Raw genomic sequence first — 110910 nt, 5'->3', positions numbered from 1 at the left:
GCCGGCCAAGGCGCCGGAACTCCTCGGGGAAGTCCGCCTGGAGTTCGAGGACCTCACCCGCCTCGACCAGGATCCGCACCCCCGAGGTACGGCGGCGGGACGTGGGCTGGGCGGGCTCCTCGGCGGACAGCCAGCGCGCGAGCCGCTCGCCCTCCGGAGTGCCGAGCGCGGCTGCCCGCCCGGCCGCCGCCAGAGCGGCCGTACGGTCCTCGCGGCGCACCCGGAACAGCGCCTGCGCGAAGTCGGCGGCACCGACCCGGGCGCCCAGGCGGTGGTAGGCGTCGAGCCGGTCGACCAGTTCGCCCGGTTCGAGCAGCCCGGTGCTCCAGGTCGGCGTGGCCAGCAGCAACGGCTGCGGATCCGTCCTCATCCGGTGGGCCAGTTCACGCAGCCGTACGTCGAACACCCGGGAGAAACCGGTGTGCGCGCACTCGTGGTCGGCCGGTCCGCGCCGGAGGGCGGCGAGCAGGGTGTCCGTGCTCACGACCCCGAACAGCGCGGCCACGAGCAGTTCCAGGCCGTCCCGGGCACCGAGGAGGCCGTAGCGGGAGTTGCCGAAGTACTCGTCGGTGTGCCACCAGCGGTGCGCCTCGGGCTGCTTCCACCAGCGGGTCGCGGCCACCGGTCCGAGCGCTTCGCGCAGCGCCTCCTGGTCGCGGTGGGTGTGCCGGGCCAGCCCGTCCAGCGCCCGCTCGAACGCGGCCACGTCCCCGTCGGACGCCAGCAGGGCTCCGATCTCCTCGGCGAGTTCCACCGCCGAGTCCGGCGCCGGTGCCAGCCGGAACGGCTCCGGGGCCGGCGGCAGTACCTCCTCGTACACCTCGGTCGCCGGCTCGTGCGCGATCCCCAGCGCGGTGGCCGCCCGGGCACGCAGGGCCGGGCTCAGCCCCTCAGCGGCGGCGACGATCCCGGCCCGGGCCGCCGGTTCTTCGAGCCGCTTCGCATGCCGCTCGACCAGCTTCAGGGCCCGCTCCTGCACCTGGGTGTCCTCGTGCCCGAACGCCTGGCCCACGGCCGGCAGCAGCTCCGCCGCCGCGGCCGGCTCGCGGGTCAGCGCCTTGCCCAGCAGCACCAGTTGGGCACGCACCAGCTTCTTCTCGGTGCGGAACAACAGCCCTTCGGAGGCCTCGGCCAGCTGCCGCGGGGTGAGGTCGCCGTCGAGGGCGAGGGCGGCGAGGACCGACTGGGCGTGGGCGGCGACGGGGGAGGCGGCGTCCCGGGCCAGGGCCGTCCAGTCGGCGATCCTCGCGCGCTCCTCGTCCCGGGTGAGGGCGAGCAGGCCCAGCAGCGGCAGGAAGGTCCGGTGGTCGGTCGGGCCGCCGCCGCGCAGCAGCCGGGCGACACAGGCGTCGGTCACGGCCGTGCGGTCCAGCTCACCGGTGCGGGTCAGCTCGGCGAGGGCGCTCTGCCAGGAGCCGGGACCGTCGCCGAACAGCCAGCGGACCTCGCCGAGATCGGAGAGTTCGAACAGGCCGTTCACCAGCGGCGCGAGGTCCGGCTCGGCGCGCAGCCGGTCGACGAGCGGGGCCTGCCCCCGACCGTGGCCGATGTGCCTGACCCAGCCGACCACATAGGCGTCCGTCACCGGTACCTCACACCCCGAGGCGTGTACCAGCCCCGCCATCAGCCCGAACGACACGTCCGCCGAGACCGGCCGGGCGGCCAGCCGCCGGGCCACATCCGCCAGCCAGCCGGTGTCCCGGTCCGCCAGCGCCTTCAGCAGCGTCTCCGCCGGAGTCTGCTGCCAGCGCATGTCCGCACCGGCGATCCAGGTCGCGGCGGCCGCGGCCCCCGAGTGGCACATCGCGCCGGCCACCTGGAGGGCCGGGTACACCCGGCCGTTCCGCTCGGTCCAGGGCGTGGCCCGCAGCTCCTTGCGCAGGTTCTGCAACTCCGGCAGCAGCTTGCGCCGTTCGGCGTCCGTCATCCTCTTCAGCAGGAGCTCGGTCAGTCCCGTCCGACCCGCCCGCACCGCTTCCAGCACCTCGCTCATCGCGCACCCCCGCCGATCTCCGCCATGTCCTGTCCGAAGTCCTGTCCCGCGTCCTGCCGCGCGTCCTGTCCTGCCGTGGCGCCCCGCCGCACCATCCGCACCGCCAGCGCGTGCTTGCACGGCCCGCGCCCGCCCCGGTACTTCGCCCACCACAGACAGCTGCAGCTCAGCACCCCCGCCGCGTCCCGCACCCGGTGCACATGGCCGTCCTCGGCCGTCACCGTTCCCAGATCGCCGTCCACGGCCACCGCGCCCGCGGCCACCAGCGCCCGGGCCGAGCGCAGCCGCGGGTTGTGCCGCTCCACGCGCCCCGCGTCGTAGGGGAGTTCGCGGTGGAAGTAGGCGGCCTCGGCCGTGTCGTACCCGACCCGTCCCGAGGTGCCGAGGCGGACCAGGGCCGCGCGGACCCGCTCCGGGGCGAGGCCCGAGGAGGCGGCCAGATCGGCGACGTCCACGCGGGGCTCCCAGGCCAGCAGCACCGCGATCAGCTCCGCGTCCTCGGCGGCCTCGTCGGTGGCGAGCGCGTCCAGCACACCGCCCTCGCCGGAGAACCCGCGGGCCGCGTCCGGCGACAGCGTCAGGGTGAGCCGCATCCCCGGCAGCACGACCTCCCAGGCGGCGGCCGTACCGGAGGCGGCGAGGGCGCCCTGCGGGCCGTACACCCGCAACGCCGTCGCATGGCGCAGGACCCGCTGCAGCGCCGCGAGCCGCTCCGGGCCCGGCAGGCACACCGCGCCCGGCACCGGGCGGGTCGTCGGCCGCAGCGCCCGGCCCGCCGGCACCACCCAGCGCGGACCGGCCGCGCCCCGGCGCCCCGTGCCGCCGCGGGGGAGCGAGCGCAGGAAGCGCACGGCCTCGTCCGCCGGGAGCTCGGCGCGCAGGTCGAACCCGGCCGCTATGACCTGTGCCTCCGCGAAGCCGCGCAGCCAGCGGTCCGGGAGCGGCACCTTCTTCTCCACCACCGGTCCGTCCAGCGTGGTGACCGCCAGCTCCTCCGGCCCGACCCGCAGATGCAGCGGGTCGTCCGTGCCGAGCCGGGAAAGCGCCTCCCGCAGCGGGTTGTTGACGTCGACGTTCGTCGTGCCGTGCCCGACCTCGCCGCCGTCCAGGCCCGGCCGGAGGACGTCCAGCCGGGCATACACCCCGCCGCAGCCGGAGAAGGACTCGAAGCGCAGCCGGTCGCCGTTGCCCGTCACCACCGGGTCCAGCGAGGCGCGCAACTGCGGCTGGTAGTAGCGCGCGGCCGCCACGTCGGCCACCGCGAGCAGCCCGGCGGCGGCCACCTGGGGCGAGGTCAGAAAGCCCGCGAAGAAGCGCGGGTGGTCCGCCGTCCCGGTGGGTGTCGCACCCCGGGAGGTCTCAAGACCGAGACGGCGTCCGTCGGCGCCGGAGCGCAGCACGGAGGGTTGGCGATAGGCCACGGCCTGTGAAGATCGCGTCATGGGAAAAACCGTAGAGGCGACCACTGACAATCGGCCCTGACCTGCGAAAACTCCCTGTTCCAGGGTGAGTTCGGGGGATGCGGCAGGGCCGCGCACCGGGGGATGACGCCGGGGCGCGGCCCTGTGCAGAGCGTACGGGAGTTACTGGCCGACCCGGCCCGGCTGCAGGGTCCGGGTGAACAGCACGGTGCCGTCGTACTCGCGCAGACGTACCGTCAGTTCGCCGCTGTCGCCGTCGATGTCGACCTCGCCGAAGAACTGGTAGCCCTCCGCGGGTGACACGTTCGAGGCGGTCGGCGCCTTGACGAACACCCGGTCGGGGCCGAACGTGCCGTCCAGCGCGTTGGCCGGGAAGGCACCGGCGTTCAGCGGGCCGGAGACGAACTCCCAGAACGGCGCGAAGTCCTTGAACGCGGCCCGCGACGGGTCGTAGTGCTGGGCCGAGGTGTGGTGGACGTCCGCCGTCAGCCACACCGTGCCGGTGATCTTCCGGTGCTTGATGTACCGCAGCAGCTCCGCGATCTGCAGCTCACGGCCGAGCGGCGCGCCCGGGTCGCCCTGGGCGACGGCCTCGAAGTTCGCCCTGCCCTCCACCGGGTCGGGCACGACCAGGCCGAGCGGCATGTCCGCGGCGATCACCTTCCACACCGCCCGCGACCGGGACAGCTCGCGCTTGAGCCACTCCAGCTGCTCGGCGCCGAGGATGCCCTGCGGGTCGGTCGTCTGGTCGTCGGGCGAGTTCGCGTTGCGGTAGGTCCGCATGTCCAGGACGAACACGTCGAGGAGCGGGCCGTGGTGGTGGACCCGGTAGATCCGGCCGTCGGGACGGCCGCTGATCGTGGAGATCGGGAAGTACTCGGAGAACGCCTGCCGGGACCGCAGCGCCATGTCGTCCAGCTTGGTGCCGGCCGGGTAGGCGGTGCCGGTGCCGATGACCTCGCCCGGGTACCAGTTGTTGCGGACCTCGTGGTCGTCCCACTGGATGACGTTCGGCACCTGGGCGTTGAACCGGCGCAGCGCCTGGTCCAGCAGGTTGTAGCGGAAGTTGCCGCGGAAGTCGTCCAGCGTGACCGCGACGTGCGACTTCTCCTCCGAGGTGACGTTGCGGTACAGGCTGCCGTCGGGCAGCGCCTGGGTCGCCGAGATGACGCCGTCGGCGTAGATGTTGTCACCGCTGCACAGGAAGAAGTCGGGGTCCAGCTTCGCCATCGCGTCGAAGATGCGGTAGCCGCCGATGGACTCGTTGATGCCCCAGCCCTGTCCGGCCAGGTCGCCCGACCACACGAACTTCACGCCCTGACGGCGGCGCGCGGAGGCCGTCCGGAAGGTGCCGGCGACCGGTTCGCCGGTGCGGCGCGGGTCGTCGGGGTCGGCGAGCAGTACGCGGTAGTGGATCTGCTCGCCGGACGGCAGCCCGTGCAGCCGGGTGGTGCCGGTGAAGTCGCTGCCGGAACCGAGCAGCGGACCGTGCCACCTGCGGGCGTTGCGGAAGGACTCGGTGGCCGAGGTCTCCACGATCATCCGGGCCGGCCGGTCCGAACGGACCCACACCAGGCCGGAGCCGGCGGTCACGTCGCCCGCCTGGACGCCCCAGTCCGCGCGGGGACGCCCGGACAGTGCGAACGCCGGCGCCGAACCGAGCGCCGTGGGCAGGGTCAGGGCCGCCGACGCGGCGAGCGAGCCGCGCAGCACGCTGCGGCGGCCGGGGAGCGAAAGGGACATGGAAGGGCCTCCAGGGCGGGATCCGGCCAGTTGTGCACCGCCACAACTACTGGGGCGCCGCAGCGCGCACGGAAACCGCGGGTGAACAACTGACCGGGCCGGGAAGGTCACCCGGCAACCGCTTGCGCCATCAGCCGCACCCCCTCCCGGATCCGCGCCGGCGGCAGATGCGCGTACCCGAGCACCAGCCGTACGGCGGACTCGTCGCCCCGCGCGTGCGCGCACGCGCCGAGTGACCGCACCGCCACCCCCGCGGCGGCCACCAGCCGTACGAAACGGGGCCCGGTCGAGCAACTGGGTGCGGCGGTCGGCGGAGTAGGTGATTCCGGTCGGGTACTGGTGGGCGGGGGTCGTCACCACCGCGCGGACGCCCGACTTGCGCGGCGGGCGCAGGGCGAGGCTCTCGTCGTCCAGGGGCAGCGGTACCGCCCGGGTCCCGGCCGCCTCGTAGAGACCGTCGTGCCGCGGGCTGCCGGGGTCCGCCACCGCGATCTCGCGCGGCCCGCGCGCGTGCAGCACGGATCCGGGCAGGGCCGCCGCCCGCGCCACTCCGGAGACGACCACGATCCGCTCCGGGTCGGCGGCCACGCCCCGGCGCCGTCCTGCTCACCGGCCGGCGCTCGCGGGGATTCCGGGTCGCCTCGGTCGTCGGTCAGTGGCGGCGGGTGCCGGACCCCGCCGCACCCGTCGATCGGCGCCCGCGGGGACCCCGGCCGCTGCGAGCCCCCGGACGGTGGCTGCCGGAGCCGTGGGGCGTGCCGGTCGGATGTCAGCGGCTGCCGTCGAGGATGACGCGGGCGACGAGGGCGGGGTCGTCGTTCATCGGGCAGTGGCCGCAGCCGGGGAGGCGGACCAGGCGGGCCTTGGGGATGATCTGCTTGGCGCGGACGCCCTGGCGGCGTACGAGCAGCATGTCCCGGGTGCCCCAGCCCACGGTGACGGGGATGCCGGGGATGTCGTCGCCGAACTGGACGGCGGAGCCCGCCCGCAGGGTGTCGGCGAAGCCGGTGGCCTGCGCGAGCGCGAGCGTCTCGGCGACCACGGCCTCGGGTGAACGGCGCGCCGGGCGGGCGTAGATGGTGCTCGTCAGGGCCGTCCGCCCGACGGCCGACCGGGACAGCCGCTCGACCAGCGGCAGCGGCAGCCGTTCGGCGATCCGCCGCATGGCGATGAGCACGCCGAAGGCGTAGCGCCGTTCGGCCTGCGACCAGAACCCGGCCGGGGAGAGGGCCGTGACGGACCGGACGAGCTTCTCGCGGCCCAGTTCCAGCGCCAGCAGCCCGCCGAGCGAGTTGCCCGCCACGTGCGGCCGGTCCAGCTCCAGCGTCTCGAACAGGGCGGCGAGCACGGCGTTGGTCGTCGGGAGGTCGTAGGCGAGCCCCGCGGGCAGACCGGGGGAGGCGCCGAAGCCGGGCAGGTCCACGGCGATCACGTCCCGCTCGGTCGCGAGGATGTCCACCACCGGGTCCCAGGCCTGCCGGTGATGCCCTATGCCATGGATCAGGACCAGCGGCTCGCCGCGGCCCACGCGCGCGTAGGAGACGGTCACGTCCTGCTGGCCGTGCGCGGCCGGGACCTTGAAGGAGACGGTGGCGGACATGGGGGCTCCTCGTCTGGGACTGCGGCGGGATGCCTGGGACCTCGGCGGACGCCGTGCCGTAGACAGCTTGTCAGCAATTGCTACTCGCGGGTAGTCCCCGGCGGGGTGTGTCGTGCGCCGCCCCGCGCGGGCCGTCAAAGCGCCCCGCGCAGCTCCAGGTTGAAATCGGGGTGCCCGAAGCGCTGCATGAGGGAGACCCACAGCGGCAGCCACATCTCCACCGCCCGCGAGGCCTCGATCCCGCCCAGGTCCAGCACCCGCTCGGCGGGCCAGCCGAACTCCCCGAGCAGCGCGGTCACCTGGGCCTTGGCGTCGGCGTCCGCGCCGCACACGAACAGGTTGTGCGCACCGGGCACCCGCGCCGGATCCACCATCACCTGGCAGTTGACCGTGTTCAGCGTCTTCACCACGCGCGCGTGCGGGAACGCCCGCTGGATCTGCTCGCCCACGCTGTCCGACCCGACCGGATCCAGCCGTATTCCGCCGTCCTCCACCGCCAGCGGGTTGGAGACGTCGACGAGGACCTTCCCGGCGAGATGCTCCGCGCCCGCCGCCTCCAGCGCCGCGAGCGCCACCCGGCCGCCCACCGCGTTGACGACCACCTCGGCGGCGGCCGCGGCGTCCGCGAACGTACCGGCGCGCCCGCCCGTCGACCGGGCCCACTCCAGGGCGGCCGGACTGCCCTCGGTGCGCGAGCCGAGCGTCACCTCGTGCCCCAGCTCCACCAGCTTGCCGCCCAGCGTGCGGCCCACCTCGCCCGTGCCCAGCACCGCGTACCGCATCGGCCACCTCCCCTGTCCGCCGCCGGCCACCGGCGGCCCGCCGATCATTCTGGGCCGGGCGCACGGGGGACGGAGCCATTCCGCCTGGACACGGGGAAACGTGTCGGATGGGATGGGGCCGTGACCGCCGACACCCTGACCGACGTCTTCGAGGAACACCGTCCCGCGCTCATGGGGGTCGCCTACCGCATGCTCGGCCGCGTGGCCGACGCGGAGGACGTGGTCCAGGACGCCTGGCTGCGCTGGTCCGGCGCGGACCGCGGCGACGTCCGCGAACCGCTCGGCTACCTGGTGCGCATCACCACCCGGCTCGCCATCGACCGGCTCCGCCAGATCCGGGCCCGCGGCGAGACCTACGTCGGTCCCTGGCTCCCCGAGCCGTACGTCACCGACTTCGGCACCACCGCCACGGCCACCGCCGCCGCCCCCGACGCCGCCGAGCGCGCCGAACTGGCCGACTCCGTCTCGCTCGCCGTCCTCGTCGTCCTGGAGTCGCTGTCGCCCCTGGAACGCGCCGTGTTCGTGCTGCGCGAGGCCTTCGGGTACCCGCACGCCGAGATCGCCGCCATGCTCGACCGGGGTGAGGCCGCGGTGCGGCAGCTGGCCGGGCGCGCCCGCCGGCACGTCGACGAGCGGCGCACCCGCTACGAGGTCGACCCGGCCCGGCGCAGGGACCTGACCGAACGGTTCCTCGCCGCCGCGGCCGGCGGCGACCTGGAGGGGCTGATGGCCCTGCTCGCCCCCGACGTGCGCCTGGTGAGCGACGGCGGCGGCAAGGCGTCGGCGGCGCTGCGCGTCATCGTCACCCCCGGCAAGGTCGGCCGGTTCCTGCTCGGCGTCGCCCGCAAGGAGGGTGCCGGGATGTCCTTCCGCTTCCTGGAGCTCAACGGCGGCCCGGCGGTGCTCCTGCTCGCCGACGGCCGGCCCGACAGCGTGTTCCAGCTGGACGTCGACGGGAGCGCCGTCCGGGCCGTCTACATCATCCGCAACCCCGACAAGCTGCGGTCGCTCTCCGGCCTCTGACCCCTGTGTCCGGCGGCTCCCGCACTGCGACGGGAGCTTTGCCGCCATGTCACGAAAATGCCCCCGCGCGAACGCCTCATGAACGGTGCATGGCACCGCTTTCTATGCGTTGCCCCAGGGATCGAGGATTGGTCTTGACCAAGGGTGTGCGCCGCCCTATGGTCGCAGATAAGTACAACAACCTTTAATAAACAAGGGCGCTAAAACGCCGCCGGACCACGGCGATTGCGGAGGACAGGGTGGGGACCACGCAGCTGGAATCGGTGCCGGAACCGAAGTACTGGCATCTCAAGACCGTGCTCAGTGAGGCACTCGACTCGGAGTTCTCGGTCGGCGAGATCCTGCCCAACGAGCGCGACCTCGCCGCCCGCTTCGGGGTGGCCCGCGCCACGCTCCGTCAGGCCCTCGAACAGCTCGAACTGGAAGGCCGCCTGCAGCGCCGCCGCGGTGTCGGTACGACGGTCGCGCCCCCGCGGATGGGCGTGGCCGTGGGCACCGGCCGGCACGTCTGGCCCGGCGCCCCCGAGGACGCCTGGCAGCCCGTCGACTGCACCCTCGCGGTGCCGCCCGCCGCCGTCGCGGCCGCCCTGGAGACCGGCGCGGAGGAGCCCGTGCACATCGTGCGCCGCTCCCGTGTCTCGCACGGTCAGCCCGTCGCCGCCGAGCTGCTCTACGTCCCGGCCGCCTCGGTCCCGGACCTGACCGCGATCGACGCGCCGTCCGGAGCGGCACGCGCGCGTGCGGTGCTGCGCGAGCTGCAGCGCCTGGAGCTGGACGGCCAGAACCGCGCCGTGGAGCTCGGCTCGGCCCGCGCGGACGACGCCAAGGAACTCGACCGCCTCCCCGGCGCCCCGGTCCTGGTCGTCACCACCCGCTTCCTCGCCGCCGGCCGCGTCGCCGCGCTCTCCAGCGCCACCTACCGCGCCGACACCTGCCGCCTGACCTTCGGCGACTCCGGCGGCGTCGAGATCCACCACGGCCCCGAACAGCGGGCCTCGTAGCCACCGCACCGCACCAGATCGCGCCCCGGATCCCCTCCGGGGCGCGACACGTCTCCCGACTCGGCCGCTCAGCGGCGTCCGGTGACCGTGCCGTCCACCGTGACCGTCTCCCGACTCGGCCGCTCAGCGGCGTGCGGTGACCGTGCCGTCCACCGCGAACAGCTGCTCCTCCACATGGTCGAGGGCGAGCCGCAGCGCGCCCGTCGCCACCGCCGCCTCGCCGAGGAGCGACAGGGCGACCCGGGGCGGACGCAGACAGTAACGGGCCAGTTCGCGGCGGAGCGGCTCCAGGACGCCGTCGAGGCCGGCCGCCCAGCCGCCGATCACCACCAGCTCCGGGTCCAGGGCCAGCACCAGCGCGGCCACGTCGTGGACCAGCCGCTGGATGAACCGGTCGACGGCGGCCCGCGCCCGCGCGTCGCCCTTGCGGGCCAGCGCGAACACCTCGGCGACCGCCTGCTCGTCCAGCGGGTGCAGCGGCTCGTCGGTGGTGGACAGCAGCGTCTCCGGCGTCACCTCGCGGCCCAGCAGATGCAGCGCGCCGATCTCCCCGGCCGCCCCGCCGTAGCCCCGGTGCAGCCGCCCGCCGATCAGCGAACCGGCGCCCGGACTGAGTCCGGCCAGCACCATCACCACGTCGTCGGACTCGGTCGCGGCCCCCTTCCAGTGCTCGGCCACGGCCGCCGCGTTGGCGTCGTTCTCCACCAGCACCGGGCACTTGAAGGACCGGCTCAGCCGCTCGCCGAGGCGCAGCCCCGTCCACTCGGGCAGCGCGGTGCCCAGCCGTACCGTGCCGTCCGCCTCGACGATGCCCGGCGTACCGACCCCGACGGCCCGCAGCGAACTGCGCGCCACCCCGGCCCGGCGCAGCAGCTCGGCGACCGCGGTCCGCAGCCGCTCCAGCCGCTCGTCCGCGTCCGCCGTCTCGTCGACGTCCTTGGCCTGCGCCCCCAGCATCCGGCCGTCCAGATCGGACAGCAGCGCGGCGACGCGGTGCGGGCCGATCTCCAGGCCCAGCAGATGCCCGGCCTCGGCCCGGAACCGGAACCGCCGGGCCGGCCGCCCCTGCCGCCGGGCCGCGCCCTCCTCGGCCGCCGTCTCGACGACCAGACCCCCCTCGATGAGCCCTTCGACGACCCCCTCGACCGTCGGCCGGGACAGCCCCGTCACCCGGGTGATCTCCGTGAGCGTCGCGCAGTCCGTGGCACGCAGCGCGTGCAGCACCACCGCGGAGTTGATCCTCCGCAACAGCGACGGATCACCGCCGGTCAGCCCCGCCAACGTCCGTCCTCCCAGCTTGCCGAGCGTGTTGGCCGGATCGTACTTCCCCACAGACGACCCCGGCGAGTGTCCGGCGCCCCCTACCTGCCGGGGATTCCCGGTCAGCGGGGCGCGACGAACCCCGACTCGTACGCCGCGATCACCGCCTGGGTGCGGTCCCGCGCCCCGAGCTTCGCCAGCACCGCCCCCACATGGGACTTCACGGTCTCGGTCCCGACGACCAGCCGCCCGGCGATCTCGGCGTTGGACAGCCCCTGCGCCATGAGCCGCAGTACCTCGGCCTCCCGCCCGGTCAGCCGCGCCCATCCCAGCCCGTCCCGCCCGCCGCCCTCGCCGTACCGGGCGGCGAGCTGCCGTACCGAGGCGGGGAAGAGCAGCGACTCGCCCTCGGCGACCAGCCGTACCGCGTGCACGATCTCGGCGGGCCGGGCCCGCTTCAGCAGAAACCCGTCGGCACCCGCGCGCAGCGCCTCGTACACGTACTCGTCGTCCTCGAACGTCGTCACCACGAGGATCTTCGGCGGCTCGGCGACCGTGCGCAGCACCGCGCGCGTGGCCTCGATCCCGTCCAGCAACGGCATCCGTACGTCCATCGCGACCACGTCCGGCCGCAGCTGCCGCACCAGCGGGATCACCGCCGCCCCGTCCGCCGCCTCGCCGACCACCTCGATGTCGGGCTGCGCCTCCAGCACGGCCCGCAGACCGGCGCGTACGAGGGGTTCGTCGTCGACGAGGAGAACGGTGACCGGCATCCGGCCAGCGTAGATCAGCGCACCGGCAACTCGGCGTGCACCTGCCAGTCGCCCGCGTCCGGTCCGGTCCGCGCGCTGCCCCCGAGCAGGGCCGCGCGCTCGCGTATCCCGCGCAGCCCGCTGCCCCGCCCGGGCCCGGGTAGCGCGCCGGGGAGCGGATTGCGCACCTCCAGGCCGAGCACCCCGCCGGTCACGGTCACCCGGACCCGCACCGGTACCGGCCCCGCGTGCCGCAGCACATTGGTCAGCGCCTCCTGGAGGATCCGGTAGCCCTCCCGGGAGACCGGGCCCGGCACCGTCTCCAGCGCGCCGGTGACCTCCGCGTCCACCTTCGCCCCCGAGGCCCGCGCCGACTCCAGCAGCCGGTCGGCGTCGGTGAGCGTGGGCCGCCCGCTCACCGGCCGCCGCTCCTCGCGCAGCACGCCCAGCACCCGCTCCAGGTCCTCCAGCGCGCTACGGCCGGTCTCCTCGATGGCGGCCAGCGCCCGGTCGGTGAACTCCGGATCTCCCGCCGCCCGGGCCGCGCCCGCCTGCACCACCGCCACCGTCAGCGCATGCCCGATGGAGTCGTGCAACTCGCGCGCGATCCGGGTGCGTTCCAGCAGTTGCTCGGTGCGCTCCTCCAGGGCCGCGAGCCGCTCGGCGGCGGACGGGCCGAGCAGCCGCCGGGCGATCGCCGTGATCAGCTCCCCGAAACCGACGACCGCTCCGTAGAGGGCGATCAACGGGAGCGGGACCAGCAGGGCGTACGCCCAGTGCGGCCGGGCCGCGTCGAGCAGGGGGAGGCCGTCGGGTGCCCGGCCCGCCGCGAGCCGGGCGAGGTCGAACGCGATCGCCGGCAGCCACACCGAGACCATCGCACCCGCCGAGCCGAGGACCATCCGCGCCTCCAGCCACAGCACCGTGCGCCCCCGGTCCCGCCAGGTCGCCGACGGCGTCTCCGAGATCCCCGAGTCCGCCTCGCCCGGCGTGAGCAGCAGCCGCGCCTGCACGCCCTCGCCCCGGCGCACGGCGGGGATCAGCCCGACCGGGACCAGCACCAGGGCCGGCACCCACGGCGTCGACGGGTCGACGAACAGCCAGAGGCCCACGACGAGCAACGGCACCCACAGGTGCAGCAGTCGCGTGTACGTCGTCCCCCGCAGCAGCGGGCGCAGAAAGCGGGCCATGCGGACATCGTGACAGGCACCACTGACAACGGACCTCCCCCGGGCGGGGGAGACGATCCCCACCGGCGGGGGAGGAGCCCAACCCGCCCCACCGGCCAGAGTGTTGGCCATGACCAGCATCGACGTGCACGACCTCACCAAGGAGTACGGCGGCCGACGGGCCGTGGACCACCTCACCTTCACCGTCCACCCCGGCCGGGTCACCGGCTTCCTGGGCCCCAACGGCGCCGGCAAGTCCACCACCCTGCGGCTCGTCCTCGGCCTGGACCGCCCCACCTCCGGAACCGCCACGGTCGGCGGCCGCCCGTACCCCGAACTCCACGAGCCCCTGCGCCGGGTGGGCGCCCTGCTCGACGCCGACGCCGCGCACGGCTCCCGCACCGGACGCGACCACCTGCGCGCCCTCGCCGCGAGCAACCGCGTCCCGGACCGCCGGGTCGACGAGGTGCTGGAGGAGACGGGCCTCGCCCCCGCCGCCCGGCGCCGGGTACGGACGTACTCCCTGGGCATGCGTCAGCGGCTCGGCATCGCCGCCGCCCTGCTCGGCGATCCCGAGGTGGTCCTCCTCGACGAGCCCGCCAACGGCCTGGACCCCGAAGGCATCGTCTGGATCCGCCGGTTGCTGCGCCGACTGGCGGCGGAGGGCCGCACGGTACTGGTCTCCAGCCATCTGATGAACGAGACGGCCTCCTTCGCGGACCACCTGATCGTCCTGGGCCGCGGCCGACTGCTGGCCGACACCCCGGTCCGGGACCTCATCCACGCGCGCGTGCGGCCCGCGACCAGGGTCCGCACCACCGACGACGGGCAACTCGACAGACTGCTCACCCGGCACGGATACGAAGCGCGGCGCGGCGCGGACGGCGCCTGGACCGTGCGGCACGCGCGCGTGGAGGACATCGGGCGCGTCCTGGCCGACGCCGGCGTCCCCGTCCTCGAACTCGCCCAGGAGGAGGCCACGCTGGAGCAGGCCTACCTCGATCTGACGTCGGCGGAAGCCGAGTTCACCGCGCACCACCACCAGGAGGCCTGACCGTGCCCTTCCAGCCCTTCCAGCCCGTCCTGGACGCCGAGTGGATCAAGATCCGGACCCTTCGCCCGCTCGTCGGCGGCCTGGGCGCGCTCCTGGCCGTCACCGTCGCCTTCTCCGGACTCGTGGCGGCCGGCACCGACGACGGCTCCGACCCGCTCTTCACGGTGTTCTTCGGCGTCTCCTTCGGGCAGATCGCGGCGATCGCGTTCGGCGCCACCGCCGTCTCGTCCGACCTGCGGGGCGGCGCGCTGCGACTGGCCCTGTCCGCCGTACCCGACCGGCGGCGGTGGTTCGCCGCCAAGGCCACGGCGATCGCCCTGCCCGTGCTCGCCGTGGGCCTGGTCACCGGCCTCGCCACGCTGGCGCTGGGGAAGTACCTGCTCGGAGCGGCCGGTCCCCCGTGGGCCGTGGGGCTGCGCGGAGCGGTGGCCTGCGGTGTCTATCTGACGCTGATGGCCCTGTTCGCGGCGGGACTCACCGCCGTACTGCGTAGCGGCACCGCGACGCTGTCCGTCCTGATCCCGTTCCTGCTGACCGTGTCCTTCGTGATCGGCGACCTCTCCGGAGGCCTCGCCGACCTGCTGCCCGACCGCGCCGGCCAGGTGGCGCTCCACAGCACCCGGCACGGCTCCCTCGGCCCGTGGACCGGACTCGCGGTCACCGCGCTGTGGACGGCGGCCGCACTGCTCGCCGGCGCCCGGAGCCTGCACCGACGGGACGCCTGACCTCTCCGGTCCCCCCTCCGGTCCCCCCGGTGGGACCCCGGTGGTCAGCCCCGCGCCGCCTCCCGCAACCGCCCGAACTCCTCCGCCATCGTGGCCGCCGTCCAGTGCGCGTTCAGTCCGCTGGGGTTCGGCAGCACCCACACCCGGGTGTCGCCGATGGTCCGCTCCTGCGGTCCCATCCGGGCCTTGCGGTCGTCGAAGGCGGCCCGGTAGGCCGTGATGCCCACGATGGCCAGCCATCGCGGCCGGACCCGCTCCACCTTCGCCGTCAGCAGGCGTCCGCCCTCGGTGTACTCGGCGGCCGTCAGTTCGTCGGCCCGCGCGGTCGCCCGCGCCACCACGTTGGTGATGCCGAGTCCGTACGACGGCAACTCGCCCTGTTCCGCGGGCTTGAGCAGCCTCGGTGTGAAGCCGGACAGGTGCAGCACCGGCCAGAAGCGGTTGCCGGGGCGGGCGAAGTGGTGCCCGGTGGCCGCGGTCATCAGGCCGGGGTTGATCCCGCAGAACAGGACGTGCAGGCCGTCCGCGATCACGTCCGGGACGAGACGGTCGCGGGCGGCCTCCAGCTCCGCCGCCGCGAAGCGGGTCAGAGGATCGCTCCGGGCGTGTAGCCGGCCGCCTCCGGGTGCTGCTTGGCGATCTCCTCGATCCGGCCGACGACGACTCCGACCTGGGCGGCCGCCGCACCCGTGAAGGACAGCTTGTCGGCCATCAGGGCGGCGAGCTGCTCGCGGTCGAGCGGCAGCCGCTCGTCGGCCGCCAGCTTGTCCAGCAGGTCGTTGCGCTCGGCGCCCTGCTCACGCATGGCGAGCGCGGTGGCGACGGCGTTCTCCTTGATCGCCTCGTGCGCGACCTCACGGCCGACGCCCGCCCGCACCGCGCCCATCAGCACCTTGGTGGTGGCGAGGAAGGGGAGGTAGCGGTCCAGCTCACGGGCGACGACGGCGGGGAAGGCACCGAACTCGTCGAGGACCGTCAGGAAGGTCTCCAGCAGACCGTCGAGCGCGAAGAAGGCGTCCGGCAGAGCCACCCGGCGCACCACCGAGCAGGACACGTCGCCCTCGTTCCACTGGTCGCCCGCCAGCTCGCCGGTCATCGAGGCGTAGCCGCGCAGGATGACCATCAGGCCGTTGACGCGCTCGCAGGACCGCGTGTTCATCTTGTGCGGCATCGCCGAGGAACCGACCTGGCCCGGCTTGAAGCCCTCGGTCACCAGCTCGTGCCCGGCCATCAGCCGGACCGTCTTGGCCAGCGAGGACGGCGCCGCCGCCAGCTGCACCAGCGCGGTCACCACCTCGTAGTCCAGCGAGCGCGGATACACCTGGCCGACCGAGGTGAACGCCTGCGAGAAACCGAGGTGCCCGGCGATCCGGTCCTCCAGCTCGGCCAGCTTCGCCGCGTCCCCGCCCAGCAGGTCCAGCATGTCCTGGGCGGTGCCGACCGGGCCCTTGATGCCGCGCAGCGGGTAGCGGCCGAGCAGCTCCTCCACGCGGCCGTACGCCACGAGCAGCTCGTCGGCGGCGGTCGCGAAGCGCTTGCCGAGGGTGGTGGCCTGCGCGGCCACGTTGTGCGAGCGGCCCGCCATCACCAGCTCGGCGTACTCGCCGGCCAGCTTGCCCAGACGCGCCAGGACGGCCACCGAACGGTCACGGACCAGCTCCAGCGAGAGCCGGATCTGCAGCTGCTCGACGTTCTCCGTCAGGTCACGGGAGGTCATGCCCTTGTGCACGTGCTCGTGCCCGGCGAGGTCGTTGAACTCCTCGATCCGCGCCTTCACGTCGTGCCGGGTGACCTTCTCGCGCTCGGCGATGGAGGCCAGGTCTACGGTGTCGAGGACCCGCTCGTAGTCGGCGATCGCCGCGTCCGGCACCTCGATCCCGAGGTCCTTCTGGGCCCGGAGCACGGCGAGCCAGAGCTGCCGCTCCAGCTTCACCTTCTGCTCGGGCGACCAGAGCGTGGCGAGCTCGGCGGAGGCGTAGCGTCCGGCGAGGACGTTCGGGATACGGGGCTTGGCGGGTGCGGCTGAAGTCACGTGCACGGAGTTTACCCGGCGCCCCGCACCGCCTCCGGAGCGTCCACGGAGCAGACGCCCAGGTGAGGCCGGGACCGGACGGTCACCTCGGGGAACCGGGCCCTCCCGGGTCCCCCTCCGCCCGCTCCGCCCGCTCCCGTTCGTCCATCCCGGCCAGCAGCGCCTGATGGCTGCGCCGGACGTGCTCGCGCATGACCCGCTCGGCGCCGTCGCCGTCCTTGGCGAGGACGAGGTCCAGCACCCGGTGGTGCTCGTGGTCCGACTCGGTCAGGCGGCCCGGCTGGGCCAGTGAGGTGCGGACCAGCCGGGCGTAGGCGAGCTGGTTCATCAGGGTGCGGTAGTGCGCCTCCAGCTTGGTGTTGTCGGCGCCGACGACGATCAGGTCGTGGAACTCGTGCACCAGCCGCGCGTACCCCTCGGCGTCACCCGACCGCACCGCCTCGTCGGCCTCGCGCATGGTGTCGCGCAGCCGGGTCACCTCGGGCACGTTGCCCCGGAAGGCGAGCAGCCGGGCCGCGGCGCCCTCCAGCAGCTCCTTCATCTGGAACAGCTCGGTGATCTCCCGCCGCGAGGGCACCGCGACGAACGTGCCGACCCGCGGCCGTACCTCCACCAGGCCCTCGATCTGCAACTGCTTCAGGGCCTCACGGATGGGGGTACGGCTGACCCCGAAGGTCTCCGACAGCGCCATCTCGGACAGGCTGGAGCGCGGCGGCAGCTCACCGGTGATGATCATCTGCCGCAGCTCCTCGGCGACGCGCGCCTGCATGCTCGTCTGCTGGAGCGGCTTCCGTGCCCGGCCACTGGGTTCTTGCATGGTACGTGAACGTAGTCGGGGCCGTCGGGTGACGTCAACAGGCTGTGATGATGCCGGTCGCTCTGCCATACAAGGGTCGTTCATGACCGCAGGATGAACGGATCACCGGCCGGTTCCTCGCTCGTGTTGACCCACACGCTCTTCAGCCGCGTGTACTCCCGGATCACCTCCGTGCCGTGCTCGACACCCGTGCCGCTGCTCTTGAAGCCGGACCGCGGGGACATCGGCGACATCGACCGGTAGGTGTTGGCCCACACGGTGCCCGCCTCCAGCCGCGCCGCCATCCGGTGCACCCGGTTCACGTCCCGGGTCCACACGCCCGCGGCCAGGCCGTACGACGAGTCGTTGGCGATGGCCAGGGCCTCCTCCTCGGACGCGAACGGCAGGAGGGTGGCGACCGGGCCGAAGATCTCCTCCCGGCAGATCCGCATCGCGTTGTCGGTGCCGGTGAAGACCGTGGGGGAGTAGAACCAGCCGTCGAGACCGGTGTCGGGCCGGGTCCCGCCGCAGACCACCTTGCCGCCCTCGGCCAGTCCGAGTGCGACGTACGACTCGACCTTGGCCAGCTGGTCGGCGAGGGCCAGCGGGCCGAGTTCGGTGGAGTCCTCCAGCGGGTCGCCGATCCGGATGGTGGCGGCCCGCGCGGTCACCCGCTCCAGGACCTCGTCGTACACGTCCTCATGCACCAGGACCCGGCTGCCGGCCACACAGGTCTGGCCCGCCGCCGCGAAGATGCCCGCGATCACGCCCATCGACGCCGACGCCAGGTCGGCGTCCGGGAAGACGATGTTCGGTGACTTCCCGCCGAGTTCGAGCGTGCAGCGGACGAACCGGTCGGCGCAGGTGCGGGCGATACGGCGGCCGGTCTCGGTGGAACCGGTGAAGGTCACCTTGGCGACGTCCGGGTGCTCGGTGAGGGGGCCGCCGGCGGTCGGGCCGAAGCCGGTGACCACGTTGACGACGCCCGGCGGGAAGCCGGCCTCCTCGAAGAGCGGGGCGAGGGCGAGGAGGGAGGCCGAGGTGTGCTCGGACGGCTTGACGACCACGGTGTTGCCCGCGGCGAGGGCCGGGGCGAGCTTGGTCGCGGTGAGGAGGAGGGGGGAGTTCCAGGGGGTGATCGCGCCGACCACGCCGACGGGTTCGCGCAGCGTGTAGTTGAGCAGGTCACGGCTCGCGCCGGGGATGACCTCGCCGTGGATCTTGTCGGCCAGGCCGGCGTAGTAGTGGAAGTACTCGGGGAGACCGGCGAGTTGGGCGCGCATCTCGCGCAGGAGCTTGCCGTTGTCGAGGGTTTCGGTGCGGGCGAGTTCCTCGGCGTGCTCGCCGATGAGGTCGGCGAGGTCGCGCAGCAGGCGGCCCCGGCGGGTCTGGCTGAGGTCGCGCCAGCGGGGGTCCTCGAAGGCGGTGCGGGCGGCGCGGACGGCGCGGTCGACGTCCTCGGCGGTGCCGTTCGCTGCCTCGTACCAGGGCTGGGCCGTGGTGGGGTTGAGGCTGGGAAAGTACTCGCCGGAGGCCGGTGCGGTCCATTCGCCGGCGATGTAGTGGTCGTGGCGGGGGAGTGGGGGCATGCGGTGGGCTCCTCGGGTGCGGGTTGAGTGTGGTTGCTCGCGCAGTTCCCCGCGCCCCTAAAGGGGCGCCCAGGGTGCCGTGTGTTTCAGGATCACCTCGGTCAGCTCCTCAGGGCGTTCCAGCGGCAGCAGATGGCGTGCTCCGGGCAGGACTTCCGCATGGGCACCTGGAATTCGGTCGGCCAGCCGGCGGGTCATCTCCGGGGTCGATCCGGGATCGTCCGCACCCGTCACCGCCAGGGTCGGAACCGCGATGTCCGGCAGGAGGGGCCACAGCCCCATGTCCGCCGTCGCGAACACGTCGTAGCAGGCCAGGTACGAAGTCCGGTCGTTCGCCAGCAGTGTGGCGAGCACCCGGTCCGCCGACTCCGGCTCACGCGACCGCCATTGCGGGGAGAACCAGCGTTCGACGGCGGCCCGCGCCGACCCCTCGAAATCCGCCCGTGCCCGCTCCCGCCTCCCGGCCACCGCCGTCCGCTCCTCCTCCGACCGCCCGGCGACCGAGCTGACCAAGGTGAGGGTGGCCGTCAACTCAGGGCGCGTGACGGCCAGGTGCTGGGCCACCAGGGCGCCCAGCGAGAAGCCCACCAGATGGGTCGGCCCGTCCAGGAGTCCGGCCACGTCCTCGGCCAGGTCCGCCAGCGACACACCGGGAGCCGCCGGTGGGGAGTCGCCGTGCCCGCGCAGGTCGACCAGGGTCACCCGGTGCCGTGCCGTCAGCGACGGCAGGCAGCGTGCCCACATGCTCCGGTCGAGGCCGACACCGTGCAGCAGCACGAGATCCGTACCGTCGCCGTGGACCTCGTGGCTCAGGGCCGCCGCCGTCATGTCACTGTTCCGTGGCCAGCGGAGCCAGCCGTGCCTGGGGCCTGCCCTGGGCCGCCGCCGCGAGGCCGATGACGATCTCGTCGGCGCGGGGGCCGTCCGGGACCCGGACCTCGATGCTCTGGTGGTGGGAGCGGATCGTCGCGTCGGTGACGTGCTTGAGCGGGATGTCGAAGACCGTGCCGGCCGCCGCCCGCTTCTCCACCGCCGGCAGCAGGGTCGTCGCGTCGGCCGCCTTGCGGAAGTGGTCGCCGAACTTCAGCGTGTGGATCAGGCCCGAGCCGTGCTCGATCTCCCCGTCCAGGCCCACGATCGCCGCCTTGCCGTACGCCTCCACCGGCGCGCCGAGCGCGGCGACCACCCGGGGTGCCAGCAACTCGCCGAGCTGCGGGGCGACTTCGTCGATGCCGGGCAGCAGGTCGGCCACGAAGCCCTGGCCCGCCCACGGGTTCTCGATCACCGCGAGCACCACCGCCGTACGGGCGGGCGGGTCGACCGGTCGGCCGCCCTCGGTGTGGATGTCCTCCGTGTACGTGATGATCTTCCGGACGTTCATCGGGCGCTCTCCAGTTTCTCCAGGTCGGCGAGGCGGACCACGGGGTCGGTACGGCGGTCCCCGATACGGGCGTTGGGGCGGGGCCCGGACGCGGCGGCGGCGATCACCACGATCTCGTCGGGGCGGGGCGCGTCGGGGACCCTGATCTGCACGGTCTGGTAGTGCGAGCGGGTCGCGGCGGCCGTCTTGTGCCACAGCGGCACGGTCAGCGGTTCGCCCGCCGGCAGCCGGTCGTCGTTGAAGACGATGATGGAGGTGCCCTCCGTCAGCTCCCGCAGGACGTTGCCGAAGTACGGGGTGTGGATGAGCGCTCCGCCGTGCTCGGCCTCGCCGTCGAGCCCGACCACGGCCGCCTTCCCGAAGGCCTCCACACGGTCGGCACCGCCGAGTTCCGCGATCAGCCTGCCGGTCAGGAGCTGCGCCAGCTCCGGTGCCACCGCCTCCACCTCGGGCTGGAGGTCGGCCACGAAGCCGCGCCCGGCCCACGGGTTGCGGATCACCGCGGCGACCGCGACCCGCCGTACCGGAGCGGCCACCGGGCGGCCCAGTTCCAGCAGCACCTCGTCGACGACGGTCACGACCTTGCGGATGTCCGTCATGCGGCGAACTCCGGCATGACCTTGTCCGCGAACAGCTCCAGGCTGCGCATCGCCTTGCGGTGCTCAAGGCCCGGGTGCGTGGTCCACAGGAGCAGGTGCTCAAGACCGACCTCGTCACGGAGTTCGGCGATCTTCTCCGCGACGTACTCGGGGGTGCCGACCAGCAGGTTGCGGTCGTGCAGGAAGTCGTACGACAGCTGGTGCGCGTCGGTGAGCTGCTCGTCGGCCTCCATCAGGTTGGCCAGGCCCCGCCAGTGCATGATCCAGCGGTACGTCGTCATCAGCGCCTCCTCGAAGTCGGCGCGGGCCTGCTCCATGGTGTCGGCGACGTACACGTCACGGACCAGGCCGATGCCCTCGCCGAGCGCGTACTCGCGGCCGGCCGCCTCGCTCGCCGTGGACCGGTACAGCTCGAAACGTTCCTTCAGGGCGGAGACCGGCGGCAGCCAGAACATGCCCTGGACGCCGTCGGCTGCGGCGGCCCGGATGGAGCGGGGGCTGTCGATGACCTGCCAGAGCGGCGGGTGCGGGCGTTGCAGCGGGAACGGGGTGACCTGCATCTTCGTGATCACGCCGGCGGTGGTGTAGTCGTCGGTGGCGGGGGAGAGCGGGTGGTTCCACTTCACCCCGGGGGCCGGGAACTCGTAGAAGCGGCCCTTGTGCGCGAAGAACTCGCCGCTCCACGCCTTGCGCAGGATCTCGACCGTCTCCTCGTACAGCGCCCGGTTCTGCTCCTGGTCGCGCGGGTCGGCGAGCGCGTTGAGGTTCAGGGCCTCGCGGCCGTAGAGGCCCCGGCCGAGGCCGACCTCGACGCGCCCGCCGGAGAGCTGGTCGAGCATCGCGATGTCCTCGGCCAGGCGCAGCGGATGCCAGAAGGTGGCGATGGAGGCCGCCTGGCCGATCCGGATACGCGAGGTGCGGGCCGCGATGTCGGCGCCCATGAGAACCGGGTTCGGAGTGATCTCGATGGCCTCGTGGCCGAAGTGGTGCTCCGTGTACCAGGTGGACCAGAACCCCGCCTCTTCGGCCGCTACGGCGAACTCGCGTGCCTCGTCCATGACTTGGGCGTACTCACCGAGCCGGCCGGGCGCTCCGAGGTTGTGGAATATCGAGAACCGCATCAAGTGTCCTTTCCGCTTCGGCTGTGCCATGCAAGCGAGGCTAGGAGGGTGGATCGGGCCCGTCAAGGGTTCACCTCGCCGAAACAACCATGACCTGTGTATTTGACGCGCCTACCAGGGCGGATCGAGCTTTTGTGTCGGGGGTGTTGACACGGTTGTGCGGCGTACTTACCGTCCTCTGCCATACAAGAGCTGACCGATGGGACCGCCATGACCCACACTCTTGACCGCACTTCCCTCCTCCGCTCCGCCTGGCGGGCCGCCTGGGACCAGGGGCGGGTCGACGCCCTGGACGACCTGCTCAGCCCCTCCTACGTCCGCCGCCGCGGCCCCGCCGGCGCCACCCAGAACCGCGACCAGTTCAAGGACTCCGTCCGCGCGGTGCGGGAGGCGTTCCCCGATCTGCGCACCGAGATCGAGGACGTCGTCGAGGACGGCGACCGGGTGGCGGTCCGCTGGCGCAGCACCGGGCGCCACACCGGCGCCTTCCTCGGGGTGCCGCCCACCGGCAAACCCGTCGAGGTCTCGGGCGCCACCTTCGCCCGCTTCGAAGGACCGGCCGTGGCCGAGGAGTGGGTGACCTTCGACTCCCGTCAGCTCCTCGAAGCGCTCGGGATCATCACCACCGCGCAGCAGGCCGCCGTCGACCCGGACCTGGTGCGCGGGGTGCACCGCAAGTTCATCACCGGCGTCACCGTGGTCACCACGGACGACGACGGCACCCCCCGCGGGCTGGCCTGCAACGCCTTCTCCAGCATCTCCCTCGACCCGCCGATGGTGCTGGTCTGCGTCCAGCACAGCTCCGCCACGCACCCCGCCCTGCACCGGGCGACCCACCTGGGCATCAGCATCCTCGCCGCCGACCAGCTCGACGTCGCGAAGACCTTCGCCGCCAAGGGCGACGACAAGTTCGCCCGGATCTCCTGGACGCCCGGTGCCTTCGGCGCCCCGCTGATCGACGGCTCCTGCGCCCAGCTGGAGGTGGAGATCGGGGAACGCCTGGAGGCCGGCAGCCACACCGTGTTCACCGGCCGGGTGGTCTCCGCCCGCCACGACGACCTCGCCCCGCTGGTCTACAGCGGCGGCGGTTTCTTCGACATCTCGCACACGGCGCCGCTGCCGTGGTGACCTTCCTCCCGTAGCAAGAGCAGGAGCACCGCATGACAGAAGGAACACCGGCGCCGGTCTACGGCAGCGCGGTCACCAAGGTCGAGCCCTTCGGCGTCGACCACATCCCCGACAACGAGCGCCACGGCAGACCCAGTTCGCAGTTCTTCGTCTGGTTCGCGGCCGGCCTCAACTTCCCGATCATCCTGCTCGGCTTCAGCGCGGCCTGGTTCGGGCTGAGCTTCGGCGCCGCGGCGACGGCCATCGTGATCGGCGCGGCGCTCGGCTCCCTGCTGATGGCCGTGATGTCCCGGATGGGCGTACGGCTCGGGGTGCCGCAGCAGATCCAGGCCCGCGGCCCGCTGGGCTTCTTCGGCAACTTCCTGCCGGTGGCCTACATCAACGTCTTCGCGGGGATCGGCTGGGCCTCCGTCACCGTCATCCTCGGCGGCAAGGCCTTCGCCGAGCTGACGCACCTGCCGTTCTGGCTGTGCGCGGCCGTGCTCACGGCGGCCGAGCTGGTGGTGTCGATCTACGGCTACAACATGATCAACTATCTCCAGCGGGTGCTCACCTACGTCCTGACCCCGCTGTTCCTGCTGATCACCGTGGTCGCCGTGGTGCGCGGCGGCAGCTTCTTCCACTCCGACCCGCACGCCTCCGGATACATCGGCGCCACCGGCGGCTGGATCACCTTCGGCGGCTGGTTCCTCTCCTTCCTGGTCGCCTGGGCCCCCTTCGCCTCCGACTACTCGCGCTACCTGCCCGACACCCCCGAGGTCGTCACCCGCACCGCCTGGTACACCGGGCTCGGCAACTTCGTCACCATCTGCTGGCTGGGCATCCTCGGCGTGGTCGTCGGCGGCAGCGCCACCAGCTCCGACTCCATCACCGCCCTGCACGAACTGGCGGGCCCGTTCGCCGTCCCGGCCCTGATCGCCGTCGGCCTGTCCGCGCTCGCGCAGAACTTCCTCAACGTCTACGGCGGCGCGATCTCCGTGCAGACCCTGAAGGTCCCGGTCAGCCGCAGCCAGGCGGTCACCGCGATCTGCCTGCTGGCCTACGCGATCAGCCTGTGGGGCGAGTCCGGCACGGAGGACAAGTTCAAGGTCTTCCTCAACCTCACCGCCTACTTCATCGCCCCGTTCGCGGCCGTGCTGCTGCTCGACTTCTACCTGGGCGGCCGCTCCGACCCGTCCCGGATCGCCGAACTCTACGACCGCCGACGGATCCTGGACTGGGGGTTCGTCGCCTGGGCGGGCGGGGTCGCCGCGTCGGTGCCGTTCTGGCAGTCCAGCTTCTACACCGGGCCGTTCTCGAAGGCCTTCCCAGGCGCCGGCGACCTGAGCATGTTCGTCGCGGCGGGCGCGGGCACGGTCCTCTACCTCCTGACGTACCGGCTGAAGCCGCTGTGGATCGCCGACGGCGGGCCGACACCGGCCCTCGTCGCCGACAAGGCCGCCGCCGACCTCTCCTGACGGCTCCTCAGGGCCGGTCACCCCTCCTCGGAGGCGGTGACCGGCCCTTCGGCTTACGGGGAACTTCCCGGGCGGAAATCCCGCCGTAACGCACCTACTGTCTACTGGTGTGCAACAGTGATTCATGTCAGTGGACACCTCCCGGGAGGCCCCCATGACGACCGACCTCGCCGCACTGGTCCGGGACGACGGCATCGAGTTCGTGCTCGCCGTCTTCGTCGACCTGACCGGCAAGCCGTGCGCCAAGCTCGTCCCCGCCCAGGCCGTCGAGGAACTCCGGGACGAGGGCGTCGGCTTCGCCGGATACGCGGCCGGCGCACTCGGCCAGCAGCCCAGCGACCCGGACGTCGTCGCCCGGCCCGACGCCTCCTCGTACACCCCGCTCCCCTTCGTCAAACCCGGCCTCGCACTCGTCCACTGCGACCCGTACGTCGAGGGAGAGCCCTGGCCCTACGCCCCGCGCGTCATCCTGCGCTCGCTCCTTGAGCGGGCCGCCGCCCGGGGACTCTCCCTGGCCGTCGGCGCCGAGGTCGAGTACTTCCTGGTCAACCGCGACGAACACGGCGTGCTCAGCGTCGCCGACGCCAGGGACACCGCCTCGCAACCCTGTTACGACGCCCGCGGCCTGACCCGGATGTACGACCACCTCACCGCCGTCTCCACCGCGATGAACAGCCTCGGCTGGGGCAACTACGCCAACGACCACGAGGACGGCAACGGCCAGTTCGAGCAGAACTTCCGCTACGCCGACGCCCTCACCACCGCCGACCGGGTCATCACCATGCGCTACCTGGTGTCGGTCCTCGCCGAACAGCGCGGCATGACCGCCACGTTCATGCCGAAGCCGTTCACCGACCGCACCGGCACCGGCATGCACCTGCACCTGTCGCTGTGGCGGGACGGCGAGCCCGCCTTCCCCGACCCGGCGGACACCCGCGGCCTCGGCCTCTCCCCGCTCGCCTACTCCTTCGTCGCCGGGATCGTCGAGCACGCCCGCGCCCTCCAGGCCGTCATCGCACCCACCGTCAACTCCTACAAGCGCACCGGCGCCGTCTCCACCCGCTCCGGCGCCACCTGGTCGCCCCGGGTCGCGGGCTACGGCGGCAACGACCGCACCCACTTCGTGCGCGTCCCCGACGGCAACCGCGTCGAACTGCGCGGCGGCGACGGCGCCGCCAACCCCTACCTCGCCGCCGCCGGCGCGCTGGCCGCCGGACTCGACGGCATCGAACGCGGCCTCGACCCGGGCGAGCCGGGCGCCGGGGGCAAGGGACCGGAACTCCCGCCGACCCTGCTGCACGCCGTCGAGGCCCTCCAGTCCGACGACGTCATCAGCGGCACCCTCGACGCCGCCGGGCCGGGCGTGAGCCGCTACTTCGCCGACCTCAAGCGCGAGGAGTTCTTCGACTGGCACTCCACGGTCGGCCCCTGGGAGCTGGACCGCTATCTCACCGCCTTCTGAAGGGACTCGGTATGTGCGGAATCGTCGGGCTCCATCTGCGGGAGCCCGCCCTCGAACCCCGGCTCGGCGAACTGCTCGCCGCGATGCTGGGACAGGTCGTCGAACGGGGCCCGGACTCGGCGGGCGTCGCCGTCTACGGCGACCCGCGGCTGTCCCCGCCCGGGCAGAGCGTGGTGTCCCTGCTCGGCACCTCGGCCGCCGAGGTCCAGACGGTACTGCCGGGCGCGGTGGCCTACGACGCCGACGCCACGACCGTCGTCCACGCGGAGGCCGCCCGGCTGGCCGAACTCCTGCCCCACGCCCGGGTGATCGGCTCTGGAGAGGGCTGCGCCGTGCTCAAGGGCACCGGGAACCCGGTCGAGTTGGCCAAGTCCTTCGGGCTCGCCGGCGTCACCGGCTGGCAGGGCGTCGGACACACCCGGATGGCCACCGAGTCGGCGGTCACCCCCGAGGGCGCCCACCCCTTCTCGGTGGGGCCAGGACAGTGCCTGGTGCACAACGGCTCCTTCGCCAACCACGCCACCATCCGCCGGGAACTGCGCGCCCAGGGCGTCGAGTTCGACAGCGAGAACGACTCCGAGGTCGGCGCCCGGTTCGTCGCGCACCACCTCGCCCAGGGCGCCGACCTGGAGAAGGCGCTGAAGCTGCTGTGCGAGCGGTTCGACGGCTTCTACACGCTGCTGGTCTCCACCGGCGACTCCTTCGCGGTGGTCCGCGACGCCATCGCCTGCAAGCCGGCGCTGGTCGCCGAGACCGCCGACTGGGTGGCGATGGCCTCCGAGTACCGGGCGCTGGACGTCCTGCCGGGCATCGAGAACGCCCGCATCTTCGAACCCGAGCCGGAAGAGGTGTACGTATGGCGACGCTGATCGACCTGGCGACGACGCCGGTGCGCGAGCTCAACGGGGCGTTGCACGCGGCCGGGGCCGACGACTGGCGGGTGCTGAACCCGCGCGGCGCGCACGCCGTCGCCTGCGGCATCCGGGAACCGCTCACCGTCGACATCGAGGGCCACGTCGGCTACTACTGCGCCGGAATGAACCAGCACGCCACGGTCACCGTGCACGGCAACGCGGGGACCGGGGTCGCCGAGAACATGATGTCCGGGACGGTCCGGGTACGGGGGAGCGCCTCCCAGTCGGCGGGGGCCACGGCTCACGGGGGGCTGTTGGTGATCGACGGGGACGCGTCGGCGCGGTGCGGGATCTCCATGAAGGGCGTGGACATCGTGGTCGGTGGAAACGTCGGTCATATGAGTGCGTTCATGGGGCAGGCCGGGCGGCTGGTCGTCTGCGGGGACGCGGGGGAGGCGCTGGGGGACTCGCTGTACGAGGCGCGGATCTATGTGAGGGGTGGGGTCAAATCGCTGGGCGCGGACTGTGTGGAGAAGGAGATGCGGGGTGAGCATCTCGCCGAGTTGGGCGAGTTGTTGAAGGCGGCGGAGCGGGAGGAGGAGCCGGGGGAGTTTCGCCGGTACGGCTCGGCCAGGGAGTTGTATCACTTCAGGATCGACAACTCGGGTGCGTATTAGGGCCGTTGTCGGCTGCGGGCCGGTGGGGGCTGGTCGCGCCCGCGCGGCGGTAGCCGCAAATCGATAACGCCTCGCGCCCCTAAAGACACAACTCGCCGTACTCAAAGGAGCTGAACCTTGGAACCCGCATCCCATGGCCTGCGTGAGTCCGCCACTTTTGATCGCGCCACCATCCATGCCATCCAGCGTGCCGCCGACACCGGGATCTACGACATCCGGGGGTGGGGGGCCAAGCGCAGGCTGCCGCACTTCGACGATCTGCTGCTGCTCGGTGCCTCCATGTCCCGTTATCCGCTGGAGGGTTACCGGGAGCGGTGTGACACGGACGTCGTGCTCGGTGCCCGGCACGCCAAGAACCCGCTGCGGCTCGCCACGCCCGTCACCATCGCCGGCATGAGCTTCGGGGCGCTCTCCGCGCAGGCCAAGGAGGCGCTGGGGCGGGGGGCGAGTGAGGTCGGTACGTCGACGACCACGGGGGACGGCGGGATGACGCCTGAGGAGCGCGGGCACTCGAAGCACCTCGTGTACCAGTACCTGCCGTCGCGGTACGGCATGAACCCGGACGACCTGCGGGCCGCCGACGCCATTGAGGTCGTCCTCGGGCAGGGGGCGAAGCCGGGGGGCGGGGGGATGCTGCTCGGGCAGAAGGTCACCGAACGGGTGGCGGGGATGCGGACGTTGCCGGTCGGGATCGATCAGAGGAGCGCGTGCCGGCATCCCGACTGGACTGGGCCCGACGACCTCGCCATCAAGATCCTCGAACTGCGCGAGATCACCGACTGGGAGAAGCCGGTCTATGTGAAGGTCGGCGCGACCCGGACGTACTACGACGTGAAGCTGGCCGTGCACGCGGGCGCCGACGTCGTGGTGGTCGACGGCATGCAGGGCGGTACGGCGGCCACCCAGGACGTCTTCATCGAACACGTCGGCATCCCGACGCTCGCCGCCCTGCCCCAGGCGGTGCGGGCGCTGCGGGAGCTGGGCGTCCACCGGGAGGTCCAGCTGGTGGTGTCGGGCGGCATCCGCTCCGGCGCCGACATGGCGAAGGCCCTGGCGCTGGGGGCGGACGCGGTCGCCATCGGTACGGCGGCGCTCATCGCGCTCGGCGACAACCACCCCCGGTACGAGGAGGAGTACCGGCGGCTGGGGTCGGCGGCGGGCTACTTCGACGACTACCAGGACGGCCGCGACCCGGCCGGCATCTCCACCCAGGACCCGGAACTCGCCGCCCGGCTCGACCCGGTCGAGGGCGGCCGGCGGCTCGCCAACTTCCTGCGGGTGATGACCATGGAGGCCCAGACCCTGGCCCGCGCCTGCGGCAAGGCCCACCTGCTGCACCTCGAACCCGAGGATCTGGTCGCGCTCACCATCGAGTCCGCCGCCATGGCCCGGGTCCCGCTGGCGGGCACGGACTGGATCCCGGGGGCCGGGCTGTGATCGCGGTCGTCGGCGCCGGGCTGATGGGCGCGGCCACCGCCTGGCAGCTCGCCCGGCGCGGCCACCCGGTCACCCTGATCGAGGCGTACGACATCGGGCACAGGCGGGGCAGCTCCCACGGCAGTTCACGCATCTTCCGGCACGCCTACGCCGACCCCTTCTACGTCCGGCTGACCGGGCGGGCGCGCGAGGAGTGGCGGGTGCTGGAGGAGGACACCTCGACCCCCCTGCTGCGGACCACCGGTGGGCTCGACCTGGGGGAGGGGCGGGACCCGGAGGGCCTCGCCGAGGTCCTGGCGGCGGCCGGAGTGCCGTACGAACTCCTCGGCGCCGAAGCCGCCCGGGAGCGCTGGCCGTCCATCCGGTTCACCGGTCCGGCGCTGTACCACCCGGGCGCCGGGGTGCTGGACGCCGACGAGACCGTCGCCGCCTGCGTGCGCGGGGCGGTGGAGCACGGGGCGGACGCGGTGATCGGCGTGCGCGTCGTGGGCCTGGAGCCGGTCGCGGGCGGCGCGGTGCTGCTGCGTACCGACGACGGCCGTGAGCGCACCGCCGACACCGTGGTGATCGCGGCCGGTGCCTGGCTGCCCGAACTCGGACTGCCGCTCGCGCTCCCGCCGTTGCGGGTCACCCAGCAGCAGGTCTTCCACTTCCGGCAGCGGGACCCGGGCGAGCGCTGGCCGATCCTGGTCACCAAGGACGCCGACATGCAGGTCTTCGGGCTGCCGTCGGGCAGCGACGGGGGCTTCCTCCCGGCGATGAAGGTGGCCGAGCACGACCGGGGCACGCCCACGACGGCCCGTACGCGCAGCGGGGTGGTCGACCCCGCGTCCCGGAGCCGGGTGAGCGGCTTCGTGCGTGACCGGCTGCCGGGGCTCGACCCCGCCCCGGTCGCCGAGGCGACCTGCCTCTACACCATCACCCCCGACGAGGACTTCGTACTCGACCGGCACGGGCCGTTCGTGATCGTCTCGCCGTGCTCCGGGCACGGCGCGAAGTTCGCCCCGCTCATCGGGGCGATGGCGGCCGACCTGGCGACCGGCCGGGCCGGGCCCCAGCCGCGGTTCCGGCTCGAACGTGCGGGCTAGGATGCGCCGGTGACCGAGCAGCACACAGACGGAGACGACGGCGACGGCGGCGGCAGCGACGACTTCGACGACAAGGCACTGGAGCGGATCATCGCGGTCCGCACCCGTGAGTACCGGCAGGCGGCGGGGGTCTCGGTCGGGGAGATGGCGCAGCGCGTCGGGATCTCCAAAGCCATGCTGTCGAAGATCGAGAACGCCCAGACGGCGTGCAGCCTCACCACCCTCTCGCGCCTCGCCCGCGGTCTCGACGTCCCCGTCACCGCCCTGTTCCGGGGCATGGACGACGACCGGGAGGCCGTCTTCGTGCCGGCCGGCCACGGCGCCCGGATCGTCCGGCGCGGCAGCCGCGTCGGCCACGAGTACGCCCAGCTGGGCTCGCTGCGGGGCGCCCACAAGCGGATGGACGCCCTGCTGGTCACCCTCACCGAACAGAGCGAGGTCTTCCCGCTCTTCCAGCACGGCGGCACCGAGCTGCTCTACATGCTGGAGGGCGAGATGGTCTACGGCCACGGCAAGGCCAGCTACACCCTGCGCCCCGGCGACGCCCTCCAGTTCGACGGCGAGGCCCCGCACGGCCCCGAACGCCTCGTCGCCCTGCCGATCCGCTTCCTCACGGTGACGGCCTTCGGGGCCAGCCCCCAGCACTGAGCCGGGAACCGGCCCGCGCGGTATGACACTCGGTCAGTACTTGGCGGCCAGACTGACCTGGGTGTCACCTCCGGCGCCTTCGAGCCGCCACCGCAGCCATTTGCGGTCGGGCGCGTTCGTGTTCACGGAGAGCCAGTGTCCCGGAACAACCGTGCCCTGCCAGTTCTGGACCCAGAAGCATTCCTGGCCGTTGCACTGCCACATGTCGACGAAGAGGGTGGCGTTGTGCGACCCCTCGCGACCCACCATCGCGATCCCTGTTCCGAAACCCACAGCGCGATCCGTCCCGCAGGTCGCCCAGTCCCAACCCTGCAGACACGCCTGGGCGCCGTTGCAGAACGTGTTCCGGAACCAGACCTGCTCGTCCGTGGTGAGCACCGACGGATCACCGGCGCCGGCCCGTTCGCCACTCGCCTGCTTCCCGGCGTCGGGCGGTCCCTCGACCTCGCCCGGAGTGGCGGGAACCTGGTCGATCGCGCGACCGCTCTCCACGATCGCCTTCGTACCGTCGAAGAACTCGATGATCTGGATGGCGTGCTCGTCTCCGAGCGCCATCGTTGCCTGAATGCTCGGAGGCAGTGCCTGCTTGATGTTGGCGGTCGTCGTTGTCATCTCAGACTTCCTCTCTCTGGCAAGGGCTGCGCGGTGGCGTGCCCCGCCAAGATGAGTCTGCTGAAGCTTGATTGAGGGTTTCCGGTGCGTCCGGTGACGCGTTTCCACCCGCACGACCCCGCTCGTTCTCGGACGGACAGTGCTGTCGCGACTGCCCTACCTGGCCCTGTCGAGTGTGTTCGCCTTCATACGGCTGCTGCCGATGAGCACTGCAGACAAGGGCGATCTGGGGTCTTTGTGTGCATTCTATCAGCGCATCTAGTCGCGGCGCGGCATCCAGGTCGCCTTGTCGCCACCGCCCAGCCTGGCCTCCTTCAGACGGCGCAAGCCGCAGCCGATCCGTCTCTGCGGCGATCGCCGGTGATCACCGCCAAGGACCGCAAGCGCCTGCCGCGGACACTGATCGCGGACGCCGCGACAGAAAGCGCAACGACCGCACCGGATCCGAGGACCACCGTGCTCGAGGCCGCCCGGACCCTCGGCGTCCACGAAGGCGCAATCCACCTCCCACCTGGAGCGGCGAGCGACCACCAACTTCGAGACAGGACAGGCAGTGTGAAGCCGACTTCCCGCAGGCGCACGATCACCCGATGCAACAGGGGGCATTCGGTCGACAGGCGGGGCGCCGCCTTCCGCCGTGGGTGGCAGGCTTGAGTTGCGGGCCTCCATGCCCGATGCCACGGTCTGAACAGGGGGATGCCGACGACCCGGCAGTGGACGGCGTTGCAGGCCACGGCCCTAGGCGCCGAGGCGCGAACGAACCGCGCCTCCCCACCCGTGGCGCCTGTCAGTCCGTGAATCACCGCGCGTCCACACACCGGGAAGCACACAGAGAGCGGGAAATTCAATGGTGAACGGACCCATGGGCAGGCGTGTCTTCACTGGGCAACCCGATCAGCCCAATGGCCCCGTCACGGGCCACGGTGCGGAGTACACCGGTCGGTACGTGGTCCTGCTCGACCCGGGCAACCAGGAGAGCGGCCTGAACGCCCTGAGTTCCGCCGCCGACATCGCGCCTGTCGAACGTGTCCGGGGCACCGAGGTCACGAACGTCGCCGAACTCCTCGAACGCCCCGACGTCTCGGTGCACTTCGAGGAACTCGGAGTCGCCGTCGTCGAGGTACGGCCCGAACTACGCCACACGCTCGTGACGACGGCCGAGGCAGAGCCGTCGATCATCGCGGCGGAACCGGAGCGCATGGTGTACGCCCTGCCGATCACCGCCCCGCAGCAGGCACCGACCGAGTTCTTCCCGGCCTACCGCAGCGACGAGGACGTGGTCGCTCGCCACACCAGAGCCGAAATCGCCGCCGCCCAGGGCCCGGCCTTGGACGAGCAGAGCTTCACCTGGGGCCTGCAGGCGATCCGGGCCAACCTGTCCCACCTGACCGGACGCGGTGTGAAGGTCGCTGTCCTCGACACCGGCGTGGACATCACCCATCCGGACCTGGTCCGGTGTGTCGAGGACACGATGTCCTTCGTGGCCGGCGAGGCGGTCGAGGATGGTCATGGCCATGGCACCCACTGCATCGGCACCGTCGCCGGTCCGAAAGACCCCCAGCAGCGACCCCGCTACGGCGTGGCCTGCGACGCTCGGATCCTCGCCGGGAAGGTCCTCAGCAACCAGGGCAGCGGTGCCGACGGCCAGATCCTGGCGGGTATTTCCTGGGCCATCGCCCGGGGCGCACGGGTCATCTCCATGTCGCTCGGCGCTCGGGTCCAACCCGGTGAGCTGTTCCCGCAGACCTACGAGATCCTGGCCCAGCGCGCACTCGAGCGCGGGACGGTGATCGTCGCCGCCGCGGGCAACGACAGCAACCGGCCTTCGAGCATTCTGCCGGTCAGCCGACCCGCCAACTGTCCCTCCATCCTCGCGGTAGCCGCGCTCGACAAATCGATCACGCCGTCGTTCTTCTCCAACGGCGAAATCAACGGCCAGGGCGGTGAGATCAACATCGCCGCGCCCGGCAGGGACGTGCGCTCGGCCGCTCCGGGCGGCGGGTACCAGACCATGAGCGGCACGAGCATGGCCACGCCGCACGCCGCGGGCGTCCTCGCCCTGCTCGCCGAGGCCGGCCCCGACGCTTCCGCGGCCGATCTCGTGGCGAGCCTGAAATCAGGCGCGTTCCCCCTGGCACAGCCCGTCCGGGACGTCGGCGCGGGCCTGCTGCAGGCCCCGTGAGTGAGTCGACCCAGTCCGCGCCGGTCGGGGTCATCCTCGCGGTGGACCCCGACCGGTTCGCGGCGGTGGTGGTGGCCCTGCGGCGGGCCGGGCTCACGGTCACGGGCGAGCAGCCGGTCCTCGGTACGCTCACCGGCACCGTCGCGGAGGACCGTATACCGGCCCTGGAGCTGGTCGACGGCGTCGCATCCGTCGATCGCGAGCGCACCGTCCAGCTTCCCCCGCCCGACACCCCGATCCAGTGAGCTCAGTGACGGCCGTCCTCCGTACGTCGGCCCTCCCCGCTTGTGTCGCCCGTAGCGGTGACCCAGAAGGCTTTGCCCGGCTCAGTGCCGAGCCGGGAACCGGCCCGCGCCGCTACGCCTCGTAGGGCAGCAGCTCCGGCCGCTTCGGCGCGCGGCCGTCGCCCGAGGAGCGGCCGGTCAGGCGGCGGCCTATCCACGGCAGCAGGTACTGCTTGGTGAAGCGGGCGTCCGCGATCCGGCGCGCGGCCCAGCCGGGCGGCGGGGTGGCCGGCAGCGGCGTCCGCCACTCGGGGTCCTCGGCCTCGTGGCCGAGGGTCTGCCAGACCGCCTCGGCGACCCGGCGGTGCCCCTCGTCCGTCAGGTGCAGCCGGTCCACGTCCCACATCCGGGGGTCGGCCAGCGAGGGCGCGCCGTACAGGTCGACCACGAGGGCGCCGTGCCGTGCGGCCAGCTCGTCGACGCAGGCGAACAGCTCCTCCATGCGCGGCCGGAAACGCTCCAGGACCGGGCCCTGGCGGCCGGGGCTGCGCATCAGCACCAGCTGCTCGCAGGCCGGCGCCAGCCGCTCCACCGCCTCGGTGAGCAGCTCCCGGACCCGGCCCATGTCGCACTTGGGCCGGAGCGTGTCGTTGAGGCCGCCGACCAGCGTGATCACGTCGGGCCGCATCGCGACCGCCACGTCCACCTGCTCCTCGACGATCTGCGCGATCAGCTTGCCGCGCACCGCGAGGTTCGCGTAGCGGAAGCCGGGGGTGCGGGCGGCCATCCGTCCGGCGAGGACGTCGGCCCAGCCGCGGTAGGAGCCGTCGGGGTTCAGGTCCGACATGCCCTCGGTGAAGGAGTCGCCGATCGCGACCAGGCTGGAGTGTGCGGGAGGCACCGGGTTCTTGTGCATGGCGACGCAAATGGTATCCCGAGGCTCATACCCGCCGGTCGGTCGCTCCCCCTCCACCCTGCACCCGTCTCACGCGCAGCCTGCTCCCGCCCGGTCGCGGCCCGCTCGCCCGCCGATTCGCGCTTCGCTCCGGCCCGGGCGCGGTTCACCCGCGCCCGGGCTCGGGGCCTACGCGTGCTGCCCGAACAGCTCTCGCAGTACGTCCTCCATCGTCACCAGACCGGCCAGCCGCTCGTCGTCGCCGAGTACGCCGGCCAGATGGGTCCGGCTGCCGCGCATCGCGGTGAGTACGTCGTCGAGCGGGGTGTCGGCGCGGACGCGGGCGATGGGGCGCATGTCGCGGAGCCGGAAGGCCTCGGTGCGGGGGGAGGCGTCCAGGGCGTCCTTGACGTGGAGGTAGCCGACGATCCGCCGGCCCTCGTCCACCACCGGGAAGCGGGAGAAGCCGGACTCCGCCGAGAGGCGCTCCAGCTCCTCCGGGGTGACGCCCACGCGGGCGTAGACGACGCGTTCCAGCGGCACGACGACGTCCCGTACCGGGCGGCGGCCCAGCTCCAGGGCGTCGTGCAGCCGCTCCCGCGCCCGGTCGTCGATCAGGCCCGCCTCGCCGGCGTCCTTGACGATCTCGGCGAGTTCGGTGTCCGTGAAGGTCGCCGAGACCTCGTCCTTCGTCTCCACCCGGAGCAGCTTGAGCAGGGTGTTGGCGAAGGCGTTGATGGTGAAGATCACCGGGCGCAGCGCCCGGGACAGGGCCACCAGCGGCGGGCCGAGCAGCAGCGCGCTGCGCACCGGCTCGGCCAGCGCCACGTTCTTCGGCACCATCTCGCCGAGCAGCATGTGCAGATAGGTGGCGAGGATCAGCGCGATCACGAAGGACACCACATGGCCCGCGCTCTCGGGCACGCCGACCGCGTGGAACACCGGCTCCAGCAGGTGCTCGATCGCCGGTTCCGCGACCACGCCCAGCACCAGCGTGCACAGCGTGATGCCGAGCTGGGCGGCGGCGAGCAGCGCGGACACGTGCTCCAGCCCCCACAGCACGCTCTTGGCCCGCCGGTCGCCCGCCTCGGCGTGCGGCTCGATCTGGGAGCGGCGCACGGAGATCAACGCGAACTCGGCGCCCACGAAGAACGCGTTCACGACCAGCGTCGCGAACCCGATCAGCAGTTGTACGGCGGTCACCGCTGCCCCTCCTGCTCCGACTCGTCGGCGAGCGGCGCGTGCAGCAGCACCCGGGCCGCCCGCCGCCCCGCCGCGTCCACCACGTCCAGCCGCCACCCGGCGACCTCGACCCCGTCCCCGGTCTCCGGTATCCGGCCCAGCTCGGCGGCGACCAGCCCGGCGAGCGTCTCGTACGGCCCCTCGGGCGCCCGCAGGCCCACTCGGGCGAGCTGGTCCATCCGGGCCGCGCCGTCCGCCGAGTAGAGCGCGCGGCCCGACTCGTCGGCGCCGGCGGGGGCGAGGTCGGGGGTCTCGTGCGGGTCGTGCTCGTCGCGGACCTCGCCGACGACCTCCTCGACGATGTCCTCCAGGGTGGCGACCCCGGCCGTACCGCCGTACTCGTCGATGACGACGGCCATGGTGCGTCGGCCGCCGAGGCGGTCCAGGAGGCGGTCGACGGTGAGGGACTCGGGTACCAGCAGCGGTTCGCGCATCACCTGGGCGACCCGGGTCCGGGACCGCTCGTCGGTGGGCAGGGCGAGGATGTCCTTGATGTGGGCGGTGCCGACGACCGAGTCCAGGCTGTCCCGGTAGACCGGGAAGCGGGACAGACCGGTCGCACGGGTGGCGTTCGCCACGTCCTCGCAGGTCGCCCTGACCTCCAGGGCGACGACCTGGACGCGCGGGGTCATCACGTTCTCGGCGGTGAGGTCGGCGAGGTTCAGGGTGCGCACGAACAGCTCGGCGGTGTCCGCCTCCAGCGCGCCCTGCCGGGCCGAGTGCCGGGCCAGCGCGGCCAGCTCCTGGGGCCCGCGCGCGGAGGCCAGCTCCTCGGCGGGCTCGATGCCCAGGCGCCGGACCAGCCGGTTCGCGGTGTTGTTCAGATGGGTGATGAAGGGCCGGAAGGCCGCGCTGAACCAGCGCTGGGCGTTGCCCACCCGCTTGGCCACGGCCAGCGGCGAGGAGATCGCCCAGTTCTTGGGCACCAGCTCGCCCACGACCATCAGGAACACCGTGGACAGCGCGGTGCCGATCACCAGCGCCAGCGAACTCGCCGCCGACGCCCCGAGGCCCACGGCCTCCAGCGGACCGGCCAGCAGCTTGGCGATCGAGGGCTCGGAGAGCATGCCGACCACCAGGTTGGTGACCGTGATGCCGAGCTGGGCCCCCGAGAGCTGGAACGTGAGGTTCCGTACGGCCTTGAGGGCACCGGCCGCCCCGCGCTCGCCGCGCGCCACGGCCCGCTCCAGCTCGCCGCGCTCGACCGTGGTCAGCGAGAACTCGGCCGCGACGAAGGCACCGCAGGCGAGCGACAGCAGGATCGCCACCAGCAGGAGGAGCACTTCGGTCATCGGGTCACCTCCGTCCCATGATCGGACAGGGCGGACGGGACCGCGCGGTGTTGTCGGTACGGAGAACTGGGAGGCTCGCCCATGGGCGGACGCTCACACACCTTTCATCGAGGAGACCGGGATACGGAATGACTCCTCAATGGTAAAGGATCGGCAAAGCGAGTCACTCGGTGGTCTCCGTCAGCGGTTTCACCCACCGCCGCCACTTCTCCTCCGGTGCGTACCCCGCCGCCCGCCAGGCATGGTGCGCGGTCTCGTTGCGCACCAGCACCATCGCGTCCCCGCGCCGCCCGCCGAGGCGTACGAAGCGCTCCTCGGCGGCCGCCAGCAGCGCCGACCCGATGCCCCGGCGGCGCCGCTCCGGGTGCACCGCCAGCCGGTACAGGTGGCAGCGCCAGCCGTCGAAGCCGGCGATCACCGTGCCCACCAGCTCACCGTCCAGCTCGGCGAGGAGCAGTGCCTCGGGGTCCCGGGCGACCAGGCGGTCCACCCCGCCCCGGTCGTCGCTGATGCTCGTCCCCTCGGCCGCCGCCTTCCAGAAGGCGAGCACCGCGTCCAGATCGTCGGGCGTCGCGGCCCGTACACGCAGGTCGGTCATACGGCGATCCCATCACGACCGCCCGCGCGGAACCCGCGTTTCCACTATGCGGACAGCGCGGCCAGCACCGGCGCGAACGCCTCCATGTACGGCTCCAGCACGGTCAGATAGGAGATGCCGTACCGCTCGCGCAGCCCCCGCACCCGCCCGGTGACCTCCGCCAGGGTGCCGACCAGGATGACGGGCAGGTCCAGGGCCTGCTCCAGGGTGAGCTGGGGCTGCCGGCCGAGCAGCGGGCCCAGCACGGACGCCGGGTCGTCGGTGACGGCCACCAGCTGGAGGAGCAGGTTCCGCTCCGCGGGTTCCGCGCGGCCCGCCGCCCACTGCGTGTAGCGGGCCACCCGTTCGTCGAGTTCCGCCGCCGCGACCGGCTCCAGCCGGCCCTCCGTGTTCCCCGGGACCAGGCGAGCCCCGGCGAAGGCCGCGATGTCCGCGTGCTCGGCGGTCAGCCGCAGCATCCGGTCGCCGTTGCCGCCGATCAGCAGGGGCACCCGGTACCCGTCCGGCTTCAGCAGCTCCTCGACCGTGCGCCGCAGATGGTCCACCCGCTCGCGCGGCGAGCCGAACGGCAGCCCGGCCCGGTCGTGCTCGGCCTGCACATAGCCGGTGCCGAGCCCGAGTTCGAGACGGCCGCCGGTCAGCTCCGCAGTCGTCGCCACCTCGCGGGCCAGCAGCACCGGGTTCCAGAAGCCCGCGTTGAGCACGAACGTGCCGAGGCGCGGCCGCTCGGTCGCCCCGGCCGCCGCCACCAGCGCCGGGAAGGGCGCCGGCATGCCGAGGTGGTCGGGGACGAGGATCACGTCGTACCCGAGTTGCTCGGCGCGCCGGCACTTCGCGCGCCACTCGTCGGCCGGCGCGGACGTGAGCAGGTTGACCCCGAAGCGGAACGGACGCGGCATGAACTCTCCTCGGCAGCCGGCGGTTCGAGCCCTCCGCCGGATTCCATCACTCGTGCGCGATGGCCGCCAGCACATTCATGCGCGATGCACGCAGTGCCGGCAGCAGGGCCGCCACGATGCCGACGACCGCCGAGCCGATCACCACCGCGACGATCGTGCCCCAGGGGATCGCGAGGGCCTTCATGCCCTGGAGGGCCAGGACCTGCTGGACGCACACGCCCCACACCAGGCCGAGCGCGAGCCCCAGCACCGCGCCGAACACCGCGATCACCACCGACTCCAGCCGGATCATCCGGCGCAGCTGCCGCCGGGCCAGCCCGATCGCGCGCAGCAGCCCGATCTCCCGGGTGCGCTCCACGACCGACAGGGCGAGGGTGTTGACCACGCCGAGCACCGCGATCACGATCGCGAGGCCGAGCAGCGCGTACACGAGGTACAGCAGCACGGCGATCTGGTCGTGGACCAGCTTCTTGTAGTCGGCCTGGTCACGGACCTGGACCTGCGGGAAGGGGGCGAGGGTCCGCTCCAGGTTCGCGCGGAGCCGGTCCGCGCTCGTGCCCGCGGTCCGGTTGACGTACAGCGAGGAGTCCTGGCCGCCCGGGACGTACTTCTCCACGGTGCCGATCCCGAAGAACAGCCCGCCCTGGGTGCCGAAGCCGCCGCTGCCGTCCTGGTCGGTGAGCGCGCCCACCTTCATCTCGGCGGTCTTCCCGCCCTGGAACTCCACCGGGACCACACTGCCCAGCCGGACCTTGTGGTCCGCGGCGAAGGTGGCGTCCATGCCGAGGCTGCCGGCGGCCAGCGCGGCGGCGGTGTCACCGCCCTTGTAGGCCACATGGGCGACGTCGTCGACCTGCGGGTCGTACCCGGCGGCCGTCGTGGTGATCCGCCTGCCGTCCGGCAGCCGTACCGCCACGGCCGCGAACCGCTGCCGTACGACGAGCCCCACGCCGTCGGTGGCGCGCACCTTGTCGGTGATCTCCTGGGTGAACGGCAGGAAGTTGCTGTTCTGGATGACGAAGTCGGCGCCCAGCGTCTTGTCGATCTGCTGGTCGAAGGACTTGGACATGGAGGCGCTGGCCACCGACATCCCGCCGACCAGGGCGAGGCCCACCATGAGCGCGGCGGCGGTGGCACCGGTACGGCGCGGGTTGCGCAGGGCGTTGCGCTGGCTCATCCGGCCGACCGGGCCGAAGAGGGCGGGGAACGCGCCGCCGAGGACCCGGATCACGGGCCGGACCAGCAGCGGTCCGGCGATGACGGTCGCGATCAGGGTCAGCACGACACCGAGGCCCAGCAGCGAGGCGGCGGAGGCGGTCTTCGTGGCCGTCGCGCAGCCGGCCAGGGCCGCCGCCCCGAGCGCGCCGACCACCCCGCCGACGATCGCCCGCACCTTCAACGGCTTGCCCACACCGGCGATCTCGGCGTCCGCGAGCGCAGCCATCGGGGAGACGGTGGCCGCGCGCCGGGCCGGCAGATACGCGGCGACGAAGGTGACCCCGACCCCCACCACGTACGCGGCGACGGGCGTGCCCCAGCCGATGACCATCTCGGTGGCCTTGAGGTTCATCCCGAACGCGCTCATCAGCTTGATCAGCCCGAACGCCAGCCCGATCCCGGCGCCCAGACCCAGCGTCGAGCCGACGAGCCCGAGCAGCATCGCCTCGGTGAGCACGGACCGCCGCACCTGCCGCCGGTCGGCGCCCAGGGCCCGCAACAGGCCCAGTTCACGGGTGCGTTGGGCGATCAGCATGGAGAAGGTGTTGACGATCAGGAAGACGCCCACGAGCGTGGCGATGCCCGCGAAGCCCAGCATCACGTACTTGATGACGTCGAGGAAGCCGCCCAGGTCCGCGGCCGAGGACTTGGCCTGCTCGTCGGCGGTCTTCAGGTCGTAGGTGCCGGTCCCGATCGCCGCCCCGACGCGGCTCTTGAGCTCGGCGTCGGTGACCCCCTGCGCCGCGTCCACCGAGATGCTGGTGGCCTTGGCGGCGGAGCCCAGCAGTTCCTTCGCGGCGACCGACGGGTCGAGGAAGACCAGGGCGGCGCCCGGGTTGGTGGTGGTGAAGGTGGCGATGCCGACGATCTCCACCTCGAAGGTGCCGGGCTGGGCCTGCACGGTCAGCGTGTCGCCGATCCGCACGTGCTTCTTGTCCGCGGTGTCCGCGTCGAGCAGCGCCTGGCCGGCGCCCTGCGGGGCGTGCCCCGAGGTCAGCTTCACGGGGCTGCGCGGGGTGAGGTACCAGTCGGTGGCGATGGTCGGGGCGCCGGTGGTGGGGCCGACCGACTTGTGGTGGCTGTCGACCACCACGATGTTCTGCACGGACACGTCCGCGTGCGTGTCCGCGACCCCGTCGACCTCGGCGACCTGGTCCTTCAGCGCGGCCGGCACGGTCTGGACGGCGCCGGTCGGCACCGACGACTTGAGGTCCTCCTTCGGCTCCACGGTCACATCCGCGGAGGTGGAGGCGAACAGCCGGTCGAAGGTGCGGGTGACGGTGTCGGAGAAGATCAGGCTGCCCGCGACGAACGCCACGGACAGGACGATGGCCAGCGCGGACAGCAGCAGCCGTCCCTTGTGCGCCAGGAAACTGCGCAGGGTCGCCTTGAGCACCGGGTCAGTCCTCCTCGGGGCCCGTGGATCCGTCTCCCGCGTCGGTCCCCGTGGACCCGCGGCCCACGTCGAACCGTTTCATCCGTTCCAGTACGGCGTCCGCCGTCGGACTCTCCATCCGGTCCACGATCCGGCCGTCCGCGAGGAAGAGCACCAGGTCGGAGTGGGCGGCGGCGCCCGGGTCATGGGTCACCATGACGACCGTCTGGCCGAGCTGGTCGACCGCGTCCCGCAGGAAGCCGAGCACCTCCAGACCGGCCCGGGAGTCCAGGTTGCCGGTCGGCTCGTCGGCGAAGATCAGCTCGGGGCGGGAGGCCAGCGCCCGCGCGCAGGCCACGCGCTGCTGCTGGCCGCCGGAGAGCTGGGCGGGCCGGTGTTTGAGCCGGTCCCGCAGCCCCAGGGTGTCGATGACCTGGTCCAGCCACTTCTCGTCGGGCCTGCGGCCCGCTATGTCCATGGGCAGGGTGATGTTCTCGGCCGCGTTCAGCGTCGGGATCAGGTTGAACGACTGGAACATGAACCCGATCCGGTCCCGGCGCAGCCGCGTCAGCTCGCGCTCCTTCAGACCGGTGATCTCGGTGCCGCCGAGCCAGACCTGTCCGGCCGACACGGTGTCCAGCCCTGCCAGACAGTGCATCAACGTGGACTTCCCGGAGCCGGACGGGCCCATGACCGCGGTGAAACGGCCGCGCGCGATGTCCACGTCCACCGAGTCCAGCGCCAGCACCGCCGTCTCGCCCGCGCCGTAGGCCTTGGTCAGCCCGCGGGCGCGGGCCGCGCTCCCCTCGGCGGCGGGTGCCTCCGCAGCTGCTGTGGACACGACTGCCTCCCCGTTAGCACGACCTCTTTGTCCGGGTCGAGCGTAGTGTGACCCGTCGCACAGGCGGTATCACTTTTCGATTCCGATGCGCACTTGCCGTCGCTAGCGTTCCGGCGCTAGCTTCGGTGTATGGCGAAGACCCAGCTGAACGTGCGCGTGGACGAGGGCACCGCCAAGGCGGCCCGCGAGCGCGCTCTCGCGCGTGGAGTGAGCGTCAACCGCTACATAGAGGAACTGGTCATGCAGGACACGGGTGAAGCGGGCCGTACGTTCGTCGAGGCCGCCGCCGACTTCATGAAGCAGTACGAGTCCGTCTTCGCCGAGGAGTTCGGCGAGACGCACGGTACCGACACGTCTGACAAGACCGAAGGCCGTCACTGATCCCTTGAGCGACCTGACCATCGATCTCGCCTGGCTCCTCATGCTCGCCGAACAGAAGACCCCCGGGGACCCGCAGGTCACCGACTGGGGCGCGCTGATCGCGGCGGTCGCACGGCACCGGGCCGAGATATTCGACGTCCCTGTCTACGACTCCCCGCAGGCCCGCGCCGCCGCCCTGCTCCAGCTCCTCATCCACGTCCCGGCCCTGGAGCGCTCGAACGCCCTGTTCGCGGCCTCGGTCGCCTACGCCTACCTGGTCGCCAGCGGGCTCAAGGTCGCCACCTCGCCCGAGCAGGTCCGCGATCTGGCCCGGCTGGTCAAGAACGGCCAGGCGAGCGTGGCCGACATCGCCGAGGAGCTGCGCCGCTGGAGCCTGTGATCAGGACTCCGGGGGTTTGCGCGCGACCCCGAGCACACAGTACGAGGACGGCAGCCGGGGCCCGTGCTCCGGCAGCGACACCCGCCGGTACGGACCCAGTTCGAACCCGGCCGCGCGCAGTTCGGCGACCGGCTCCCGGGACAGATGGCAGTCGCCGCTCAGCAGCGGCCACACCGTCCGGTCCAGCGCCCGCTGGGTGAACCGCATCGCCGGGCCGCCGCCCGAGCCGTGCTCGAAGAACCGCAGCTCACCGCCCGGCCGCAGCACTCGCCGCACCTCCGCGAGCGCCCGCGAGACGTCCCGGACACTGCACAGCACCAGCGAGAGCACCGCCGCGTCATAGGCCTCGCTCTTCACCGGCAGCGCCTCCGCCGCGCCCGGCACCACGTCCACCGGGACCTCGGCGCGCACGGCGGCGTCGGCCGCCAACTGCCGCAGGGTGCGCTCCGGTTCGATCGCGACGACCTCCGCGACCGCACCGGGATACCGCGCGAAGTTGAGCCCGTTGCCCGCGCCGATCTCGATCACGCGCCCGGACAGCCCGGAGAGCAGCCGCTCCCGGATCGCCGCCATGCCGAGTCCGGTCTCGGCGGCGACGCTGCAGCGGGCGTAGAAACGGGCGAACAGCGGGTGGTGGACGGGATCCCGCACCGGTTCCCCGGAACTGAGGGACATCAGCCGCATGACGACCTCCAGACCTCCAGACGGAAGCAGGTCTACGGTGATTGTCCCCCGCACGGGCCCGCCGCACCCCCGCGACGGGTTCTACGCGATGAAGTCGCGCACCTGCTGGTACACGCCGTAGTCGTTGTTCATGTCGGTGTGCGAGATGCAGCCGACGCCGACATTGGTCGCCCCGCTCAGCAGCGCCGAGCTGTCCGGGTCGATCGCCGAGTCGCAGTTCGACCAGTACGCCGCGTACGTGACGCTGCCGGGCGTCTCGTCACCGGAGTTCAGGGCGGTCAGGAAGGAGCTGCCGGTGGTCATCTCCTTGCAGGAGGTGTACAGCCACCCGCACAGCGAGGCGACGCTCGTCCCGTGGTTCACCCCGGCGACCGACACGAAGTCGTCCACGTACGCGGTTCCGCCGAGGTTCTTGAGGTAGTAGCGGCTGTTGAGCGCGCCCATGGAGTGGACCACCAGGTCCACCTTCGAGGCGCCGGTCGTCGAGAGGACGGACTGGATGTAGGTGGACAGCTGCGAGGCGGTGGTGACGTTCGACTTCGTCCAGTCGTACGACCAGGCGTACAGCTCCGACGAGGTGTACCCGTCGGCCTTGAAGTCCGCGATCCAGTCGTCCCAGCTGCTGGAGTCGCTGCTCAGACCGTGCACGAACACGATCGGGTTGTGGCTGGCCGCGTGCGCGGGAGTGGTGGCCAGGGGGAGTGACAGAAGGAGCGAACCGGCTATCGCCGACAGAGCCGTTGCGATGCGACGCTTTGCGCGTTGCATGATGCCTCCTGAAACGGGTGGGGTTGTTCAGGAGTGTCGGGACAGGTCTACGCGCGCCGCATCGGCGAAGTCGCCAGTCTTTACGAGTCAACTAACTCGCCAGTAACGTCTTTGGTGTGGTGATACCGGTGAATCCCCCACCTCTTGACCGCACTTCGCCACCGCAGACCACCGACGCGGGGCCGTGCCCGGCTTCGGCGCTCCCCGAGGGCGTCCGCGCCCGGGTGCTCCGTGTCGTATACGAGGACCAGCGCGCCGCGGCCGAACTCGTGCCGCGCCTCACCGCACGGCAGGCCTCGGGCGTCGACCCGCTGCCCGTCGAACCGGCCGAACTCGCACCGCGGTTGCTGCACGCCCTGCGCCGGGAGAACCGCGCCCTGCCCGACGACACCCGGCTGCTGCTGCTCCTGGCCGCCGCCGACCAGTACCCGGTCGCCACCCACGCCTTCCTGCGCGCGGTCACGGCCGCCCGGATCGACACCCGCGCGCTGGACGCCGCCGAGACCGCCGGGGTGGCCCACGCCAGCGCCGGCGGGGTGTTCTTCCGCGACGCCTGGACCCGGATCGCCGCCTACGAGACCGCCTCCCCGGCCGACCGGCGCGCGGCCCACCAGCTGCTCGCCCGGGTGCTCGGCGGCAAGGGCGAGACCGCCCGCCGCTCCTGGCACCGGGGCGCCGCCGCGCTCGGCCCCAGTGCCCGGCTCGCCGCCGAACTCCGGGTGGCCGCCGACCGGGCCCGCGCCGAGGGCCGGCCCGCACTGGCCCGCGCGCTCGCCGAACGTTCCGCCCAGCTCTGCCCGGACCCGGTCGCCCAGGCCCGGCTGCTGGCCCGGGCCGCCGCCGACGCCTGGCGCTCCGGGGAGCCCGACCGGGCCAGACACCTCGCCGCCCGCACCGACAACGCCGCCCTCAACGGCGTCCTCGCCCTCCGGGCCGGCAACGCCTCCGAGGCCTTCGACGCCCTGCTCACCGCCGCCGTCCGGCAGGAACGTTCCGCCGACGCGGCCGAACTGCTCGCCCTCGCCACCGAGGCCGCCGTCTACACCGGCGACCTGAGACGCTGCCGGGAGGCCCATGTCCTCGCCCGGTGGCTGGACCTCCCCGCCTCCGGCGTCCTCGCCGGACTCGCCGCCGCCGTCGAAGGCCGCTACGAGGACGCCCGGGTCCTCCTCAGGGGCGCCGCGGGCCGCTCCGGACCCGGCGGCGACCCCGTGCTGCTGATCCACTCCGGCATGGCCGCCCTGATGCTCGGCGACCACACCCGCGCCGCGACCGCCACCCTCCGCGCCGCCGCCTCGGCCCGCGCCCGGGGCCTGCCGGCGACGGCGGCCCAGGCCATGGAGTTCCGCGCCTACGCCGACTTCTGGACCGGCCGCACCCGGGCCGCCGAGGCCGCCGTCCACGAGGCCCTGAGCCAGGCCCACGCCACCGGGCAGGACAACGGGGCCTGCCACCTCCAGGCCGCGCTCGCCATGTTCGCCGCCGTCACCGGCGACGAGGGGGCCTGCCGGGAGCGCGCGGCGGCCGTCCGCTCCTACGCCCTCGCGCACGGGCTCGGCCTGCCCGCCGCCCTCGCCCAGTGGGCGCTCGCCTTCCTCGACCTGACCAACGGCCGCTTCCCGGCCGCCGCCGCCCGGCTGCGCGCCCTCGCCGGGTTCGGACCCGGACACGGCCACCGGGCCATCCGGCACCTGGCCACCCCGCACTACGTGGAGGCCGCCGTCCGCACCGGCGACACCCGGGTGGCCCGCGCCGCCCACGCCGACTACCACCGCTGGGCCACCGCCGTCCGCAGCACCGACGACCTCGCCCTCAGCGCCCGCTGCCGGGCCCTGCTCGCCCCCGGTGCCGAGGCGGTCCCGCACTACCGCGCCGCGCTCGACCTGCACGCCCGGGGCACCCGCGACTTCGAACGCGCCCGCACCGAGCTGCTGTTCGCCGGCGCCCTGCGCCGGCTCCGGCACCGCACCGAGGCCCGCGACCGGCTGCACAGTGCCCTGGAGGCCTTCGAGTCCTTCGGCGCCCCGCACTGCGCCGCCCAGGCCCGCGCCGAACTCCGCGCGCTCGGCACGCCGTCCACCCCGCACTCCGGCGCCGACCCGGCGGCCGTCCTCACCGCCCAGCAGCACATGGTCGCCCGGATGGCCGCCGACGGCGCCACCAACCGCGAGATCGCCGACCGGCTGAACCTCAGCCCGCGCACTATCGACCACCATCTGCGGGGTGTCTTCAGCCGGTTGGGGATCCGGTCGCGGATCGAACTGGTACGGCTGCTCGGTGAGTCGTGATGCGGGCCGGTCGCCGGTCGGGTGCGGCTGTGTGGGGGTTGACCGCGCAGTTCCCCGCGCCCCTTCGGGGGCGCCAGCTGAGCGCCCCTTCAGGGGCGCGGGGAACTGCGCGACCAGCCACGACGGTGCCGCACCTGACGACGGCTAGGCCGCCACTCGCATCCGGAACGCCTCCGCGTCCCAGGTGCCGTCCAGCCGTGCCGACAGCCAACTCGGCGCCACCGCACGGAAGTCGGCGGGAGCCGACGCCCCGGCCCCGGCGGGCAGGGCGCCGAGCAGCGGCGCCCCCGCCACCTCCGGGAGGTCGGCCACATTGCAACGCGACGCCAGGTCCGGGGAGTCCGGCCAGCTGCCGATCACCACACCCAGCAACTCCAGCTCCCGGAACCGCAGCTCACGGGCCGTCAGCTCGGTCGTGTTGAGCGTGCCGAGCCCGGCCGACGCCACCAGCAGCACCGGAGCGTTCAGCAGCCGCGCCACGTCCGCCAGGGTGCCGCCCGTCGCGTCGAAGCGGACGAGCAGCCCGCCGGCGCCCTCCACCAGCACCAGATCGTGGTCTGTGGCCAGTTTGGCGGCCGCCTCCGCCACGTCCTGCGGACGCACGGGGGACATGCCCGCCCGACGGGCCGCCGTGCCCGGCGCCAACGGCTCGGGGAAACGGGCGACTTCGGCCGCCGTCACGGCACCCGCGAGCCGCGCGACCTCGTCGGCGTCCCCGCGCTCGTCCGGTCGTACACCGGTCTGCGCGGCCTTGAGGACCGCGACCGAGCGGCCCGCCGCGACCGCCGCGGCGGCGACCGCGGCCGTGGTGACCGTCTTGCCGACCTCCGTGCCCGTCCCCGTGATCACCAGGATCGGCATGCTCATCCCTCCCGCGCGGCGGCGCACACCGCGCGCGCGATCCGTGCCACGTCCGCGTCACCCGTGACGTACGGCGGCATCGTGTAGACCAGGTCGCGGAAGGGCCGCAGCCACACGCCCTCGCGCACCGCCGCGTCCGTCGCGGCCGACATGTCGACCTCGTGGTCGAGCTGGACGACCCCGATGGCGCCGAGGACCCGGACGTCCCGGACGCCGGGCAGGTCCCGCGCGGGCGCGAGTCCGTCGCGCAGGCCGGACTCGATCCGCTTGACCTCGCCGAGCCAGTCCTGGCCGAGCAGCAGCCCGAGCGAGGCGCAGGCCACGGAGGCGGCGAGGGGGTTGCCCATGAACGTCGGTCCGTGGGCCAGCACCGGCACCTCGCCCCGCGAGATGCCCGCGGCCACCCGGGACGTGCACAGCGTCGCCGCCATCGTCAGATAACCGCCGGTCAGCGCCTTGCCCACGCACATCACATCCGGGGTGACGGCCGCGTGGTCCGCCGCGAACAGCGCACCCGTGCGCCCGAAGCCGGTCGCGATCTCGTCGAACACCAGCAGCACGTCGTGCGCGTCGCAGGCCTCGCGCAGCACCCGCAGATAGGCGGGGGAGTGGAACCGCATCCCGCCCGCGCCCTGCACCACCGGCTCCACGATCACCGCGGCCAGTTCGTGCGCGTGCCGCTCGATCGCGGAGCGCAGGTGGTCCGCGTACGACTCCTCGTACTCCGCCGGCGGCGCGTCCGCGAAGACCTGGCGCGGCAGTACCCCGGACCACAGGTCGTGCATCCCGCCCTCGGGGTCGCACACCGACATCGGCTGCCAGGTGTCGCCGTGGTAGCCGCCGCGCCAGGTCAGCAGGCGCTGCTTCGCGGGCCGGCCGAGGGAGCGCCAGTACTGCAGGCACATCTTCACCGCGACCTCGACCGACACCGAACCGGAGTCGGCGAGGAAGACATGCTCCAGACCGTCCGGAGACATGTCGACAAGGAGCTTCGCGAGCCGGACGGCGGGCTCGTGGGTGAGCCCGCCGAACATCACATGACTCATCCGGCCGAGCTGCTCGCGCGCGGCCTCGTTGAGCACCGGGTGGTTGTAGCCGTGGATCGCCGACCACCAGGACGACATGCCGTCGACCAGGTCGCCCGAGCCGTCCGCCAACCTCAACCGGACCCCGCTCGCCGACTCCACGACGAGCGGTTCGGCCCGGCCGGGCATCGGACCGTACGGGTGCCAGACGTGCCGGCGGTCCAGGTCCAGCAGCTCGGGGACGCTCAGGTCAGGCATTGGGCGCGAGATCCGTTCCGGCACCCCGGCGGCGGACGGCGACCAGGTCGGTGCGCGGCTCGTTGACCGCAGCCGTACCGCAGACGTCCTCGTGGGAGCCGCAGCCCCCCGATCCGCATCCGGCGTCGGCCTGCCCGGCGTGCGATCCGCAGCCGGCGCCCTGGACCTCGGCCCGGTGCTGCGGCAGCGTCACCTCGTCCGCGCCCTCCACCACGAAACCGGCGTCCGCGATCATCTCCAGGTCGGCCTGCCCGGCCTGGCCCTCGGTGGTCAGGTAGTCGCCGAGGAAGATCGAGTTGGCCAGGTGCAGCGCGAGCGGCTGCATGGTGCGCAGATGGACCTCGCGGCCGCCCGCGATGCGGACCTCCACGTCGGGGCAGACGAACCGCACCATCGCGAGGATCCGCAGACAGCGCTGCGGGGTGAGGTTCCACTCCTTGGCCAGCGGGGTGCCCTCGACCGGGATCAGGAAGTTGACCGGCACCGAGTCCGGGTCCAGCTCGCGCAGCGAGAAGACCACGTCGACCAGGTCCTCGTCGCTCTCGCCCATACCGGCGATCAGACCGGAACAGGCGGACAGACCGGCCGCGTGCGCCTTGTTGACCGTGTCCACCCGATCGGCGTACGTGTGGGTGGTCGTGATGTCCCCGTACGTCCCCTCGGACGTGTTGAGGTTGTGGTTGTAGGCGTCGGCGCCCGCCTCGCGCAGCCGCTCCGCCTGGCCGTCGGAGAGCAGGCCGAGACAGGCACAGACCTCGACGCCCTCGTTCTGCTCCTTGATGGCCTTGATGGTGCCGGCGACCCGGTCCACGTCCCGGTCGGTCGGACCGCGCCCGGACGCCACCAGGCAGACCCGCTTGGCGCCCCCGGCGAGGCCCGCGGCGGCCGCCTTGGAGGCCTCGTCGGGTTTCAGCCAGGAGTACTTCAGGATCCCGGTCGTGGAGCCGAGGCGCTGCGAGCAGTAGGAGCAGTCCTCCGGGCACAGACCGGACTTGAGGTTGACCAGGTAGTTGAGTTTCACGCGCCGGCCGAACCACTGCCGGCGCACCTTGCCGGCCGCGGCCACCACATCGAGCACGTCGTCGTCGGAGGTCGCCAGAACGGCGAGCGCTTCCTCGCGGGTCGGCAGCTCGCGCCGAAGCCCCTTGTCCACCAGCGTGTTCAGCAGGTCCATGAGAGCCGATCCTGTACTACGAGGCTGCTCCGGGCCAAGGAGAGTTTGCACAACCCTGTCAGTTCGACGTGTGGGTATTGCCACACAGTGCGTGACCGGTCGTCCCGCTAGGGTCTGTCCACTGCCTACAAAATCACCGGAGGGGTCATGGCGTTCGGCTGGATCGACGGACAGGCGGAACAGCGCCGCCGCGCCGGACTCGTACGGACCCTGCGCCCCCGCCCCGCCGACTCGCCGCTGCTGGACCTGGCGAGCAACGACTACCTGGGCCTCGCCCACCACCCGGAGATCGCCGCGGGCGCCGCCGAGGCGGCCCGGACCTGGGGCGGCGGCTCCACCGGCTCCCGGCTGGTGACCGGCACCACCGAGCTCCACACCGAGCTGGAGCGCGAGCTGGCCGAATTCAGCGGGTTCGAGGCGGCCCTGGTCTTCTCCTCCGGCTACGCCGCCAACCTGGCTGCCGTCACCACGCTCGGCCCGCACGGCTCCCTGATCGTCTCCGACGCGCTCAACCACGCCTCCCTGATCGACGGCTGCCGGCTGGCCCGGGGCACCACCCAGGTCGTCGGACACGCCGACCCGGACGCCGTGCGCAAGGCGCTCGGCACCCACGAGGGACCCGCGGTGGTCGTCTCCGACACGGTGTTCTCGGTGGACGGCGACGCGGCGCCGCTGGCCGGGCTGGCCGCGGCGTGCCGGGAGCGCGGCGCCGGGCTGCTCGTCGACGACGCGCACGGGCTCGGGGTCCTCGGGGACGGCGGGCGGGGAGCCGCGTACGCGGCCGGGCTCTCCGGCGCCGACGACGTGGTCGTCACGGCGACCCTCTCCAAGTCGCTGGGCAGCCAGGGCGGGGTCGTGTTCGGACCGGCCCGGGTGATCGACCACCTGGTCAACGCGGCCCGCACCTTCATCTTCGACACCGGCCTGGCCCCCGCCGCGGCGGGGGCGGCCCTCGCGGCCCTGCGGCTGCTGCGACGCGAGCCCGGGCGGGCGGCCCGGGCCCGCGAGGTGGCCGCCGACCTGCACGCACGGCTGACCGCCGCGGGCCTGGAAGCGGTACGGCCGGACGCCGCGGTGGTCTCCGTGCGGGCACCGTCCCCGGAGGGGGCCGTGCGTTGGGCGGCCGACTGCCGTACGGCAGGCCTGGCCGTGGGCTGCTTCCGTCCGCCTTCCGTGCCGGACGGCATCTCACGGCTGCGGCTGACCGCCCGCGCGGACCTCTCCGGGGCCGAGATCGAACGCGCTGTACGTGTGATCGGCGAAACACGACCATGAGTCGGCGTGACACGGCCGGGCTGCGCTCGGATGCGGATACGGAGTCGATTACGGATTCGGTTGCATACTGATCAGTTTTGTTCGCAACCTGATCAGCGGGGAGCGCTGATCAGTCGCTGACCGCGGCCACGAAACTCGCCCAGCTCTCGGGGGAGAAGAGCAGCGCGGGTCCGGCCGGGTTCTTGGAGTCGCGTACGGCGAGCAGTCCGGCCGGTGGGCCGGAGTGCGGCCGTGCCGTCTCCACGCAGTTGTTCGCACCGGTGCTGTAGCTGCTGCGCAGCCACCGCAATCCGTGCAGATCAGCACTTGAAGGTACGTTCCGAGGCAGTGCAGTCATGGTGCCTCCTTACGCGCCGTCCTGTATCCCGGCGATGTAATCCAACGAGTCCTCGGGCGAAAGGGCGTGGATCTGAAGGGTGTTGAAGGCCTCCGCGTAGGCCTGGAGGTCTTCTTTCCGCTCCAGGTAGAGGCTACTCGTCAACTGGTCGAGAACAACCACATCCAGATCAGAAGTGCTCGGAAATGAGAAGATTACGAAAGGCCCGGTGATGCCGATATGCGCCCCCGCCGCGAACGGCAGTACCTGGAGCCGTACCTGGGGCAGCCGGGCCGCCTCCATCAGCCGCGCCAGCTGCCGTGTCATCACCCCCGGACCGCCGACCTCCCGGCGCAGCACCGCCTCGTCGAGTACCGCGCTGAGCTCCAGCGGCGGGTCGTTGCGCAGCACGTCCTGCCTGGCCAGACGTACCTCCACCAGGGCGTCCAGGGCCTCGTCGTCGAGCCCGTCGGCGGCCACCCGGGTCACGGCACGCGCGTACTCGGGGGTCTGCAGCAGCCCCGGGACGACCAGGGTCTCCAGCGTGCGCATCGCCCCGGCCTGCGATTCCAGGCTGATGAAATCCCGGTAGGCGGGCGGCAGCACCCCCCGATAGGCGTGCCACCAGTGGTGCCGCCCGGCCGTGTCCTCGGACCCCGCCAACACCAGCAGCAACTCCCGCAGTTGCCCTTCGACCACTCCGTAGGCGTCGAGGAGTAACCGCACATCGGCCGGTTTCACACCGCTGGCGCCGGTCTCGATCCGGCTCACCTTCGACTGATGCCAGCCCACCAGACGGGCGGCCTCACCGCTCGTGAGACCCGCACCGGTGCGCAGCATGCGCAGTTCGGCGCCCAGTTTCCGGCGGCGTACCGCGGGACCGTTCTGCATGGGCTACTCCTTACTCCTTCCGAGCCGCCCAAATACGGTCTGAGGTCGCAGAGTTCACCGCTTCGAGCGACAGATATATGCATATCTTGGTGGATCGCTCCCCGTGACCGGCCCGGTAATGGCAGTCTGACGAAGAAGCACCAGTCCGGGACCGTACTCGAACCTTCCGCACCGTGTCGGACTCCGGTCCCGAGGAAAGGGACGACCTCGCCATGGCAGACCATCTGGAAGCATCCGTCACTCTGCCGAGCGATCCCGCCTCGGTCTCCACGGCCCGCTCCTACGTGCTGGACGTCCTCGCGGAGTGGGGACTGCCACCGGAGACGGAGACCGCGGACACCATCCGCCTCATCGTCTCCGAACTCGCCACCAACGCCGTACAGCACACCTTCGGACAGTCACCCACCTTCACGGTGGACATGATCCTCGACCGTGACGAACACCTGCGCATCGGCGTCACGGACAGTCATCCGCGATTCCCCAAGAGACTTCCCGCCGCGGTCCAGCAGGACAACGGCCGCGGCATGGTCATCATCCGCTGGCTGACCGCCGAATGCGGCGGCAAACTCCGCGTACGCCCCACCCGCGAAGGCGGCAAGACCGTCTCCATCGAACTCCCCTGGACCGTCCCGGCCGGCACCGTCACCGCCGCCGGCCAGCAGGAACCGTAGCCCCGGGTTCCCGCCGGCCGACCGGTGGGCGCGTCAGCTGACGCGGCCGTACCAGACGCTCTTCGTCCAGATCTTCTGGAGCTTGACCACGTCCCCGGTCTTCGGGGCGTGCCAGATCTTTCCCTTCCCGGCGTAGATGCCGACGTGGTAGACGCTGGAACCCGAGTGGAAGAAGACCAGGTCCCCGGCCTTGCGGTTGCCGGCCGAGATGTGACGGGTCTTGTTGTACTGCTGGGCCGCCGTACGGGGCAGCTTCTTGCCCGCCTTCTTGAACGAGTACAGCGTCAGCCCGGAGCAGTCGAACCGGTTCGGACCGGTGGCGCCCCACCTGTAGGGCTTGCCCTTCTTGGACGCGGCGACCTGAAGCGCCTTGGTCCCCATCGTGGCGGCCGAGGCGTCGGAGGCGACCCCCGGGATCACGATCGAGCCGCCGACGGCGGCGATCGTCAGCGCCGAGGCCGTACCGGCCCGGACCATGAGCGACGGAACGCGATTGAGCGCGGTCATGCGCAACCCTTCGTCAGCCGCCTGTGAAGGATGACCTGTCGGATTCGGGCTGGCGAAGTTGCCCGGCCGTGTCGCCACGGCTTCACCCCAAGGGCTGCTCGGCCCGGTCATGGTGTGACCGTCCCGGCGACCCGTCGTGCTTGGGTCCTCCACTCCTGCCGATGCACTTCTGTCGACGGGTCAATCCGGGCGGCGGCAGGACTCGGCGTCCGCCCGGACCGCCCCGCCGCTGTGGCGGGGGCTTGTCGTCAGACAGGGATCTTCACTCACACGTGTCCGAAAATCCCAATGGAATCGGGGATTTGTGGGGTTACTCACCACCCACCCGTTCGGGTGGACAGTACTGTGTTCGATTCATCGTCAACTGCCCTGCGTAGCCCCGGACCTGCGGAGAAGCGCTCGGCGGGCATCCTCGAACGGGCGTACCGAGCGGGCCTGTCGGTCAGGTAAAACCACGCCATGCTCCGCCGAACGGGGGTAACCCCGTTGGGCCGTTTCAACTCCGGCGCGGACAGGGCGTCGACGCGCCCCGCCCGGCCTCTGCGGCGGTCACCGTACGCAGTCCGGCGGGAGTACGACGCGAGCGGTCCGGCGCTCGCCGTCGAGCACCCGCAACGCGCGTGCCAGCGTGTCCCCGTGCAGCTCCGTCTCGCCCCGCCCGTGCATCAGGGCCAGCGCGTCACGCAGCTCGGACGCGGCGCGCACCAGCGCCTGCGCGGCGCGCAGCCCGCGGTACGTGTCCTCGTTCTGCGCCGGGTTGATCCGGCCCAGCAGGTCGACCACGTCCAGGTAACGGTCGATCAACTCGCCCTCGGCGCGGGTCAGCGCGGGCAGCGGCGGCAGTTCCGGTGGCAGCATCGCCGGATCACCCCGCGTCCGGCAGGCCGGGCGAGGTCCGGTGGGTGGGTACGACCCGGTCCACCAGCCCGTACGCCAGCGCCTCCCGCGCGTCCAGCACCAGGTCCCGCTCCAGGTCCTGGTGGATCTGCTCGGGGGTGCGCCCGGTGTGCCGGACCAGCATCGTTTCGAGCATCGCGCGGACCCGCTCCAACTCCGCCGCCCGGATGACCAGATCACTCGGCTGGCCCCGTACCGGTTCGGGCAGCGAGGGCTGCTGGAGCACGACACGGGCGCCCGGCAGCGCGGACCGCTTGCCCGGCGTGCCGGCCGCGAGCAGCACGGCGGCGGACGCCCCGGCCTGCCCCAGGCAGATCGTCTCCACGTCACAGGTGACGTACTGGACCGTGTCGTAGATCGCGGCCATCGCGCTGAACGACCCGCCCGGAGAGTTGATGTACAGCGAGATGTCCCGCTCCGGAGCCGCGTGTTCCAGATACATCAGCTGCGCCATCACGTCGTTGGCGGAGGTCTCGTCCACCGGCGTGCCCAGGAAGACGATCCGCTCCTCCAGCAGCTTCGAGTACGGATCCAGGGTGCGCTGCCCGGAGCTGGTGCGTTCGGTGAACTCGGGCAGGACATAGCGGGCGGACGGTCGGGTCATGGCATACCCCTCCTCGCGGCCGAGGTGTGGTCTCGGCGGCCGGACTCTCTGTAAAAAATGTACAGGACGTACGTAGTGCTGGAGAGGGATTCCGCTGTCGCCGAACAAGAGGTGTTGTCCGAGGTGCCCCGTAAGCTGGGTTCATGGCCTACGAGATTCCGGTGACGCAAGCCAGGGCTGAGCTCGCCGAACTGATCAACCGGGTGGTGTACGGCGGCGAGCGCGTCGTCGTGACCCGTCACGGCAAGCCGCTGGTCGCCCTGGTCTCCGCCGCCGACCTCGAGCGCCTCGAGGAACTCCCCGAATCCCCCGAGGAGCACGTGGTCAGCTCGGTCTCCACGGTCCGCGAGACCGCCTCCGTCCGTCCCGAACGCGGCCGCTTCGGCATCGCGGCCGAACACCGGGGAGCCGCGGGCTCCTGACCGCCGGTATGGCATCGGCCCCCTCCGGAGGGGGCCCGGCGTCCCCACCTTCACCCGGACGGGCGCGAGCGCGGCCTCCGGCGGTGAGACCGTCCGCTCTGTCGCGCCGGTCACCTGCGCGCGCCGGACGGTGAGCGGACAGAGGGAAGGGCTTCCTGCCGAACGCGGCTCCGGCATCCGTGGGCCCGATGTCCGTCGGCGGGCGGCCGCAGGGCGCAACGGGTGGTCCGCGCGGTGCGCTGAGCACCGTCCCGACGGCCGCTGCTCGCGACCGTGGCCCGGTTAACGTCGTTGAAACTCCGGCGAACTAGCCTGCTCATCCACGCCACCAGCGGTTTTGTGTCCGGACGGGTGGCTGCGGCAACCGGGCCCCGCACGGTCCGGAGCGAGGACTGTGAGGTGGGACGTGCAACTGACCCCGCACGAGCAAGAGAGGCTGCTGATCCATGTGGCGGCCGATGTGGCCGAGAAGCGCCGGGCTCGTGGGCTCCGGCTGAACCACCCCGAGGCGGTCGCCCTCATCACGTCGCACATCCTCGAAGGCGCGCGGGACGGCCGTACCGTCGCCGAGCTGATGGCCTCCGGCCGCAAGCTGCTCACCAGGGACGACGTGATGGAGGGCATCCCCGAGATGATCCACGACGTCCAGGTCGAGGCGACCTTCCCGGACGGCACCAAGCTCGTCACCGTCCACGACCCGATCGTCTGAGGAGGCCGCCGATGATCCCCGGAGAGTTCCTCTTCGCCGACGGGCCCATCGTGTACAACGAGGGCCGCGAGGTCACCCGGACGACCGTCCTCAACGCGGCCGACCGGCCCGTCCAGGTCGGCTCCCACTACCACTTCGCCGAGGCCAACCCCGGCCTCGAGTTCGACCGGGACGCGGCGCGCGGCAAGCGGCTGAACATCGCCGCCGGCACCGCCGTCCGCTTCGAGCCCGGCATCCCCGTCGACGTCGAACTCGTCCCGCTCACCGGCGCCCGTGTGGTGCCCGGACTGCGCGGGGAGACCGGAGGGGCCCTCGATGCCTGAGATCTCCCGCGCCGCGTACGCGGACCTGTTCGGACCGACCACCGGTGACCGGATCCGGCTCGCCGACACCGACCTGATCGTCGAGATCGAGGAGGACCGCTCCGGCGGACCCGGGCTCGCCGGGGACGAGGCCGTCTTCGGCGGTGGCAAGGTCATCCGAGAATCCATGGGCCAGTCGCGTGCTACGCGCGCAGACGGCACCCCCGACACGATCGTCACCGGTGCGGTGATCATCGACCACTGGGGCATCGTCAAGGCCGACGTCGGCATCCGCGACGGCCGGATCACCGGCATCGGCAAGGCCGGCAACCCCGACACCATGGACGGGGTCCACCCGGACCTGGTGATCGGCCCCGAGACCGAGGTCATCGCCGGCAACGGCCGGATCCTCACCGCCGGCGGCGTCGACGCGCACGTCCACTTCATCTGCCCGCAGATCGCCGACGAGGCGCTGTCGGCCGGGGTCACCACCCTGGTGGGCGGCGGCACGGGCCCGGCCGAGGGGTCCAAGGCGACCACCGTCACCCCGGGCCCCTGGCACCTCGCCCGGATGCTGGAGGCGATGGAGCAGTACCCCCTCAACATCGGCTTCCTCGGCAAGGGCAACACCGTCTCGCACGAGGCGATGTTCTCCCAGATCCGGGGCGGGGCACTCGGGCTGAAACTGCACGAGGACTGGGGCTCGACGCCCGCGGTCATCGACGCCGCCCTGACCGTCGCCGACCGCACGGGCGTGCAGGTCGCGATCCACACGGACACGCTGAACGAGGCGGGTTTCGTGGGGGACACCCTGGCCGCCATCGGGGGGCGCGGGATCCACGCGTACCACACCGAGGGCGCGGGCGGCGGCCACGCGCCCGACATCATGACCGTCGTCTCCGAGCCGCACGTCCTGCCCAGCTCCACGAACCCGACCCGGCCGTACACGGTGAACACCGCCGAGGAACACCTCGACATGCTGATGGTGTGTCACCACCTCAACGCGGCGGTGCCGGAGGACCTGGCCTTCGCCGAGTCCCGGATCCGGCCGTCGACCATCGGGGCCGAGGACATACTGCACGACCTGGGCGCGATCTCGATCATCTCCTCCGACGCCCAGGCCATGGGACGCGTCGGCGAGGTCATCCTGCGGACCTGGCAGACCGCGCATGTGATGAAGCGGCGGCGGGGAGCGCTGCCGGGGGACGGGCGCGCCGACAACCACCGGGTACGGCGGTATGTCGCCAAGTACACGATCAACCCGGCCCTCGCGCAGGGGCTGGCCCGGGAGATCGGCTCGGTGGAGACCGGGAAACTCGCCGACCTGGTGCTCTGGGAGCCCGCGTTCTTCGGGGTCAAGCCGCACCTCGTCCTCAAGGGCGGGCAGATCGCCTACGCGCAGATGGGCGACGCCAACGCCTCGATCCCGACGCCCCAGCCGATCCTGCCGCGTCCCATGTACGGGGCGATCGGGCGCGCACCGGCCGCCAACTCCTTCAACTTCGTCGCCCCGCTGGCGATCGAGGACGGGCTGCCGGAGCGACTGCAGCTCGGCAAGCGGTTCGTCGCCATCGAGTCGACGCGTGCGGTGACCAAGGCGGACATGCGGGAGAACGACGCGCGTCCGACGGTGCGGGTCGACCCCGACAGCTTCGCCGTGCACATCGACGGGGAGCTGGTCGAGGCGACCCCGGCCGCCGAACTGCCCATGGCCCAGCGCTACTTCCTGTTCTGAGGGCTGGGGGTACGTGATGTCCAGGGCAGCGTTGCTGGTCCTCGCCGACGGCCGCTTTCCCGCCGGAGGGCATGCGCACTCCGGCGGCGCGGAGGCCGCCGTCAAGGCCGGACGGATCACCGGGGCGGCGAGTCTGGAGGAGTTCTGCCGAGGGCGGTTGCACACGGCGGGACTGGTGGCGGGCGCGCTCGCCGCGGCCGCCGTACTCGGAGCGGACGTACGGGAGTTGGACGCGGCGGCTGACGCGCGGACGCCGTCCCCGGCGCTCCGGGGCGCCGCCCGCCGGCTCGGGCGGCAGCTGCTGCGGGCCGCGCGGGCGACCTGGCCCTCGCCCGAACTCGAAGCCGTGGCACGGGAGTTCCCCAAGGGCGCGCATCAGCCGGTGGTCCTCGGCGTGGTCGCCCGGGCGGCGGGGCTCTCGGCCGAGGACGCGGCCTACTGCGCGGCGTACGAGAACGTGAGCGGGCCGGCCACGGCGGTGGTGCGGCTGCTGAGCCTGGACCCGTTCGAGGCGACCGGGGCACTGGCCCGGCTGGCGCCGGAGGTGGACCGGGTGGTCGACCGGGCCGTGGAGGCGGCGCGGGGGGTGGCCGGGGGCGGGGTCGACGCGCTGCCGGCGGCTTCGGCGCCGCTGCTGGAGATCGGGGCGGAGTGGCACGCGGGGTGGGCGGTGCGGTTGTTCGCGTCGTAGTTCTCCCCGCACCCGGGGGCTGCCGCCCCGGACCAGAAGCAAGGCCAGTAGAACAAGGAGCCGCACATGCATCTCGACCACGCACACCAGCACGGCCCCGTCGCCGTGAGTGCCGACGCCCATCGGCCCGACGGGTCCCGGCGGGCCCTCCGGATCGGGCTCGGCGGGCCCGTCGGGTCCGGGAAGACGGCCACCGTCGCCGCGCTCTGCCGAGCACTGCGGGAGCAGCTGTCGCTCGCGGTCGTCACCAACGACATCTACACGCGCGAGGACGCCGAGTTCCTGCTCCGGGAGGCCGTACTGCCCCCCGAGCGGATCACCGCGGTCGAGACGGGGGCCTGCCCGCACACCGCGATCCGGGACGACATCTCGGCCAACCTCGAAGCCGTGGAGGACCTGGAGGACGAGGTCGGGCCGCTGGATCTGATCCTCGTCGAGTCGGGCGGGGACAATCTCACCGCCACCTTCTCCAAGGGGCTCGTGGACGCGCAGATCTTCGTGATCGACGTGGCGGGCGGGGACGACATTCCGCGCAAGGGCGGGCCGGGGGTCACCACCGCCGATCTGCTCGTCGTCAACAAGACGGACCTCGCTCCCCATGTGGGCTCGGATCTGGCGCGGATGGCCGCCGACGCCAAGGCACAGCGGGCCGAACTGCCCGTCGTGTTCCAGTCGTTGCGCAGTGAGTCCGGGGTCGGGGACGTGGCCCGCTGGGTGCGTGAGCGGCTCGCCGCGTGGACGGCGTGACCGCCACCGGGGTGCGGGCGACCGCGCGGATCGTCGCCCGGGCGGACGGGCGGGGCGGCACCTCGCTCCCGGTGCTGCAGGGCGAGGGGCCGCTCGCCCTGCGGCGCACGCGCGGCAGCGGGTCCGAGGCCCGGGTGATGGTCGTCGGCGCGATGAGCGGTCCGCTCGGCGGGGACCGGTTCGCGGTCGAGGCGACGGTGGAGCGCGGGGCGCGGCTGAGCGTCGGGTCCGCCGCGGCCACCATCTCGCTGCCGGGGCAGGCGAAGGGCGAGGCGCGCTACGACGTCCGGCTCGACGTCGCCGACGGCGCTGAACTGCGCTGGCTGCCCGAGCAGTTGATCGCGGCCAAGGGCAGCGATCTGCATGTCACGACCCGTGTCGACGTCGGTGCCGGCGGGCGGCTCGTGCTGCGTGAGGAACAGGTGCTCGGGCGGGTGGGGGAGGAGCCGGGGCGGCTCACCAGCCGGATCACCGTGCGCGTCGCCGGACGGGCCGTGCTGGACCAGGAGCTGGCCTGCGGTCCCGGTGCGCCCGGCGGCTGGGACGGGCCCGCCGTGCTGGCGGGACATCGCGCGGTGGGGCAACTCGTCGTCGTACGACCCGAGTTCGACGCCGAGCCGGAGGCGGCGCGGATGCTGGGGGAGTGTGCCGCGCTCACTCCGCTCGCCGGACCCGCCGTCCTGGTGAGTGCGGTGGCCGGTGATGCGCTGCGGCTGCGGCGGGTGCTGGACGAGGCGTTGGACCGGCTCGGCGGCTGATCCGCTCAGCGGGACGCGATCATCCGGTTATCGGATTGGTAAAGACGGCGGTCACACCCTGTCCTCAGGAGGTTCACAGCCGGAAGGATCCCCCCTGACCATTCGTCACCATGTACGGGGAGGGGCCCTCTTGAGGGACAACTTCAGATCGAAGAGCCGTGTGCTGGCGCTCGCTTCGGCGGGAGCGCTCGTCACCGCCACCCTGCTCACCGGCGCGCTGGCGGCGCCCGCGTCCGGTGCCGAGGCCCGCAAGGGCGGCCAGGACCGCGCGCAGTGGGGGGCCGCGGTCGCCGCCGCGCAGGCCGCCAAGGCCGGGATCGCCTGGGCGGACTGTCCGTCCGACTGGGGCCTGGAGAAGCCCATCCAGTGCGGCTGGGTCAGCGTGCCGCTCGACTACACGAAGCCGTACGGCAAGCAGATCAAGCTGGCGGTCGACCGAATAGGCAACACCGGGACGAAGGCGGAGCGCCAGGGCGCGCTCGTCTACAACCCCGGCGGACCGGGCGGCTCCGGGATGCGCTTCCCGCGCCGGGTCACCACCAAGAGCCCGCTGTGGGTCAACACCGCCAAGGCGTACGACTTCGTGGGCTTCGACCCGCGCGGTGTCGGCCACTCCGCGCCCATCTCCTGCATCGACCCGCAGGAGTTCGTGAAGGCGCCCAAGGCCGACCCGGTGCCCGACACCGAGGCCGACAAGACCGCCCAGCGCAGGCTCGCCAAGCAGTACGCGGACGGCTGCGCCGCGCGCACCGGCCGGGCGATGCTCCAGCAGATGACCACCCCGAACACCGCCCGCGACCTGGACGTCATCCGGGCCGCGCTCGGCGAGAAGAAGCTCAACTACCTGGGCGTCTCCTACGGCACCTACCTCGGCGCGGTGTACGGGACGCTGTTCCCGGGTCATGTGCGCCGGATGATCGTCGACAGCGTGGTCAACCCCTCGCGCGAGAACATCTGGTACCAGGCCAACCTGGAGCAGGACATCGCCTTCGAGGGCCGCTGGAAGGACTGGGAGGACTGGGTCGCCGCACACGACTCCGCCTTCCACCTGGGCACCACGCGGGACGCCGTCCAGGCCAAGTGGCTCCAGCTGCGCGCCACCGCCAAGGCGAACCCGATCGGCGGGGTCGTCGGACCGGCCGAGCTGATCTCCTTCTTCCAGAGCGCGCCGTACTACGACTCGTCCTGGGTCCCGGTCGCGACCGTTTTCAGCAAGTACGTCGCCGGTGACACCCAGGCGCTGGTCGACGCGGCCGCCCCGGACCTCGGCGACACCGCCGGCAACATCACGGCGGAGAACGGCAACGCCGTCTACACCGCCGTGGAGTGCACCGACGCCAAGTGGCCCACCAGCTGGAAGAAGTGGGACCGCGACAACACCGAGCTCAACAAGCAGTACCCGTTCATGACCTGGGCCAACGCATGGATGAACCTGCCCTGCGCCACCTGGCCGGTCAAGCAGCGGACGCCGGTGGAGGTCACCACCCACAAGGGCCTGCCGCCGGTGCTGATCGTGCAGTCCACGCGTGACGCCGCCACCCCGTACCCGGGCGCCGTCGAACTGCACAAGCGCTTCAAGGGCTCCCGCCTCATCACCGAGCAGGGCGCCGGATCGCACGGGGTGACCGGCCTGGTCAACCCGTGCATCAACGACCGCGTCGACACCTACCTGCTCACCGGCAAGGTGGACGGCGCGGACGTCACCTGCACGCCGCACGCCACCCCGCAGCCGTAACCCTTCTGGTACGGCTTCCGGCAGTACGAGGGGCGGCGGGATCCACTCCCGCCGCCCCTCACCTGTACGCACGTGAACGCACGCCTCAACTCAGCGGCGCCCTGGGGAACTTGCGCTCCTTCTCGCCCTTCGCCGCCGCCTGCTCGGCCTTGACGACCGCCGCGTACTCGTCGACGTACTCCTGCTCGGAGAGGCTCAGGATGGCGTACATGATCTCGTCGGTGATGGCGCGCAGGATCGCCTTCTCGCTCTCCATCCCGGCGTAGCGGGAGAATTCGAGGGGCTTGCCGAAGCGGATCACCACGGGGTGGATCCTCGGGATCACCGCGCCGGGCGGCTGCGCCTCGAAGGTGCCGATCATCGCGCAGGGGATCACCGGGACACCGGCCCGCAGCGCCATCACGGCCACTCCGACCTTGCCCTTGTAGAGACGGCCGTCGTGCGAGCGGGTGCCCTCCGGATAGATCCCGAGCAGCTCGTCCTTGCTCAGCACTCCGAGCCCCTCGCGGATCGCGGCCTGGCCCGCCTCCTTGCCGGAGCGGTCGACCGGGATCTGCCCCGCGCTGCGGAAGAAGAACGCGGTCAGCCGCCCCCGCACTCCGGGACCCGTGAAGTACTCCGCCTTGGCGAGAAAGGTGATGCGCCGCTTCAGGACCGCCGGCATCAGGAAGTGGTCGGAGAAGGAGAGATGGTTCCCCGCGACGATCGCCGGCCCCGACGCCGGCACGTGTTCCAGACCCTCGATGCGGGGCCGGAACACCACGCGCAACAGCGGCCCCAGCAACACGTACTTGAGCAGGTAGTAGAACACGGCTCTCTCCTCACTTTGCCGGTTCCCGCCGGAACTGGCCTTTCCCCAGGTCGCATCAGCTCCAGCCTGCCCGGGGTGATGTGCGCTTGTCGTCACCTGCGGACATGTTCGGTCGGTCTCGTGTCTGACTCTTCGCCGAGTTGCCTGCAGATCGAACATTGTCTCGGGATTTCACCATGCCGGACGCCGTTCCGTCGCCCGCCCCGCGGGGCGGCGCACAGGGAGGTGCTCGCGGTGGTTTCTCAGGGCCGATAGACCATGCCCGGCTGCGGCTTGGCGGGGGCCAGCAGCTGCGACACCGTCACGAGGGTGTAGCCGCGCTGTTCGAGAGCCTTGATGATGCCCGGGACGGCGGGCACGGTCCCCTTGTGCAGGTCGTGCAGCAGGATGATGCCGTCGCGGTGGGTCTGGTCGAGCACCCTCTTGGTGATCAGGGCCGAGTCGGTCGTCTCGTAGTCCTTGGCCGTCACGCTCCACAACACCTGGGCCAGTCCCAACTCCTTGCAGATCTTGGCCACTTTGCGGTTGGTGCGGCCCTCCGGGGGACGCATGAGGACGGGACGTTCGCCGGTGACCCGCTCGATGGCTTCCTGCGTCCTGCTCAGTTCCCGACGGGCGTCGGCCTCGTCGAGGTCGGTCAGTCTGGGGTGGGTCCAGGTGTGGTTGCCGATCTCCTGTCCGTCGGCGGCTATGCGGCGCAGGATGCCGGGGTACTTCGCGATGTGGCCTCGGCCCTGCACGAAGAACGTGGCGTGCAGGCCGTCCTGCTTGAGGATGTCCAGCAGCGCGGGGGTCGTGGGGCTGGGGCCGCCGTCGAAGCTGAGGGCCACGCACTTCGCCTTGCGGCAGTCGACGCTTCCGGCGACTCCTCCCTTCGCCTTGTCGCGGGCGGCGCGCGGGGAGGTGTGATCGTAGGTGGTGACCGTCAGGGCCAGCGTGAGCGCGACGGCCAGGGCGGCGGCCACCGCTGTGACGGCGGCGATGAGCACGCGTGAGCGTCTGGTGCGCTTGATGAAGGGCATGCGGGAACCATTCTCGGAAGAGGGGTCACGGGGTTATCGGGCGCGGGCGGGAACCGGCTTCGAGGCCAGGTCCCGCGCCCGAATGTCGAGCGTCAGGCGATGCCTGAGCAGGCGTCCGAGCCTGCGCTCCACCGTCGTGTGGATGAGCAGGGACAGCGCCAGCACGCAGGCGACCGACACCACCATCGAAGGCAGCGGACCCAGCGTCGGAAAAGCTCGGATCAGGCCTTTGGCCAAGGGAATTCCGATGCTCTGGTGGATGAGGTAGAAGGGATAGGTGAGGCCCCCCGCGGTGACCAGCCGGCGCCATCGCAGCCTCGTCAGGGGTCCTTCGACACCGGCCAGCGCCAGCAGCCCGAGACAGACCGTCAGCAGGACCGCGCACACGGCCCAGGAGGGCCGGCTCTCGCCGGGCGGCACGGCGGCGTGGTCGGCCACCCGGAGTTCGAGCACGGTGAGTTCGTAGCACCAGGCGAAGCCCAGCAGCAGCCACAGCAGCGGACTCTGCCCGAACCTGTGCATGAGGTAGAGGACGATTCCGGCGACGAACAGGCCGGTGTACCGGGGCAGTACGAATTCCTGGAGCAGGGGCGAGTGGAGTTCGAGGGTGACGACACCGGCCAGGAGCCAGGCTGCGCAGAAGGCCACCACCCGCCGGTACGACAGCCCGAAGACGAGCAGCACGGCCATCAGCAGGTAGAACCGGGCCTCCACCCAGAGCGTCCAGCTGACGCCGTCGACCAGGTCGAGCCCCAGGGGACCCGGAGCCATCGTCAGGTTGCCGAGGACGGTACGGGGGTCGATACGGGTGGCGGCCGGCCAGTGACCCAGCCGCGAGACGAGGACCAGCGCGACGACGAGGAGGACGGCGCACCAGTAGGCCGGGAAGAGCCGTGCGACACGGGAGACGGCGAACTGGGCGGGAGTGCGGCCCCAGCAGCTCATGCAGATGACGAAGCCGCTGATGGCGAAGAAGAACTCGACGCCCAGCCAGCCGTAGCGGCTGATCCCGTGCAGGAACGGCGCGAGATCGCGGAGTTCGGTGGGACCCCAGAAGTGCGGGGTGGGGGTTCCCAGGAAGTGGTAGGCGGCCACCATGGCCGCCGCCACCAGGCGGAGCCCGTCCATCGCGGCCAGCCGGGCCGGCCCGCTCGGCGGTTCGGGGGACGGTCTGTCGGACGGCATGTCGCGGGCCGTCTCAGGCGGTCGGCAGCGGGGAGCGGCTGACACGTATCTTCGACTGGCCGTGCGGGCGCTTCTCCCAGTCCGCCATGAACCGGGCGTGCAGACCGTGTCGTCGTGCCAGGGCGAGGAGGGTCTCGGTGCGGTAGTAGAAGTCCTCACGCAGCACCTGGTGTTCGGTGCCCTCGGTGCGGTCGAAGGTGAAGTCGAAGAACCCGGTGTCGGTCAGCACCCGGCCGACGTGTGCCAGGCACTGCTCGATGACCTCCAGCGGCGAGTGGGAGAAGACGCTGTGCGCGTGGACCACGTCGAAGTGGTCGGCGGGCAGGAAGTCCAGGGTGAGGTCGCCGGTGATGGTCAGGTGCGGCAGCTTGTCCTGCACACGGCGCTCGACCAGCGTCTTCTTCGCGGCTATCAGGATGTCGGGCGAGATGTCGATGCCGTAGTAGTTGCCCGCGTCGAGGTGGCCGATGAAGCGCCAGCCGCCGCGCAGGTTGCCGCAGCCGATGTCCAGCATGCGGTGGTCGGGGCGCAGCCCGTGTTCGACGAGGTAGTCGAACTGCATCCGCCCCAGCGCCAGCCAGCGGTCGTGGGTCCGGCTGCCGACCGCGGCCTCCGGGCTGCGGCGGGTGTCCGAGGCCATCACGGCCCGGTAGTAACCGACGTGGTCGGGGTGGTTGAGGCGCAGCCACGCATCCCGGCCGGCCCGGCGCAGGTAGGGCACGACACGGCCGGGGTGGCGCAGGGCGTAGCCGGTCTTGTGGGTGAGGGCGGCGCGGTTCTCGCGCAGTTTCTTCGGTGACGTGGCGTCTGCGGGCATGGCGAAGCGACCTCCGTACGGGTAAGGGGTTTGGCTGGACGCGGGCGACGCGGTCAGACGCGGCGGCGCAGCAACAGCGCGGTGAAGACCGTGAACAGGACGGCGAGGCCGCCGAGCACGGCGGTGTCGGTCCACTGGAAGGCCCAGTAGTCGCCGGCCGGGTTGGCCTCGTAGAAGCGGGCGACGTATCCGTGGGCCGTCATGCACTCCCTGAGCCGGGAGCCGGACGGGTAGGGGCAGTTCAGCACGTCGTCGTGGCGGCCGGAGGCGGTGATCAGGCCGTAGGTGCCGGTCGACCACTTCTCGCCCATCGGCGCCTTGGGGGTGATGCCGGCGCTGACGTAGGTGTGCGGCGGGACCAGCAGCCGGGTCCGGTGCGTCCACTCCAGCAGGAGCGTCAGCACGCCCGTCAGCAGCAGGGTCAGGCCCATCGCGGCCAGGACCCGGCGGGCCAGCAGACCCAGCAGGGTGCCGGCCGCCAGGCCGAACAGGGCGGCCGCGACGACGCGGGGGCCCGAGCCGCTCAGGGCGGTGTCGTCGTACCAGAACAGGCCGTAGCTCCGGTCGGCGGCCGGTCGCCACCACCAGGCGAAGACTCCCGCGAGCAGGCCGGAGAGGGCGGTCGTGGCCGCCACGGCCAGGGCGAACCGGGAGGCGAACCACTGACGGCGGCTCACACCCTGGGCGAGGACCATGCGGTGCGTGCCCAGTTCCCGGTCGCGGCCCAGCAGCGGGGCGCCCCAGAAGACACCGATGACCACGGGCAGCACGATGTTCAGCGCCCCGAGGTACTTCAGCGGCTCGACGTCCAGCAGCAGGGGCAGCCCGGTACCGGACCGTGTGCAGTACAGCGGTCCGGTGCCACAGTGGTCGAACAGCCCGCTGTGCAGGGCGTCGAGCATGCCCGAGCGGAAGTGGGCGGCGAGCGCCGCGGCGACGACCAGCGTGGCCGCGCCGATGCCGACCGGCACGCGCTGCTGGCGCCAGGCGAGCCAGAGGGAGCCCTTCACGCGGCCGCCTCCGTCCGCTCGGCGGCACCGGTGGCGGGGTGCTCCGGCTCGCCGGACCGCAGGTAGCCGATCAGGACGTCCTCCAGCCCGGGCCGTTCGACGTGCCAGTCGCCGCGCAGCGGTCCGCGCTGCCGTATCAGGGCCGTCAGCTGTCTGCCACCGGTACGGCTCCGTACGACGGTGTGGTGCGCGGTCAGGGCGTCGGCCTGGTCGGCGGGGCCGGTCAGTACGGCGTGGCTCGCGCGCAGTTCCTCGGCGTCCTCGCTCAGTTCGACGCGGCCGTCCCGCAGTACCAGCACCCAGTCGCAGGTCTCCTCCAGTTCCGGCAGGACGTGCGAGGACAGCACGATGCTCAGGGCGCGCTCGGCGGCCTCGGCCATCAGCTCCGCCATGATCTCGCCGCGTGCGACGGGGTCGAGATCGGCCAGGGGCTCGTCGAGCAGCAGGAGGTCGGGCCGCTTGCCGAGGGCCAGGGCGAGCGCGACGCGCGTGCGCCGCCCGGGGGAGAGCTCGCCGACGCGGGCGTGGGACGGGATGCCGCCCTCGCGGACGATCCGCTCGGCGGTCGTCCGGTCCCACGAGGAGTTCAGCTTCTCGCCCATCAGCAGCGTGTCCGCCACGGTGAAGCGCGGGTAGAGCGGCTTGTCCTGGGTGAGCAGCGCGACCCGGGCCCGGGCCTCGGGTGTGCCGGGTACGGAACCCAGCACTCGTATCTCCCCGGAGCCGGGCCGCAGCAGGCCCCCGGCCAGGTGCAGCAGGGTGCTCTTGCCGGCGCCGTTGCGTCCGACGAGGGCGGTGACACGACCGCCGGGCACGGTGAACCCGCAGTCCCGCAGGGCCTCGCCGCCCCGTCTGCGGTACCGGAATCCCAGCCCCGTGGCGCACAACGCGGCCGAGGCGTCAGGCCGGGTCATGTGTCCTCCTTCTGTCGTTCCCGGTCGCCCGGGTGCCGCTGTCGTACTGGTCGTCGTAGGTGTCCAGGGCGGTCGTGACCAGGGCGAGGACATCGGCCCGCTCCAGCCCCGCGGCCCGCGCGCGGGCCACCCAGTCGGTGAGTTCCCCGCGCAGCGGGGAGTCGTCCTCCGCGGCGGGCCGGGCGAGTGACCGCGTCACGAACGTCCCGAGGCCGCGTCGCAGTTCGACCAGACCGGCCTGCTCCATGTCGCGGTAGGCCCGCAGCACGGTGTTGGGGTTGATGGCGGTCGCCGCCACCACCTCCCTGGCCGTGGGCAGCTTGTCCCCGACGCGCAGGGTGCCCATCCGGAGCGCCCGTTCGGTCTGCTCGACGATCTGCACGTAGGCCGGTACGCCGCTGCCGCGCTCGATCCGGTAGTCGATCACATCGTCTTCCTCGGCTCCACCATGCTTGTACTAATGAATTAATGGAAGCATGGTGGAAGTCCGGCGACCCTGTCAAACACGCGGGGGAGGCACGGCGAGGGTCTGCCGTCCGGCCGGCCCGCCGCATCGCCAGATCGTGCGATGCGGCGGGTCGTGCGGGTGCCGGCACGCCGGACCGGACGGACGGAGGAAGCGGGATCCGCCGCTGGGGCGGCCGGCCGAATCACCAGATCGTGCGATGCGCCCCGGTGCCGCCGAGGCCGAGTCTGGTCCGGTTGGCGATGAATGCATCTGGTTGAAGAGCCTGCTGTCCCGATCCCTGGTCCGGATACGACCGGTCCGGTCCCGCTTGCGCGCGGTGGCGATGTGGTCTCGCCATGCGACAGCTGTATCCGGAGGAACGAGGACCGCGGGACCATGTATGTCGATTCACCCCCTGTGACGAGTGACCTTGACGAGGCTGTTTCTGTCTTTGTGCGGTACCGGGCGCGTCTGTTCGGGATCGCCTACCGAGTGCTGGGCAGCGTGGCCGAGGCCGAGGACGTGGTCCAGGAGGTGTGGCTGCGCTGGCAGAGGACCGACCGTTCGGTGGTGGTGAGCCCGGTGGCCTTCCTGTCGAGTGCGACGACCCGGATGGCCATCAACGTGGCGCAGTCGGCGCGGATGCGCCGGGAGACCTACATCGGGCCGTGGCTGCCCGAGCCCGTCGACACGGGTTCGGATCCGGAGGTGGGCGCGCAGCGGGCGGAGGCGCTGGAGCTGGCCCTGCTGCTGGTGCTGGAGAGGCTGAGCCCTGTCGAGCGGGCCGTGTACGTCCTGCGTGAGGCGTTCGACTACGCCTACCCCGAGATCGCCGAGATGCTGGGGCTCAGCGTCGTCAACGTCCGGAAGATCGTCAGCCGTGCGCGCAGGCACCTGGCGGACGGGCAGCGGGAGAGCGTGGCGGCGGCGGAGCACCGGCGCCTTCTGCACGCCTTCGTCTCGGCGGCCCGGACGGGGGATGTGGCGTCCCTGGAGACCCTCCTGACCGCCGACGCCGTCAGCCTGTCCGACGGCAACGGTCTGAGGGGCTGCGCGCGCATACCCGTGCTGGGCCGTGCGCGCATCGCCAGAATGTCGACGTATCCGCGGTTGTGGCGGGAAGCGGGACCCCGGTGGGTCGACGCCAACGGCCTTACGGGCGTGGTGATCCACCAGGCCGACCGTCCCACGGCGTTCATGACGATCGCCGCCTCCGAGGCAGGCATCCACCAGGTGATGTGGGTCTTCAACCCGCGCAAGATCACCGCGTTCCTCGACTCCCGCCTCCGCTGCGCGAGTGTTCCCGGTATCGCGTCGGCCGGTGGGTGAGTGCCTGTGCTCGCGCCTCGGCGGCGTTCCGGTCCGGTTCGCGCGGCAACCGCGTGGTCGGCAGCCGCTTCCACGCGCCGCGGGTGGATCCCGCTCCGCGCCGCGGGCGGTGTCGACGGCTGCCCTCGTCGGGGTGCGTCGCGGAAGAACTCGCCGGGAGCCGCCGGTGGCCCGCCGTGTCCCGCACCGCACCGCGCCACGGAGCGGCACGGCATCGCCTCGGCCCGCCGGTCGCGAGCCGCGCCGAACCGATGCGTCCGGGCTCGGTGAAGGCGCCGGTCACAGGGGGGCCTGCGGTCGGGGGCGCATGCGGCCTGAGGCATGCTGGCCCCATGCGCGGCACAGACCCCACGGGCGACCTGGATCCCGGGCACGGGAACCGGACAGGTACCGGGCTGCGCCTCAGGGGACGGGACCGTGAGATCGCGGCTGTCCATGAGGCCCTCCAGGTGGTGCGTGGCGGACGAAGCGCCTGTGTCGTCGTGGAAGGCGTGCCCGGCGCCGGCAAGAGCCGGTTGCTCGCGGAGCTGAACGGGCGGGCGCGGCGGTGCGGGTTCGAGGTGGTCCCCGTCCGGGCCGACGAGTTCGACCAGTACGCGGCAGGAGCCGCCCTGCAGTCCGTCCTGCACGTCGCCGACCGTTCCGACCGTTCCGACCGTTCCGGGCGTTCCACCCGAGCCGCCGCGACCGTGGACGACCGACGGCTCTGGCTGCTGGACGGCATCTCGGACGCTCTGGAGGAGCGGGCCCAGCGCGCGCCGGTGCTCGTACTCGTCGACGACGCGCAGTGGGCGGATCCGGCCACGCTCTTCGCGCTGCGTACCCTGCCCGGACGGCTGGCCGCCTCGCCGATCCTGTGGGTACTGGCGGTACGGTCGGAGACCGAGCGGCCGACGGTGGCCAGGGTGCGGGAGGACCTCGAACGGCTCGGCGCCCGATGGCTGACCCTCGGCCCGCTGCCACAACGGGAACTGGAGCACATCGCGGCCGACGTGCTCGGCGCGCCGCCGTCACCAGGCCTGGCCAGGATGCTGCGAGGCGTCGCGGGCAATCCGTTCCTGGTGACCGAGCTGGTGCGCTCCTTCGCCGACGCGGATGCGACGCAGGCGGACGCGGCGCAGGCGGAAACGAGAGTCACCGGCCGCGTCCACCACGACGTTCCCGCCGGTTTCCGTCTGAGTGTCGCCACGCGTCTGGAGCAGCTGCCGGAGGACGCCCTGCGCCTGCTCCAGGTCGGCTCGGTCCTCGGACGCGAATTCGACTTCGGGACGGCCGCCCGCATGCTCGGCAGGCAGTCCGGCAGTCTGCTGTCAGGCGTGGAGGCCGCCCTGAACGCCGGTCTGCTCTCGGCGGACGGTCCGCGGCTCGCCTTCCGGCACGACCTCATGCGGCAGGCCGTCCACGAGAACCTGCCGCTGCCCGTACGGAGCGCACTGCACCGGGATGCCGCCGAGATCCTGCGGGGCGCCGGTGCCCGAGCGGCGGAAGTGGCCTGGCATGTCGTCATGGCGGGCGGACCGGTCGACGACGACGCCGTGACCGCGCTGCACACCGCCGTACGGGAGCTGTCGTCGACGGCACCCGACGAGGCCGCGGACTTCGCTCAGCGCATCGCCGGGCTGCTGCCCCCGCGGGACCGGCGCCGCGTCGCTCTGGTGACCGACGCCGCCGAGTACCTCGGCCGTACCCGCCGGGTCCATGAGGCGCTCGATCTGGTCGACACCGCCCTGTCGGCCGGTCTCGAGCCGCCGCAGGAGGCGAACCTGCGCCTGGTGGCCGCGGAGATCCACCAGGCCGCGGGCGACGACAACGCCGCGATGACACACCTCCGGCAGGCGCTGAGCCTCCCCGCGCTGCCGTCCCACCTGCGTGACCTGCTGCTGAAGACCCAGGGGACCGGTCATGTGTACCTCGGGAACATCACCGCGGCCGAGCAGACGGACACGGGGCTGGTCGAGGCCTCCCGTCGGAGTCATGATCCGGCCGTCGTCGTCAGCGGCATGGTGTTCCAGTCGCAGACCTCCTTCTACCGTGGGCGCCTGACCCCGGCCCTGGAGCTGGCCGAGGCGGCCACCGCGCGCGCCTGTGCCGAACCCACCGTCCCTCATCTACGGCCCCCGAGGATTCCGGCGCTCTGGCTGGCCACGGTACTGACCAGCACCGACCGGCTCGCGGACACCGCGGGGATCCTGCGTGCGGGGCAGCACGAGGCCGAGGCACTGGGCCTTGGCTGGTCGCTGCCCCACTGGCACGCTCGCCGGGCCTGCGCCCTGCTCGAACAGGGCGCGCTGGACGATGCGGCCGTGGAGGCCGAGGCCGGTCTGGCGGTCGCGGACGAACTGGAGATCGCCCAGCCGAATCCGCTGGCCCGCTCCGTACTGGCACTGGTGGAGACCAGGCGCGGTGACCTCGCCAGGGCCGGGGACCATGTCCGCGCCGCCGAAGCCGGCTCCGGCACCCACTCACCGCGGTACGGCCTGTGGGTGTCGCTCGCTCGTGCCTGCCTGGCGGACGCGGAGGGCCGGTACGCGGCAGCGGCGGCGGCCCTCGCGGGCGCCTTCGAAGACGGTGCACCGGCGCGGCTGCTCGTCCTGCCGCCGTCCCACTGGCCCGGCATCGTGCGTATCGCGCTGCGTGGCGAGGAGCCCTCGGTCGCGCGGGCCGTGGCCGGCGCACTGCGTACGCCGGCCATCCGGGACGACGGCCAGGAGATCATCGGGGCCGTCCGTGCCCATGTGGACGGCCTGCTCCACCGCGACCCCGCCGCGCTCGCGTCCGCCCTCCCGGGCTACCGGGACACCGGCAGGCAACTGGCCCTCGCCGCGGCATACGAGGACCTCGCCCAGGTGACGGCCGCGGCCGGCGATGCGGCCTCGGCCATCCCCCACCTCGAAGAAGCGGGTCGGCTGGCGGCGGCCTCGGGAGCCGAGCGCGATCACGACCGGATCAGACGGCGGCTGCGGCGGCTCGGCGGGCACGCGGACGCCCCGAAGCCCGGCACGACCGGTCGTCCGGGCTGGCGGAGTCTGACCGCATCCGAACGGAAGCTGATCCCGCTCGTCGTCGAGGGCCTCACCAACCGGGCCATCGCCGACCGGCTCTATGTCTCCGTGCACACCGTCAACACCCATATGAGGCACATCTTCACCAAGCTCGGCATCAACACCCGCGTCGAACTGACCCGCCTGGCCGTCGAACGGGGCGACATCGCCGACGGGGCCGGGTGAGCGGCGCCCCGGCCCGGATCCACCGTGCCGGCGAACGCCGCTGCTCGTGGCACGCGTGGGGGCCGAGGGCTTCCCGGGAGGCCGCGGAACCGGAACGCGTTACACGAACGCGCTCTGGCCGGTGATGGACTTGCCGACGATGAGGGTCTGCATCTGGCGGGTGCCCTCGTAGGAGTAGAGGGCCTCGGCGTCGGCGAAGAACCGTGCGACGTCGTGGTCGAGGACGATGCCGTTGCCCCCGAAGATCTCGCGGCTCGACGCCACCACCTTCCGCATCCGGGAGGTGGTGAATCCCTTCGCCAGCGCCGAATGGTCGTCGCGGAAGATCCCCTGGTCCTGCAACCGGGCGAGCTGCACCAGCATGCCCCAGGACGCCGTGATGTCGCCCAGGCTCCTCACCAGGAGGTCCTGAACCATCTGGAACCCGGCGATCGGCCGGCCGAACTGCCGGCGGTCCTTGGCGTAGGCGAGTGCGAGCTCATAGGCGCCGATCATGACACCCAGGGCCTGCCAGGCGACCCCGCTGCGGGTGAAGCGCAGGATCTCCGCCACGTCCCGGAAGGAGTTGACGTTCTGGAGGCGGTTCGCCTCCGGCACACGTACGTCGGTCAGGGTGATCTCGGCGTTCTGTACGATCCGCAGCGCGGTCTTGCCCTCGATCTTCACCGCCACGAAGCCGGGGGTGCCCTTCTCGACGACGAAACCCTTGACCTGGTTGTCGTCGACGTCCCGCGCCCACACCACGACGTGGTCGGCGAAGGTGGCGTTGCCTATCCACCGCTTCGCGCCGTTGAGCACCCAAGTGCCGCCCCGGCGCTCGGCGGTGGTGCGCATGCCACCGGAGACGTCCGAGCCACCCAGCGGCTCGGTCAGGGCGAAGGCGCCGATCTTCTCCATCGAGGCCATGGCGGGCAGCCACCTCGCCCGCTGCTCCTGGTCGCCGCCGGTGTAGACGGAGTAGAAGCTGAGCCCGTCGTGGACGCCGAAGAAGGTGGCGACGGAGGCGTCGACGCGACTCATCTCCATCGCGAGCATGCCGTTGAGCAGGTGACTGGCGGCCGGCCGGTGCGCGCCGTACCCCTCGTAGGGCAGGGCGGTCAGCCCGCTCCCGCGGAACTTCCCGATCAGCTCCATGGGGAACTCACCCCGGTCCCAGTACCCGTTGACCAGCGGCTTGACCTCGTCACGCAGAAATGTCCGCGCCTTGAGAAGTACGGTGCGCTCGTCCTCCGGGAGCAGGGCCTCGTAGAGGTAGAAGTCGGCACCCGGCAGGGCGTCCGGCGGGGCAAGGGGAGTGGTGGTCACGTGGTCTTCCTTCGCGGATCGCGGATTCCGGACCACCAGGTGACCGGCCGGCCACCCCGTTTGTGACGCCTGTGACGTCGCTGATGACGCCGAGGCGTGCATTCCGATGGCGACCAGGTCTCATCCGTGGGCTGTCATGCGGGGTGCGCGGCTGGTGTCCGTACGCCGAGTCCGCGAACACTTGGGGAGGCGGATGAACGGGAACGTCCGGCTGGTCGTCGGCACCGCGACCCTGATCGACACCGCCGGGCGCCGGGCGTTCGAGACCGGGGACCTGCAGGGGCTGCTCGGCGTACTCGCCCCGGACGTCGTCTTCGTCAGCGACAAGGTGCTCCGTTACATGGCCGGCAGTGTCGACAAGGCCGGCGGCAACCCCGGGCTCCTCCTGCGCGTGGAGAACGCCCGGGTCGCCGGCCTCCGCTACGTCCGCAACCCCGAAAGGCTGACCCGCGTCGAGTCCGAACCGCCTCCCCTCCCGCTGACCCGCGAGAAGCAGCCGCTGAGCCCTCCGGTGCGAACGGACCCCGTTCGGAACCCGGCAGGTCAGTCGGTGGGGCGCGGGGCGCGCAGATGGGCCCGCTGCTCCAGTTCCTCGTCGTCGACCAGCGTGAGCATCGGCTGACCCGGGGCGCACATCATGAACACGATGTACTTGGCCGGGTCCTCCGACGAGGCGTTGCCGTTCTGATAATGGATCACTTCGCCGCCCGGCTCCCAGAACGTCTCACCGGCCTTGATCACGCGCTCCGGCTCACCCTCGAGCTCCCACCGGACGGCTCCCTCGAGTACGTAGCCGAAACACGGCCCGGAGTGGCGGTGCGGGGGAGTGCCGGGGGAGCCGGGGGCCCATTCGACAAGGACCGTCATCCCCGAGGCGCCCTCGGGGATGAACGGCGGCTTGATGTCTGCCAGCATCTTGGGGCCGAAGCCGTCCTCCGAGTGCATTTCGTGCATATGCCACACCTCCGTAGACCTGCCCGGAACGCGAGATTCGGCGTCGGCGATTCCGGGCTGACAACAATGTGCTTACGTGCTTTACCTGCCCTGCGCACACCTGGCCCTGGCTCTAGCCGAACATGCCGACCTTGTAGCCGCCGGCCGGCTGCCGGGTGACGACGTTGATGCGGTTGTAGGCGTTGATGAGGGCGATGAGGGTCGTCAGCGCGGCGAGCTGGTCCTCGTCGAAGTGGATCGCGGCGTCCGCCCACGCCTCGTCGGTGACACCGCCGGCCGCGTCCGCAACCCGGGTGCCCTGCTCGGCCAGCTCCAGCGCGGCGCGCTCGGCCTCGGTGAAGACCGTCGCCTCCCGCCAGGTGGCGATCAGGTTGAGCCGCACCGAGTCCTCCCCGGCGTGGGCGGCCTCCTTGGTGTGCATGTCGGTGCAGAAGCCGCAGCCGTTGATCTGGCTGGCGCGGACCTCGACCAGGTACTGGATCGTGGCCGGCAGCGTCGAGTCCGACAGGGCCTTGCTGGCCGAGAGGAGGTGCTTCAGCACCTTCCCCGCGAAGGGGTTGCCGTAGTAGTTGAGTCGTGCGTCCATGGGCGCTCCTGACGAGATCGCTGGTACGCGTCACTGACCGGACAGCTCGGCCAGGTGTGACACCGAGGGATGGATGACGGGCGACGAATACCGTCGGCTAGCCATCGACGAAGGTGACCGTCTCGGCGAGCGGTGCCCGGCCGGTACGGGTGGAGGGCGCCGCGGTGTCTTCGAATCCGATCGACATGCCGCAGAAGAGGATGAGGTCGTCCGGGGGCGACAGGACCTCCGCGACGGTCTTGCGATAGACGGACCACGCCATCTGCGGGCAGCTGTGCAGGCCCTCGGCGCGGAGCAGCAGCATCACGGTCTGGAGAAACATGCCCACGTCGGACCACTGAGGTCGACCCAGATCGCGGTCGATGTAGCAGAACAGGGCGGCGGGAGCGCCGAAGCAGCCCCAGTTCGCGACCGCGGCCCGCTGGCGCGCCTCCCAGTCCTCACGCGCGATGCCCAGTGCGCTGTAGCGCTCCGCGCCGAAGGCGGACCGGCGCTCGCGGTAGGGGGATTTGAGCGAGGACGGGTACATCTCGTATTCCCGCTCGTCCCAGGGATCCTTTGCGCTCACGCGCCCACCGGCGAGTTCCTTGAGTTCGGCCAGCGGCCGGCCGGTCAGCACGTAGATGCGCCAGGGCTGGAGGTTCGAACCGGACGGTGCCCAAGCCGCGGCGGACAGCACGCGCTCCAGTACCTGTCTCGGGACGGGCCGGTCGATGAACCCACGCACGGCCCGTCGGCTGGTGACTGCCTCGTAGACGTCCAAGATCACCCATCTCCCTCGTCCGCTCTCCGCTCTCCGCTCTCTACATACCTGTCCCTCGACGACCGTCGGCCTGCAAAATTTGATGATATGCGGTAATTCGTACCGATGGCGGCGGTGCCCGGACGCAGCGCTCCCCGCGTACCCGCGCTTGCGGAAGCCCGTCGTCGGCGCGTGCGCGGCTCCGGCTTGCGCCCGCCGTCAACGGCCGGGTCCGGCCGGTGGGTCCGATGCCGGCGAGTCGCTCGCCGGAAGGTGGTCCTCCGCCCACAGGAACAGGACGGCCAGCGGGATGAGGAAGGCCTTGCCGTGCACGGAGAGCGCATAACGGGTGCGCGACGGCGGCCCGGGACGGACGTCCGGGACGACCAGGCCGATCGCGGTCAGTTCCTGGAGACGCCGGGTGAGCATGCGCTCGCTGATGCCGGGCACGCGCTGGCGAATCCCCGCGAAGTCGGCCGGATCCTTGGCCAGAGCCATGAGGATCAGGCCGTTCCAGGCTCTGCTGAGCAGGGCGAAGGCCCGGCCGATGGCGGGCGAGGTGCCGCTCGACCGTGGGTGTTCCGACCGGTTTGCCGGCCGGGAGTGCTGTGGGGTGACCATGGTGTGTGTCCGTTCCGGTACGGCACGAGGCATCGCGGTGGAACACCTCGCGCCGTACGTCGGGGTCGTGTCGAAAGCGGGCGCGCCTTGGCGATGTCGGTTCACGCGGCCGGCCGCGCCCTCGGCCTGCTGCTCGCGCGTGTGCCGTCAGTCGTCGCCGTCATGGCGACGGGCGTGCGCGTGGCGCGGCATCGGCACGGCGGCGCCGGATTCCGGCAACGCCGGCAGCAGCGTCCCGGAACCCGTGGCCGGGTTCGTCGCGCCGCGGGCCTCCCTTGGTTCCCTTATGACCCAGTGGCCGAACATGACTGCCGTGAGCCCGATGACGCTCCACAGGACGAGGACGGCGAGGTGGCCGTCGCCGGCGTTGCCGTCGAAGTACGTGGTGTCGCGCAGCAGGCTGGCTCCGGCGCCCGGGGGCAGCCACTGGCCGATGTGGTCCACGCTCTTGGGGAGCATCTCCGGAGCGGACGTGGCGCCGGAGAAGGCGTTCCCGACGAAGACCATGAGCGCGGCGCTGAGTCCGAGGCCCGTCGGCCCCAGGAGTCGGATCAGGCCGGCAGCGGTCGCGCTGACGGCCAGCAGGTCGAGCGAGAGGATCGCCCAGGTGGCCACGTGATGGTGCGGCAGTGCCTCAAGGAAACCCTGGGCGACGAGATAGACCCCCAGGGCCGCGACGGCGCAGGCGACGAGCAGGGTCAGCACCCGGTGCCGGGGCCGAGCCAGGCCGCGGGCCATCGTGACGAACGCTCCGATCATGATGCCGCAGACCGTGAGCGGGAAGACCGCTGAACTGAACACGGCACCGCGGGGGTCCGCCGCGGCGACAGGCACCACGTCGACCGCCGTGACGAGGACCTTCGCCGGGGAACCGGCGTCGGTGGCCCCCTGCTGGGCGGCCGCCTGCTTGTCGGCCTTCGCCGGGGAATGCGCACCGGCCGCCCCGTGCTCACTCGCCTTGTGCTCGGCAGCCTTCTCTTCGGCAGCCTTCTCCTCGACTGCCTTCTCCTCGGCCGCCTTCTGCCGGGCGATCTGCAGGGTGGCCTTGTCGGCCAACTGCTGTCCGACATCGGTCAGAAGCTGGGCCACGGAGGGGCCGGCGGCGGTGGCCTTCAACACGGTGATGCCGTGGCCGGAGATGACGAAGGCGCCGTAGACATCCCGGTTCTTGATCGCCGATCGCGCGGACCGCCGGTCGGGATAGAGGTGGAAGTCGAACGCGCCGGGCTTCGCGCGGGTCAGTCCCTCCACCGCGTGCTGGCTGGCCGGCCCGGTGCCCACGATCCCTACCGGGACGTCGCGCGGCGAGGTCCGCCCCGCCGGCCAGGCGAACGCCATCACCGCCAGAGTGATCACTACGGGCAGTGCCGCGGCGGCGATGACCACTTCCCGCCATGCGCGGTGACCTGACAAGGGGTTCCTCACGACCCAACCACTCCTAAAAAGAATGACCGTTTTCTCTGATCGCCAGTCTGAACCGCCGCCCCGCTGAACGTCAATGGAATGTTCGTTTTCTTTGCTAGCCTGGTCTCATGCCCAAGGTCACCCAGCAGCACATGGACGCCCGCCGCAAGCAGATCCTGGACGCAGCGCGCCGTTGTTTCCTCCGCGACGGTTTCCACTCCACATCCATGCAGGACCTGTTCGCCGAGGCGCAGCTGTCCGCAGGTGCGGTGTACCGGTACTTCACCAGCAAGGACGAGATGATCCTCGCGATCGCCGAGGACAACATGCGTGATGTCCTCGACATCACTCTCGCCGTCGCCGCGAACCAGCAGGGCCGGTCGATGGGGGAGGTCATGGCGGAACTGCTCGATGTGATCCGGGTGAAGTCCGTGGAGGAGGACGTGGCCGGCCTCGCGGTTCTGGTCTGGGGGGAGGCCATGCGCAACCGCTCGCTGGCTCAGGGCATGGACCACTTCATGGGTCGGATCAGGGCGAACCTGATCACCTTGGTCCGCGAGCACCAGGGAAACGGTGGTTTGCCGGTGGACGTGTCAGCCGAGGCGATCGCGTCGACGATGCTCTCCATTCTCCCCGGCTACATCCTCCAAGTGGCCCTGCTCGACCCGGCTGTCGTGGCCGAGGTTCCCGACGCGGTGCGGGCGTTGTGGCCGGGGCCGGCGGCCGGTGGGCGCTGACTCTCACTTGAAACCGGGTCGGTCTGCGTGATCGACAGCCGGCCGCCCGGCCTGCCGTGCCCGGTGGAGCCTGTCCGGCGGCCGGCCCCCCGGGGTGGTGCCCGCGCCGAGCCGCGCTCAGGGGATGCATAGGATGGGCCCCGATGCGCCCCACCGAGCCCCCCGCCCCGCGACCGCCCCGCCGGCGGTGGCGAGCCGTGCTCGTGCTGGGGCTGCTGGCCGGACTGCTCGGCATGCACGCGCTGGCCCCCGGCGACGCCATGGGACACGGCGGGCACGAGCGGGTCGCGCACTCGACGGCCATGGCCACCGCGTACGGCGGCTGCTCCGGCGACGACGGTCACTGCGGCGGCGGCCATGTGCACCACGCCGACGCGACCTGCGCCTCGGGCGCGGTGAGCGGCGGACCGTCGCTGCCCGCGCTCGTCCCGGACCCGGTCCCCGCCCGCGCCGCCGTGTGCGCGGCCACCTCCCGCCCGGCCACGGCACCGGACGGCGCCCGTGCGCCCCCCGACCTGGCCGAACTCCAACTCCTGCGGATCTAGAGGCACCCGAGCCGGCCGTGCGCGCCCAGCGCCGCGGTCCTGCTCCCGCGTGCTCACTCACACCGATCGCAGGAGATCCAGCATGACCACCACGCGTACCCGTGCCGTCCTCGTCGCACTGACCGCGACCGCCGCCCTCGCCCTCACCGCGTGCGGCGGCAACGACGACACCACGAACGGCGCGCCCGCCGCGACGTCCGCCCCGGCCACCGCCACCGCCGGCGCGCACAACGCCCAGGACGTGTCCTTCGCGCAGGGCATGATCCCGCACCACCAGCAGGCCCTGGAGATGGCGCAGCTCGCCGCCGACCGGGCCTCCTCGGCCCAGGTCAGGGACCTCGCCGCCCGGATCGAGAAGGCGCAGGACCCGGAGATCAACACCATGACCGGCTGGCTGAAGGCCTGGGGCGAGGACGTGCCCATGGCCGGCATGGACCACAGCGGACACGCCGGCATGGCCGGGATGATGTCCGACAAGGACATGACCGCGCTGAAGAAGGCCCAGGGGGCGGACTTCGACACGATGTTCCTGACCATGATGGTCGAGCACCACCAGGGCGCGGTCGAGATGGCCGGCACGGAGAAGTCCAAGGGCGACTACGCCCCGGCCACGAGCATGGCCGACGCCATCGTCACCGCCCAGAACGCCGAGATCAAGGAGATGAACAAGCTCCTCGGCAAGGGCTGAGCACAAGGCGGCGGCCGCGCCCACCGGCGCGGCCGCCGCCCGCCGGGGCCGCCGTTCGCTCAGGCCGTCAGGACCTTCTCCAGCGATCCCAGCGCCGAGCGCAGTTCCTCCGCCGTGACGGTCAGCGGCGGGGCCAGCCGGATCGTGGAGCCGTGGGTGTCCTTGACCAGGACGCCCTCGCGCATCAGACGTTCGCTGATCTCCCGCCCGGTGCCGATCGCCGGGTCCACGTCGACGCCCGCCCAGAGTCCGCGCGAGCGGAAGCCCAGCACGCCCTTGCCCACCAGCGCGGCCAGCCCGTCCCGCAGGACCACGCCCAGCTCGGCCGCCCTGCGCTGGAACACGCCGCTCTCCAGCAGTTCCACGACGGCCGTCCCGACGGCCGCCGCGAGCGGGTTGCCGCCGAACGTGGAGCCGTGCTCGCCCGGCCGCAGCACGCCCAGCACCTCACGCCGGGCCACCACCGCCGACACCGGTACGATCCCGCCGCCCAGCGCCTTGCCGAGCAGCAGCACGTCTGGCACGACGTCCTCGTGGTCCACGGCGAGGGTGCGGCCGGTGCGGCCGAGACCCGACTGGATCTCGTCCGCGACGAAGAGGCAGCCCTTGCGCCGGGTCAGTTCGCGGACCCCGGTCAGATAGCCGTCGTCCGGGATCAGGACCCCGGCCTCGCCCTGGATCGGCTCGATCAGCACGGCCGCCGTCGTCTCGTCGACCGCCGCCTCCAGCGCCGCGAGATCGTTGTACGGCACGATCCGGAAGCCCGGGGTGAACGGGCCGAAGCCCGCGCGGGCCGTCTCGTCCGTGGAGAAGCTGACGATGGTCGTCGTACGGCCGTGGAAGTTGTCCGCCGCGACGACGATCGTGGCCCGGTCGGCGGGGACGCCCTTCACGTCGTAGGCCCATTTGCGGGCCACCTTGATGCCGCTCTCCACCGCCTCGGCACCGGTGTTCATCGGCAGCACCATGTCCAGACCGGTCAACTCCGCGAGCCGCTCGGCGAATTCGGCGAGCCGGTCGTTGTGGAAGGCACGGGAGGTCAGGGTCAGCAGGTCGAGCTGGCGGTGCGCGGCCTCGATCAGGGCCGGGTGGCGGTGGCCGAAGTTGAGGGCCGAGTAGCCGGCCAGCATGTCCAGGTAGCGGCGGCCCTCGACGTCCTCCACCCAGGCGCCCTCGGCACGGGCGACGACCACGGGCAGCGGATGGTAGTTGTGCGCGAGGACCGGCTCCTCCGCCTTGATCAGTTCGGCGGAGGAGCGCGTGGCGGAGCGTGTGGACGCGGGTGCGGTCATCAGGGGGATCTCCTGGTCCTCAGCGGATTTCCTGGGTGCAGCACTTGATGCCGCCGCCGGCCTTGTGGAACTCCGAAAGGTCGACGGGGACGGGCTCGTAGCCCTGGTCGGCGAGGCGGCCGGCGAGCGCCTCGGCCTGCGGGGCGATGAAGACATGGCGGCCGTCGGAGACGGAGTTCAGCCCCCAGGCCATGGCGTCGTCGCGGGTGGCGAGCACCGCGTCCGGATACAGCCGGCGCAGCACCTCGCGGCTGCCGGCGGAGAACGCCTCCGGGTAGTACACGATGTTGTCCTCGTCGAGGACGAACAGCGCGGTGTCCAGGTGGTAGAAGTACGGGTCCACCAGGGTCAGGCTGATCACCGGGTGACCGAAGAACTCCTGTGCCTCCCGGTGCGCCTCGCGGCTGGTGCGGAAGCCGGTGCCGGCGAGCAGGTACCGGCCCGTCCAGACCAGGTCGCCCTCGCCCTCGACCACCGAGCCGGGGCGGTGCACGTCGTAGCCCGCCGTCTTGAACCAGAGGTCGTAGTGGGTGGACTCGGGGCGCCGCTCGGGCGCGTGGAAGAGCGAGCCGAAGACCCGGCCGCCGACGACGACCGCCGAGTTCGCGGCGAAGACCATGTCGGGCAGACCGGGGACCGGCTCCAGCCGGTCGACGCTGTGGCCATGGGTGCGGTAGGCGCTGATCAGCGCGGTCCACTGCTCCCGGGCCAGGTCGACGTCGACCCTGGTGTCGGGGTTCATCCAGGGATTGATCGCGTACTGCACGGCGAAGTGTCTGGGTTCGCAGACGAGGAAGCGCCGGACGCGCGGCACACGGCTTTCGGACACAGAGGTGTTCCTCCGCTTTCCTGCGGTGTCGACTGAGGGTTGACACCACGGTAGAAAGCGGCTGATCCGGACGACAAGGAATAAATATTGCGCGTCTGCGCAGGAATGCTGCGTCTCCAGTCATACAAACGCAGCGTCGGTGCGTTTACTCGGGGACCGGCTGAGTGGCGCCCGCCTCCGGGCTCTCCGGGAGCAGATGCGACAGCACCATCACACTGATCGTCTTCCGGATGAACGGCTCCACCCGGATCCGCTCCAGCACCTCCTCGAAGTGCCCCACGTCCCGGGCCCGGACATGCAGCAGCGCGTCCGCGCCGCCGGTCACCGTCATCGCCGCGGTGATCTCCGGATGGTTGCGCACCACCTCCGCGAGCCGCCGGGGCGGGGCCGCGCCCTCGCAGTACACCTCGACGTACGCCTCCGTCCGCCAGCCGAGCGCCGCGGGTGTCACGGTGGCCGTGAACCCGGTGATCACCCCGGTCTCGCGCAGCCGGTCCACCCGCCGCTTCACCGCGGTGGCGGAGAGCCCGATGGCCGCGCCGATCTCGGCGAAACTGGTCCGCGCGTTCGCCATCAGCGCGGTGGTGATCTTCCGGTCGAGGTCGTCGAAAGGGGCGGTGCCGCTGTTCATGAGCGCACTGTATCCACGGGGACGGGCCGGGCGAGGACGCCACTTCTTCCGGCGCGAACGTCCACGTCCGGTACATGTCCAGCGCCCCACCCCGCCGCCTACACTCCGTTCATGCTGCGCGCCCTCGCCGTCGACGACGAACGCCCCTCGCTGGAGGAGCTCCTGTATCTGCTCAACGCCGACCCGCGCATCGGAAGCGTCGAGGGCGCCGGGGACGCCACCGAGGCGCTGCGCCGCATCACCCGCGCGCTGGAGTCCGGACCCCTGGGCGCCGACGCCGTCGACGTCGTCTTCCTCGACGTGCAGATGCCCGGCCTGGACGGCCTGGAGATGGCCCGCCTCCTCGCCGGCTTCGCCCGGCCCCCGCTGGTCGTGTTCGTCACCGCCCACGAGGACTTCGCGGTACGGGCCTTCGATCTCAAGGCCGTCGACTACGTCCTGAAGCCGGTCCGCAAGGAACGCCTCGCGGAGGCCGTACGCCGGGTCGCCGAACTGCGCGGCGCCGCACCGCGGATACCGGTGCACGAACCCGACCCCGACCACATACCCGTCGAACTCGGCGGTGTCACCCGGTTCGTGGCCGTCGACGACATCACCCACGTCGAGGCCCAGGGCGACTACGCCCGCCTGCACACCGACCGCGGCAGCCACCTCGTGCGCATCCCCCTGTCCACCCTGGAGGACCGCTGGCGCTCCCGCGGCTTCGTCCGCATCCACCGCCGCCACCTCGTCGCCCTCCGCCACATCGGCGAACTCCGCCTGGACGCGGGCACGGTGAGCGTCCTCGTCGGCGGCGAGGAACTCCAGGTCAGCCGGCGCCACGCGCGCGAACTGCGGGACCTGCTGATGAGGAGGGCCTGACGATGCCCACGGACCCCGCCGAACGCCGGGTGGTCGTCACCGGCCCGCCCCGCCGCAGCCGCCGCGCCTCCGGCTACTACCGGCCGCGCACCGAGATCGACGAGCAGACCACCCTCGGCCACACCTATGTCCGCTCTCTCATGCGCACCCAACTCCGCGCCGCCCTGGTCGTGTTCGCGGTCCTGGTCCTCCTCGTCGGCCCGCTGCCGCTGGTCTTCGCCGCCGCCCCCGACGCCCGCCGCCTGGAATGGCTGGTGCTCGGCTTCTGCCTCTACGCCCCGCTGATCCTGCTGGCCCGCTGGTACGTGCGCCGCGCCGAACGCAACGAGGAGGACTTCGTCCGCCTCGTCGAGGACCGATGAACTCCCGCCGCGACGAGGACAGATGAACTCCGGCTACGCCGTCCCCGCCGTCGCCCTGGTCGTCGTCGCGACCGTCCTCGTCGGCGCCTTCGGCCTGCGCATCTCCCGGACCACCTCCGACTTCTACGTCGCCTCCCGCACCGTCGGACCCCGCCTCAACGCGGCCGCGATCAGCGGCGAGTACCTCTCCGCCGCCTCCTTCCTGGGCATCGCGGGCCTGGTCCTGGTCCAGGGCCCCGACATGCTCTGGTACCCGGTCGGCTACACCGCCGGCTACCTGGTCCTGCTGCTCTTCGTCGCCGCCCCGCTGCGCCGCTCCGGCGCCTACACCCTCCCCGACTTCGCCGAGGCCCGGCTCGCCTCGCAGCCGGTACGGCGGCTCGCCGGGGCGTTCGTGGTGGGCGTCGGCTGGCTGTACCTGCTGCCCCAACTCCAAGGGGCGGGGCTGACGTTGACGGTCCTCACCGGCGCGCCCGGTGCGCTCGGCGGACTCATCGTGGCCGTCGTCGTGGTGGCCACCGTGGCCGCGGGCGGCATGCGCAGCATCACCTTCGTCCAGGCCTTCCAGTACTGGCTGAAACTCACCGCCCTGCTGGTCCCCGCCCTCTTCCTGGTCCTCGCCTGGCAGGGGGCCGGCGCGCCCACCCACGCCTTCGACGAACCGGCCGCCTTCCGCGAGCGGCGCACCGTCGACGTCCAGAACACCCTCGCCCTCAAGCTCGACCGCCCCCTCACGGTCACCGTCACCGGCACGGTCGACGGCCGCCCGCACGATCACATACGGCTCACCCTTCCCGAGGGCACCCACCGCATCGCCGCCGGCACCCGCCTGACCTTCGCCAAGGGCACCCGGGTCCCCGCCACCGACCGGGGCACCAACGGCGGCATGTCCACCTCGCTCGCCGAGAGCCGCGAGGAACGCCCGCTGTACGCCACGTACGGCCTGATCCTCGCCACCTTCCTCGGCACCATGGGCCTGCCGCACGTCGTCGTCCGCTTCTACACCAGCCCGCACGGCGTCGCCGCCCGCCGCACCACGGTCGCCGTCCTCGCCCTGATCGGCCTCTTCTACCTCCTGCCGCCCGTGTACGGCGCCCTGGGCCGCCTCTACACCCCCGAACTCACCCTCACCGGCAACGCGGACGCGGCCGTCCTGCTGCTGCCCGACCGGGTCATCGGCGGCCTCGGCGGCGATCTCCTCGGCGCGCTGGTCGCGGGCGGCGCCTTCGCCGCGTTCCTCTCCACCGCCTCCGGACTGACCATGGCGGTCGCCGGAGTCCTCACCCAGGACGTCCTGCCGTCCCGCGGCGTGCGCCACTTCCGGCTCGGCACCGTGCTCGCCATGGCCGTGCCGCTCGCCGCCAGTGCGCTCGTCGGCGGACTGCCGGTGGCCGACGCCGTCGGGCTGGCCTTCGCCGTGTCGGCCTCCTCCTTCTGCCCGCTGCTGGTCCTCGGCATCTGGTGGCGGCGGCTGACCCCGCCCGGCGCGGCGGCCGGGATGCTGACGGGCGGCGGCTCGGCCTTCTGCGCGGTGGCCGCGACCATGGCCGACTTCCCCGGCACCGGCTCCCTGCACGCGCTGCTCGCCTGGCCCGCGCTCTGGTCGGTCCCGCTCGGCTTCCTCACCATGATCCTGGTGTCCCTGGCGACCCCGGGCCGGGTCCCGCCCGGCACGGCCGCCGTCCTCGCCCGCTTCCACCTGCCGGAAGAGCTGCGCGCGGAGACCACCGGACCCCGCGAGGCGCGGCTGTGACCGGCTTCCTCGCCGGCCTCCTGGTGGCCGTGCTCCCGCTGCTCGCCGCCGGCTTCTGGCTCGGCCGCCGCACCGCCCGCCCCGAGCGCCTCGGCGGCGGCCTCGGCACCCCGGTCGAACACGCCACCTTCGAGACCCTGCACACCGCGTCCCTCGCCGCGCCCCCGCTGCGCGCCGGCCTCACCGAGGAGACCGCCCGCCGCTCCGCCCGCCGGCTGCGCACCCTGCTCGGCACCGACGCGCTCTGCCTCACCGACCACGAGAACCTGCTGGTCTGGGACGGCGTCGGCGCCCACCACCGCACCGAGATCATGGAACGCCTCGCCGGACCGCTGGAGTCCGGCCGCGGCGAGGCCTTCCGGCTGCACTGCGAGGTGCCCGACTGCCCCCTGCGCTGGGCCGTGATCGCCCCCCTCACCGTCGACGACCGCGTCCACGGCACCCTGGTCGCCTGCGCCCCGCGGGAGTCCGCCGTACTGGTCCGCGCGGCCGGCGAGGTCGCCCGCTGGGTCAGCGTCCAGCTGGAGCTGGCCGACCTCGACCGCTCCCGCACCCGCCTGATCGAGGCCGAGATCCGCGCCCTGCGCGCCCAGATCTCCCCGCACTTCATCTTCAACTCGCTCGCGGTGATCGCCTCGTTCGTGCGCACCGACCCCGAGCGCGCCCGCGAGCTGCTCCTGGAGTTCGCCGACTTCACCCGCTACTCGTTCCGCAGGCACGGCGACTTCACCACCCTCGCCGACGAGCTCCACGCCATCGACCACTACCTGGCGCTGGTCCGGGCCCGCTTCGGCGACCGCCTCACCGTCACCCTCCAGATCGCCCCCGAGGTGCTCCCGGTCACCCTGCCCTTCCTCTGCCTCCAGCCGCTCGTCGAGAACGCCGTCAAACACGGACTGGAGGGCAAGACCGGCACCTGCCACATCCAGATCACCGCCCAGGACGAGGGTGCCGAGGCGCTGGTCGTCATCGAGGACGACGGCGCCGGCATGGACCCCGTCCTGCTGCGCCGGATCCTCGCCGGCGAGCTCAGCCCCTCCGGCGGCATCGGCCTGTCCAACGTCGATGACCGGCTCCGCCAGGTGTACGGCGACGACCGCGGCCTCGTCATCGAGACCGCGGTCGGAGCGGGCATGAAGATCACCGCCAGGCTGCCGAAATACCAGCCCGGGGTGCACCAGGCCGCCCGCCTCACCCCGGACTGAGCGGTCAGCCGCTGCTCTGGGTGACGACCATCGCGAGCGTCAGCAGCCCCAGCACCACCCACCCGAACCACAGCCAGCCGTTGCTGCCGAGCGCCACCGTGTAGGCGGTCACCACCACGAGTCCCCCTACGGTGAGGACCCCCATCGCCTTGGTGGAACCGTTCGAACCGTTCGCAGAACCGGGCATCAGGACACCCTCCTCATGGTCCGTCTCCCTCCATGGTGCCCCGGGTTCGGCGTCCACGGGATACGGAGAGACGGAAAGGCCTCTCAGCCCTTGCGCGCGTGCAGCGAGGCCAGGTAGGCGTTGTACGCCTCCAGCTCCTTGTCGCCGTCCCGGTCCGCGGCCCGGTCCTTGCGGCGGGCCTGGCGCTGCTCGGAGCCGTACCACTGGAACAGCAGGGCGATCAGGACCAGCACGGACGGGACCTCGCTGAACGCCCAGGCGATCCCGCCGGCCGCGTTCTGGTCGGCGAGCGCGTCGATCCCGAGCGAGGCCGGCGGGTTCTTGAACGTCTCCACCATCGGCTCGGACCCCATCATCAACGCGATACCGAAGAAGGCGTGGAACGGCATGCCGGCGAACAGCTCCAGCATCCGCATCAGGTACCCCGGCCGTTGCGGACCCGGGTCGACCCCGATGATCGGCCAGAAGAAGACCACGCCGACGGCGAGGAAGTGGACCATCATCGCGATGTGCCCGGCCTTCGACCCCATCAGGAAGTCGAACAGCGGGGTGAAGTAGAGGGCGTACAGGCTCGCGATGAAGAGCGGGATGGTGAAGGCGGGGTGGGTGATGATCCGCATGTACCGGCTGTGCAGCAGCGCCAGCAGCAGCTCACGCGGCCCCTTGCGTCCCCGCGCGGCGACCGGCAGCGCCCGCAGCGCCAGGGTCACCGGGGCGCCCAGCAGGATCAGGATCGGCGACAGCATGCTGATGATCATGTGCTGCACCATGTGCACGCTGAACATGACCATCCCGTAGTCGTTCAGCCTGGTGCACATCACGAGCATGATCGTCAGCACACCCACGACGAACGACACCGTGCGCCCCACGGACCACGCGTCCCCCCGCCGCCGCAGCCGCACCAGCCCCCACCCGTACAGGGCGAGCCCCGCGACACACGCGACCAGAAAGAACGGATCCGCCGACCACTCCAGCCCCCGCCCCAGCGTGAACGGCGGCAGATCCATCATCATGCCGTGCCCGCTGTGATCCATCCGGCGGCTCCTGATTCGTGGGGGGTTGTGCGTTTCTTACCGCCCACCAGAGTAGAACCGCCCCCGGTCCCCTTTACGACCGGGGGCACTGGAGCGCCCCGTCAGGGGCGCGGGGCTGTGTCAATATGCGGCTCCGCCGCGTGGGCGCGACCAGCCACAGCTCACCGGTAGACAACACACAACCGCACCCTTAAAGCACGGTCTCCGCCTCGTCGTACCGCTCCGAAGGAACCGTCTTCAACGTCTCCACCGCCTCCGCCAACGGCACCATCACGATGTCCGTCCCCCGCAGCGCGGTCATACGGCCGAACTCCCCCCGGTGCACCGCCTCCACCGCGTGCCACCCGAATCGCGTCGCCAGCACCCGGTCGTACGCCGTCGGCGTGCCACCCCGCTGCACATGCCCGAGGATGACCGGCCGCGCCTCCTTGCCGAGCCGCTGCTCCAGCTCGATGGAGAGCTGCCGGGCGATCCCGGCGAACCGCTCGTGGCCGTAGATGTCCTTGCCGCCCTCGTCGAAGTCCATGGAGCCCGCCTTCGGCTTGGCCCCCTCCGCCGCGACGACGATCGCGAACCGCTTGCCCGCCTCGAACCGCTCGCCGACCCGGCGGGCCAACTCCTCGACGTCGAAGGGCCGTTCCGGTACGACGATGGCGTGCGCGCCGGCCGCCATGCCGGAGTGCAGGGCGATCCAGCCGGTGTGCCGCCCCATGACCTCGACGACGAGCACCCGCTGGTGGGACTCGGCGGTGGTCTTGAGCCGGTCGAGCGCCTCGGTGGCCACGCCCACGGCCGTGTCGAAGCCGAAGGTGACGTCGGTGACAGCGATGTCGTTGTCGATGGTCTTCGGGACGCCGACGACCGGCAGACCGGCGTCGGACATCAGCCGGGCCGCCTTCAGCGTGCCCTCACCGCCGATCGGGATGATCGCGTCCAGGCCGAGCTCGGCGACATGGCCCCGGGCCCGCTCCACGCCGTCCCGCAGATGCGAGGGCTGGACCCGGGACGAGCCGAGGATGGTGCCGCCGCGGGCCAGGATGCCGGCCACGGCGTCGAGGTCGAGCTTGAGGTAGTCGCACTCCAGGAGGCCCTTCCAGCCGTCCCGGAAGCCGATGACCTCGTCGCCGTGGTCGGCGACGGCACGGTGCACGACGGACCGGATGACGGCGTTCAGGCCGGGGCAGTCGCCGCCGGACGTGAGGACACCAATGCGCATAGCCCGAAACAACCTTCTCCACGTGGGCCGGAGACCGGACCACGCTGTCCGGCTGACATCGCGGCCACCCTACCGGCGCAAGGGGGTCATTCCGTACCGGGCGTCCGCCTGCTGGACGTGCCCGCACATGTGAGCGGACACCCTGTCAGGCGGGCCCGGAATCCACCTCTCCGCTACAGCTCAGGCGGGCTGCTGGGCGGCCGCGATCCGCTCGCCCCGCAGCGCCTCGTACCAGCGGTCGTCGATCGGCGGCAGCGCGTTGACGTCGAGCGCCAGCTTCAGCAGCAGGTCGGCGATGAGCGGGTTGCGGGCGAGGACCGGCCCGTGCATGTACGTACCGAAGACGGTCTCGTTGTACGCGCCCTCCGTGCCGTCCCCGGTGCCGTTGCCCCGGCCCAGCTGGACCCGGGCGAAGGGGCGGGCGGTGGGGCCGAGCTGGGTGACGCCCTGGTGGTTCTCGAACCCGGTGAGCTGGGGCAGCCCGAGGCGCGGGTCGATGTCGGCGAGGACGTCACCGACACACCGCTCGCCGGTGCCGCGCACGGTCGTCACGTCCAGCAGCCCGAGGCCGGGCTCGCGCTGCCCGAGGTCGTTGATGAACTCGTGCCCGAGGATCTGGTAGCCGGCGCACACCGAGAACACGATCGCGCCGTTCTCCACCGCCCGGTACAGGTGCCCGTCCCGGCGCAGCCGCTCGGCCGCGAGCCGCTGCGGACGGTCCTCGCCGCCGCCGATCAGGTAGATGTCGCCGGAGGTCGGGATCGGCTGGTCGCTGCGCACGTCCAGCCGGGCCACGTCGAGACCGCGCTGCCGGGCCCGGCGCTCCACGACGAGCGCGTTGCCCTGGTCGCCGTAGGTGCTGAGCAGGTCCGGGTAGATCCACACCAGCCGCAGTTGGTTGTCGCTCATGAAGTCTCTGTCCTTCGTGGTCAGTTGCCGACGCGGCGGCGCAGGTCCTGGAACGCGGTGTAGTTCGCGATGACCTCGATCCGGCCGGGCGGGCACATCTGCACGGCCTGGTCGAGGCTGTCGCAGACCTGGAAGTGCTGGTTGGCCACCTCCAGCCGCACCGCGAGGTCCAGCTTGCGGTCACCGAGTACGAAGATCGGGTGGCCGGTGAGCCGGGTGTAGTCCACGTCCCACAGCCAGGAGGTGTCGGTGCCGTCCGCGCCGCGCGCGTTCACCGAGAGGATCACCGGCGCCGGCGGCGGGTCGATCAGCGAGAACGTCTCCAGCCAGCCGGCCGGGTTCTTGGCGAGGAGCAGCCGCAGGTCACGCCCCTGGAACTGCACGACGTCGTAGCGTCCCGCGACCGCCTGCACCTGGTACATCCGCTCCAGGGCGACCTGCGGCGGCACCCCGAAGACGGCGGCGACGGCGGCCGAGGAGGCGGCGTTGGCCTTGTTGGCGCGGCCCGGCAGCTGCAGGTGGATCGGCCAGGCGGATCCGTGCGGGTCGAGGACGTGGTCCCCGGAGAGCACCCAGCTCGGCGTCGGCCGCCGGAAGCCGCACTCGCCGCAGAACCAGTCGTCGCCCGGGCGCTGCATCACGCCACCGCAGGACGGGCAGGACCAGGCGTCGTCCTTCCACATCTGCCCGGCGGCGACCCAGACCACGTTGGGGGAGGAGGACGCGGCCCACACCACCAGCGGGTCGTCGCAGTTCGCCACGATGACGGCCTTCGACCCGGCGAGGCCCTCGCGCCAGTTCTCGGCGAGCATCCGGGTCTCGGCGGCGCGGTCGAGCTGGTCGCGGGAGAGGTTGAGCAGGGCGATGCACTTCGGCGCGGTGTCCCGGGCCACTCCGGCCAGGTACTTCTCGTCGACCTCGATGACACCGAACTTGGCGTCCGAGCCGCCGGCCAGCGCCGAGGTGATGCCGGCGGGCATGTTGGCGCCGAGCGCGTTCGACACGACCGGGCCCGCGGCCTTCAGCGCCTCGGCGATGAGCCTGGTGGTGGTCGTCTTGCCGTTGGTCGCCGAGACGAGCGTGACGTCCAGGTGGGTGGCGAGCCGGGCGAGGAGATCGGGGTCGAGTTTGAGCGCGACCTTGCCACCGATCACGGATCCGCTGCCGCGTCCCGCCGCACGGGACGCCGCCGCGACCGCCTTGCCCGCGGTCACGGCCAGCTTGGCCCGCGGCGTGAGCGGGTCCGAGTTGCCTGCCATCAGTTCTCGATCCTCCTAGCCGTACGCGCCGCGCCTGAGTCATCCGGCAACGTGGTGTGCACCTCAGCCTATCGAGATCCGTTCGCACGCCCGAATTCCGGCCCATGCCTGCGCGGCGGGCAGGGGCCGAATCGAACCGTACCCTTGCGGCCATGCGACAAGGTTCCATTCCGGGCGCCCACGGGCGGGTCCGGCCCCTCACCCTGCTCGGCGACCCGGTGCTGCACGCCCGCTGCGCGGAGGTCACCGAGTTCGGCCCCGAACTGTCCCGGTTGGTGGAGGACTTGTTCGCCACGATGTACGCGGCCGAGGGCGTGGGCCTCGCGGCCAACCAGGTGGGGGAGTCGCTGCGGGTGTTCGTGTACGACTGCCCCGACGACGAGGAGGTCCGCCATCTGGGCCATGTGGTGAACCCGCGTCTGGTGGCGGCGGACGGGGTGACGCTCCGCGGCCCGGAGGGCTGCCTGTCCCTGCCGGGCCTGGAGGCGGGCACGGAGCGGTACGACCACGCGGTCGTGGAGGGCTTCACGGCGCAGGGCGACCCGATCACGATCCACGGCACGGGCTTCTTCGCGCGATGCCTCCAGCACGAGACGGACCACCTGGAGGGCCGCGTCTACGCCGACCACGTCACAGGCCTGCGCAGGCGCAGGCTCATGCGGCAGGTGGCGAAGTCCTCCTGGCACCGGTGACCCTCAGAACCCCGGACCGCCCACCCTGTCTCCCGCGGCCGCCAGCCGCCCCCACAGCAGGTCGGCCAGACTCTTCACCAACTCCGCACGAGAACACGGCCGTTCCCCCAGCCACCAGTCCCCGGCGGCGTGCATCATGCCGACGATGCCGTGTCCCCACACCCTGGCCAGCTGCTGGCTGCTGGGCCCCAGGTCCAGCCGGTCCTCGATGACCTGGGCCAGTTCCTCACCCATCCGCCGGAGCAACGGAGCCGAGTGCTTTCCCACGTCGAACCCCTGGTCGGTCCCCGTGCTGCCCTCGGCGGGATGCATCAGGAACCGGTACACCTGGGGCCGCGCCTCGATCGCCGCGAGGTACGTGTCCAGGGTCGCCTCGACCCGCTCACGGCGCTCCGCGGGAGCGTCCAGCGCGGCCCGCAGGGAGTTGAGCAGCGCGTCCGTGTGCCGCTTGGCGAGCGCCGCGTACAGTCCGCCCTTGTCGCCGAAATGGCGGTAGAGGATAGGTTTGGTGATGCCGGCCTCCGCCGCGATCGCGTTCATCGAGGCTTGTGGGCCGTCGCGCAGCACCACCCGGTCGGCGGCCTCCAGCAGCTCGCGCCGCCGGCGGTCGGCGGACCTCTGCTGTTCGGTCCGTGTGGTGTCCATGTGCTCTCCCCACCCCGTGCTGTTTCGGTACTGCCTGCGCAAACTAACACCTGGCGGCCACACCATCTCGAACTGGCTGCCGAGGTGACCTTGGGAGTTGACTTTTCCTACCGACGAGTAACAGACTCGGGTTACCGCTAGTAACACATTATGCGCCGCCGCTGGAGGAGTCATGGCCGAGTTCACCATGGAACTCAACGACGAACAGAAGGAGGTCCGGGACTGGCTGCACGGCTTCGCCGCCGACGTCATCCGCCCCGCGGCCGCCGAATGGGACGAGCGTGAGGAGACTCCCTGGCCGGTCATCCAGGAGGCCGCGAAGGTCGGCATCTACTCCCTGGATTTCTACGCCCAGCAGTACTTCGACGCCACCGGTCTCGGCATCCCGATGGCCATGGAGGAGCTCTTCTGGGGCGACGCGGGCATCGCCCTGTCCATCGTGGGCACGGGTCTCGCCGCCGTCGGCGTCCTCGCCAACGGCACCGAGGAGCAGATCGGCACCTGGATCCCCCAGATGTACGGCGACCCCAACGACGTCAAGGTCGCCGCGTTCTGCTCCTCCGAGCCCGACGCCGGCTCCGACGTCGGCTCCATGCGCACCCGGGCCGTCTACGACGAGGCCAAGGACGAGTGGGTGATCAACGGCACGAAGACCTGGGCGACCAACGGCGGCATCGCCAACGTCCACGTGGTCGTCGCGGTCGTCGACGCCGAGCTGGGCTCCAAGGGCCACGCGTCCTTCATCGTCCCGCCCGGCACCCCGGGGCTCGCCCAGGGCCAGAAGTTCAAGAAGCACGGCATCCGTGCCTCGCACACCGCCGAGGTCGTCCTGGACAACGTCCGGGTGCCCGGTTCCTGCCTGCTCGGCGGCAAGGAGAAGCTGGACGAGCGCCTCGCCCGGGCCCGGGAGCGGGCGAAGTCGGGTGGCGAGCGCGTCAAGAACGCGGCGATGGCCACGTTCGAGGCCTCGCGGCCGGCCGTCGGCGCGATGGCGGTCGGCACCGCCCGCGCCGCGTACGAGGTCGCCCTCGACTACGCCATGACCCGTGAGCAGTTCGGGCGGCCGATCATCGACAACCAGGGGATCGCCTTCCAGCTCGCGGACATGCGGACGTCCATCGACGCGGCCCGGCTGCTGGTGTGGCGGGCGTCCTGGATGGCGATCAACGGGAAGCCGTTCACCGCGGCCGAGGGCTCGATGTCGAAGCTGTTCGCGAGCGAGACGGCGAAGAAGGTGACCGCCCAGGCGATCCAGATCCTGGGCGGCAACGGGTACACGCGGGAGTATCCGGTGGAGCGGATGCACCGGGACGCGGCGATCTACACGATCTTCGAGGGGACGAGTGAGATCCAGCGGCTGGTGATCGCCCGGACGTTGTCGGGGATGCCGATCCGGTAGCGCCGTAGGGGTGCGGGTGCGTCGCGGGCTCGCGGTGCGTCGTGGCTGGTCGCGCCCACGCGGCGGAGCCGCATATCGATAACGCCCCGCGCCCCTGGCGGGGCGCTGGACTTACCGGTGCTTCAAAGGCGTGAGTTGCTCGATGTCGTAGCGGCGCCGGAGTTCCTCGATGGCTTCGTGGTCCGGAGGGCCTTCGCTGTCGAGGATCTCCAGGAGTTCCTCGAAGTAGCGCTCGTGATCGGGCGGCGGGGAGGCCTGGAAGAACATTTTCGCCGGGGTCTCCGTCGGGTTGGCGAAGGCGTGGGGGCATCCCGGTGGCACGACGATCACCGTGCCCGGGGTGGCCCGGACCACCCTGGTGCCCGAACCGGACTCCCAGCGCTGCCAGTTGTCGGGGGTGCGGACGCGCGGCTCGAAGGCGAGGACGTCCAGCTCGCCTTCGAGGACGTAGAACAGCTCCTCGCTGCGGGTGTGCACATGGGCGCCCACGTCGAAGCCCGGGGGGACCTCCACCTCGAAGGTGGAGGCCATCCGCGAGTGCGTGCCGGTCACCTTGAAGGTGACCCGCTGGGCCGGCGTGTGGACCACGCGCCCGTGGCCCGGTGGTACGAGGAGTCCCTCGGTCGTGGTCATGGGCCACTCACCAGGTCACCGGAAGGGCCTCGGGTCCCCGGATCAGCGCGCCCTTTCTGAAGGGCACCTGCTCCGGGGGCACGGCGAGCCGCAGCCCGGGCAGCCGGTCCAGCAGGGCGTCGACGAGGAGTTCCTCCTCCAGCCTGCCGAGCTGGCCGCCGGGACAGTAGTGCGGGCCGAACCCGAAGGACACATGCGGGTTGGGACTGCGGGTGAGGTCGATCGTCTCGGGGTCCGGGAAGACGTCCGGGTCGCGGTTGGCGGCCAGGTACGAGACGTAGATCGGATCGCCCGCGCGGATCCGTACGCCCTTGATCTCCACGTCCCGCAGGGCGATCCGGGACAGCCCGACCGCGCTGCGGTGCGGGATGTAGCGCAGCAGCTCGTCGATCGCCCGGGGGCGGATCGCCGGCTCGGAGCGCAGCCGGTCGAGGAGGTCGGGGCGGGTCAGCAGCAGGTAGAACATCTGCCCGCTGTTGTTGGTGACCGCCTCGCCGCCGATCTGGAGGAGGACGGCCAGACCGACGGCCTCCTCCAGGGTGACCTCGCCCCGGCCCACCGCGGGGCCCAGCAGCGAGCACACGTCCTCGCCCGTGCTGTCCTCCCGAAGCCCGATCAGATCGGCGAAGTAGGCGCTCATCTCGCGCTTGGCCCTCTCGCTGACCTCCTTGCCGTGCGAGGAGGAGAGGATCAGCTGGGTCCAGATGTGCATGGTGTGCCGGTCGGCGGCCGGCACGCCCATCACCTCGCAGATCACCGCGATGGGGAACGGGCTCAGGATCGCGGCGGTGAGATCGGCGGGCGGCCCGTCCTGGACCAGCTCGTCGACGAGCTCGTCCAGCATCAGCCGGGCCTTCTCCCGGACCCGCTCCACGCCCTTGGTGGTGAGCGCGGAGGCCACCGAGCGGCGCAGCCGCGTGTGGTCGGGCGGGTCCAGGAAGCCGACCGCGCCGCGGTCCGGGATGAAGTGCGGGGCGAGCCGGGTGACCGGCTGCTCCATCACCGCCTCACGGCTGAACCGGGGGTCGTTGGCCACCATCCGTACGTCCTCGTACCGGGTGACCAGCCACGCCCAGCCCTCGCCGTTGGGGAGCTGGATCCGGGTGACCGGTCCCTCCCGCATCAGCTCGGCCAGGGTGGGGTCGAAGTCCACCCCCGCCAGGTCCGGCACCTCCCAGTGCCGGACCGGACAGGTGACCTCGCCGTCGGCCTCGTCCGCGGGGTCGAGCGGTTCGGTGAGCGTCATCTCGGTTATGCCGCCTCTTCGTCCGAACGCCGCCAGCGACCCAGCGACATTTCCGCGGTGATGCCGGGACCGAACCCGGCGAGCAGGCCGCGCGCCCGGTGCTCGGCACCGCCCTCGTCGAACATCCGGCGCAGTGCGTCCAGGACGACGGCGCTGGCGATGTTGCCGTACTCGGTGAGCGTGGCCCGGCTGAACCGGAACGCGTGCGGATCGACCTGGAGGAACTTGCTCAGGTCGTCCAGGATCCGCGGCCCGCCGGCGTGGACTATGTAGAAGTCCAGGTCGGAGGCGTCCCAGCCGTGCAGTCCCGCGAGGTCCTGTAGGGCCGGAGCGAGCGGCTCCATGGTCGCCGGGACCCGCTTGTCGAGCAGGAAGTGGAACCCGGTGGCCCGGACGTCGTACATGATCCACTCTTCGGTCTTCGGGATCAGGTACGAGCCGTTGCGTTCGAGCTCGACGCCGTTGCCGCCCTTGCCGCGGACCACGGCGGCGGCGATGCCGTCACCGAAGAGGCCGTTGGACAGGAGCGAGCCGATGCCGAGGTCGGTCGGCTGGTAGCACAGCGAGCAGAACTCGCAGGCCACGATGAGCGCGTTGGCGTCCGGGTACGCCGAGCAGAAGTCGTGCGCCCGGTTGATGGCCGCTCCGCCGGCCGCGCACCCCAGCTGGGCGATGGGGATCTGGCGGGTGGTGGAGTCGAAGTCCATCTCGTTGATCAGCCACGCCGTGAGCGAGGGCATCATGAAGCCCGTGCACGAGACGTAGATGATCACGTCGATGTCGCTGGTGAGCAGTTCGGCGTCGTCGAGTGCCCGCTGGATGACTGCGGGGACCCGGGCCTTGGCCTCGACCTCGTAGAGCTTGTTGCGCTCCTCGAAGCCGGGGTGCTTGAGGGTTTCCTCGATCGGCTGCACGATGTGCCGGGTGCGAACGCCCGTGTTCTCGATCAGTCTCAGCGCCAACGGCAGCTGCGGGTGGTTCTCGTGGTGGGAGCGCGCCAGTTCCAGCGTCTCCTCCATCGTGATCACGTACTCCGGGACCGACACTGAGGGCTTGCACAAAGTCGCCATGAACCGTGCCTGCTTTCAGCCTTCCGGCGGGTTTTGACCCCGCCGGCCAGAAGGTGGTTCACCTCAGGAGGTGGTTTTCTCACGATCACCCGTGAGGGCGATGATCTCTCGCCGGACTACTCCGAACCGGTGACCCCGTGTCAGGGTCGGAGCAGCGCCGATGAATCCCGACGAGGAGGACGCAATGCCCCGCACGGCTGCGGAACTGCTGAAAACGACCAGGTCAGAGCTGGCCCCGGATCCCCACGCGAATCCATTTGTTCCCCCCGTCGCCAGTGGCCGGGCGAGTCTGGAGACACTCGCCGTCCTGGCCCTGGAACAACACCACGTGATTCCCGCCGACCGGCGCGCGTTCGTGCATCTGGCGCAGCGCGCCGCCGAGGAGCCCGCGGCCGCCGGGTTCTTCACCATGCTGGCCGAGGGCGAGGAACTGGCGGCAGAGCGGCTGGGCGCGTTCATGGTGGCGTGCGAAGTGGATGAGCGGCGCATGCAAGCGTACGAGCCCCTACCGGGCTGCCAGGCGTACCCGGCGTACATCTCCTGGCTAGCCCTGAACGCGCCCCCGACGGACGCCGTCCTGGCCGTCACGGCCAACTTCGCTACGTGGGGCACCTATTGCGCGACCATCGCGCAGGCCCTGCGCACCCACTACGGCTTCACCGACGACGCCTGCGCCTTCTTCGACTTCTTCGCGGAACCGGCCCCGGCGCTGGACCAGCAGGCGGAGGCGGCGGTGGAGGCGGGACTGTCCACCGGCCGACTGGACGAGGTGCGGGTCTACACCTACGGCCGCCTGCTCCAGTCGTACGAGCAGATGTTCTGGACGTCGCTGGCTGAACTGACCCGTCTTTAGGGGCGCGGGGAACTGCGCGAGCAACCACGACCTACCCGCACCCGCCGAACGACGTCACTTCCCACTGCTATGGGCGATACAAGCCACGTCGATCCGGTCCGCGAGCTTCGCCAGCTCGATCGTCAGCGCCGCCACCGTGTCCTCGTCCAGCCCGCTCTCCCCGGCCTCCACCAGACGCAGCCACCGCCCGCCCATGGTCCGCAACAACTTACTCACGTCGGCCGCGGCCACCTGCAAGGTGCCGCTGTCGTCGACGATCAGAGGCAGAGTCACTTCGCGGTTCACACCGGGGATCGTAGTCGCGCGACCCTCACGCACCCTGCCAAACGGTGGTGATGTTGCAGAACTCCCGGATTCCGTGCCCGGACAGCTCACGGCCGTATCCGGACCGCTTCACGCCGCCGAAGGGGAACGCCGGGTGGGAGGCGGTCATGCCGTTGACGAACACGCCACCGGCCTCCAGGTCCCGGACGAACCGGTCCACCTCGGCCTCGTCCCGCGTCCACACGTTCGAACTCAGCCCGAAGGGCGAGTCGTTCGCGATGAGCACCGCCTCGTCCAGGTCCCCGGCCCGGTACAGCGTGGCCACCGGCCCGAACGCCTCCTCGCGGTGGATGCGCATGTCGCGGTGGATCCCGGCGAGGACGGTCGGCGGGTAGTACCAGCCGGGCCCGTCCGGCCGCTGCCCGCCGCACAGCACCTCGGCCCCCGACCGCCTGGCGTCCTCGACCAGTTCCTCCAGGTCCTCGCGCCCCTGTTCACTCGCCAGCGGCCCGACGTCCGTGCCCTCGTCCATCGGGTCGCCCGTGCGCAGCGCCGCCATGCCCGCGACGAACCGCTCGGCGAACGCGTCGTAGACGGCCGTGTGCACGATGAACCGCTTCGCGGCGATGCAGGACTGCCCGTTGTTCTGCACGCGCGCGGTGACCGCGATCCGTGCGGCGCGGTCGATGTCCGCCGAGGGCATCACCACGTAGGGGTCGCTGCCGCCCAGCTCCAGCACCGTCTTCTTGATCATCTCCCCGGCGGTGGCGGCGACCGCGCGGCCCGCGGGCTCGCTGCCGGTGAGCGTCGCCGCCCGCACCCGCTCGTCGCGCAGGACGTCGTCGACCGCCCCGGCGCCGATCAGCAGGGTCTGGAAGCAGCCCTCGGGGAAGCCCGCCCGGTGGAACAGGTCCTCCAGGTACAGGGCGGTCCGCGGGACGTTCGACGCGTGCTTGAGCAGGCCCACGTTGCCCGCCATCAGGGCGGGCGCGGCGAAGCGGACGACCTGCCAGAGCGGGAAGTTCCACGGCATCACGGCGAGCACCGGGCCGATGGGCCGGTACCGCACCCGGACCCGGGACGCGCCGGAGTCCTTCACGTCCGTCTCGGCCGGCTCCTCGTCGGCCAGCAGCTCCTCCGCGTGGTCGGCGTACCAGCGCATCGCCTTCGCGCACTTCGCGGCCTCCGCGCGGGCCTGCTTGACCGGCTTGCCCATCTCGGTGGTCATCGTGCGCGCGATGTCCTCCTGGTCCGCGTCCAGCAGGTCGGCGGCCCGGTGCAGCAGCCGGGCGCGCTCGGCGAAGGCGCTCGTGCGGTACGTACGGAACGTGGCCTCCGCGAGTTCGAGCCGGCGTTCGAGCTCGTCCTCGTCCATGGCCTCGAACGTTTCGAGCGTCTCGCCGTTCGCCGGATTCACCGTGGCGATGGGCATGGCTGACCTCCCTGGGAGCGGGCTTGCTATGACCTTCCCGCGCGGCCGGGCCGATCGCAACGTAGGGGGCTCTGTTCAGCGTGTGTGCTCCGCCAGGCGGTCGAGGAAGGCGGACTGGGCCTCGACGATCAGCTCACGGGCCCGGTCGGGGGCGAGCCAGGCCACCCGGTCGAGTTCGGGGAACTCCTGGATGCGGCCCGAGCGCGGTGGCCACTCCATCACGAAGGTGCCGGGGGCGATCGCGGCCGGGTCCAGGTCGGCCTCGATCGCCCACGCCGTGACGATCTTGCCGTTGGTCTGGCGGACCTCGCCGAGTCCGATCGCCTCGCCGTCGGGCGGCCGCAGGCCCAGCTCCTCCTGGAACTCGCGCCGGGCCGCGTCCCAGGCGGGCTCGTCGGGCTCGTACTCGCCCTTGGGGACGGTCCACGCACCGGCGTCCTTCTTCGCGAAGAACGGGCCGCCCATATGGCCGAGCAACACCTCAAGGCCGTTGTCGGTATGCCGGAACAACAGCAGTCCGGCGCTTCGCCTCGGTTCCGTCACGGCCGTACCTCCGGGTGGGCGGCCAGCAGGGTCTCCACGGTATCGGCCTCCTGAGGCCGCTTGTCCTCGCGGTAGCGGACGACGCGGGCGAAGCGCAGGGTGACGCCGGCCGGGTAGCGGGTGGACCGCTGCAGGCCGTCGTAGGCGATCTCGACGACGAGTTCGGGGCGTACGGTCACCACCCAGCCGTCGTCCGAGACCTCCAGTTCCCTGAGGCGGGTGGTCTGCCATTCCAGCAGGGCGTCGGTGAGGCCCTTGAAGGTCTTGCCGAGCATGGCGAAGGAGCCGTCCGGGGTGCGGGCGCCGAGGTGGAGGTTGGAGAGCCTGCCGGTGCGCCGGCCGTGCCCCCACTCGGCGGCCAGGACGACCAGGTCGAGGGTGTGCACCGGCTTGACCTTCAGCCAGGAGGCGCCCCGGCGGCCCGCGCTGTAGGGGGAGTCGAGCGCCTTGACGACCACGCCCTCGTGGCCGCGGGCCAGGGTCGCCGCGAGGAAGTCCTCGGCCGCCGCGGTGTCCGCCGCGGCCGTCGTGTCCCCGGGCTTCGGCACCAGCGCCCGGCGCACCCGCATCGGCTCGGGGACCAGCCGGGCCAGCCGCGCGTGCCGTTCGGCGAAGGGGAGGTCGAGGAGGTCGTGGTCGTCGACCGAGAGCGCGTCGAAGAAGACGGGGGAGACCGGGACCTCCCGGGCCGCCTTCGCCACGTCCGTCCGGGAGCCGACCCGGCCCGCCGTCTCCTGGAAGGAGCGGGGGCGGCCGTCGGCGTCGAGGGAGATCACCTCGCCGTCCAGGACGAACCGGTCGCCCGCCAGCTCCCGGGCGGCGGCCGTCACCTCGGGGAGGCGGTCGGTGATGTCGTCCAGGGTGCGGGTGAAGACGCGCACGGTGTCGCCGTCCCGGTGGACCTGGACCCGGATGCCGTCCAGCTTCTCCTCGACCGCGCAGGCGCCCAGCTTCGCCACCGCCTCCGTCACCGAGGACGCGGTGTGCGCCAGCATGGGCAGCACCGGGCGGCCCACGGTGAGCCGGAACCGGGCGAGGGCCGGCGGGCCCTCCGCCAGCAGCGCCCCGGCCACCGTCTGCAGGGACCCGGCGAGCATCACCGCCCGGCGGACGTCCGCCGGGTCCGCGCCGGTCGCCCGCGCGAGCCCCTCCACGGCCACCGCGTCCAGGGCGCCCTGCCGCACCTCGCCGCCGATCAGCCCCAGCAGGAAGCGCTGCTCGTCCGCGGTCGCCGCGCCCAGCAACTCGCCCACGATCCGGGCGCGCTCGGCCTGCGAGCCCGGACCGGAGACCTTGCCCAGCGCGGTCAGCCGGGCATCGACCTCGCGCACGGTGAGGGACGGCTCGGCGGCCGGCGGGACCGGCCGGCCCAGCACCTTCCAGCCGACGCCGAGCCGCCCCTGCGGGAGCCGTCCGGCCAGGTAGGGGATGACGATCGGTACGTCGTCCGGGGCCGTCTCCCGGAAGAGTTCGGCGAGCAGCGCGGTCTTGCGGGACCGGGCCGCGGTGGCGGCCACCTCCCGGGACACTTCGGCGAGCCGGGTCAGCAGCATGCAGCCATGGTGCAACGGGTGTGGCCGAACCACACCCGCCTACACCCGCACGGCCGCGTCCAGGTCCGCGAAGAGCAGCTCGCCGTTGATCGCCGCGCCGGCGCGGTAGCCCCGGCTCGCCGCGTTGACCACCTGCTCGGCGAACCCGCTCGCGTTGCCCGCCGCCCACAGCCCCGGCACGGTCGTCAGACCGCGCTCGTCGATCACGGGGTAGGCGCCGAAGGGGGTCTCCGTCATCTCCGCGCCCAGCGCCCTGAGCAGGCCGTTCCGCGGTACCGGTCGCGGGGCGACGAACAGGGCCTCCCGCGCGTGCACGCTCCCCTCCGCCAGCCGTACGCCCGTGAGCCGGTCGTCCTCGATCCGCAGTCCCGCCACCTCGCCGGGCACCACGCGCACCCCGGCCGCGGCCAGCCGGCGCAGATCGTCGTCGGTCAGCTCGGCCTCCCGGACCTGGTGCAGGAAGAGGACCACGTCCTTGGACCACTGGGTGACCATCAGCGCCTGGTGCACGCTCATCGCCGTCGCGGCCAGCACACCGAACGCCTGGTCGCGGACCTCCCACCCGTGGCAGTACGGGCAGTGCAGCACATCCCGGCCGAACCGCTCGGCGACCCCGGGCACCGGCGGCAGCTCGTCCTTCAGGCCGGTGGCCACGACCAGCTGCCGGGCCCGGACCGTACGGCCGCCCGCCAGCGACACCGTGAAACCGCCGTCGCCTCCGGTGGCGTCCACCGCCCGGTCCCGGACCATCTCCACCCCGTACCGGGCGATCTCCTCCCGCCCCAGGGCCAGGAACTCCTCGGGCGGCATGCCGTCCCGGGTCAGGAAGCCCTGCATGTGGGCGGCGGGGGCGTTGCGCGGCTCGCCCGCGTCGACCACCAGGGTGCGGCGCCGGGCCCGGCCCAGTACCAGCGCGGCGGACAGCCCGGCCGCGCCGCCTCCGACGACGACCACCTCGTACGTATCGGTCACGGTGACCACCTCCGGGGCCGACGGTCGCGCACCGGCTGCCGGATTGACAAACGTCTTTGCCGAAACTGCAATACGACCATGACGACGGACGACGTTCTCGCGGGGGTGGGCCCCCGGCTGCGCCGGATCAGGAAGGAGCGGGAGGTCACCCTGGCCGCCCTCTCCGAGACCACCGGCATCTCGGTCAGCACCCTCTCCCGGCTGGAGGCGGGGCTGCGCAAGCCCAGCCTGGAACTGCTGCTGCCGATCGCGCAGGCCCACCAGGTGCCCCTGGACGAACTGGTCGGCGCCCCGTCGGTCGGCGACCCCCGGGTGCGGGCCAAGCCCATGGAGCGCTACGGCCGCACGTTCTGGCCGCTGACCCGGCAGCCGGGCGGATTGCAGGCCTTCAAGGTCGTGGAACCGAAGCGGAAACTCGACCCCGAGCCCCGAACCCACGAGGGCTACGAGTGGTTGTACGTGCTGTCGGGGAAGCTGCGCCTGGTGCTGGGCGACCACGACGTCGTCCTCGCGGCGGGGGAGGCGGCGGAGTTCGACACGCGGGTGCCGCACTGGTTCGGGTCGACGGGAGAGGGGCCGGTGGAGTTCCTCAGCCTGTTCGGGCCGCAGGGGGAGCGGATGCATGTGCGGGCGCGGCCGAAGCAGGCGTGACGGATCCGCTGTTACCTCGGACACGGTTCCCTCGATGGCAAGCGACCGCTTAGTATGCGGTGGACCCCGGTCAGACGACGCAGTCGACGCAGTCCCGTGGAGGCACCGCATGCAGGCATGGCAAGTGCACGAGAACGGCGAGCCGAGCGAGGTGATGCGGCTCCAGGAGGTGGAGCGGCCCACGCCCGGCGACGGCCAGGTGCTGCTCAAGGTGCGTGCCGCCAACATCAACTTCCCGGACGTGCTGATGTGCCGGGGCCACTACCAGGTGCGCCCGCCGCTGCCGTTCACCCCCGGCGTGGAGATCTGCGGCGAGACCGAGGACGGCCGCCGCGTGATCGCCAACCCCGTGCTGCCGCACGGCGGTTTCGCCGAGTACGCGGTCGCGGACGCCGCGGCCCTGCTGCCCGCGCCGGACGCGCTGGACGACGCCGAGACCGCCGCGCTCCACGTCGGCTACCAGACGGGCTGGTTCGCCCTGCACCGCCGGGCGGCGCTCCAGGCCGGCGAGACGCTGCTGGTGCACGCCGCCGCCGGCGGGGTCGGCAGCGCGGCCGTGCAGCTCGGCAAGGCCGCCGGGGCGACGGTGATCGGTGTCGTCGGCGGGGCCGACAAGGCCGCCGTCGCCCGCGAGCAGGGCTGTGACGTCGTCATCGACCGGCGCTCCGAGGACGTCGTCGCCGCCGTGAAGGCGGCCACCGGCGGGCGGGGCGCCGACGTGATCTACGACCCGGTCGGCGGCGAGGCCTACACCCAGTCCACCAAGGTCGTCGCCTTCGAGGGCCGGATCGTGGTCGTCGGCTTCGCCAGCGGCACCATCCCGAGCCCGGCGCTCAACCACGCCCTGGTGAAGAACTACTCCATCCTGGGCCTGCACTGGGGCCTGTACGCCACCAAGAACCCCAAGCTGATCCTGCACTGCCACGAGCAGCTCACCGAACTGGCCGCGAGCGGCGCGATCAAGCCGCTGGTGAGCGAGCGGGTGCCGCTGACCGAGGCCGCGGCGGCCGTGCAGCGGGTCGGTGACGGTGTCACCACCGGCCGGGTCACCGTCGTACCGAACGGAGCCGCAGCATGACCGACGCCGCCGAACTCCAGCGCCGCACCGCCGAGTTGCTGGCCGCGTATCCGGTGGAGACCACCGATCGGCTCGACTTCCTCAAGGCCCGCTTTGACGCGGGACTCGCCTGGGTGCACTACCCGGAGGGCCTCGGCGGCCTCGGCGCGCCCCGCTCCCTCCAGGCCGTCGTGGACGCCGAACTGGAGGCCGCCGGCGCCCCCGACAACGACTCCCGCCGCAACGGCATCGGACTCGGCATGGCCGCGCCGACCATCCTCAAGTACGGCACGGAGGAGCAGAAGCAGCGCTTCCTGCGGCCGCTGTGGATCGGCGAGGAGGTCTGGTGCCAGCTGTTCAGCGAGCCGGGCGCCGGCTCCGACCTGGCCGCGCTGGGCACGCGCGCGGTGCGGGAGGGCGACGACTGGGTCGTCAACGGGCAGAAGGTGTGGACGTCCGGCGCGCACAACGCCCGCTGGGCCATCCTCATCGCCCGCACCGACCCGAGCGTGCCCAAGCACGCGGGCATCACCTACTTCGTCTGCGACATGACCGACCCGGGCGTGGACGTCCGCCCGCTGCGGCAGATCACCGGCGAGGCCGAGTTCAACGAGGTCTTCCTCACCGACGTCCGGGTCCCCGACGCCCACCGCCTCGGCGAGATCGGCGACGGCTGGCGGGTCGCCCAGACCACGCTCAACAACGAGCGCGTCGCCATCGGCGGCATGCGGCTGCCCCGCGAGGGCGGCATGATCGGCCCGGTCGCGAAGACCTGGCGCGAACGCCCCGAACTGCGCACCCACGACCTGCACCAGCGGCTGCTGAAGCTCTGGGTCGAGTCCGAGGTCGCCCGGCTCACCGCCGAACGGCTGCGCCAGCAGCTGGTCGCCGGACAGCCAGGACCCGAGGGCGCCGGCATGAAACTCGCCTTCGCCCGCCTCAACCAGGAGATCAGCGGCCTGGAGGTCGAACTCCGGGGCGAGGAAGGCCTGTTGTACGACGACTGGACCCTGCGTCGGCCCGAACTCGTCGACTTCGTGGGCCGGGACGCGGGCTACCGCTACCTCCGCGCCAAGGGCAACAGCATCGAGGGCGGGACCAGCGAGGTCCTGCTGAACATCGTCGCCGAACGCGTCCTGGGCCTGCCCTCGGAGCCGCGCACCGACAAGGACGTCGCATGGAAGGACCTCTCCCGATGACCGACCTGCTGTACTCGGAGGAGGAAGAGGCGCTGCGGGCGGCCGTACGGGACCTGCTCGCCGACCACTGCGACGCGCCGGGCGTCATCGCCCGCACCGAGTCGGACGCCCCGCACGACCTCGCGGCCTGGAAGGCCCTCGCGGACGGCATGGGGCTCGCCGGGCTGCTGGTCCCGGAGGAGCTGGGCGGCCAGGGCGCCTCGCACCGCGAAGTCGCCGTCGTCCTGGAGGAGCTGGGGCGGGCTGTGGCGCCCGTGCCCTATCTGACCAGTGCGGTGGTGGCGACGGAGGCGCTGCTGGAGTGCGGCGACGAGGAGCTGCTCGGGAAGCTGGCCTCCGGGCGGACGATCGGGGTGCTGGCCGTGGGGCTGCAGGTCGCCCCGGGGGCCGCGTTCCGGACCGTACGGGTCGAGGACGGGCGGCTGACCGGTGAGCTGACCGGGATCGCGGACGCCGTCGCCGCGGATGTGCTGCTGGTGCCGGGGGACGACGGCGGGCTCTACGCGGTCGCCGCGGACGCGGTGAGCGTGACCCCGCAGGTCGCCTTCGATCTCACCCGGCCGCTCGCCGCGGTCACCCTCGACGGGGCGGCGGGGCGGCGCGTGGGCGATGCCGAGCCCGCGGTACGGCGGGCGCTGCGGGCCGGGGCCGGGCTGCTGGCCTCCGAGCAGTTCGGTGTCGCCGAGTGGGCGCTGACCGAGACCGTGCGGTACCTCAAGGAGCGCAAGCAGTTCAACCGGCCGGTGGGCGGGTTCCAGGCGCTCAAGCACCGGCTGGCGCAGCTGTGGCTGGAGGTCGTCAATCTGCGGGCCGCCGCGCGGGGGGCCGCCGATGCGCTGGCCTCCGGCGGGGACGCGGATGTCCTGGTCGCGGTTGCTCAGGCCTACGCGGGGCCGGTCGCCGTGCGGGCGGCCGAGGAGGCGCTGCAGTTGCACGCGGGCATCGGCATGACCTGGGAGCACCCGATCCACCTGTATCTGAAGCGGGCGAAGGCGGATTCGATCGCCTTCGGTACGGCGGGGGCGCATCGGGAGGCCCTGGCCGCCTTGGTCGATCTTCAGGCGCCGTGATTTTCGGTTGTCGGGTGCGGGTGCGTGGGGGCTGGTCGCGCAGTTCCCCGCGCCCCTTTGGGGCGCGCTGATGTTGAGGTTCGCATGAAGTGAACCGGGGGTGGCAGTCCAGCCAACTCCCTGCGCAGATGGGCTCATTGGGCCTTGCTCGAACAGATACTCCCTTTGGTTCCTCATGGCCCTACAAGGGAGGCAGAGCATCATGGCCCTCACCACCCGTCGCAGAGCCCTCACCACCCTCGGTGCCGCGCTCGCCGGTGCCGTCGTGCTGCCCGGGCAGGCCTGGGCGGGCGGCGGTCACCGCGGCCCGCGGCCGCTGTGGCGTGCGCACGCCCACAACGACTACGAGCACACCCACCCCCTCTTCGACGCCCTCGGCCACCGCTTCGGCAGTGTCGAGGCCGACATCTTCCTCGTCGGCGACCAGCTGCTCATCGGCCACACCGTGGACGACCTCGACCCGAGCCGCACCCTTGAGTCCCTCTACCTCGACCCGCTGGCCGCGCTCGTGAAGGCCAACCACGGTTCGGTGTACCGGGGATGGCGGCAGCCGCTGCAGCTGCTGATCGACATCAAGACCGAGGGCTCCTCGACGTATCTGGAACTCGACCGTCATCTGCGGCGCTACAAGCACCTGTTCACGACGTACGCGCACGGCCGGGTCGTCCCCGGCGCCGTCACCAACGTCATCTCGGGTGACCGGGCGGCGCGTACGCCGATGGAGGCGCAGACCGTGCGCCGGGCCTTCTACGACGGCCGGCTCACCGACCTCGGCACCTCGGCGCCCGCCTCCTTCGTGCCGCTGATCAGCGACAACTGGACCCTCAACTTCACCTGGCCGGGCGAGGGCGACTTCCCCGAGGCCGAGCGGCAGAAGCTGCGCGGGATCATCGCCGAGGCGCACGCGAACGGGCAGAAGGTGCGGTTCTGGGCCACCCCGGACGCCGCCGGACCGGCGCGCGACGCGCTGTGGGGCGAGCTGCTCGCCGCCGGTGTCGACTACTTCAACACCGACGACCTGGCCGGCCTGGAGGCCTTCCTGGACGCCCACCAGGGGTCGTAACACCACTCGATCGGGGGACGTGTCAACCGCACGGACCAACCCTCCGCTACGCCACACTTGCGGCCGAACGCCTCGAAATGGGCGTGGCGGAGGAGGTTCGCGATGGCCGTTTCCATCTCTGTGGTGCTGCTGCTCCTGTTTCTGGCGGTGCTCTTCATGCGCCAGGGCGCGCTGAAGATCTCGCACGCCCTGGTCTGCATGCTGCTCGGCTTCTATCTGGCCAGCACCAGCATGGCGCCGACCATCAGCAGCGGGCTGACCGCGACCGCCGACCTGGTCGGCAGTCTGCGGCCGTGAGCCGGGCGGTCAGGGTTTCCAGAAGACCCCGATCCCGTTGGCCACGGCCCGTTCCGGGCTGTCGGTCGGGTGGTTGAGCACGCTCACCGTCTTCGCCCCCGCGGTGCGGGCCACCAGTGTCGTGGAGCCGCCGCCGTCCAGGCTGAACGCGTCGGCCGCACCCAACTCGCGCATCTCGTCGGCCACTTCGGCGATGGTCAGGCCGCTGCGGTAGGCGGCAGCGCCGTCCAGGGCGAGAAGCAGGAGCCTGTGGCCGCCGGCCGTGTACCCGGCGGCGGTGCGCACGGCCGAGGTGGTGTTGTTCAGGCCGGCCAGCGGCTGTCCGTCGCGCAGCACCGGGTAGCCGCCGACCGCGAAGCGGTAGGGGATCCTGGAGGCGGACGCCACCATCCACTTCCGTACCCTGACCCGCTCGCCCTTCGTGAGCGTGCGCAGCTTGTCCGCGCCCGCCTCCCGGCCCAGCAGGACGGTCGTACCGGCCGCGATGGCGCCGCTGCCCGGGGTGGCGGACGTGGCGACGACCCTCCCGTCGCGGATCCGCACCTCGTAGGTGTCCGTGCTGCAGCCGGCCGCCCGGCTGGTGTCCGAGCCGCAGGTGGCGCGCTTGCGGGAGACGGTGCCCCAGGCGGGGGTGTAGGCGCCGATGGAGTCCTGCGCCAGCGCGTACTGGTTGAGGCCGCGCAGCGCGAGGTTCCCCTCGGGGGTGCGGACCGTGCCGACGAGGGTCAGCCGGTCGAGCCGGGCCCGGCGGTCCACGCCGACGCCGAGGACGTCGGTGGTGTCCGTGCCGGGCGGCAGGGAGGGCCCGAACCGCTGGGCCGTCGGCACCGCCGCCTTGAGCAGCCGGCCCTGTGCGATCGCCGGGCCGACGCTCGCACCGGTCGCCGCGACCCCCGGGTGCTGGGTCTCGGTGATGTTGAAGAAGTCGCCGTTCACGCCGGCGACCGCGCCCGCCGCGTCCGCCATCGCCGAGACCTGGGCGCGGGCGGCCACCGCGTCCGGGTGGAGCAGGTCCACGTGGACGTGCGGGTTGGTCAGGTCGACGGTCAGCAGATGGGCGTGGACCGTGCCCTTGGCCGCCGGGATGTCGAACTGCCGGTAGCTGACACCGGACGAGATCCGCCCGGCGCCCGACGCGGCGCCGGCCGGTGCCGCCCCCGCGAGGGCCGCACCGGCCAGCACGCCGGACGTCGTGGCGATCGTGAACAGAGTTCGGGTCGTCGCTGCAAATCGTCTCTGACGATGCGTCACCGCACCCCCTGATGTCTCGTCGACTTCCGCGGATATCAGGGGGCAGTGCAGCAGACGTGAGTGACCTACAGGTCTGCTAGACGTCTACTACGCGAGAACGGGTGAGAAAACGCACCCCCTCGGGTGCTTCCAGCGAGAAACCGCTCCCTCGTCCGGGGACCACGTCCACGATCAGCCGGGTGTGGCTCCAGACCTCGTACTGACTGCGGGACATCCAGAAGGTGACCGGTTCCGCGACCCCGTCCACCGCGAGTTCGGCCAGCAGCACGTCCGAGCCGCCGGTGCGGAACTCGCCGTCCGGGTAGCACATGGGCGCGCTGCCGTCGCAGCAGCCGCCGGACTGATGGAACATCAGCGGGCCGTGCTCGTCGTGCAGTCGGCGCACCAGCTCGGCGGCCTGCGGGGTGAGCTCGACGCGTGGGGGCGCCGTCCTGTCGTCCATGGTCACCGTCCTGGGGGCCGGGGCGTGCGATCCCCTCAGTCTCACGCCTCGTCACCGGCGCGTCCAGCAACGGTCGTTGATCTACTCCGTGCGCAGCGCCGTCGCCGTGCGGACCCGGGCCGCCCAGCCCGCCGGGAGCAGCGCGCCGAGGACCGCGATCCCGGTACCGCCCAGGGCGAGGAGGAGCAGCTCGGGCGTCCGGTAGACGTCGAGGACGGCGTCGGGCAGGCGCAGTCCCGCGCTGTCGCCCATGGCGGGCATGACCGTGCGGTGCACCGCGAGGCCCAGCGGTACGCCCAGCAGCCCGCCCACGACGCCGGGCAGCACGACCGAGGCGATCACCAGCGTCACCGTCTGCCGGGGTGTCATCCCGAGCGCCTTGTGGATGCCGAGGTCGCGGATCCGTTCGCGGGTGTCGAGGACCACCCCGCCCAGCACGCCGAGTCC

At 72.0% G+C, this 110910-nt stretch carries 113 protein-coding genes, 2 pseudogenes and 1 riboswitch (2 of these 116 cut by a window edge); of the genes and pseudogenes, 46 read left to right on the top strand and 69 right to left on the bottom strand.

Features of this window, described 5'->3' with window-relative positions:
• The 7 genes and pseudogenes from ACIPSJ_RS43810 to ACIPSJ_RS43780 all read right to left on the bottom strand — a co-directional run.
• Positions 1-1993, bottom strand: the 5' portion of a protein-coding gene (locus ACIPSJ_RS43810) for a DUF6493 family protein (protein WP_401354580.1). The gene continues 668 nt to the left of window position 1, outside the view; 1993 of the gene's 2661 nt are visible here — the first part of the coding sequence; it begins with the start codon at positions 1991-1993; the stop codon falls past the left edge of the window.
• On the bottom strand, positions 1990-3435 hold the full coding sequence (locus ACIPSJ_RS43805) for an SWIM zinc finger family protein (protein WP_401354578.1): 1446 nt from the start codon (positions 3433-3435) through the stop codon (positions 1990-1992). Before ACIPSJ_RS43805 ends, ACIPSJ_RS43810 begins: the two co-directional genes overlap by 4 nt.
• A gap of 141 nt (positions 3436-3576) precedes the next feature.
• A complete protein-coding gene (locus ACIPSJ_RS43800) occupies positions 3577-5157 on the bottom strand; it encodes an alkaline phosphatase D family protein (RefSeq protein WP_401354575.1) in 1581 nt (526 codons plus the stop codon).
• Positions 5158-5264: 107 nt separating this feature from the next.
• Positions 5265-5420, bottom strand: coding sequence for a hypothetical protein (locus tag ACIPSJ_RS43795; protein ID WP_401354573.1), 156 nt, complete (start codon positions 5418-5420; stop codon positions 5265-5267).
• 16 nt (positions 5421-5436) lie between these two features.
• A pseudogene (locus ACIPSJ_RS43790) lies at positions 5437-5757 on the bottom strand (PLP-dependent aminotransferase family protein); the annotation flags it as partial.
• A 169-nt stretch (positions 5758-5926) separates the two neighbouring features.
• On the bottom strand, positions 5927-6757 hold the full coding sequence (locus ACIPSJ_RS43785; RefSeq protein ID WP_359219596.1) for an alpha/beta fold hydrolase: 831 nt from the start codon (positions 6755-6757) through the stop codon (positions 5927-5929).
• 134 nt (positions 6758-6891) lie between these two features.
• On the bottom strand, positions 6892-7539 hold the full coding sequence (locus ACIPSJ_RS43780) for an NADPH-dependent F420 reductase (protein WP_401354569.1): 648 nt from the start codon (positions 7537-7539) through the stop codon (positions 6892-6894).
• Between the two features lie 120 nt (positions 7540-7659).
• Between ACIPSJ_RS43780 and ACIPSJ_RS43775 the strand changes: the two genes are divergently transcribed.
• Together ACIPSJ_RS43775 and ACIPSJ_RS43770 are read left to right on the top strand one after the other, a co-directional pair.
• Complete coding sequence (locus ACIPSJ_RS43775; protein ID WP_401354566.1) at positions 7660-8562, top strand: RNA polymerase sigma-70 factor; 903 nt, start codon at positions 7660-7662, stop codon at positions 8560-8562.
• A gap of 239 nt (positions 8563-8801) precedes the next feature.
• Positions 8802-9563 (top strand): GntR family transcriptional regulator, encoded by a 762-nt coding sequence (locus tag ACIPSJ_RS43770; protein WP_401354564.1) that lies wholly within the window; start codon positions 8802-8804, stop codon positions 9561-9563.
• A gap of 123 nt (positions 9564-9686) precedes the next feature.
• Here ACIPSJ_RS43770 and ACIPSJ_RS43765 read toward each other — a convergent pair whose 3' ends face one another.
• The 3 genes from ACIPSJ_RS43765 to ACIPSJ_RS43755 all read right to left on the bottom strand — a co-directional run bounded on the left by ACIPSJ_RS43765 (position 9687) and on the right by ACIPSJ_RS43755 (position 12765).
• Positions 9687-10844 carry an ROK family transcriptional regulator gene (locus ACIPSJ_RS43765; protein WP_355719195.1) on the bottom strand — a complete coding sequence of 386 codons (1158 nt, stop codon included), beginning with the start codon at positions 10842-10844 and terminating at the stop codon, positions 9687-9689.
• Between the two features lie 101 nt (positions 10845-10945).
• A complete protein-coding gene (locus ACIPSJ_RS43760; RefSeq protein ID WP_401354561.1) occupies positions 10946-11596 on the bottom strand; it encodes a response regulator in 651 nt (216 codons plus the stop codon).
• A gap of 14 nt (positions 11597-11610) precedes the next feature.
• Positions 11611-12765 carry a sensor histidine kinase gene (locus ACIPSJ_RS43755; RefSeq protein ID WP_401354559.1) on the bottom strand — a complete coding sequence of 385 codons (1155 nt, stop codon included), beginning with the start codon at positions 12763-12765 and terminating at the stop codon, positions 11611-11613.
• Positions 12766-12874: 109 nt separating this feature from the next.
• On the opposite strand from ACIPSJ_RS43755, the gene ACIPSJ_RS43750 reads away from it, so the two are divergent.
• Together ACIPSJ_RS43750 and ACIPSJ_RS43745 are read left to right on the top strand one after the other, a co-directional pair.
• Entirely contained in the window at positions 12875-13798 is a 924-nt protein-coding gene (locus ACIPSJ_RS43750) for an ABC transporter ATP-binding protein (protein ID WP_401354556.1), read from the top strand.
• Between the two features lie 278 nt (positions 13799-14076).
• Positions 14077-14169 (top strand): annotated as a pseudogene (locus tag ACIPSJ_RS43745) (ABC transporter permease); the annotation flags it as partial.
• 398 nt (positions 14170-14567) lie between these two features.
• On the opposite strand, the gene mug reads toward ACIPSJ_RS43745, so the two are convergent.
• From mug to ACIPSJ_RS43705, 8 genes are all read right to left on the bottom strand, one after another.
• Entirely contained in the window at positions 14568-15113 is a 546-nt protein-coding gene (gene mug / locus ACIPSJ_RS43740; RefSeq protein WP_401354861.1) for a G/U mismatch-specific DNA glycosylase, read from the bottom strand.
• Positions 15110-16561 (bottom strand): adenylosuccinate lyase, encoded by a 1452-nt coding sequence (gene purB, locus ACIPSJ_RS43735; protein ID WP_401354553.1) that lies wholly within the window; start codon positions 16559-16561, stop codon positions 15110-15112. The genes mug and purB overlap by 4 nt, the downstream gene beginning before the upstream one ends.
• Positions 16562-16637: 76 nt before the next feature.
• Positions 16638-17372 (bottom strand): GntR family transcriptional regulator, encoded by a 735-nt coding sequence (locus tag ACIPSJ_RS43730; protein WP_401354550.1) that lies wholly within the window; start codon positions 17370-17372, stop codon positions 16638-16640.
• A gap of 80 nt (positions 17373-17452) precedes the next feature.
• A complete protein-coding gene (locus ACIPSJ_RS43725; RefSeq protein WP_401354548.1) occupies positions 17453-18940 on the bottom strand; it encodes an aldehyde dehydrogenase in 1488 nt (495 codons plus the stop codon).
• Positions 18941-18997: 57 nt separating this feature from the next.
• Entirely contained in the window at positions 18998-19768 is a 771-nt protein-coding gene (locus tag ACIPSJ_RS43720; RefSeq protein WP_401354546.1) for an alpha/beta fold hydrolase, read from the bottom strand.
• Position 19769: 1 nt separating this feature from the next.
• Entirely contained in the window at positions 19770-20321 is a 552-nt protein-coding gene (locus ACIPSJ_RS43715) for an amino acid synthesis family protein (protein WP_355726482.1), read from the bottom strand.
• On the bottom strand, positions 20318-20920 hold the full coding sequence (locus tag ACIPSJ_RS43710) for an amino acid synthesis family protein (RefSeq protein ID WP_401354543.1): 603 nt from the start codon (positions 20918-20920) through the stop codon (positions 20318-20320). The genes ACIPSJ_RS43715 and ACIPSJ_RS43710 overlap by 4 nt, the downstream gene beginning before the upstream one ends.
• Positions 20917-22041, bottom strand: coding sequence for an LLM class flavin-dependent oxidoreductase (locus ACIPSJ_RS43705; protein WP_401354540.1), 1125 nt, complete (start codon positions 22039-22041; stop codon positions 20917-20919). The genes ACIPSJ_RS43710 and ACIPSJ_RS43705 overlap by 4 nt, the downstream gene beginning before the upstream one ends.
• Positions 22042-22251: 210 nt before the next feature.
• On the opposite strand from ACIPSJ_RS43705, the gene ACIPSJ_RS43700 reads away from it, so the two are divergent.
• From ACIPSJ_RS43700 to ACIPSJ_RS43665, 8 genes are all read left to right on the top strand, one after another.
• Positions 22252-23169 (top strand): flavin reductase, encoded by a 918-nt coding sequence (locus ACIPSJ_RS43700; protein WP_401354538.1) that lies wholly within the window; start codon positions 22252-22254, stop codon positions 23167-23169.
• 32 nt (positions 23170-23201) lie between these two features.
• On the top strand, positions 23202-24626 hold the full coding sequence (locus ACIPSJ_RS43695) for a cytosine permease (RefSeq protein ID WP_362585544.1): 1425 nt from the start codon (positions 23202-23204) through the stop codon (positions 24624-24626).
• Between the two features lie 154 nt (positions 24627-24780).
• Positions 24781-26088, top strand: coding sequence for a type III glutamate--ammonia ligase (gene glnT, locus ACIPSJ_RS43690; RefSeq protein ID WP_359219564.1), 1308 nt, complete (start codon positions 24781-24783; stop codon positions 26086-26088).
• Between the two features lie 11 nt (positions 26089-26099).
• Positions 26100-26957 (top strand): glutamine amidotransferase, encoded by an 858-nt coding sequence (locus ACIPSJ_RS43685; protein WP_401354536.1) that lies wholly within the window; start codon positions 26100-26102, stop codon positions 26955-26957.
• A complete protein-coding gene (locus ACIPSJ_RS43680) occupies positions 26945-27619 on the top strand; it encodes a glutamate synthase (RefSeq protein ID WP_401354534.1) in 675 nt (224 codons plus the stop codon). Before ACIPSJ_RS43685 ends, ACIPSJ_RS43680 begins: the two co-directional genes overlap by 13 nt.
• Before the next feature lie 117 nt (positions 27620-27736).
• Complete coding sequence (locus tag ACIPSJ_RS43675; RefSeq protein ID WP_359219558.1) at positions 27737-29056, top strand: FMN-binding glutamate synthase family protein; 1320 nt, start codon at positions 27737-27739, stop codon at positions 29054-29056.
• Positions 29053-30144 carry an FAD-dependent oxidoreductase gene (locus ACIPSJ_RS43670; protein WP_401354530.1) on the top strand — a complete coding sequence of 364 codons (1092 nt, stop codon included), beginning with the start codon at positions 29053-29055 and terminating at the stop codon, positions 30142-30144. Before ACIPSJ_RS43675 ends, ACIPSJ_RS43670 begins: the two co-directional genes overlap by 4 nt.
• A 78-nt stretch (positions 30145-30222) precedes the next feature.
• A complete protein-coding gene (locus ACIPSJ_RS43665) occupies positions 30223-30792 on the top strand; it encodes an XRE family transcriptional regulator (protein WP_359219630.1) in 570 nt (189 codons plus the stop codon).
• 33 nt (positions 30793-30825) lie between these two features.
• Here the strand turns inward: ACIPSJ_RS43665 and ACIPSJ_RS43660 are convergent, their stop codons facing one another.
• Positions 30826-31404, bottom strand: coding sequence for a hypothetical protein (locus ACIPSJ_RS43660; RefSeq protein WP_359219554.1), 579 nt, complete (start codon positions 31402-31404; stop codon positions 30826-30828).
• Between the two features lie 946 nt (positions 31405-32350).
• Here ACIPSJ_RS43660 and ACIPSJ_RS43655 point away from each other — a divergent pair.
• On the top strand, positions 32351-33586 hold the full coding sequence (locus ACIPSJ_RS43655) for a S8 family peptidase (RefSeq protein WP_401354528.1): 1236 nt from the start codon (positions 32351-32353) through the stop codon (positions 33584-33586).
• Positions 33583-33831, top strand: a complete 249-nt coding sequence (locus ACIPSJ_RS43650) for a hypothetical protein (RefSeq protein WP_401354526.1) — start codon at positions 33583-33585, stop codon at positions 33829-33831. Before ACIPSJ_RS43655 ends, ACIPSJ_RS43650 begins: the two co-directional genes overlap by 4 nt.
• 112 nt (positions 33832-33943) lie before the next feature.
• Here ACIPSJ_RS43650 and ACIPSJ_RS43645 read toward each other — a convergent pair whose 3' ends face one another.
• The 7 genes from ACIPSJ_RS43645 to ACIPSJ_RS43615 form a co-directional block, all read right to left on the bottom strand.
• The gene (locus ACIPSJ_RS43645; RefSeq protein WP_401354523.1) at positions 33944-34726 is read right to left on the bottom strand and encodes an SGNH/GDSL hydrolase family protein; all 783 of its coding nucleotides are present in this window, start codon (positions 34724-34726) and stop codon (positions 33944-33946) included.
• A gap of 168 nt (positions 34727-34894) precedes the next feature.
• Positions 34895-35908 (bottom strand): hemolysin family protein, encoded by a 1014-nt coding sequence (locus ACIPSJ_RS43640; RefSeq protein ID WP_401354521.1) that lies wholly within the window; start codon positions 35906-35908, stop codon positions 34895-34897.
• Positions 35905-37239 carry a hemolysin family protein gene (locus ACIPSJ_RS43635; RefSeq protein WP_359219546.1) on the bottom strand — a complete coding sequence of 445 codons (1335 nt, stop codon included), beginning with the start codon at positions 37237-37239 and terminating at the stop codon, positions 35905-35907. Before ACIPSJ_RS43635 ends, ACIPSJ_RS43640 begins: the two co-directional genes overlap by 4 nt.
• Before the next feature lie 163 nt (positions 37240-37402).
• Positions 37403-37837: a GNAT family N-acetyltransferase gene (locus ACIPSJ_RS43630; RefSeq protein WP_359219545.1), complete on the bottom strand. Its 435-nt coding sequence runs from the start codon at positions 37835-37837 to the stop codon at positions 37403-37405.
• Between the two features lie 44 nt (positions 37838-37881).
• Positions 37882-38736 carry a TIGR03621 family F420-dependent LLM class oxidoreductase gene (locus ACIPSJ_RS43625; protein ID WP_401354516.1) on the bottom strand — a complete coding sequence of 285 codons (855 nt, stop codon included), beginning with the start codon at positions 38734-38736 and terminating at the stop codon, positions 37882-37884.
• Between the two features lie 46 nt (positions 38737-38782).
• Positions 38783-41350 carry an ABC transporter permease gene (locus ACIPSJ_RS43620; RefSeq protein ID WP_401354514.1) on the bottom strand — a complete coding sequence of 856 codons (2568 nt, stop codon included), beginning with the start codon at positions 41348-41350 and terminating at the stop codon, positions 38783-38785.
• A 4-nt stretch (positions 41351-41354) separates the two neighbouring features.
• Entirely contained in the window at positions 41355-42170 is an 816-nt protein-coding gene (locus tag ACIPSJ_RS43615) for an ABC transporter ATP-binding protein (protein WP_359219539.1), read from the bottom strand.
• Positions 42171-42299: 129 nt separating this feature from the next.
• Here ACIPSJ_RS43615 and ACIPSJ_RS43610 point away from each other — a divergent pair, with 129 nt between their 5' ends.
• Positions 42300-42551, top strand: a complete 252-nt coding sequence (locus ACIPSJ_RS43610; protein ID WP_355726538.1) for a toxin-antitoxin system HicB family antitoxin — start codon at positions 42300-42302, stop codon at positions 42549-42551.
• A gap of 4 nt (positions 42552-42555) precedes the next feature.
• Entirely contained in the window at positions 42556-42930 is a 375-nt protein-coding gene (locus ACIPSJ_RS43605; RefSeq protein WP_359219537.1) for a fic family toxin-antitoxin system, toxin component, read from the top strand.
• Here ACIPSJ_RS43605 and ACIPSJ_RS43600 read toward each other — a convergent pair whose 3' ends face one another.
• Positions 42931-43614, bottom strand: coding sequence for a class I SAM-dependent methyltransferase (locus tag ACIPSJ_RS43600; RefSeq protein WP_401354510.1), 684 nt, complete (start codon positions 43612-43614; stop codon positions 42931-42933).
• 81 nt (positions 43615-43695) lie between these two features.
• Complete coding sequence (locus ACIPSJ_RS43595) at positions 43696-44382, bottom strand: triacylglycerol lipase (protein ID WP_365689837.1); 687 nt, start codon at positions 44380-44382, stop codon at positions 43696-43698.
• 116 nt (positions 44383-44498) lie between these two features.
• Here ACIPSJ_RS43595 and ACIPSJ_RS43590 point away from each other — a divergent pair, with 116 nt between their 5' ends.
• Entirely contained in the window at positions 44499-46670 is a 2172-nt protein-coding gene (locus tag ACIPSJ_RS43590; protein WP_401354507.1) for a LuxR C-terminal-related transcriptional regulator, read from the top strand.
• Between the two features lie 144 nt (positions 46671-46814).
• Here ACIPSJ_RS43590 and bioD read toward each other — a convergent pair whose 3' ends face one another.
• The 3 genes from bioD to bioB are packed head-to-tail and all read right to left on the bottom strand — an operon-like array spanning position 46815 to position 49988.
• A complete protein-coding gene (bioD, locus tag ACIPSJ_RS43585; protein ID WP_401354859.1) occupies positions 46815-47531 on the bottom strand; it encodes a dethiobiotin synthase in 717 nt (238 codons plus the stop codon).
• 2 nt (positions 47532-47533) lie between these two features.
• Positions 47534-48814 (bottom strand): adenosylmethionine--8-amino-7-oxononanoate transaminase, encoded by a 1281-nt coding sequence (locus ACIPSJ_RS43580; protein WP_401354505.1) that lies wholly within the window; start codon positions 48812-48814, stop codon positions 47534-47536.
• Positions 48807-49988, bottom strand: a complete 1182-nt coding sequence (gene bioB, locus ACIPSJ_RS43575; RefSeq protein WP_401354502.1) for a biotin synthase BioB — start codon at positions 49986-49988, stop codon at positions 48807-48809. The genes ACIPSJ_RS43580 and bioB overlap by 8 nt, the downstream gene beginning before the upstream one ends.
• Positions 49989-50135: 147 nt before the next feature.
• Here bioB and ACIPSJ_RS43570 point away from each other — a divergent pair, with 147 nt between their 5' ends.
• The gene (locus tag ACIPSJ_RS43570; RefSeq protein WP_355720401.1) at positions 50136-51263 is read left to right on the top strand and encodes an 8-amino-7-oxononanoate synthase; all 1128 of its coding nucleotides are present in this window, start codon (positions 50136-50138) and stop codon (positions 51261-51263) included.
• A 109-nt stretch (positions 51264-51372) separates the two neighbouring features.
• On the opposite strand, the gene ACIPSJ_RS43565 is transcribed toward ACIPSJ_RS43570, so the two are convergent.
• Entirely contained in the window at positions 51373-51600 is a 228-nt protein-coding gene (locus ACIPSJ_RS43565) for a DUF397 domain-containing protein (RefSeq protein ID WP_401354499.1), read from the bottom strand.
• Between the two features lie 9 nt (positions 51601-51609).
• Positions 51610-52470 carry a helix-turn-helix transcriptional regulator gene (locus ACIPSJ_RS43560; RefSeq protein ID WP_359219524.1) on the bottom strand — a complete coding sequence of 287 codons (861 nt, stop codon included), beginning with the start codon at positions 52468-52470 and terminating at the stop codon, positions 51610-51612.
• A gap of 212 nt (positions 52471-52682) precedes the next feature.
• Between ACIPSJ_RS43560 and ACIPSJ_RS43555 the strand changes: the two genes are divergently transcribed.
• The gene (locus ACIPSJ_RS43555) at positions 52683-53141 is read left to right on the top strand and encodes an ATP-binding protein (RefSeq protein ID WP_359219522.1); all 459 of its coding nucleotides are present in this window, start codon (positions 52683-52685) and stop codon (positions 53139-53141) included.
• Positions 53142-53174: 33 nt separating this feature from the next.
• On the opposite strand, the gene ACIPSJ_RS43550 is transcribed toward ACIPSJ_RS43555, so the two are convergent.
• The 3 genes from ACIPSJ_RS43550 to ACIPSJ_RS43540 form a co-directional block, all read right to left on the bottom strand.
• On the bottom strand, positions 53175-53648 hold the full coding sequence (locus ACIPSJ_RS43550) for a C40 family peptidase (RefSeq protein ID WP_355720389.1): 474 nt from the start codon (positions 53646-53648) through the stop codon (positions 53175-53177).
• 3 nt (positions 53649-53651) lie between these two features.
• A riboswitch (cyclic di-AMP (ydaO/yuaA leader) is annotated at positions 53652-53836 on the bottom strand.
• A gap of 361 nt (positions 53837-54197) precedes the next feature.
• Positions 54198-54506, bottom strand: coding sequence for a hypothetical protein (locus ACIPSJ_RS43545; protein WP_355720386.1), 309 nt, complete (start codon positions 54504-54506; stop codon positions 54198-54200).
• Between the two features lie 7 nt (positions 54507-54513).
• Entirely contained in the window at positions 54514-55149 is a 636-nt protein-coding gene (locus tag ACIPSJ_RS43540) for an ATP-dependent Clp protease proteolytic subunit (RefSeq protein WP_401354496.1), read from the bottom strand.
• Between the two features lie 143 nt (positions 55150-55292).
• Between ACIPSJ_RS43540 and ACIPSJ_RS43535 the strand changes: the two genes are divergently transcribed.
• The 8 genes from ACIPSJ_RS43535 to ACIPSJ_RS43500 all read left to right on the top strand — a co-directional run bounded on the left by ACIPSJ_RS43535 (position 55293) and on the right by ACIPSJ_RS43500 (position 62248).
• A complete protein-coding gene (locus tag ACIPSJ_RS43535; protein WP_359219518.1) occupies positions 55293-55571 on the top strand; it encodes a type II toxin-antitoxin system Phd/YefM family antitoxin in 279 nt (92 codons plus the stop codon).
• Between the two features lie 406 nt (positions 55572-55977).
• Positions 55978-56280, top strand: coding sequence for an urease subunit gamma (locus tag ACIPSJ_RS43530; RefSeq protein ID WP_037782101.1), 303 nt, complete (start codon positions 55978-55980; stop codon positions 56278-56280).
• Positions 56281-56291: 11 nt separating this feature from the next.
• Positions 56292-56603 (top strand): urease subunit beta, encoded by a 312-nt coding sequence (locus tag ACIPSJ_RS43525; RefSeq protein WP_355720377.1) that lies wholly within the window; start codon positions 56292-56294, stop codon positions 56601-56603.
• Positions 56596-58317, top strand: a complete 1722-nt coding sequence (locus tag ACIPSJ_RS43520; RefSeq protein ID WP_401354492.1) for an urease subunit alpha — start codon at positions 56596-56598, stop codon at positions 58315-58317. Before ACIPSJ_RS43525 ends, ACIPSJ_RS43520 begins: the two co-directional genes overlap by 8 nt.
• Positions 58318-58333: 16 nt before the next feature.
• Positions 58334-59008, top strand: coding sequence for an urease accessory protein UreF (locus ACIPSJ_RS43515; RefSeq protein ID WP_401354490.1), 675 nt, complete (start codon positions 58334-58336; stop codon positions 59006-59008).
• Between the two features lie 66 nt (positions 59009-59074).
• A complete protein-coding gene (ureG, locus tag ACIPSJ_RS43510) occupies positions 59075-59755 on the top strand; it encodes an urease accessory protein UreG (protein WP_401354488.1) in 681 nt (226 codons plus the stop codon).
• Positions 59752-60513 carry an urease accessory protein UreD gene (locus ACIPSJ_RS43505; RefSeq protein WP_401354857.1) on the top strand — a complete coding sequence of 254 codons (762 nt, stop codon included), beginning with the start codon at positions 59752-59754 and terminating at the stop codon, positions 60511-60513. The genes ureG and ACIPSJ_RS43505 overlap by 4 nt, the downstream gene beginning before the upstream one ends.
• A 130-nt stretch (positions 60514-60643) precedes the next feature.
• Positions 60644-62248 carry an alpha/beta hydrolase gene (locus tag ACIPSJ_RS43500; protein ID WP_401354485.1) on the top strand — a complete coding sequence of 535 codons (1605 nt, stop codon included), beginning with the start codon at positions 60644-60646 and terminating at the stop codon, positions 62246-62248.
• Positions 62249-62333: 85 nt separating this feature from the next.
• Here the strand turns inward: ACIPSJ_RS43500 and ACIPSJ_RS43495 are convergent, their stop codons facing one another.
• From ACIPSJ_RS43495 to ACIPSJ_RS43465, 7 genes are all read right to left on the bottom strand, one after another.
• Positions 62334-63059, bottom strand: coding sequence for a lysophospholipid acyltransferase family protein (locus ACIPSJ_RS43495; protein ID WP_359219507.1), 726 nt, complete (start codon positions 63057-63059; stop codon positions 62334-62336).
• Positions 63060-63301: 242 nt separating this feature from the next.
• Positions 63302-64081: a polysaccharide deacetylase family protein gene (locus tag ACIPSJ_RS43490; RefSeq protein WP_359219505.1), complete on the bottom strand. Its 780-nt coding sequence runs from the start codon at positions 64079-64081 to the stop codon at positions 63302-63304.
• A 33-nt stretch (positions 64082-64114) separates the two neighbouring features.
• The gene (locus ACIPSJ_RS43485) at positions 64115-65266 is read right to left on the bottom strand and encodes an acyltransferase family protein (protein WP_401354481.1); all 1152 of its coding nucleotides are present in this window, start codon (positions 65264-65266) and stop codon (positions 64115-64117) included.
• Positions 65267-65279: 13 nt separating this feature from the next.
• Positions 65280-66083, bottom strand: a complete 804-nt coding sequence (locus ACIPSJ_RS43480; RefSeq protein WP_401354479.1) for a class I SAM-dependent methyltransferase — start codon at positions 66081-66083, stop codon at positions 65280-65282.
• 53 nt (positions 66084-66136) lie between these two features.
• Positions 66137-67093 carry a transporter gene (locus ACIPSJ_RS43475; protein WP_401354477.1) on the bottom strand — a complete coding sequence of 319 codons (957 nt, stop codon included), beginning with the start codon at positions 67091-67093 and terminating at the stop codon, positions 66137-66139.
• Complete coding sequence (locus ACIPSJ_RS43470; protein WP_359219498.1) at positions 67090-68007, bottom strand: ABC transporter ATP-binding protein; 918 nt, start codon at positions 68005-68007, stop codon at positions 67090-67092. The genes ACIPSJ_RS43475 and ACIPSJ_RS43470 overlap by 4 nt, the downstream gene beginning before the upstream one ends.
• A complete protein-coding gene (locus ACIPSJ_RS43465) occupies positions 67994-68434 on the bottom strand; it encodes a GntR family transcriptional regulator (RefSeq protein ID WP_401354475.1) in 441 nt (146 codons plus the stop codon). The genes ACIPSJ_RS43470 and ACIPSJ_RS43465 overlap by 14 nt, the downstream gene beginning before the upstream one ends.
• Before the next feature lie 438 nt (positions 68435-68872).
• Here ACIPSJ_RS43465 and ACIPSJ_RS43460 point away from each other — a divergent pair, with 438 nt between their 5' ends.
• Complete coding sequence (locus ACIPSJ_RS43460; protein WP_401354472.1) at positions 68873-69784, top strand: RNA polymerase sigma-70 factor; 912 nt, start codon at positions 68873-68875, stop codon at positions 69782-69784.
• A gap of 332 nt (positions 69785-70116) precedes the next feature.
• On the top strand, positions 70117-73011 hold the full coding sequence (locus ACIPSJ_RS43455) for an AAA family ATPase (protein ID WP_401354470.1): 2895 nt from the start codon (positions 70117-70119) through the stop codon (positions 73009-73011).
• A gap of 99 nt (positions 73012-73110) precedes the next feature.
• Here the strand turns inward: ACIPSJ_RS43455 and ACIPSJ_RS43450 are convergent, their stop codons facing one another.
• The gene (locus tag ACIPSJ_RS43450) at positions 73111-74316 is read right to left on the bottom strand and encodes an acyl-CoA dehydrogenase family protein (protein ID WP_401354467.1); all 1206 of its coding nucleotides are present in this window, start codon (positions 74314-74316) and stop codon (positions 73111-73113) included.
• A 193-nt stretch (positions 74317-74509) separates the two neighbouring features.
• On the opposite strand from ACIPSJ_RS43450, the gene ACIPSJ_RS43445 reads away from it, so the two are divergent.
• Complete coding sequence (locus ACIPSJ_RS43445) at positions 74510-74938, top strand: hypothetical protein (protein ID WP_401354464.1); 429 nt, start codon at positions 74510-74512, stop codon at positions 74936-74938.
• Here the strand turns inward: ACIPSJ_RS43445 and ACIPSJ_RS43440 are convergent.
• The 5 genes from ACIPSJ_RS43440 to ACIPSJ_RS43420 all read right to left on the bottom strand — a co-directional run bounded on the left by ACIPSJ_RS43440 (position 74860) and on the right by ACIPSJ_RS43420 (position 78644).
• Positions 74860-75270, bottom strand: coding sequence for a cupin domain-containing protein (locus ACIPSJ_RS43440; protein WP_401354462.1), 411 nt, complete (start codon positions 75268-75270; stop codon positions 74860-74862). The two genes, ACIPSJ_RS43445 and ACIPSJ_RS43440, sit on opposite strands and share 79 nt — an antisense overlap.
• Positions 75271-75382: 112 nt before the next feature.
• Positions 75383-75856 carry a carboxymuconolactone decarboxylase family protein gene (locus ACIPSJ_RS43435; protein ID WP_359219488.1) on the bottom strand — a complete coding sequence of 158 codons (474 nt, stop codon included), beginning with the start codon at positions 75854-75856 and terminating at the stop codon, positions 75383-75385.
• Positions 75857-75953: 97 nt separating this feature from the next.
• Positions 75954-76619: a nitroreductase gene (locus tag ACIPSJ_RS43430; protein WP_359219486.1), complete on the bottom strand. Its 666-nt coding sequence runs from the start codon at positions 76617-76619 to the stop codon at positions 75954-75956.
• A 198-nt stretch (positions 76620-76817) separates the two neighbouring features.
• Positions 76818-77219: a winged helix-turn-helix transcriptional regulator gene (locus ACIPSJ_RS43425; RefSeq protein WP_401354459.1), complete on the bottom strand. Its 402-nt coding sequence runs from the start codon at positions 77217-77219 to the stop codon at positions 76818-76820.
• 147 nt (positions 77220-77366) lie between these two features.
• Entirely contained in the window at positions 77367-78644 is a 1278-nt protein-coding gene (locus ACIPSJ_RS43420; protein ID WP_401354457.1) for an ABC transporter permease, read from the bottom strand.
• A 107-nt stretch (positions 78645-78751) separates the two neighbouring features.
• Between ACIPSJ_RS43420 and ACIPSJ_RS43415 the strand changes: the two genes are divergently transcribed.
• The 3 genes from ACIPSJ_RS43415 (at position 78752) to ACIPSJ_RS43405 (ending at position 80593) form a co-directional block, all read left to right on the top strand.
• Positions 78752-79360, top strand: a complete 609-nt coding sequence (locus ACIPSJ_RS43415; protein WP_401354454.1) for a TetR/AcrR family transcriptional regulator — start codon at positions 78752-78754, stop codon at positions 79358-79360.
• 143 nt (positions 79361-79503) lie between these two features.
• On the top strand, positions 79504-79905 hold the full coding sequence (locus tag ACIPSJ_RS43410) for a DUF6153 family protein (protein ID WP_401354451.1): 402 nt from the start codon (positions 79504-79506) through the stop codon (positions 79903-79905).
• Positions 79906-79987: 82 nt separating this feature from the next.
• The gene (locus tag ACIPSJ_RS43405) at positions 79988-80593 is read left to right on the top strand and encodes a DUF305 domain-containing protein (RefSeq protein ID WP_401354448.1); all 606 of its coding nucleotides are present in this window, start codon (positions 79988-79990) and stop codon (positions 80591-80593) included.
• 59 nt (positions 80594-80652) lie between these two features.
• On the opposite strand, the gene rocD is transcribed toward ACIPSJ_RS43405, so the two are convergent.
• The 3 genes from rocD to ACIPSJ_RS43390 form a co-directional block, all read right to left on the bottom strand.
• A complete protein-coding gene (rocD, locus tag ACIPSJ_RS43400) occupies positions 80653-81885 on the bottom strand; it encodes an ornithine--oxo-acid transaminase (protein WP_401354446.1) in 1233 nt (410 codons plus the stop codon).
• A 19-nt stretch (positions 81886-81904) separates the two neighbouring features.
• Positions 81905-82714: a dimethylargininase gene (gene ddaH, locus ACIPSJ_RS43395; protein ID WP_359219472.1), complete on the bottom strand. Its 810-nt coding sequence runs from the start codon at positions 82712-82714 to the stop codon at positions 81905-81907.
• A 145-nt stretch (positions 82715-82859) separates the two neighbouring features.
• The gene (locus ACIPSJ_RS43390) at positions 82860-83345 is read right to left on the bottom strand and encodes an Lrp/AsnC family transcriptional regulator (protein ID WP_355720316.1); all 486 of its coding nucleotides are present in this window, start codon (positions 83343-83345) and stop codon (positions 82860-82862) included.
• 111 nt (positions 83346-83456) lie between these two features.
• Here ACIPSJ_RS43390 and ACIPSJ_RS43385 point away from each other — a divergent pair, with 111 nt between their 5' ends.
• The 4 genes from ACIPSJ_RS43385 to ACIPSJ_RS43370 are packed head-to-tail and all read left to right on the top strand — an operon-like array spanning position 83457 to position 87526.
• Positions 83457-84206: a LytTR family DNA-binding domain-containing protein gene (locus tag ACIPSJ_RS43385; protein WP_359219468.1), complete on the top strand. Its 750-nt coding sequence runs from the start codon at positions 83457-83459 to the stop codon at positions 84204-84206.
• A gap of 2 nt (positions 84207-84208) precedes the next feature.
• The gene (locus tag ACIPSJ_RS43380) at positions 84209-84568 is read left to right on the top strand and encodes a hypothetical protein (RefSeq protein WP_359219466.1); all 360 of its coding nucleotides are present in this window, start codon (positions 84209-84211) and stop codon (positions 84566-84568) included.
• Positions 84569-84590: 22 nt separating this feature from the next.
• A complete protein-coding gene (locus tag ACIPSJ_RS43375; protein WP_401354443.1) occupies positions 84591-86321 on the top strand; it encodes a cation acetate symporter in 1731 nt (576 codons plus the stop codon).
• Positions 86318-87526: a histidine kinase gene (locus ACIPSJ_RS43370; RefSeq protein ID WP_359219462.1), complete on the top strand. Its 1209-nt coding sequence runs from the start codon at positions 86318-86320 to the stop codon at positions 87524-87526. The genes ACIPSJ_RS43375 and ACIPSJ_RS43370 overlap by 4 nt, the downstream gene beginning before the upstream one ends.
• A gap of 4 nt (positions 87527-87530) precedes the next feature.
• On the opposite strand, the gene ACIPSJ_RS43365 is transcribed toward ACIPSJ_RS43370, so the two are convergent.
• The 5 genes from ACIPSJ_RS43365 to ACIPSJ_RS43345 all read right to left on the bottom strand — a co-directional run bounded on the left by ACIPSJ_RS43365 (position 87531) and on the right by ACIPSJ_RS43345 (position 92131).
• Complete coding sequence (locus ACIPSJ_RS43365) at positions 87531-87713, bottom strand: hypothetical protein (protein WP_355720303.1); 183 nt, start codon at positions 87711-87713, stop codon at positions 87531-87533.
• Between the two features lie 83 nt (positions 87714-87796).
• Complete coding sequence (locus ACIPSJ_RS43360; RefSeq protein ID WP_401354439.1) at positions 87797-88747, bottom strand: cytochrome c oxidase assembly protein; 951 nt, start codon at positions 88745-88747, stop codon at positions 87797-87799.
• 190 nt (positions 88748-88937) lie between these two features.
• Positions 88938-89963 carry a 6-phosphofructokinase gene (locus tag ACIPSJ_RS43355; protein WP_401354437.1) on the bottom strand — a complete coding sequence of 342 codons (1026 nt, stop codon included), beginning with the start codon at positions 89961-89963 and terminating at the stop codon, positions 88938-88940.
• A gap of 180 nt (positions 89964-90143) precedes the next feature.
• A complete protein-coding gene (locus tag ACIPSJ_RS43350; protein WP_355720295.1) occupies positions 90144-90872 on the bottom strand; it encodes a glutamine amidotransferase in 729 nt (242 codons plus the stop codon).
• Between the two features lie 20 nt (positions 90873-90892).
• The gene (locus tag ACIPSJ_RS43345; RefSeq protein ID WP_359219457.1) at positions 90893-92131 is read right to left on the bottom strand and encodes a MurT ligase domain-containing protein; all 1239 of its coding nucleotides are present in this window, start codon (positions 92129-92131) and stop codon (positions 90893-90895) included.
• Between the two features lie 152 nt (positions 92132-92283).
• Between ACIPSJ_RS43345 and def the strand changes: the two genes are divergently transcribed.
• A complete protein-coding gene (gene def, locus ACIPSJ_RS43340) occupies positions 92284-92823 on the top strand; it encodes a peptide deformylase (protein ID WP_359219455.1) in 540 nt (179 codons plus the stop codon).
• A gap of 3 nt (positions 92824-92826) precedes the next feature.
• On the opposite strand, the gene ACIPSJ_RS43335 is transcribed toward def, so the two are convergent.
• Complete coding sequence (locus ACIPSJ_RS43335; RefSeq protein WP_359219453.1) at positions 92827-93468, bottom strand: TetR family transcriptional regulator; 642 nt, start codon at positions 93466-93468, stop codon at positions 92827-92829.
• 172 nt (positions 93469-93640) lie between these two features.
• Between ACIPSJ_RS43335 and ACIPSJ_RS43330 the strand changes: the two genes are divergently transcribed.
• A complete protein-coding gene (locus ACIPSJ_RS43330) occupies positions 93641-94867 on the top strand; it encodes an acyl-CoA dehydrogenase family protein (RefSeq protein WP_365687943.1) in 1227 nt (408 codons plus the stop codon).
• A gap of 111 nt (positions 94868-94978) precedes the next feature.
• Here ACIPSJ_RS43330 and ACIPSJ_RS43325 read toward each other — a convergent pair whose 3' ends face one another.
• Genes ACIPSJ_RS43325 through ACIPSJ_RS43315 form a run of 3 tightly spaced genes read right to left on the bottom strand, consistent with a single transcriptional unit; the run spans position 94979 to position 97816 of the window.
• On the bottom strand, positions 94979-95500 hold the full coding sequence (locus ACIPSJ_RS43325; protein WP_359219449.1) for a cupin domain-containing protein: 522 nt from the start codon (positions 95498-95500) through the stop codon (positions 94979-94981).
• Between the two features lie 7 nt (positions 95501-95507).
• Complete coding sequence (locus tag ACIPSJ_RS43320; protein ID WP_359219447.1) at positions 95508-96746, bottom strand: cytochrome P450; 1239 nt, start codon at positions 96744-96746, stop codon at positions 95508-95510.
• Positions 96747-96751: 5 nt separating this feature from the next.
• Positions 96752-97816, bottom strand: a complete 1065-nt coding sequence (locus ACIPSJ_RS43315) for a type III polyketide synthase (protein ID WP_355720275.1) — start codon at positions 97814-97816, stop codon at positions 96752-96754.
• A 184-nt stretch (positions 97817-98000) separates the two neighbouring features.
• On the opposite strand from ACIPSJ_RS43315, the gene ACIPSJ_RS43310 reads away from it, so the two are divergent.
• A complete protein-coding gene (locus ACIPSJ_RS43310) occupies positions 98001-98669 on the top strand; it encodes a transcriptional regulator (RefSeq protein ID WP_401354432.1) in 669 nt (222 codons plus the stop codon).
• Between the two features lie 54 nt (positions 98670-98723).
• On the opposite strand, the gene ACIPSJ_RS43305 is transcribed toward ACIPSJ_RS43310, so the two are convergent.
• The 5 genes from ACIPSJ_RS43305 to ACIPSJ_RS43285 all read right to left on the bottom strand — a co-directional run bounded on the left by ACIPSJ_RS43305 (position 98724) and on the right by ACIPSJ_RS43285 (position 103433).
• Complete coding sequence (locus tag ACIPSJ_RS43305) at positions 98724-98954, bottom strand: DUF6213 family protein (protein ID WP_401354430.1); 231 nt, start codon at positions 98952-98954, stop codon at positions 98724-98726.
• A gap of 25 nt (positions 98955-98979) precedes the next feature.
• Positions 98980-100365: an NADP-dependent succinic semialdehyde dehydrogenase gene (locus tag ACIPSJ_RS43300; protein ID WP_401354427.1), complete on the bottom strand. Its 1386-nt coding sequence runs from the start codon at positions 100363-100365 to the stop codon at positions 98980-98982.
• A 75-nt stretch (positions 100366-100440) separates the two neighbouring features.
• Complete coding sequence (locus ACIPSJ_RS43295; RefSeq protein ID WP_401354425.1) at positions 100441-100908, bottom strand: NUDIX domain-containing protein; 468 nt, start codon at positions 100906-100908, stop codon at positions 100441-100443.
• Positions 100905-102461, bottom strand: a complete 1557-nt coding sequence (locus ACIPSJ_RS43290) for an ATP-dependent DNA ligase (protein WP_401354424.1) — start codon at positions 102459-102461, stop codon at positions 100905-100907. The genes ACIPSJ_RS43295 and ACIPSJ_RS43290 overlap by 4 nt, the downstream gene beginning before the upstream one ends.
• A gap of 39 nt (positions 102462-102500) precedes the next feature.
• Positions 102501-103433, bottom strand: a complete 933-nt coding sequence (locus ACIPSJ_RS43285) for an NAD(P)/FAD-dependent oxidoreductase (protein ID WP_401354422.1) — start codon at positions 103431-103433, stop codon at positions 102501-102503.
• Positions 103434-103511: 78 nt separating this feature from the next.
• On the opposite strand from ACIPSJ_RS43285, the gene ACIPSJ_RS43280 reads away from it, so the two are divergent.
• The 6 genes from ACIPSJ_RS43280 (at position 103512) to ACIPSJ_RS43255 (ending at position 108770) form a co-directional block, all read left to right on the top strand.
• A complete protein-coding gene (locus ACIPSJ_RS43280; protein ID WP_355720254.1) occupies positions 103512-104084 on the top strand; it encodes an XRE family transcriptional regulator in 573 nt (190 codons plus the stop codon).
• A 109-nt stretch (positions 104085-104193) separates the two neighbouring features.
• Positions 104194-105162 carry an NADPH:quinone oxidoreductase family protein gene (locus ACIPSJ_RS43275; RefSeq protein WP_355720251.1) on the top strand — a complete coding sequence of 323 codons (969 nt, stop codon included), beginning with the start codon at positions 104194-104196 and terminating at the stop codon, positions 105160-105162.
• Positions 105159-106340 carry an acyl-CoA dehydrogenase family protein gene (locus ACIPSJ_RS43270; RefSeq protein WP_401354418.1) on the top strand — a complete coding sequence of 394 codons (1182 nt, stop codon included), beginning with the start codon at positions 105159-105161 and terminating at the stop codon, positions 106338-106340. Before ACIPSJ_RS43275 ends, ACIPSJ_RS43270 begins: the two co-directional genes overlap by 4 nt.
• Entirely contained in the window at positions 106337-107410 is a 1074-nt protein-coding gene (locus ACIPSJ_RS43265) for an acyl-CoA dehydrogenase family protein (protein ID WP_401354855.1), read from the top strand. Before ACIPSJ_RS43270 ends, ACIPSJ_RS43265 begins: the two co-directional genes overlap by 4 nt.
• Positions 107411-107612: 202 nt before the next feature.
• Positions 107613-108473: a phosphatidylinositol-specific phospholipase C/glycerophosphodiester phosphodiesterase family protein gene (locus tag ACIPSJ_RS43260; protein WP_401354417.1), complete on the top strand. Its 861-nt coding sequence runs from the start codon at positions 107613-107615 to the stop codon at positions 108471-108473.
• Positions 108474-108575: 102 nt separating this feature from the next.
• On the top strand, positions 108576-108770 hold the full coding sequence (locus ACIPSJ_RS43255; protein WP_355720240.1) for a hypothetical protein: 195 nt from the start codon (positions 108576-108578) through the stop codon (positions 108768-108770).
• 9 nt (positions 108771-108779) lie between these two features.
• On the opposite strand, the gene ACIPSJ_RS43250 is transcribed toward ACIPSJ_RS43255, so the two are convergent.
• The 3 genes from ACIPSJ_RS43250 to ACIPSJ_RS43240 all read right to left on the bottom strand — a co-directional run.
• Positions 108780-110021, bottom strand: a complete 1242-nt coding sequence (locus ACIPSJ_RS43250) for a phosphodiester glycosidase family protein (RefSeq protein ID WP_401354414.1) — start codon at positions 110019-110021, stop codon at positions 108780-108782.
• Positions 110022-110097: 76 nt separating this feature from the next.
• On the bottom strand, positions 110098-110463 hold the full coding sequence (locus tag ACIPSJ_RS43245; protein ID WP_359222398.1) for a DUF779 domain-containing protein: 366 nt from the start codon (positions 110461-110463) through the stop codon (positions 110098-110100).
• 81 nt (positions 110464-110544) lie between these two features.
• Positions 110545-110910, bottom strand: the 3' portion of a protein-coding gene (locus ACIPSJ_RS43240; protein WP_401354412.1) for an FtsX-like permease family protein. It continues 1977 nt past the right edge of the window; the window shows 366 of its 2343 coding nt (coding positions 1978-2343); the start codon falls outside the window, past its right edge; it ends in the stop codon at positions 110545-110547.

The sequence above is a fragment of the Streptomyces sp. NPDC090088 genome, from assembly GCF_044747345.1.
In the GTDB taxonomy this organism is placed as follows: Bacteria; Actinomycetota; Actinomycetes; order Streptomycetales; family Streptomycetaceae; genus Streptomyces.
Note: the sequence above shows the minus strand (reverse complement) of the source record. Positions and strands in the feature narration are given on the sequence as shown.

Coding starts and splice junctions, on each gene's coding strand:
- ACIPSJ_RS43805 (WP_401354578.1), bottom strand. CDS start 3,435: ATGACGCGATCTTCACAGGCCGTGGCCTATCGCCAACCCTCCGTGCTG.
- ACIPSJ_RS43800 (WP_401354575.1), bottom strand. CDS start 5,157: ATGTCCCTTTCGCTCCCCGGCCGCCGCAGCGTGCTGCGCGGCTCGCTC.
- ACIPSJ_RS43785 (WP_359219596.1), bottom strand. CDS start 6,757: ATGTCCGCCACCGTCTCCTTCAAGGTCCCGGCCGCGCACGGCCAGCAG.
- ACIPSJ_RS43780 (WP_401354569.1), bottom strand. CDS start 7,539: ATGCGGTACGCGGTGCTGGGCACGGGCGAGGTGGGCCGCACGCTGGGC.
- ACIPSJ_RS43760 (WP_401354561.1), bottom strand. CDS start 11,596: ATGCCGGTCACCGTTCTCCTCGTCGACGACGAACCCCTCGTACGCGCC.
- ACIPSJ_RS43755 (WP_401354559.1), bottom strand. CDS start 12,765: ATGGCCCGCTTTCTGCGCCCGCTGCTGCGGGGGACGACGTACACGCGA.
- ACIPSJ_RS43750 (WP_401354556.1), top strand. CDS start 12,875: ATGACCAGCATCGACGTGCACGACCTCACCAAGGAGTACGGCGGCCGA.
- ACIPSJ_RS43730 (WP_401354550.1), bottom strand. CDS start 17,372: ATGCAAGAACCCAGTGGCCGGGCACGGAAGCCGCTCCAGCAGACGAGC.
- ACIPSJ_RS43725 (WP_401354548.1), bottom strand. CDS start 18,940: ATGCCCCCACTCCCCCGCCACGACCACTACATCGCCGGCGAATGGACC.
- ACIPSJ_RS43720 (WP_401354546.1), bottom strand. CDS start 19,768: ATGACGGCGGCGGCCCTGAGCCACGAGGTCCACGGCGACGGTACGGAT.
- ACIPSJ_RS43715 (WP_355726482.1), bottom strand. CDS start 20,321: ATGAACGTCCGGAAGATCATCACGTACACGGAGGACATCCACACCGAG.
- ACIPSJ_RS43710 (WP_401354543.1), bottom strand. CDS start 20,920: ATGACGGACATCCGCAAGGTCGTGACCGTCGTCGACGAGGTGCTGCTG.
- ACIPSJ_RS43705 (WP_401354540.1), bottom strand. CDS start 22,041: ATGCGGTTCTCGATATTCCACAACCTCGGAGCGCCCGGCCGGCTCGGT.
- ACIPSJ_RS43700 (WP_401354538.1), top strand. CDS start 22,252: ATGACCCACACTCTTGACCGCACTTCCCTCCTCCGCTCCGCCTGGCGG.
- ACIPSJ_RS43695 (WP_362585544.1), top strand. CDS start 23,202: ATGACAGAAGGAACACCGGCGCCGGTCTACGGCAGCGCGGTCACCAAG.
- glnT (WP_359219564.1), top strand. CDS start 24,781: ATGACGACCGACCTCGCCGCACTGGTCCGGGACGACGGCATCGAGTTC.
- ACIPSJ_RS43685 (WP_401354536.1), top strand. CDS start 26,100: ATGTGCGGAATCGTCGGGCTCCATCTGCGGGAGCCCGCCCTCGAACCC.
- ACIPSJ_RS43680 (WP_401354534.1), top strand. CDS start 26,945: ATGGCGACGCTGATCGACCTGGCGACGACGCCGGTGCGCGAGCTCAAC.
- ACIPSJ_RS43660 (WP_359219554.1), bottom strand. CDS start 31,404: ATGACAACGACGACCGCCAACATCAAGCAGGCACTGCCTCCGAGCATT.
- ACIPSJ_RS43645 (WP_401354523.1), bottom strand. CDS start 34,726: ATGCACAAGAACCCGGTGCCTCCCGCACACTCCAGCCTGGTCGCGATC.
- ACIPSJ_RS43635 (WP_359219546.1), bottom strand. CDS start 37,239: ATGACCGAAGTGCTCCTCCTGCTGGTGGCGATCCTGCTGTCGCTCGCC.
- ACIPSJ_RS43630 (WP_359219545.1), bottom strand. CDS start 37,837: ATGACCGACCTGCGTGTACGGGCCGCGACGCCCGACGATCTGGACGCG.
- ACIPSJ_RS43625 (WP_401354516.1), bottom strand. CDS start 38,736: ATGCCGCGTCCGTTCCGCTTCGGGGTCAACCTGCTCACGTCCGCGCCG.
- ACIPSJ_RS43610 (WP_355726538.1), top strand. CDS start 42,300: ATGGCGAAGACCCAGCTGAACGTGCGCGTGGACGAGGGCACCGCCAAG.
- ACIPSJ_RS43600 (WP_401354510.1), bottom strand. CDS start 43,614: ATGCGGCTGATGTCCCTCAGTTCCGGGGAACCGGTGCGGGATCCCGTC.
- ACIPSJ_RS43595 (WP_365689837.1), bottom strand. CDS start 44,382: ATGCAACGCGCAAAGCGTCGCATCGCAACGGCTCTGTCGGCGATAGCC.
- bioD (WP_401354859.1), bottom strand. CDS start 47,531: ATGCCGATCCTGGTGATCACGGGGACGGGCACGGAGGTCGGCAAGACG.
- ACIPSJ_RS43580 (WP_401354505.1), bottom strand. CDS start 48,814: ATGCCTGACCTGAGCGTCCCCGAGCTGCTGGACCTGGACCGCCGGCAC.
- bioB (WP_401354502.1), bottom strand. CDS start 49,988: ATGGACCTGCTGAACACGCTGGTGGACAAGGGGCTTCGGCGCGAGCTG.
- ACIPSJ_RS43570 (WP_355720401.1), top strand. CDS start 50,136: ATGGCGTTCGGCTGGATCGACGGACAGGCGGAACAGCGCCGCCGCGCC.
- ACIPSJ_RS43565 (WP_401354499.1), bottom strand. CDS start 51,600: ATGACTGCACTGCCTCGGAACGTACCTTCAAGTGCTGATCTGCACGGA.
- ACIPSJ_RS43560 (WP_359219524.1), bottom strand. CDS start 52,470: ATGCAGAACGGTCCCGCGGTACGCCGCCGGAAACTGGGCGCCGAACTG.
- ACIPSJ_RS43555 (WP_359219522.1), top strand. CDS start 52,683: ATGGCAGACCATCTGGAAGCATCCGTCACTCTGCCGAGCGATCCCGCC.
- ACIPSJ_RS43550 (WP_355720389.1), bottom strand. CDS start 53,648: ATGACCGCGCTCAATCGCGTTCCGTCGCTCATGGTCCGGGCCGGTACG.
- ACIPSJ_RS43545 (WP_355720386.1), bottom strand. CDS start 54,506: ATGCTGCCACCGGAACTGCCGCCGCTGCCCGCGCTGACCCGCGCCGAG.
- ACIPSJ_RS43540 (WP_401354496.1), bottom strand. CDS start 55,149: ATGACCCGACCGTCCGCCCGCTATGTCCTGCCCGAGTTCACCGAACGC.
- ACIPSJ_RS43535 (WP_359219518.1), top strand. CDS start 55,293: ATGGCCTACGAGATTCCGGTGACGCAAGCCAGGGCTGAGCTCGCCGAA.
- ACIPSJ_RS43525 (WP_355720377.1), top strand. CDS start 56,292: ATGATCCCCGGAGAGTTCCTCTTCGCCGACGGGCCCATCGTGTACAAC.
- ACIPSJ_RS43520 (WP_401354492.1), top strand. CDS start 56,596: ATGCCTGAGATCTCCCGCGCCGCGTACGCGGACCTGTTCGGACCGACC.
- ACIPSJ_RS43515 (WP_401354490.1), top strand. CDS start 58,334: ATGTCCAGGGCAGCGTTGCTGGTCCTCGCCGACGGCCGCTTTCCCGCC.
- ureG (WP_401354488.1), top strand. CDS start 59,075: ATGCATCTCGACCACGCACACCAGCACGGCCCCGTCGCCGTGAGTGCC.
- ACIPSJ_RS43490 (WP_359219505.1), bottom strand. CDS start 64,081: ATGCCCTTCATCAAGCGCACCAGACGCTCACGCGTGCTCATCGCCGCC.
- ACIPSJ_RS43485 (WP_401354481.1), bottom strand. CDS start 65,266: ATGCCGTCCGACAGACCGTCCCCCGAACCGCCGAGCGGGCCGGCCCGG.
- ACIPSJ_RS43480 (WP_401354479.1), bottom strand. CDS start 66,083: ATGCCCGCAGACGCCACGTCACCGAAGAAACTGCGCGAGAACCGCGCC.
- ACIPSJ_RS43470 (WP_359219498.1), bottom strand. CDS start 68,007: ATGACCCGGCCTGACGCCTCGGCCGCGTTGTGCGCCACGGGGCTGGGA.
- ACIPSJ_RS43455 (WP_401354470.1), top strand. CDS start 70,117: ATGCGCGGCACAGACCCCACGGGCGACCTGGATCCCGGGCACGGGAAC.
- ACIPSJ_RS43445 (WP_401354464.1), top strand. CDS start 74,510: ATGAACGGGAACGTCCGGCTGGTCGTCGGCACCGCGACCCTGATCGAC.
- ACIPSJ_RS43440 (WP_401354462.1), bottom strand. CDS start 75,270: ATGCACGAAATGCACTCGGAGGACGGCTTCGGCCCCAAGATGCTGGCA.
- ACIPSJ_RS43435 (WP_359219488.1), bottom strand. CDS start 75,856: ATGGACGCACGACTCAACTACTACGGCAACCCCTTCGCGGGGAAGGTG.
- ACIPSJ_RS43425 (WP_401354459.1), bottom strand. CDS start 77,219: ATGGTCACCCCACAGCACTCCCGGCCGGCAAACCGGTCGGAACACCCA.
- ACIPSJ_RS43415 (WP_401354454.1), top strand. CDS start 78,752: ATGCCCAAGGTCACCCAGCAGCACATGGACGCCCGCCGCAAGCAGATC.
- ACIPSJ_RS43410 (WP_401354451.1), top strand. CDS start 79,504: ATGCGCCCCACCGAGCCCCCCGCCCCGCGACCGCCCCGCCGGCGGTGG.
- ACIPSJ_RS43405 (WP_401354448.1), top strand. CDS start 79,988: ATGACCACCACGCGTACCCGTGCCGTCCTCGTCGCACTGACCGCGACC.
- rocD (WP_401354446.1), bottom strand. CDS start 81,885: ATGACCGCACCCGCGTCCACACGCTCCGCCACGCGCTCCTCCGCCGAA.
- ACIPSJ_RS43390 (WP_355720316.1), bottom strand. CDS start 83,345: ATGAACAGCGGCACCGCCCCTTTCGACGACCTCGACCGGAAGATCACC.
- ACIPSJ_RS43385 (WP_359219468.1), top strand. CDS start 83,457: ATGCTGCGCGCCCTCGCCGTCGACGACGAACGCCCCTCGCTGGAGGAG.
- ACIPSJ_RS43380 (WP_359219466.1), top strand. CDS start 84,209: ATGCCCACGGACCCCGCCGAACGCCGGGTGGTCGTCACCGGCCCGCCC.
- ACIPSJ_RS43375 (WP_401354443.1), top strand. CDS start 84,591: ATGAACTCCGGCTACGCCGTCCCCGCCGTCGCCCTGGTCGTCGTCGCG.
- ACIPSJ_RS43365 (WP_355720303.1), bottom strand. CDS start 87,713: ATGCCCGGTTCTGCGAACGGTTCGAACGGTTCCACCAAGGCGATGGGG.
- ACIPSJ_RS43360 (WP_401354439.1), bottom strand. CDS start 88,747: ATGGATCACAGCGGGCACGGCATGATGATGGATCTGCCGCCGTTCACG.
- ACIPSJ_RS43355 (WP_401354437.1), bottom strand. CDS start 89,963: ATGCGCATTGGTGTCCTCACGTCCGGCGGCGACTGCCCCGGCCTGAAC.
- ACIPSJ_RS43350 (WP_355720295.1), bottom strand. CDS start 90,872: ATGAGCGACAACCAACTGCGGCTGGTGTGGATCTACCCGGACCTGCTC.
- ACIPSJ_RS43345 (WP_359219457.1), bottom strand. CDS start 92,131: ATGGCAGGCAACTCGGACCCGCTCACGCCGCGGGCCAAGCTGGCCGTG.
- def (WP_359219455.1), top strand. CDS start 92,284: ATGCGACAAGGTTCCATTCCGGGCGCCCACGGGCGGGTCCGGCCCCTC.
- ACIPSJ_RS43335 (WP_359219453.1), bottom strand. CDS start 93,468: ATGGACACCACACGGACCGAACAGCAGAGGTCCGCCGACCGCCGGCGG.
- ACIPSJ_RS43330 (WP_365687943.1), top strand. CDS start 93,641: ATGGCCGAGTTCACCATGGAACTCAACGACGAACAGAAGGAGGTCCGG.
- ACIPSJ_RS43325 (WP_359219449.1), bottom strand. CDS start 95,500: ATGACCACGACCGAGGGACTCCTCGTACCACCGGGCCACGGGCGCGTG.
- ACIPSJ_RS43320 (WP_359219447.1), bottom strand. CDS start 96,746: ATGACGCTCACCGAACCGCTCGACCCCGCGGACGAGGCCGACGGCGAG.
- ACIPSJ_RS43315 (WP_355720275.1), bottom strand. CDS start 97,816: ATGGCGACTTTGTGCAAGCCCTCAGTGTCGGTCCCGGAGTACGTGATC.
- ACIPSJ_RS43310 (WP_401354432.1), top strand. CDS start 98,001: ATGCCCCGCACGGCTGCGGAACTGCTGAAAACGACCAGGTCAGAGCTG.
- ACIPSJ_RS43300 (WP_401354427.1), bottom strand. CDS start 100,365: ATGCCCATCGCCACGGTGAATCCGGCGAACGGCGAGACGCTCGAAACG.
- ACIPSJ_RS43290 (WP_401354424.1), bottom strand. CDS start 102,461: ATGCTGCTGACCCGGCTCGCCGAAGTGTCCCGGGAGGTGGCCGCCACC.
- ACIPSJ_RS43280 (WP_355720254.1), top strand. CDS start 103,512: ATGACGACGGACGACGTTCTCGCGGGGGTGGGCCCCCGGCTGCGCCGG.
- ACIPSJ_RS43275 (WP_355720251.1), top strand. CDS start 104,194: ATGCAGGCATGGCAAGTGCACGAGAACGGCGAGCCGAGCGAGGTGATG.
- ACIPSJ_RS43270 (WP_401354418.1), top strand. CDS start 105,159: ATGACCGACGCCGCCGAACTCCAGCGCCGCACCGCCGAGTTGCTGGCC.
- ACIPSJ_RS43265 (WP_401354855.1), top strand. CDS start 106,337: ATGACCGACCTGCTGTACTCGGAGGAGGAAGAGGCGCTGCGGGCGGCC.
- ACIPSJ_RS43260 (WP_401354417.1), top strand. CDS start 107,613: ATGGCCCTCACCACCCGTCGCAGAGCCCTCACCACCCTCGGTGCCGCG.
- ACIPSJ_RS43255 (WP_355720240.1), top strand. CDS start 108,576: ATGGCCGTTTCCATCTCTGTGGTGCTGCTGCTCCTGTTTCTGGCGGTG.
- ACIPSJ_RS43245 (WP_359222398.1), bottom strand. CDS start 110,463: ATGGACGACAGGACGGCGCCCCCACGCGTCGAGCTCACCCCGCAGGCC.